Source organism: Streptomyces zhihengii (genome assembly GCF_016919245.1).
GTDB classification, from domain to species: Bacteria; Actinomycetota; Actinomycetes; order Streptomycetales; family Streptomycetaceae; genus Streptomyces; species Streptomyces zhihengii.
Genome location: NZ_JAFEJA010000001.1, coordinates 512,459 through 623,346 on the forward strand (window position 1 = coordinate 512,459; position 110,888 = coordinate 623,346).

Consider the following 110,888-nt stretch of genomic DNA (forward strand, 5'->3'; position numbering starts at 1 on the left):
CCGGGAGCATCTGGCCCGCGTCCCCCTCCCCGCCTCCGTCGCCGCCGCCGTGTCCGGGCTCCTGGGCACCGCGGTCGGCGGCCGACCGGCCCGATCACCCGGCCACGCCGCGACGAGCGGCCCGCACGACATGTCGTCCGTCAGGGGAGAGCACACGTGAAAACCGTCCAGGGACCCACCGACCATGTGGTCGTCGTGGGAGCGGGCCTGTCGGGTCTGTCCGCGGCGCTGCACCTGCTGGGTGCCGGGCGGCAGGTCACCGTCGTCGAGCGCGACGCGCTGCCGGGCGGACGAGCCGGGCGTTTCGAGATGGGCGGCTACCACGTCGACAGCGGGCCGACGGTGCTGACCATGCCGGACATCGCCGACGAGGCGTTCGCCGCGGTCGGCGACCGTCTCGCCGACCGGGTCGAGCTCATGGAGCTGCACCCCGCCTACCGGGCGCAGTTCGCCGACGGCTCCCGGCTCGACGTGCACACCGGGGCGGAGGCGATGGAGGAGGAGATCCGGCGCTTCGCGGGAGACCGTGAGGCCGCCGGGTACCGGCGGCTCCGCCGGTGGCTCACCGATCTGTACGCCGCCCAGATGCGGCGGTTCATCGACAGCAACTTCGACTCGCCCCTGCAACTGCTCCACCCCGACCTGCTGCGGCTGACCCGCCTGGGCGCCTTCAACCGGCTGGATCCGCAGATCGGCCGCTTCCTGACGGACGAGCGGCTGCGCCGTGTGTTCTCCTTCCAGGCCCTGTACGCCGGTGTCGCTCCCGAACGCGCCCTGGCCGCCTACGCGGTGATCGCCTACATGGACACCGTCGCCGGTGTGTACTTCCCGCGGGGCGGGATGCACGCCCTGCCGCGCGCCATGGCCGAGTCCGCCGCCGGGGCCGGAGCGGAGTTCCGCTGGAACACCGAGGTCACCCGGCTGGAACGGCACGGCGGGCGGATCACGGCCGTGCACACGGCCGACGGCGACCGCATCCCCTGCGACGCCGTCGTCCTGACACCCGACCTGCCGGTCGTGCACCGCCTGCTGGGCCGGGCACCGCGCCGGCCCGTCGCCCTGCGCCACTCCCCCTCGGCCGTCGTCCTGCATGCCGGGACGGACCGGACCTGGCCCCAGCTCGCCCATCACACCATCTCGTTCGGCGCCGCCTGGAAGGGCACGTTCCGCGAACTCACCCGGCAGGGCGACCTCATGAGCGATCCGTCGCTCCTCATCACCCGGCCCACCACCCACGACCCGTCGCTCGCGCCGGAGGGAAAACACCTGCACTACATCCTCGCCCCCTGTCCCAACACCGACATCGGCCCCGGCGTCCGGGAGTGGCACGATCTGGCGCCCCGCTACCGGGACAGTCTGCTGACGGTGCTCGACAAGCGCGGTCTCGACAAGATCGCCTCGTCGATCGAGCAGGAGTGCCTCGTCACCCCGGCCGACTGGAGCGCCCAGGGCCACGCCGCCGGCACACCGTTCTCGGCCGCGCACACGTTCGCGCAGACGGGTCCCTTCCGGCCCCGCAACACGGTGCGCGGTATCGACAACGCGGTGATCGCGGGCTGCGGCACCACACCGGGGGTCGGGGTGCCCACGGTGCTGATCTCCGGGAAGCTCGCCGCGGCGCGCATCACCGGCCGGGGCGGCCGGCCGGGGCGCGCCCGCACCTCCGCCCCGCTCGCCACCGCCGTGTCCGGGGAGGGTGCGTCATGACGCACCGTGAGCTGGACGCCGCCGGCATCCACGACCCGGCGCTGCGCGCGGCCTACACGTTCTGCCGGCGGCTCAACGCGCGCCACGGCCGGACCTACTTCCTCGCCGCCCGTTTCCTGCCCGTCGAGCGCAGGTCCGCCGTCCACGCCCTGTACGGGTTCGCCCGGTGGGCCGACGACATCGTCGACGACCTGGAGAGCTCCGCCTCGCGGGCGGAACGCGACACGGCCCTGCGCGGGCTGCGGGAGCGGATGGACACCGGTCTGCGCACCGGCCGCAGCGAGGAGCCGGTGATCCGGGCGCTCGTGGACACGGCGGCGCGGTACGGCATCGACCACGCGTACTTCGCGGACTTCATGGAGTCGATGGCGAGCGACCTCGACGTCACGGAGTACGCCACGTACGAGGATCTCGCCCGGTACATGCACGGTTCGGCCGCGGTGATCGGACTCCAGATGCTGCCGGTGCTCGGCACGGTGGTGCCCCGCGCCGAGGCGGCACCGCACGCGGCGGCGCTCGGTGTGGCCTTCCAGCTCACCAACTTCCTGCGGGACGTCGGCGAGGACCTCGACCGCGGACGGGTCTACCTGCCGCTGGACCTGCTGGCGGCGCACGGTGTGGACGGCGATCTGCTGGCCTGGAGCCGCCGGACGGGGCGCGACGACCCGCGGATCCGGGCCGCGCTGCGGGCGGGCATCGCTCTGACGCGGGACGTCTACCGGGAGGCCGAACCGGGTCTCGCCATGCTGGACCCGGTGGCACGCCCCTGCATGCGCACGGCGTTCACGCTGTACCAGGACATCCTGGGCGCCATCGAATCGGACGGCTTCCAGGTCCTGCACCGGCGCGCGGTGGTTCCCCGCCGGCGACGGGCCGCCCTCGCTCTGGCGGCGGCGACCGGCGCCGTCCGGGCCCGGCGGGCCGGCCCGGGGCGCCCGGACGGCACTGCGCGGAGGCCATGGAGCACGGCGGTCGTGGCCGCGGAGAGGAAGACGGCGGGATGACGGGACGAGACGATGCGGGCGTGCGGCGCCGCGGGCTGCGGGACCGCGTGCCCCTGCGCCTGAGGAAGCCGGTCCCCTGGCACCGGCAGGGCGCAACCTGGCGGGAGGCGAGGCCCGCCGTGATCGCCGAGGCCCTGAAGTGGGCGAACACGCGGCCCTCCGGGAACTGGTACGTCCTCGGCGCGAGCAGTGCCGTCGGGGACGGAGCGCCGTTGGGAAGGACGGTGGCCGGCCACGAGGTGGTCGTCTGGAGGAACGGGGCGGGCCGGCTCGTGGCGGGCCCCGGCGCGTGCCCCCATCTCGGCGCCCCGCTCCGGGAGAGCCCGGTCGTCTGCGGGACCCTGGTGTGCCACTGGCACGGGCTGGCGCTGGACGGCGGCCCGTTCGCGGGCTGGGCGCCGTATCCGGTGCACGACGACGGGGTGCTGGTGTGGGTGCGGCTGGACGGCCCGGGGGGCGAGTCACCGCTGGAGGAGCCGGTGCTGCCCGCGCGGCCGGACCCCGCGCGCTCGGTGGCGGCCGTGTACACGACCGTCGGGACGTGCGAGCCCGAGGACGTCGTGGCGAACCGTCTCGACCCCTGGCACGGCGCGTGGTTCCACCCCTATTCGTTCGTCGACCTCACGGTGGACCGGTCGGCCGGTGATCCGGCGTCGAGTGCCGAGGACGGCTTCGCCGTCGATGTGGCCTTCAAGGTGGCGGGACGTGCCGTGGTCCCGGTCCGCGCGGTCTTCACCACGCCCGAGCCGCGCACCGTCGTCATGCACATCACCGAAGGGGAGGGCGTCGGATCCGTGGTCGAGACCCACGCCACTCCCCTGGGGCCGGACGCGCGGGGCAATCCGCGCACCGCGGTGACGGAGGCGGTGATCGCGACCTCGGAGCGGCCCGGCTTCGCCGCGGCCCGGGCGATGGCTCCGCTGCTCAGGCCGCTGATGCGCCGCACGGCGGGCCGGCTGTGGCGGGACGATCTCGCGTACGCGGAGCGCCGCTGGGCGCTGCGGAGCACCGGGCGGTTCCCCGGCTGAGCCCCGCTCCGGGGCCGTGGGTCGCACCCCCTGTCGGCGGCCCCGGGGCGGTCAGGGCCGGTCCCGGACGAGTGTCCGGGACCGGCCCGCCCATGTCAGGCGAGTGAGGCGAGCAGCCGCATGGCCCGGGACCTGCCGCGCCGGGGCACCGTCCAGAGGACCTGGCCGCGCACTCCCCACCGTTCGAGCAGCGCGTTCGCGGCGAGGAAGCCGCTGGTGGCCGCGCGTTCCATCAGGGCGACGGGCAGTTCGGTCCGCACCAGGTCACCCGCCATCACGAGCGTGGGGTCCGGGGTGCGCACCCCCGGCCGGTCCCCGTAGCCGCCCACCGGGAACAGGGGGCAGTCCGCGCGCCATTCGTGCCGCTGGTCGACGATGCGCGCGCCGGCGGTCTCGGGGTAGATCCGGTGCAGCTGCTCGATCAGCCGCTTCTGCTCGTCCGGCCGGTCGGCGCGGGGATCCTGGGCGTAGGCGTGCAGTTCGACCACGGAGCCGCCGGTGCGCGCGGCCCAGCGGGCCGCTTCCCCTTCCCAGCGTTCCAGGACGCTGACGTTGTCCAGGGAGGCGTAGCCGCTCGTGCCGAGGAAGCCGGCCCGCTCGGGGCGGACCGGGCGGTCGAGCCAGAGCCGGGAGACCAGGAACGGCGGGGCCGTGCGCAGTCGGTCGACGCCGTCCCGCCAGGCCGGATCGGCCAGTTCGGGCGACGCGGCGGCGACTGCCCGCAGCCCCGGCGTGTCGAGGGCGAGCACGGTGGCGTCGAAGCGGTCGGTCCGGCCGCCGGCCGTGACGTCGTGGCCGCCGCCCTCCAGCGGGGTGAGCGACTCGACCGGTGTCGCGGTGCGCAGCCGGACCCCGTGGCCCTCCAGGTAGGCGGCGAGCGGGTCCCACAGCGCCTGCGGGAACGGTTCGCCGGGGACGTCGAAGAGCAGGCCCTCGCTGGAGCCGAGGAAGTAGATGTGGAACATCAGCACCAGTTCCGCGGCCGAGAGTTCGCGCGGGTCCGCGAAGAAGCTGCGTGAGAAGACCTCGAAGGCGAGATGGTGCGCGGCCTCGGGGAAGCGGATGCCGGTGAGGAAGTCGTGGGCGCTGACGCGGTCGAGCGCGGTGTAGACGTCCGGCACGCGGACGTCGAGCAGGGGGAGCGCCGCTCTCGGGTCCATGCGTGCCAGGTCGCGGAAGCCGAAGGTGGGGCTGAGGGCGGCGAATCCGGCGGCGCTCCACGGGGGTGTCCGCGGCACCTTGGCGAAGCTGTCGCGCAGGCCGGCGCTGTGCTGGAGGGGGTAGTCCGGCACGGCGGTGAGCATGCCGAGCCCGCCGTCGGCCCGCCGCAGCAGCCCGCGCAGGTTGTAGTACTGCCGGAAGAAGGCGTGGAAGCCACGGCTCATGGTGACCCGGGAGCCGTCGTCCAGGTCGACCGGCCAGCCGGCCAGCCGTCCCCCGAGCGTGCCCTCGCTCTCGTACAGGGTCACCCGGGCTCCGCGTTCGGCGAGGCCGGTCGCGGCCGCGAGTCCGGCGATCCCTCCGCCGACGACGGCGACACGGGGCGCGTCCGTTGTGAAACGCGGGCGTCCCGCGGCCGGGCGCAGGATCTCCGCCTGCCGGTCCCTGCCGCGGCGTGGCGCGGCGTTCTCAGGTGTCCGTCGCGGGGTCACTTCAGCTCCTTCGGTGGTGGACGTCATGGGCGCGGCCGACGGGAGGCACCCCCTGGGGTGCCGGGCTGCCGGGGGTTCGCGCTTCACGGCGGTGTGGCACGCCGTCTGCGGAAGGGCAGTTCGGCGACGGTGCGCAGCATGGGCAGGACCGGGGTGCGGCACCCGATCAGCAGGTCTTCCCGGACACGGGTCCCGCCGTCGAGGAACCGCAGCATCCGTTCCATCGGCACCCGCCCGAAGAGACCGGCGAAGAAGTCGGCACCGTCGACCCGCCCCGTGTCGAGGGCCCGGAGCATGACGGCGTCCATCGCCCGTGACCGCCGCGCATGCGGACGCGGCGGGGCCGGCACCGCCCCGGTGCGCCAGGCGTCGGCGATCGCCCGGCTCTGCCGCTGCACGGCGGAGAACGTGTAGCCGGTGGCGGGCCTGGTGGCGCCTCCGCTCGTGCCGATCCGGAAGACCCTGTCACCGGCGCGGCGGGGGAACCGTGCGTCGGTCATGGGGATGACGCCCTGTTCGGTGTCCTGGACCTCGTACGTCCGCAGTCGCAGCACCTCGGTGGTGTACCGGTGCAGCGCCGCCTCGTAGGCGGCGGTGGACAGCGGTGCCGAGGAGAACTCGGTGTACTCGATCAGCGCGCGGTCCCCGCCGAGCGGGAGCAGGTATCCGAACGACAGGCCGTGTGCCGGCTGGGGCGTACGGAAGTCCATCAGGGTGGCGGTGTCCCCGCCGAAGGACTCGGGTCCGTCCGGGAGGCCGTCCGCGCGGACGAACCAGCCGCGGAAGTGCTGGAGGAGCGCGGTGCGGTGGGGAGGAAGCCGGGGCAGGGGGCGGGAGTCGTAGGCCCAGCGGGCGCGCAGCGTGAGCGGCCGCCCTCCCGGGAGGGTTCCCGAGACGCGCACCCCGCCGCCGTCGTCGTCGCGCACGGCGTCGACGGCGGCGGTCAGCCGTGTCACCAGGGAGGTGGCGTCGAGCCGGGCGCCGACCAGTTCCTCGAAGCCGCGCGACCGGATCATCTTGTACGTCCAGGGGTGCGGGCGGCTCTCCCATGCCTGGCCCCGGGGGCCGCGGACACCGAAGCTGTTCCACGACCGGACCACCGCGTCCTCGAACTCCCCCTCCCCGCGTTCCCAGAAGCACCACGTCCGCTCCGGCGGCCGCAAGGGGCCGCCGGGTGCGTCGATCAGGACGACACGGGGCGCGGGCCTGGCGCTCGTCGGCGAGGGCGGCACGGCCGTGAGCGCGTGCGCGAGGGACAGGCCCGCCGCACCCGCGCCCACGATGACGACATCCGCGTCGGTCACGGCTGGAGGCTGTCGGCTCCGGCGGCCGCGGGGCGGGGGGCCCGTGCGGGGCAGCAGCCGACCGGGCAGAGGTCGTGGCTCGCGCCGAGGGAGCCGAGGGCGCAGCGCTCGGCGTCGATGCCGCGTTCGGAGGCGGCGCGTTCCAGGAGCAGGTCGCGGACGGCGGCGGCGAAGCGGGGGTCGGCGCCGACGGTGGCGGAGCGGCGGATTGGCAGGCCGAGTTCGGCGGCCTTGGCGGTGGCCTCGGTGTCGAGGTCGTAGAGGACTTCCATGTGGTCGGAGACGAAGCCGATGGGGACCATGACGGCGGCCGGCGCCCCGGCCGTGTGCAGCGCTTCGAGGTGGTCGCAGATGTCCGGCTCCAGCCACGGGATGTGGGGGGCTCCGCTGCGGGACTGGTAGACGAGGTCCCAGGGGTGGTCGATGCCCGTCTCGTCGCGGACCGCGCCGGCCACGAGCCGGGCGACCTCCAGGTGCTGGCGGACGTAGGCGCCGCCGTCGCCGTGCTCGCCGGCGGGCCCCGAGGCGTCGGCCGCCGCGGTGGGGATGGAGTGGGTGGTGAACGCCAGGTGCGCGCCCGCCCTGATCTCCTCGGGCAGCTCCGCGAGCGAGGCGAGGACGCCCTCGGTCATCGGGCGGACGAAGCCCGGGTGGTTGAAGTAGTGGCGCAGCTTGTCCACACGCGGCGGGTGCAGGCCCTCCGCCCGCAGCGCGGCGATCGCGTCGGCGAGGTTCTCCCGGTACTGGCGGCAGCCGGAGTAGGACGCGTACGCGCTGGTCGCCAGGACCGCCACCCGCCGGTGCCCGGCCTCCGTCATCTCCCGCAGCGTGTCGGTCAGGTACGGGGCCCAGTTCCGGTTGCCCCAGTACACCGGCAGGCCGAGCCCGTGGCCCGCGAAGTCCTCCCGCAGCGCGTCCAGCAGCGCCCGGTTCTGGGCGTTGATGGGGCTGACACCGCCGAACAGGAAGTAGTGCCGCCCCACCTCCTTCAGGCGCTCCGTGGGGATGCCCCGGCCACGGGTCACGTTCTCGAGGAACGGGACGACGTCGTCGGGACCTTCGGGACCGCCGAAGGACAGCAGCAGAAGGGCGTCGTAGGGCGCTGGATCACGCAGATCGGACATCGGAGTGACTTCCTGTGCGGTGCGAACGGTGGAGCGCGACGACGGTGACGGATCCCCACGAGCGGGAGATCCGTCACCGGGAAAGCTGTGGTCAGCAGAGCGGACCGGTGTGGCCCCTACCCCCGTCCTGTCGCGTCAGGCGCAGATCGCAGGCGTCCACGCCCGCGTCCGTGAACGCCTCCACCGCAGCCGCCGTGTCCGTGGCGTCCGGCGCCGGAGTGCGCGAGAGGAGGAAGCCCGCGGACCGGTCGTCGTTGGTGACGGCTGCCCACGAGTAGTCCGAGGCGAGTCCCACGATCACATAGTTGGCGTCGTCACCGTCGGCGAACCCGCCGCCGGGCCGCGGAATGAACGAGACGTCGAGACGGGTGTTGGTGGCGTCGAGCGGGCGCGCCGCACCGTTGACCGCGCTCGTCGATCCCCACCAGGTGGTGCAGGTGTTGCGGACGCCGACCGTGCCGTCGGCCTGCGGGGTGTAGAGGGCCTTGACGTTCTTCTCGCACTGGATCTCGAAGAGCTGGGGCACCGCCGCCACCTGGTACCAGGCACCGGCGTACCGCGTGAGGTCGACGGTCTCCGCCGTCCGTTCCGCGGCGGTGGCCGGGGTGGCGAGCCCGGTCAGGGGGACGGCGGCACAGGCGAGGACGACTGCCGCACGGCGAACGAGGCGGTGGACCGACACACGTGCTCCTTGATCGAGGACGACGACACGGTGTGTTCCCCCGGTGACACCGGATCGGATTCACCTCCGCGGGGCGAAGTACCGCGGTACGTCCCGGAGCGCGCCGCGCACCCGAGTGCGGGGGGCGTCAGCCGGTGCGGGGTGCCGGTGAGGAAGACGGGGACGTGGCGGCCCAGGAGGCGAGCAGGCGCAGGCCCTCCTCGGACGGAGAGGCCGGTTCGGCGGTGTAGATCGTGAGGGTGAGACCGGGTTCGGCGGCCATCTCCAGTCCTTGGTAGGCGAGGGTCAGCTCGCCGACGACCGCGTGGTGGTAGCGCTTGAAACCGGTGCCGTGGAGGCGCACGTCGTGGGCGCCCCAGCGGGTGCGGAACGCGTCGCTGCGGGTGGAGAGTTCGCCGACGAGGTCGTGGAACTCCTTGTCGTGGGGGTTGCGTCCGGCTTCGGTGCGCAGGATGGCGACGGTGATGTCGGCGGCCTGGTCCCAGTCCGGGTAGAAGCGTCGGGCGTCGGGGCCGAGGAAGGTGAAGCGGGCGAGGTTCCCCTGGTTGTGGGGGTCGGCGTAGACGTCGGAGTAGAAGGCGCGGGCCAGCCGGTTGGCGGCCAGCAGGTCCATACGGCCGTTGCGGACGAACGCCGGGCCCTCGGTGACCGCGTCCAGGGTCCACTGCAGGCTCGGGTGCGGCTTCCACTGCTGGGCGGCACGGCGGCGCGGCCGGGCGAGGGCGTCGGAGCCGTCGGCGGCCTGCGCCAGGCGGAGCAGGTGGGCGCGCTCGGCGTCGTCGAGCCGCAGGGCGCGGGCGACGGCCTCCAGGACGGTCGGCGAGACGCCGGCGAGGTTGCCGCGCTCCAGCTTGGCGTAGTACTCGACGCTCATGTCGGCCAGGGCCGCGACCTCGCTGCGGCGCAGCCCGGGGACCCGGCGCCGCGGACCGGTGGGGAGCCCGGCCCGCTCAGGAGTGATCTTCGCTCGCCGCGAGGTCAGGAACTCGCGGACCTCTTCACGGTTGTCCACACCTCGACCGTACGTCCCGCGCTCGGCCGGAGGGATGTACTGGCGGTACACCCTTCGACCGTGCCTCGCTCGGAGCGCCGGGAGCGGGTTACCTGGATGACGGACGTGGTGCTTTCCGGCCCGCCGTCACGACGGGCACGCACCCGGCCCGCCCTGTACCCGGCGACGGCCCCGGACCTCCGGCGGCCGGCCGCCCCGGCACGCGAAGGAACCCCTCTCATGCGCGGCGCAGTGATCCACGCTCCCGGCGACGTCCGGTTCGAGACCCTGGACGACCCCAGGATCCTCCACCCCACCGACGCGGTCATCCGCACGGCCGTGACCTGCGTGTGCGGCTCCGACCTGTGGCCCTACCGCGGAGCGGAGCCGATCGGCGACCCCCACCCGATGGGCCACGAGTACGTGGGCTTCGTCGAGGAGGTCGGCTCCGCCGTCACCTCGGTGAAGCCGGGCCAGTTCGTCGTCGGATCGTTCGCGACCTCCGACAACACCTGTGCGAACTGCCGGAACGGCTTCCCGTCGAACTGCCTGCACCGCGAGTTCATGTCGACCTGCCAGGCCGAGTACGTGCGCATCCCCAACGCCCAGGGCACCCTGGTCGCCACCGGCGAGGTGCCGGACGACAGCCTGTGGCCGGGCCTGCTGGCCGTCTCCGACGTCATGGGCACCGGCTGGTGGGCCGCGGACGCCGCCGAGGTCACGCCCGGCTCGACGGCCGTGGTGGTCGGCGACGGCGCGGTCGGCCTGTGCGCCGTGATCGCGGCGAAGGAGCTGGGCGCCGAACGGATCATCGCCATGTCACGGCACGAGAGCCGGCAGAGGCTCGCCGTCGAGTTCGGCGCCACCGACATCGTCTCCGAGCGCGGCGAGGAGGGCGTCGAACGGATCAGGGAACTGACCGGAGGAATCGGCGCGGACAGCGTGCTGGAGTGCGTCGGCACCGCGGAGTCCATGTCCCAGGCCCTGCACTCGGCCCGGCCGGGCGGCAACGTGGGCTTCGTCGGCGTGCCCCACGGCGTCGCCGTCGACGGACAGGAGCTGTTCTTCTCCCACGTCGGCCTGCGTGGCGGCCCCGCCCCCGTCCGCCGCTACCTCACCGACCTGATCGACCGCGTCCTCGACCGCCGCATCGACCCCGGCAAGGTCTTCGACCTCACCCTTCCGCTGGAACAGGTCGCCGAGGGCTACCGGGCCATGGACGAGCGCCGCGCCGTCAAGACCCTCCTCACCCCCTGACCTGTCCCGCCTTCCCTGCAAAGGAGCAACCCGTGCAGATCACCCGCAGCTCGATCGACACCGCCAAGGGCCCGGCCGACTGGTTCACCGGCGACGTGTACATCGACGCGGTCGCCGCCGCCCCCGCCCCGTCCCGGGTCACCGCGAACCTGGTGCACTTCATGCCCGGCGCCCGCACCCACTGGCACCGCCACCCGCTGGGCCAGACCGTCTTCGTCACCGAGGGCATCGGCCTGTGCCAGCGCCGCGGCGGACCGGTCGAGATCATCCGCCCCGGCGACCGCGTCCTGTTCGAAGCCGACGAGGAGCACTGGCACGGCGCCGCCCCGAACCGGCTCATGGTCCACCTCGCCGTCAACGAGGGCGACGCCGACCACGACGTCGTCCACTGGCTGACCCCCGTCACCGATGCCGAGTACGCCGCCGCCCCGGCCGTCTGAATCCTCACCCGGGCGGGGCCGTAGGCGCGTGAGGCGCCGTCGACCGCCTCGGCACCGACGACGAGATCGCCCAGGCCGTCGTGTGGTTCCGCAGCGGCCGCGGGCTGTGCCGTTGTGACGTGGCAGGATGGTGCGCCTCCCGTTTCCACGCCCCGGAGGAGATCCATGTCCGTTTCGTCGGCCGGCCACGGCGCGCCGCCGCCCGTCGCGGTGCTGCTCGTCGAGGACGACGAGGTGATCCGTCGATCCGTCGAACTGGCGCTGGGGCGCTACGGGTACCGGGTCACCGTGGCCGGGGACGGCCTGACCGGGCTGGAGATGTTCCGGGAGGGCGGGCACGATGTGCTGCTGCTGGATGTGATGCTGCCCGCGCTGGACGGCATCGGACTGTGCCGCCGGATCCGTGAGTCCAGTACCGCCCCGATCCTGATGATGTCCGCGCGGGGCGACGCGCTGGACGTGGTGTCCGGGCTCGAGGCGGGGGCCGACGACTACGTGGTCAAGCCCGTCGACACCGCCGTGCTGGTGGCCCGCATCCGCTCACTGCTCCGGCGTGCCACGCTCGTGCCGGCCGGGGCGGGGGCGACCGGCGCGGCTGCGTCCGGCGCCGCGGAGGACGCCCGGACGCTCGCCTTCGGTGATCTGAGGGTCGACACGGAGGGGCTCGTGGTGTCCGTGGCCGGCACGCCGGTCGCGCTGGCCCCCACCGAGCTGCGGCTGCTGCTGGAGTTCGCCGCGAACCCCGGCGTCGTACTCGACCGGCAGACGCTGCTGCGCAACGTGTGGGACTACGGGTGGGACGGCGACTCCCGGGTCGTCGATCTGTGCGTGCAGCGACTGCGTCGCAAGATCGGACCCGACCGCATCGAGACGGTCCGCGGCTTCGGGTACAAGCTGCGGCGGAGCTGACGTGGCGGCCGTACGCGCGCTGCTCGATCCGCGCTCGCTGCGGTGGAAGTCCGCCCTGCTGCTGACGATCGCCTGCTCCACCGTCGCACTGGCCGTCGGGCTGCTGGTCCACGACAGCACCCTGGACCGATCGATGAACGACGGTGCGGCCAGGGCCATGACCGAGCTCTCCCGCTCGGTGGACCGGTACGAGCGGACCGGGGTGCGGGCCGACGGCGACATCACGCAGGCCGGGGCCATGCCCGACGAACTGCTGCGCGAGCTCGCGGACGGGCGCGGGACGGCCGGTGGGGCTGTCGCCACCTGGTACGAGGACAACCCCTCCCACCCCTCCATGTGGGCGGCACAGCTGCACGACGACCGGCCCTACGCCGTGCGCGTCGACATGACTCCCGATCTGCACTTCCGGCAGGCCCTGGACCGGCACATGTGGAAGTACTCCCTGGTGGCGCTGGCCGTCGTCGTCCCCCTGTCGGTGCTCGCCGCGGAACTGCCCCACCGCAGACTCCAGCGGATCGCGCGGACCGCACGCCGCATCACCGCAGGCGACCTGACCGCACGGACGTCGGCGGACGGCGGAGGCCGGGGCGGGGACGGAAACGGGGGCGGCAGCCGGGGCGGAGGCGGGGACGAGATTCGCGACATCTCCGCCGCTGTGGACGCCATGGCCGACAGCCTGCACGAGCGCCTGCGCACCGAGCAGCGGTTCACCGCCGACGTCGCCCACGAGCTGCGCACCCCGCTGATGGGACTGGTCACCGCCAGCGGGCTGCTCGCCGAGGGCGAGGCCACCGATCTGGTCAGGAACCGGGTGCGGGCGCTGTGGGCCCTGGTGGAGGACCTGCTGGAGATCTCCAGGCTCGACGCGGGCGCGGAGAGCGCGGAACTGCGGCCGGTGCCGCTGGCCGAGGTGGTCGCCGACTCGCTGGCACGGACCGGCTTGGAAACGACGTTCACCGCGGCTGCCGGGTCGTCGGCCGAGACGGATCCGCGCCGGCTCGACCGGATCGTCGCCAACCTGGTCGTCAACGCGCACCGGCACGGCGGTACGCCCGTGGAAGTGTCCGTCACGGCAGGCACCGTCACCGTGCGGGACCACGGTCCGGGTTTCCCGGCCGAGCTGCTGGCGCGGGGACCGCAGCGCTTCCGCACCGGGGCCGCCGAACGCGGTCGCGGGCACGGGCTCGGGCTGACCATCGCCCTGGGCCAGGCACGGGTCATCGGCGCCCGGCTGGACTTCGCCGACGCTCCCGGTGGCGGGGCGGTGGCGACACTGCGGCTTCCGGTCGCCGATACGCAGCCGATACAGGGCCGACGGCCGGCCGAGCGGTGACGGACACCATTCCACGGCTTCACGGAGATCCGCGCCCCGCACAGTGGGCGGCGTGCGCGAACGCCGCGCACCTGCCTCCGGAGGTGCCCCTCTCATGTCCCTGGTCCCCGCTCCCCACCGAACCGGCGCCGGCCCGGCCGAGCCGTCCGGCCCCGGTGGGCCGCCGGAGAAGCGGTCCCGTTCCCGGACGCGTCCGGCCGCCGTCCGCTCCGCGGGCGTTCTCGCCCTGGCCGCCCTGGTGTCCCTCGCCGCCTTCGTGGACACCGGCAGGAGCGATCCGGCAGGCGGCCCGCGAGCCGCGGCACCCCCGGTCTCCTGGCCTGCGGAGGGCCAGGCGGGCATCGTGGTCGAGGGTTTGGGGCCCCGGGGCGAGCTCGGCACGGCGGGCGCGCGGGAACCGGTGCCGATCGCCAGCGTGACCAAGGTGATGACGGCGTACGTGATCCTGCGCGACCACCCGCTCGCCGCCGACGGCGCCGGGCCCCGGATCACCGTCGACGAGCAGGCCGGCAACGAGTCCTGGTCCGGTGTGGAGTCGACCGTCCCGGTGCGCGCGGGACACCGGCTCGGCCAGCGCCGGCTGCTGGAGTACCTGCTGGTCGCCTCCGGGAACAACATCGCCCGGCTGCTGGCCCGTTGGGACGCGGGCTCGGAGGAGGCGTTCGTCGCGAAGATGAACCGGGCCGCCGAGGACCTGGGGATGCGCCACACCGCGTACACCGACGCCAGCGGTCTCGCGCCCACGAACGTCAGCACCGCCCGGGACCAGCTCGTACTGGCCCGGCAGGTGATGCGGGACGCGGCATTCCGGTCCATCGTCGCCCAGAAGGAGACCACGGCCGCGGAGGTCTCCGGACCGATCGGCAACACCAACGCCCTGCTCGGCGAGGACGGGGTGATCGGCGTCAAGACGGGCTCCAGCACCCCGGCGGGCGGCAATCTGATGTGGGCGGCCGTGGCGCCCGACCGCGACGGCCGCAACCGGATGATCATCGGCGTCGTCCTCCACCAGCGCGCCGGGACCGACCCCCGGCAAGGCATGGATTCCGCCTTCGCCGCCGGCCGCACGCTGGTCCGGGACGCGCGGCAGTGGCTGTCGACGACGTCCGGACCGCGGTGAGGCGCGCCGTGACCATCCATGGGCAACGGCCCGACACCTCGCCCGCCCTTGTCCGGACACCGTGCCGGCGCCCGGTCCGCGGTGCCTGGCGGCGGGGAAGGGCCGTTGCCGTCGTGGCGTCGGCGACCGCGCTGGTGCTGCTCGGGCACCGGGGCGTTCCCAACAGGTTCGGCCGGCTGGGCAGTCTCGTGGAGACCTTCCTCCCCTGGACGGGTGCCCTTGTCGTGGTCCTGCTGCTGTGCGCGGCACTCCGGCGCTCCGCCGCCGCCGCGGCGGCGGCCGTCCTGTCCGCCGTCGTGTGGGCCACGACGTTCGGTGGCACGCTCGTCGACAAACGGGCGGACGGCGGGAACATCACGGTCGTCACCCACAACGTCCGCGAGGACAACCCCGATCCGGCAGGCACCGCGCGGGCCGTGGCCGCCGCCGACGCCGACGTCGTCGCTCTGCAGGAGCTGAACGGAACGGCCACGGCGGCCTATCGCAAGGCAATGGACGGCCACTACGCCCACCGGTCCGTACAGGGCACGGTCGGTCTGTGGAGCCGCTATCCGATCACCGACAGCGCCCCGCTCGACATCGCGCCCTGGCCCCGTGCCCTGCGCGCGACGGTGCGGACACCGCACGGCCCGGTCGCCGTCTACGCGGTCCACCTGCCGTCGGTGCGGCTGTCGCCCGCCGGCTTCGGCACGCGGGCGCGCGACTCCGCCGCCCTGCGCCTCGCCGCCGCCCTGCACGACGAGCCGCTCCCCCGGGTCGTCGTGGTGGGCGACCTCAACGGCACCGTCGGGGACCGGGGGCTGTCCCCGGTCACCTCCCGACTGCGCTCCGCCCAGGCCGAGTCCGGCGCCGGATTCGGCTTCAGCTGGCCTGCCGCGCACCCGGTGGCCCGCATCGACGAGATCCTGCTCCGGGGCATCACCCCACGCGCCGCCTGGAACCTGCCGGCCACCGGCAGCGACCACCTGCCGGTGATGGCGGCACTGCGACTGTGACGCCGGAGGTGATCTCCGAGGGGCGCGACGCCGTCCGGCCGAGGTCTGCTGTCGGTACCGGCCGCTAGGTTGCTCGTATGCGTCCCGAGATGATCGAAAAGCTGGATCGAGTCCGCGAGAAGGCGCTCGCGCGCGGCGTGCCGTCCGCGGACGTCGAGAGGTGGCTGGCCGCCGCCCGCCCGTGCGTGACCCTGGCCCCGGACATCGACGGTCCGGTCGTCGGGCGCCTGGGCGGCCCCGTGCTGCTGCCCGCCGACGCCCCCCAGGTCCCGGACCGGCTGCGCCTGATCGCGTCCCTGGACCTCGCGGCGATACCGGAGCGCGCGACGAGTCTCCCGCTGCCGCCTGACGGCCGGCTCCTGCTGTTCGCCCACATCGACCACGACGAGGCAGAGGCATCGGGCAGGGCCGTGTACGTCCCGGCCGGTACACCCGTCGAGGAACGCCACGGCGGCGACGGCGGCACGTGGGGCCACCCGCTGAACGACATGGACTCCCTCCTCCAGGGGGATCTGCGGCTGGGTCACGATGTGTCCCTGCCGGACAACTCGGTGCTCTTCGACCCGGACGAACACCCCCGTGCCGCGGATCTGCGCGCGGCGTGGTCGCAGGTGCGGGAGGAGGACTGGGGGCGCCTGGCAGGCACTCACCTGCAGCTCGACGGCTACTCCACGGACTCCTACGGCGAGGCCGACCCGATCACCGGGGCCGCGGCGCGGGCGGCGCTGGCCGCGGGGAAGGCGGTGCCCGGGACGGCCGGCCCGTGGGAACAGCCCGGCCCCGAGGACTGGGCGCTGCTCGCCCAGTGGAGCGGCCACATCGACGGCTACGTGTACTGGCCGATCGCCAGGAAGGACGTGGCGGCACGGCAGTTCGACCGGGCCGGCGTGCTGGGGTTCTTCGAGGGCCCGCTGTGAGGCTCCGGCTGCCGAGGCCCTGACGTCACACCGTCCCGGACCGGTCGACGCCCGAAGGCGGCGGCCGTCCGCTCGCATGCCGTCCCACACGCACCTCCCCGGTCGCTCCTGCTGGGTCCACACCAGAAGTCGGCCGGTGCCACGGGCGGGTTCCCGGGAGGTGCAGTGGCGTGCGTCACAGCAGCACGCGCGCGAGGGGAGCAGTGCCACCGGTCGCGCGACTGGCGCAGAGGCGCCGTTCTCCGCGACCCGTCGCCGTGTGCGGCGGACGCTCTGCGTCAGCCGGGGCTGCCGGGCGTGTCCGGGTACGGGACGGCCTGGGCCGTTCAGGTACGCCGCGCACGCGCAGGGCGGACTGACACACCGTCACCGTCACTTCCGCCCCACCCGTTCGCTCACGGCGTGTCACCGGTGACAACGAGACATTCTCGGGGGCGCTCTGTCGCGACACGAACAGGCCACCTACGCTGATCCGCGCAGTCGGTTCGCACCGCCGGCCAGGCGGTGCGTCGCAAGAGGGAACCCGGTGGAAATCCGGGACTGTCCCGCAGCGGTGAGTGGGATCGAAAGCCGTCATCAGCACTGGGGGTCGTGCGGGACCCCGGGAAGCGACGGCCGGTAGGCGCAGGAACCGGGCAGTCGCCCGTCCTGCACGCCCACGAGTCCGAAGACCTGCCACTGCGCGCGTGCCACCGGCACGCGCTGTTCGCTGCGGCCTCGTGGGTTGGGCCGGTGGTGCGCTGGAACCGTGCGCTCACGCGTGCGCTCTCGCCGCCCCGAACCCCCGGGTCCGGCCGACGAGAGAGGACACGGCGTGACCACCGCACACCTCGACGACCGGCCCGTGCCGGTCCGGACGGCACACCTCACCCCATGCTGACGCCCGATGCCGCTCCGCTGGGCCGCGGCTTCACCGGTGTCTGCCACGGCACCCTCGGAGAGCTCTACCAGGGCCCGCTGCGAGCCGGGCCGGACCCGGACATCGCCGTGGTGTCCTTCCCCTTCGACCGGCATTCCTGGGTCCACTTCACCCCGGAGGGGGGTCCCGGGCCGCTGCCCGGATCCCTCCCGCTCGGCGAGAAGACACAACGGGCCGTGCGCCTGTTCCTGGAGCGTACGGGGCGCACCCTGCCGCCCGGGCGCCTCAGCGCCCACAGTGATCTCACCGTCGGGGTGGGGATGGCCAGTTCCACCGCCGACATCGTCGCGGCGCTGCGCTGTCTGTTCCGGGTCTTCGCGCTGCCGGAGGACCCGGACGCGGTGAGGGATGTGCTGGCCTCGATCGAACGCGCGGACAGTGTCTTCCTCGAGGAGTTCGCCCTGTACCTGAGCGCACGCCACCGGGTGGTGCGCCGGCTGGGCACCGGAACGGTCTTCCACACCGCCTTCGTGACGGAGCCGGGAACGGTCGACACCTCGGCCACCACACCGGTGCTGCTCCGGCACTACCGGCGCCGCGGCGACGAGTACGAACGCTGCCTGACGGACCTGCTCAAGGGGTTCTCCACCGGTGACGCGCCCGCCGTCGCCCGCGCGGCCACCACCAGCGCCGTGCTCTCCCAGGAAGCCCTGCCCAAGCGGACCTTCTCGGCGGTGCTGGCGCACCGCGAGGAGTTCGGCGCGGACGGCGTCTTCGTCGCGCACACCGGCTCGCTCGTCGGCTACCTCTTCGCCCGGCGGCCCGCTCCCTCCCTCAAAGGAGAACTCTCCGCGTTCTACCGCTCCCTCGGACACCCGTGCACGTTCGCCCAAGGAGGCTTCGCGTGATCCATCCGCACGTCGCAGACGCCGTCAAGCGTCCCGACCTGGTCCGCCTGACGGACTCCGTGGTCCTGCTCCGGTTCGAGTCCATGAAGATCTACTCGGCGCTCGCCGCCGTCCGCCACCTCCTGGAGCGGGGCACCGTCTCGCCGGGGCAGACACTCGTCGACAGTTCGAGCGGCATCTACGCCTACGCCCTGGCGCTCGCCTGCCACCGGTACGGCATGCGCTGCCACATCGTGGCGTCCACGACCGTGGACGCCACGACCCTGGCCCAGCTGGAGGTCCTGGGCGCCACGGTCGAGCAGGTCCGGCCCTCTCGGAACCTCAAGCTGGACCAGGAGTTACGGGTGCGGCGGGTGCGGGCCTACCTGGAGGAGCGGCCGGACGCCCACTGGATGCGCCAGTACCACGACGACGTGCACTACCTCGGATACCAGGAGGTTGCCGACCGGGTGGCCGCCGCCCTGCCGGACCGGCCCCTGACGGTCGTCGGGGGCGTCGGATCGGGCGCGTCGACCGGCGGGCTGGTGGAACACCTGCGACGCGACGACCCGTCCGTGCGCCTGGTGGGCGTGCAGCCGTTCGGCAGTGTCACCTTCGGCAGCCAGGACCACCACGATCCCGAGGCGATCATCGCCGGAATCGGCTCGTCGATCGTCTTCGACAACGTGCGCCACCACCTGTACGACTCCCTGCACTGGATGGACTTCACCCACGCCATGGCGGGGACGGTGGCCCTCCTGCGCGACCACGCGGTCTTCGCCGGGCTCTCCACCGGGGCCGCCTACCTCGCGGCCGTCCACGAGACCCGGCGGCTCCCCGACCAGACGCACCTGGTCGTCGGCGCCGACACGGGGCACCGCTACGTCGAACGCGTCTACCGGCGCCACGCCGAAGCCCTCGACACAACGCTCCTCAAGCCCGTCGAGGTCGGCTCCCCCGAGGACATGGCCATGCCCTGGTCGACCATGGCGTGGAACCGCACCCCCTGCCCCGCGCACTGGAAGGAATCCGCAGCGTGACCCTGGTCTGCCTGGAATCGCTCTCCTTCGGCCTGGGCCATCTGGTCCGTGCCGCCGACGCCCTGGGCGAGCGGCTGCGGCTGCTGACCCGCGACCCGTCCTACTACCGCTACGAGCTCGACCGGCTGCCCGCGGACGCCGTCGACGTGACGGAGGTGGACACCTTCGACACGGAGGCCGTCGCGGCGCTGCTCGCGGCGACACCGGATCTGCGGGGACTGATCGGCTCGACGGACACCTGGATGCTGGTGGGCGCGGAGCTGACGGCCCGGTTCGGGCTTCCGGGGCTGGACCCCGCCGTGCTGCGGCTGTGCCGCGACAAAGCCGCGGTGCGCGACCTGCTGCACACCGCGGGGCTGGCTCGCTCGCGGGCGGTCCGGGCGCCGGACGCCGCTCCGGCGGAGTTCGCCGCGCTGGTCGCCAAGGAGACCGGATTCCCCGCCGTGGTCAAGGACACCGCCGGCACGGGCAGCCAGAACGTCTGGCTCGTCCGGGACGAGGGCGCTCTGGACGCCGCCCTGCGGGAGGCCGCCGAAGGGCAGCTCAAGGGCGAGCTGTTCGCCGAGCCCTACCTCGCCGGTCCCGTCTACAGTGCCGAGACCCTGACCTGGGACGGTTCCACCCGCCTGCTGGGCGTCTCCAGCCGTCTGATGTCCCCCGAGCCCCGCTTCCGCGAGGAGATCACCGCCTTCCCCGTCGCCTTCCCCGAGCGGAGCAGGGCGGAGCTGGAGCGCTGGCTCGACGGCGTCCTCGCCGCCGTGGGGTACACCGACCGGTTCGCCCATGTGGAGTTCGCGCTCACGTCGGACGGGCCCGAGGTGATCGAGATCAACCCGCGCATCGGCGGTGCGCTGGTCGGCGAGGGCATGTGCCGGGCGCTCGGATACAACGTCTACGAGGCGATGGCGGAGACGGCGCTCGGCCGCCGGCCGCGCCTGATGGACGCCGACCTGCCGGGCGGGCCGGCGGTCGCCTTCGTGCTCGGCTACCCCGCACGGCCCGGTGTGTTCACCGGGGTCGAGGGCCTCGACCGGCTGGCGGACCTGCCGGGGTCGCCCGTCTGGTATCCGGTCAAGCAGGCCGGTGACCGGATCGAGCATCTGGACGACAGCCGCGGATACGCGGGCATCGTCTACGCGGAGGCGGAGACCGCGGAACTGGCCACCCACCGCGCCGTCGCGGCGGCCAACACCGTGCGGGTGCTCACCGAGGCGATCCCCGGCGACACACCGGCGGAGCGTCCGGTCCGTGGCTGAACGCGTCGCGGCCGGCGGGCCGTTGCGGGCGACCCTCGCGTCCCTCGGCGGCCCGCTGCGCTTCCTGCTGCTGAGCTCGTTCCTGATCCCGCTCGGCAGCTTCATGGTGCTGCCGTTCATGTCGGTCTTCCTGCACGAACGCCTCGGCATGGGGCTGGGCGCGGTCGGTGTGGTCCTCGCGGCGGCATCCCTGGTGCAGTTCTCCGGGGGTGTCGTCGGCGGCGCGGTGGCGGAGCGCATCGGGCTGCGGAGAACGATGACCTGGGCACTCGTCATCCGGACGGCCGGTTTCGTGGGGCTGCTCGCGGCGCTGCGCTGGCCGCCGCTGGCCGTGGGGGCGCTGATCCTCACCTGCTGCGGGGCGGCGCTGTACCTGCCGGCGAACAAGGCGTACCTGGTGGACGGCGTCGACGAGGAACGGCGCCCGGTGTTCCTGTCGGCGGGCAACGCCGCGCTCAACGCCGGGATGGCGGTGGGGCCGCTGGTGGCGGGGCCCTTCGTGCTGTCGTCACCGGCTCCGCTGTTCCTCGCGGTGACCGCTCTGTTCGCCGTGGTGACCCTCGGGCACGCGCGCCTGCCGGCGTCGTCCGGGGGCGACCGGCCGGCCTCGGAGGGCCCCCGGCAGGGCCTCCTCACCGGGATCGCCGTGCTGCCGTTCGCCGCCAACGCCCTGGCCTTCTACCTCTACTTCCACTTCCAGCACTATCTCGCCGTGTACGCGGTGGAGCGGGCGTCCGCCTCGTTCTACAGCCTCGTGCTGCTGCTCTGCTTCGTGCTGGTGATCGTCGTGCAGCCGCCCGCCTCCGGACTGATCCGGCGCATGCCCTACCCGGTCGCCCTGGCCGCCGGGTTCACCGGGCTCGCGGCGGGCCTCGCGGTGCTCTCCCTCGGCACACGGCCCGCCCTGCTGGCCGGCGGCGCGCTGATCACCCTGGGCGACATCGTCCTCTTCCTGAAGAACGACCTGGAGGCGCTGGCCCGCAGTCCGCGTTCCGACGCGGTGGTCTTCGGGCAGCAGCGGCTCGCCGCCGGGCTCGGCGCGTGCGCGAGCGGGGTGCTCGGCGGACAGCTCTACGGGTTCGCCGAACAGGGCGGCGGCACGGGGTGGTTCTGGCTCGTCGCCGCCGCCCAGTGCCTGGTCCTGCCGCTGCTGCTGCTCCCCCTGTGGCGCGGGTCCGACCCGATGCCCACCGACCACGCCGGCCCGAAGGACGGCACCGGCACCGACGCCACCGAGCTCTCCCTCCGGCCACCCACCGAAAGGAACCCCGATCCCCGATGACGCACACCGGCGGATTCCAGGACGACGACTTCTGGATCGAGTTCTACGACTTCCTCTTCTCCGAGCAGCGCTACACCCAGGCCGGGGAACTCCTCGACACCTCCCCCCTGCTGTCCTTCCCCGCCGGGGCACGTGTGCTCGACCTGTGCTGCGGCCCCGGAGTGTTCACCGTCCCCCTGGCGCTGCGGGGCATCGAGGTGACCGGTGTGGACCGCAGCGCGGCACTGCTGGAACGGGGACGAAAGCGTGCCGCCGACGCGGGCGTGGCACCCCGGTTCACCGAGGCGGACGTCCTGGAGTACCGGGCCGAGGGCCGGTACGACGTGGTCCTCAACATGTTCACGTCCTTCGGCTACTTCGAGGACCCGGCCGACAACGCCCGGGTGCTGCGCACCATGCACGACTCCCTGGTCCCGGGCGGGACCCTGGTGCTCGACGTGGCGGGCAAGGAGCTGCTCGCGCGCAAGGTCGTCCCGCCGAAGGTGGTGCAGCGCGGCGACGACCTGATGGTGCAGACGGACACGGTGCTCGACGACTGGGCCCGGCTGCGGAGCGACTGGGTGCTGGTGCGCGGTGAGCGGGTGACGCGGGCGAGCCTCGTGTGGTTCGTCTACAGCGCCGTCGAACTGCGGGCCATGGTCCGCGAGGCCGGTTTCGGCGAGGTCGAGGTGTACGGCGGCTTCGACGGCCGCCCCTACGACCAGGACGCGGAACGCCTCCTCGTGCGGGCTGTCCGGACGGCCTGACGACGCCCGGAGGGGCGCACGGACTCGGTCCGTGCGCCCCTCGTCCTTCCTCCGTGGGCCCGCTCAGCCGTCCTCGTGCTCGTGGAGTGCCGCCGCCGGTGGATCGGCGGGCCGCGGCCTGCCGCCGTCCCGTCCCGAGAACGTCACGGCGAGGATGCCGACCACGACGGCGAGGACGAGGACCCGGCCCGCGACACGCAGGGTCCAGCCGACCGCCTGCCGGCCGCTGGGGGCGCCGAGCCGCTCGCCCCGCCGTGCCGGGCGCAGAAGCCGGACGAGGAGCAGCACGGCTACGGGAAGTTGGAGGATCCACAGCATGGTGCGCGGCCAGTCCCCGTACCAGACGTTGGTGCCGTAGAGCAGGGTGTGCCAGACACTGAGCACGTAGACGACGATGACGAACCGGTGGAGTCTGCGCCACGTGTTGGCGCCGATGCGGTGCCGTACGTAGAAGAGGAGGCCGAGCGGCACGGCGAGGTACAGAGCGGCCTGTCCGACGGGAATCGCGATCTGACCGGTGCCGGAGTCGTACCAGCCGGGGACGAAGCTGTCCGCGAAGCCCGCCCATATGCGTTCCGCCCAGCCCATCGCGGCCTCGTACCGCACCAGTTCGGCCATGAACATCAGGGCGTGCGCGGCCATCAGCGCCATGGTGGTGAGGCTGGTGGTGCGGTGCCAGCGCTCCAGGGTGGCGTGGGACACCGGCAGCCTGCCCGTACCCGGTCCGGACAGCAGGAGCCCCAGCATCACCGTGCCCCAGGCCCAGAGCAGTCCCGACCAGCCGAACGCCTGGCTGAGCAGATACATCCAGTAGGTGTCGGGGTCGTCCATGAAGGGCATCACCGCGACGGTGTCGCCCACACCCTCCTTCATCCGGAAGTACAGGAAGAGGAACACGGCCCCGGTGATCACCACGGCGGCAGCCGCGTCCGGCAGTGCCGCACGCAGGTCACCTCGCAGTGTGACGCGCCCACCGGGCCGTGCACCCGACTCCTCTGTTGTGCCGGCTCTCCCGGCAGACTGCTGCGTCACCTCGGGCTGCATCCTCGGCCTCTCGCGCCGGCGCACTCACTGGATGGGGACTCCAGTGTGGCGGAAGTGACGTGAGGCGACGGAGACGTGATCCAGTCAGAGAACACCGTTCGAGGTGGGTCCGCTGGCCGGATCCCGCCGCTGGGCCCGCCCGCGCGCGGGCGCCCGGACCGGGCGGGGTGGCAACAGGCCGGACGGGCCCCGGAAACCTGATGGCCTGCCTCCGGGGCCGCGTGCGAGGATCGCGCGATGAGCAATCCCCGCTGCGATCTGCTGCGCTGGCAGTTCGACATGTGCTGGTCGCTGTTCGACTACCACCTGGAGCGGCTGGAGCCCGGCGACTTCCTGTGGGAGGCCGCCGATCTGTCGTGGACGGTGCGTCCGGACGCCGCCGGCAACTGGCTGCCCGACTGGGCCGACACCGAGCCCGACCCCCTCCCCGTCCCCACCATCGGCTGGCTGAGCTGGCACATCGGCTGGTGGTGGAGCACTGCCGTCGACCACGCAGGAGGACGCACGCCCCGGGAGCGTACGGACATCACGTGGCCGGGCAGCGGACCGGCGGCCGTCGCCTGGCTCCGGGACCTGCGTACCCAGTGGCTGGCGGTCCTCGACGAACTCACCGACGCCGACCTGGATGCAGCCTCCACACTGCCGTGGCAGACCCCGCCGGACAACACCGTCGGACACATGCTCGCCTGGCTGAACGCCGAACTGATGAAGAACGTCGCCGAGATCGGGCAGTTGCGGCTGCTGCGGGCGGCGTCGCAGCAATAGGGCTCCGGGGTCCCGCGCCCACCCGTTCAATGCCAGCCGGTGTACCCGTCCGGGCTCCCCTGCCCCGAGTCCGCCCCCAGAAGGCCGACCAGGAAGAGCACCACCACGATCAGCGCGAGCATCCACAGCCAGAAGTGGTCCGCGAATCCCGAAGCCCCCGGGCCCCGTGGACGGTCGTCACCGCGGTCCTCGGCGTCACTGTCCCCATCGGTCACCCCGCACCCCCTTTGTCCGTCTTCATGGCACTGCGCCGGCACCCTCGGCGTCAAGCCCTCCGACGGCGTCGACCCTCCGTGAGGGCTGTGCCCACTCCCGGGGGGCACGTCCGGCCCCGGATTTCGGACTACTGCCCGCCCCGCCGCACCAGTACTGTCTCGTCGATGAGCACGGGACGCCCGGGCCGGCGCCGCCGCCCCCGGGGGTTGCCGATCGGCCCGGCGGAGGAGCAGCGACATGTCGGTGGTCAAGAGCCTGCGCAAGGTGGCACGCCTGGCGCGGCGACCGCGCCGTGTCGACCTCAGCCACCCCGCCCGCTCACCGCTCGGCAGCACGGTCGTCAACTGCGTCGCCTACCGCGCGGGCCGCCGGATCACGGGCGGGGTCCCCGTCGAGGAGACCGTCCGGCAGGTCCGCAGGCACGGGGACGGCTTCGTCTGGATCGGCCTGCACGAGCCGTCCGAGGAGGAGTTCGCGGGCATCGTGGAGCTCTTCGGCCTCCACCCCCTGGCCGTCGAGGACGCCGTCCACGCACACCAGCGCCCGAAGCTGGAGCAGTACGGCGAGGTCGTGTTCACCGTGTTCAAGACGGTCACCTACGTCGAGCACGAGCAGCTCACCGCCACCAGCGAAGTCGTCGACACCGGCGAGATCATGGTCTTCACCGGCCGCGACTTCGTGGTGACCGTCCGGCACGGCCGCCACGGCTCTCTCGGCCCGCTGCGCGAAGCCCTGGAGTCCGACGCCGAACAGCTCGCCAAGGGCCCCGCGGCGGTCCTGCACGCGATCGCGGACCACGTCGCCGACGACTACCTCGCCGTGGCCGACGCCATCCAGGAGGACATCGACCAGGTCGAGACCGACGTGTTCTCGCCCCAGAGCTCCACGGCCGCCAACGCCGGCCGGGTCTACCAGCTCAAGCGCGAACTCCTCGAGTTCAAGCGCGCCGTCGTCCCGCTCTCACGACCGCTCACCGCGCTCGCCACCGAACCGTGTCCCGCGATCGACGCCGGGATGAGGCCGTACTTCCGGGACGTCGCCGACCATGTCGCCCGTGCCACCGACCAGATCGCCTCCTTCGACAACCTGATCGACTCGATCCTCCAGGCGCACCTGGCGCAGGTGACCGTCGCCCAGAACGAGGACATGCGCAAGATCACCGCCTGGGCCGCCGTCATCGCCGTCCCGACGATGGTCTGCGGCGTCTACGGCATGAACTTCGCGCACATGCCCGAACTCCGCTGGACCTACGGCTATCCCCTCGTCCTCGCCGTGATCGCCACCGCCTGCGCCCTCATCCACCGCGGGTTCAAGCGCAACGGCTGGCTGTGAGGCCGAGCGCCCGCGCACACGGTGACGAGGCCCGGATCGGAGGTTCAGTCCACGAGCGCCGTCGCCTCGACCTCGACGAGGACATCCGGCTCGAAGAGGTACTCGACCCCGATGAGGGAGGCCGGGGGCAGGGGTGCCGGGAGGCCGATCTCCCCGGCGACGGATTCGACACCGGCCATGAAGTCGCCGATCTTCTCCGGGGTCCACCCGGTCACGTAGAACGTCAGGCGCAGCACGTCCGCGAAGGTCGCACCGGCGCCCGTCAGTCCGACGGCCGTGTTGCGCAGCGCCTGGGCGACCTGTCCGGCCAGATCGCCGGGTGCGACGGGGGCCCCGTCGGCCCGGCGTGCGATCTGGCCGCTGACGTGGATGTGCCTCGTCCCTGTGCCCACGGCGACGTGGTGGTAGGGCACCGGGCTGAGCATGCCCGGCGGGGTGACGTGCTGAACGGCCATGAGATCTCTCCTCAGTGGAGGTCAGTGCAGGTATCTTGAAGCTACCTAGTAGGAGAAGGACACTTCAACGAGACCAGGTTTCGCCATGGATACCGCCGACGGGGTCCGTATCGCCGCCCCGCACCGCGAGCTGCTCGACCAGATCCTCGACAAGTGGTCGCTCAGCGTCCTCAACGAGCTCTGCGAGCGACCGTGCCGCTTCAACGAACTGCGCCGGGCCGTCCCCCAGGTCACGCAGAAGTCCCTCACCGCCACGCTCCGGCGCCTGGAGCGCAACGGTGTGATCGAACGCGAGGTCGTCTCCACCCGCCCCGTGGCGGTCAGGTACCGGATCACACCCCTGGGCAAGACCCTCCGGCCTCCCGTCGACGTGCTGCTGGCCTGGGCCTCGCGGAACATGCCCGCCGTCGAGCGGGCACGCGAGGTCTTCGACGGAGGTGAGGAGGCCGGGGCGTGAGGGACGCCTGCGAGACGGGTGAGGGAGACCCGCGGGAGGGATGAAACATTTCCCGCGGCTCGGCGCGTCGAAGTGATGAGAGAGCACACGCATCACGCACTTCACACGAACCGAGGATGCCCTACATGCTTCGTTCCCTGCCCCGTGCGACAACCGCCCTGGCCCTGGGAGTGGCGGCTGTCGTCGTCACCGCCGTCCCCTCCGCCGCGGCCCCCGTCCAGAACTGGCGGGACGTCAGTCCGCCGAACAGCGACGGCAGCGTGCTGTTCGACATCGAGACCACGCGGGGCGCGACCTGGGCCGTGGGCGTGCACAGCGACGAGACCACCCGCCCCTCCGCGCCGGTGGCTCTGCGCTGGACCGCCAAGGGCTGGCAGGCGCCCCCTCAGCCCGCCGACCACGGGCGCCTGGACGACCTGGCGGCCGGGGCACCGGACGAGGTCTGGGCCGTGGGCTACCGCCACGAACCCGTGGGGGAATCGGACTGGGACCGAGGGCGCGCGCTGCTCCAGCACTGGGACGGCACCCGGTGGAGCGAGGTGCACCCGCCGTTCCCGGCCCAGGCGACGAACACGTATCTGTCCGCGGTCGACGTGGACGCGGCCGGCTCGGTCTGGGTGTTCGGCAGCTTCACCGACGCGGACGGGGAGTACACGTCGGCACTCTTCCGGGGGGACGCGGACGGGGAGGGGGACCTGACGCGCCTGTCCGGGGACACGGGGCTCAACTGGGTTGCGGAACTGAAGGCGACCCGTGGGGGAATCGTCTACGCCGTCGGTGACGGCATCTCCCGCTTCGACGGCACGACGTGGACCAAGCAGAACCTGCCGGCCACGCTCGACACGGCGCTGTTCGACGGGATCGAGACACGCACCGCGAACGAGATATGGGCGGTCGGGCACCAGAGGGACGACACCCTGTGGCGGCGCCCCGTGGTCGTGCGCTACGACGGCCGTGCCTGGAGCACGGTCGCCGCTCCCGCCGAGACGGGCCAGCTGTTCGACATCGCCTTCGACGGCCTGGGCCGTCCGGTCGTGGTGGGCGAGACCATGGACCCCGAGGTCAACCCGGCCGGGAACTACGTCCTGACGCCTGGCCCGGACGGCAGCCTCACGCGCAGCGAGGAGCCGCCGGGCGCGGGCTTCCTCTACGCCGCGGCGACGGACGCCGCGGGCCGCGTGTGGACGGCCGGCGGGGCCGCGGGGGCCGAGGGCGGGGTCTCCCCGTCCGCCTATGCGGGCATCCGCCGCTGACCGGAGCGCGGGAGTGGCGGACCGGAGCGCGGAAGTCGCGGACCGGAGCGCAACAGTCGCTGACCGAGGCCCGTTTCACCGGGAGGTGGAGCGGGCCTCCCCGCTGCCGGCGGCACCGCCGGCCGGATGCCCGGCGGCGGCGGGACCGTGGTGGCGCGATCCGGCGCGGCAGCGGGACCGTGGTGGCGCGATCCGGCGCGGCGGGAACGCGGGTTCAGCTCAGTTCCAGCACGCCCACCGTCTGGTCCCCGCTGGTCTCTCCGGTCGGGCGGAAGCCGAGTGCCCGGTAGAAACCCGCCGGGCCGTCCGGTCCGGGATGCCAGGTGGTCGTCAGCCGCGTGCCTCCGCGGCGCCGGATCTCGTCGGCGACGGACCGCACGGCGAAGCGTCCGAGGCCGCGGCCCTGCTGTCCGTCGGCGATGTTGAGACGCCAGAGCCCCGAGCGGAAGTCGGTTCCCCCGCCGGTCCGGTCGATGTCGAAGAAGGCCATGAGGAACCCGACGGCCTCGTCGCCGTCGCAGATGAGCCGGGGCCAGGCGGTGCCGGGGTGGACGTACGCCTCGGCGAGTGACTTCACCACGGGTGCCACCAGGTGTTCCTGGTCGGGGCGGACCCTGAGGGCGACGGCGTTCTCGAAGTTGTCAGGAGTGATCTCCCGCAGGTGCAGCGAAGGGGGCATGTCCGCACTCTAAGCCGGTGCCGCACGGGCGCTTCGCCGGGTGCCGCCGGGTGCGAGCGGGCCGCCCCGCCCCGGGACCGCCCCGATCACGGGCGCGCGCCCGGCGGTGTCCTTCCGGGCGGAGACCCGATCCAGATCCCCGTGACGGCGCTGACGTAGCGGGCGCCGCACCGGTCGGACGGGACGACGAGCTGCGGGCCCGGCCGATCGAGCGCCTGATCGTCCATCACCGTCGCCAGCAGGACGGGGGCGTCGCCGAAATCGGCGTCGATCTCCGCCCAGGACACGAGCGTGTGATGCCCGTCGCCGCCGCTCACGGCGAGCAGGAAGCGGGAGCGCTCCTTGCGCCGGGCGGGGTCGAAGCGCGGTCGCGCCCGGGTGGCGACCTCGCGCAGGAGAGGCCCGCTGAAGGTGTGGTGCTGGGGCCCCGCGGTGGCGCAGTCGAAGACGACCTCGGCCCGGTGCTGCTCCCAGTCCCGGCGGAGGTCGGCGACGGTGAGGGTGACGGGCCCGGCCACGTCTCCCCACAGCGTGAGGGATCCGGCGGGTGCCGGGGTGGTGGCGGGCGCGGGGCGGGGTGCGGCGTTCGGTCGGCTCATCGGCGTTCCCCTCGCAGCGGTCGGGTGCGGCGGCTGCGCACAGTGATACCCGACTGCCGGGCCCGGGAATCGTGACTGCGAGGTAAAGACGGCTCTTCACCTTGTATCTGAGAGCTTGTTACGAGTAGACGGCTTCTATACGCCCGTACTATTCCCCCATGCCCCGCTGCCGCCGGTCGAGGGCGAGCCAGAGGCGGTCCCGGGTGACGGGCAGTTCGGTGAAACGGATGCCCGTGGCGTCGCACAGCGCGTTGGCGAAGGCCGGGGCGACGGGGTTGAAGGGGCTCTCGCTCATCGACTTGGCGCCGAGCGGCCCGATCGCGTCGGACGTCTCGGTGAAGTGCACCTCGGTGCGGGGCACGTCGGCGTACTGCGGGAGCCGGTAGCGGCGGAACGCGGCCGTGGTGACCTCGCCCCGCCCGTCCACCCGCACGTTCTCGAAGAGGGTGGCGCCCAGCGCCTGGGCGACCCCGCCCTCGACCTGGCCGCGGCACTGCATGGGGTTCATGACCTTGCCGGCGTCGGCGGCGTGGACGCTGCGCAGGATGCGGATCTCCCCGGTGCCGGGGTCGACGGCGAGACGGAACCACTGGGCGTTGAACGCCACCGAGCGCGGCGAGCCGCCCCAGTGTCCGTCGGCGGCCAGCTCGCCGGCCGCGCCGAGGGCGTGCCCCGCCTCGTACAGCTCCTTGAGGCTGACGGTCCGTCCGGCGCAGTCGACGGACTCGGCGCCCAGCACGCACAGGTGCCGGGCCACGCCCGTGTGGCGTGCGGCGAGGCCGCGCAGCCGCTCGGCCAGCGCCGTCGCCGCCAGCAGCACGGCCTTGCCTGCGACGACGGTGCCGGCCGAGCCGAAGGCGCCGGTGTCGTGCCGGACGACGTCGGTGTCGGACTGCCGGACGGTGAGCCGGTCCTCCGTGGTGTTCAGGGCGCCCGCGGTGATCTGCTGGTGGACGGTGGTGGTGCCGTTGCCGAACTCCGCCGTGCCGACGGCGATGTCGTATCTGCCGTCCTCCAGGAGGGACACCCGGGCGTCGGCGTGGTGCCCGCCCGGCGGGCCGGTGGCGATCATCGCCAGGGCGGCGCCCTGTCCGACCATCCACCCCTCGGGGGCGTCCTCGGCGCTCCGGTCCTCCTCCAGCGCGCCGCGCACCACGGACAGGCACTGGTCGAGCCCGTAGGAGGCGATGTGCAGGTCCTCCTCCTCACCGATCGGGCTGTGCATGCCCTCGCCGGGACCGATGACGTTCTTCTCGCGGAAGGCCAGCGGATCCATGCCGAGGCGGCGGGCGAGCTCGTCCATGACGGACTCGACCGCGAACGTGACCTGTCCGAGCCCGTAGCCGCGGAAGGCGCCGGCCGGGACGACGTTGGTGTAGACGGACCAGGCGTCGACCTTCTTGTGCGGGGCGCGGTACACGGCGAAGGACTCGCCGACGCTGTGGAACATCACCGCGGGGCCGTGGTTGCCGTAGGCCCCGGTGTTCGCCACCACCCGCATCCGCACGGCGGTGAGGGTGCCGTCCGCGCGCGCCCCCATCGTGATGCCGATGGTGAACGGGTGCCGCGTGGTCGCCCCGTGGAACTGCTCGGCGCGGGTGTACTCCAGCTTCACCGGCCGGCGCAGCCTCAGCGCGGCCAGCGTCACGATGTCCTCGGTGAGCATCTCCTGCTTGCCGCCGAACCCGCCGCCGACCCGGCCCGCCACCACCCGCACCCCGTCCTCCGGCAGTCCGTACAGCGCGCACAGCGCCCGCCGGGTCAGGAACGGGGTCTGCGTGGAGGACCGCACCGTCAGCCGCTCGCCCGAACCGTCCTCCTTCGGCTCGAAGTACGCGACGCAGCCGTGCGTCTCCAGGCTCGCGTGCTGCACGCGCTGGGTGCGGAAGGTGCCCTCGTACACGACGTCCGCCTCGGCGAGGCCCCGTTCGACGTCCCCGATCTCGCCGTGCACCTCGCCCGCGACGTTGTCCGCGACGCGGGCGATCCGCGCCTCGGGCCCCTTGCCGGCGTGGACGACGGGGGCGCCGGGCCGCATCGCCTCCTCCGGGTCGGTGACGTGCGGCAGCACCTCGTAGGTCACCTCGATCCGGCGGCAGCCCTCCTCGGCCGCCTGCTCGCTGTCCGCGACGACGGCCGCGACCCGCTGGCCCACGTACCGCACCACGTCGTCCAGGACGCGGGTGTCGTCGGGATCCTCCGTCGGGTGCTCGTGCCGGGCGCTGGAGTAGAGGGTCGCGGGGGCGTCCTCGTGGGTGAGGACGGCGTGCACCCCGGGCACCCGCAGTGCGGCGGCGGTGTCGACGGCGAGGATGCGGGCGTGCGGGTGCGGGGAGCGCAGCAGCTTCATGTGGAGCAGTCCCGGCACCTCGACGTCGAAGGTGTAGCGCGCCGTCCCGGTGACGACCTGCGGGCCGGCGGGCGCGGCGACGTTGCGGCCCACGGCCGCTCCCGCGCAGGGCCGTTCGACGTGCCGCGTGCCGCGGACGGCGTCCTCGATCGCCCGGTAGCCGGTGCAGCGGCAGATGTTGCCCTTGAAGGCGCGGGGGAGGTCGTCGAGCTTGCCGTCGTCGTCCGGGGTGCCGCGCTCGGCCTCCAGGGCGGCCGTCGTCATCAGGAAGCCCGCGGTGCAGAAGCCGCACTGGTAGCCCTGCGCGTCGAGGAACCTCCTCTGCACGGGATGGAGTTCGCCGTCCGGCGAGGCGAGGCCCTCCACCGTGGTGACGGACCGGCCGCGCGCCCGCACGGCGGGATACAGGCAGCTGTGCACGGGCTCGCCGTCGACGTGCACGGTGCAGGCGCCGCAGTCCCCCGCGTCGCAGCCCTTCTTCACCCCGAACCAGCCGCGCTCGCGCAGGTAGGTGCGCAGACACTGGCCGGCGCGCGGCTCGTCCCGCGCGAAGCGGCCGTTGACGTGGACGCCGAAGCTCATCGCGCACCCTCCAGGGGGCCGGTCCCGGTCAGTTCGCGGCGGACCTCCTCGGCGAGGCGCAGGCCCATGTGCCGCCGCCACTCGGGCAGTCCGTGGATGTCGTCGAACCACTCGGCCGCCGACACGGCGGAGTCGACGGCCGCCCGGAGGTGCGCCGCCGTGGGCGGCAGCGGGAACCAGAGGCGGAACGGGCGGGTGGTGGCCGCGGTCACCGTCACCGCGAGTGAGCCGTCCACCGGGTCGAGCGTCCCGATCACCAGCGCGGCGGAGCGGCCGAGGCCGTACAGGGACACCTGACGGAACGCCGTCCGGCACCCCAGCGCCCGTGCGGGCAGGGTCACCGACCGCAGCAACTCGCCCTCGGCGAGGTCCTTGGCCCCCTCGCCCCGTACGAAGTCGGCCGCTTTCACCTCGCGCGTCGCCCCGTCCTGTGCCAGCAGCAGGCAGCTCCCGTCGAGTGCGGCGGTCAGCGAGATCATCGGCCCGGCCGGGAGGGCGTTGCACAGGTTGCCGCCGACCGTCGCCATGTTCCAGATCTTGAACGAGGCGAGGAAGGCCCGGCAGCACTGCTCGAACAGGGGCGCGGCGGCGGCGGGAGAACGCCGGCCGAACCGGGCGAGCTGCGCGATCGTGCAGGTGGCGGCGATCTCCAGCGAGCCGTCCGCACGGTGCGTCAGCGGCTCCCAGCCCATCCGGCTCAGGTCCACCAGCCGGCGCAGGTGCGGCTGCGGCTCGGAGAACAGATACGTCCCGCCCCCCAGCCATGCGTCGCCCGGACGCCAGGGTTCGCGCCGGTGCGCGCCCCGTATGCCGGCGATCGTGTTCAGGTCCATCCTGTCTGCCCTCCGAACGGTGTCTTCAGGCCAGTGAAGCCCGGGCACCGGCAGCCGCACGACTGGACGGGACCCCGGAAAACGACCACCGCCCAGCCGTCTCCCCTGGAGGATCGACCAAGAGCTGTTTTCCGTCAGGACCATGGCATCTACGATGCAGCGACTCGTATCGGGCTCGCGAATGCGAGCACCGGTGCGGCCCCGTGATCGCGCAAGGAGCCTCGTATGCACGTCGGCCATCTCCTCCGGACCGACCGTCTGGACCTGACCCTCGTCTGGGGCGACGAGGCACTGCTCGGCCAGGAGATCGCGGGGGTCACCGCGACCGATCTGGAGGACCCGGCGCGCTTCCTCCAGCCCGGCGAGATCGTGCTCAGCGGACTCGTGTGGTGGAACCGGGACGACTCGGGGGGCAAGGCGGACCGGTTCGTGGCCGCCTTGCACCGGGCGGGAGCCGTGGCGCTCCTCGCCGGCGAGGAGACCCACGGGCACGTGCCCCGCGTACTCGCCGATGCCTGCCGCAGACACCGCATCGCCCTCATCGCCGTCCCGTCGCACACCAGCTTCCGGGCCGTCACCGAATCGGTGTACCTGCGGCAGTGGGGAGATCTCAGCGGGCGGCCCGGCGCCCACCACGCCCTGCCGGAGAACGTCCGGCTGGACCTCGACCGGGCGCTGGAGGGCGGGGAGCCGGTGGACCGGCTGCTCGACCGGGCCTTCGCCCATCTCGGCGCGCCCGCGTGCCATCTGCTCACCCCCAGCGGACGCACCGTCGCCCGCACCGCCGATGCCGCCCGGCTGGGCGCGCGCGAGGCCGTGGCGGCGCTGGGCGGTGGGCAGGGCACGACGCTTCGTGTCGAAGCCGAGGGCACCGGCTTCGACACCTGGTACCTGCACCTGCCGGAGGCGGGACAGGTCCCGCCGAGGGCCCTCGCGGAGATATCCGAACTCCTGGGCCGGCACCGGCGCCGTGAGGACCGGCGGCGGGCGGGGCGCGGCCCGGCCGGGGCCCGGCTGATCGAGGCCGTCGGCGCCCTGCGCGCCGACACCGACCGCCTCCGGCGCGCGCTGGGCTCCTGCGGGCTGGCCGGCCGGTCCGCCTACACGGTCGTCGCCGCGGCCCTGGAACCCAACGGGGGCGCCGGCGCCGACGGCGTCGCCGCGCTCACCGAGGCCCTGAGCCACCTGCCGTCCCCCGCCTTCGCCGTCGCCCTGGGCGAGGCCGACGAGGCGACGGCGATCCTCGCGCACGAGGACGGCGCGGGCGGCGAGGTGCGCGAACGCCTGGCGGGGGTGTGGCCGCTGATCCACTCCTGCCGGCCGGAGAGCGCCTGGCATGCCGGTGTGAGCGAACCCGTCGCCGCCACGGCTCTGCCCACGGCGCTGACGCAGGCCCGGTACGGGCTCGCCGCGGCCCGTGGCGCGACACCGCCGTCGCCGCGGGTGGTCGCGCTCCGTGACCTGGGCGGGCTGGCTCCGCTCCTCGCCGGTGTCCCGGCTTCCGTGCGCGACGTCTATCGCGAGACCGCTCTGGGGCCGCTGTCGCGGGCCGGGCGAGGGTCGGGCGCCATGCTGCTGGAGACCCTGGAGACCTTCCTGGCGCACGACTGCTCCTGGGCGCGGACCGCCGAGGCCCTGCACGTCCACGTGAACACGGTCCACTACCGCGTCGAACGCATCGAGGCCCTCACCGGCCGCGACCTGTCCCGCCTCGACGACCGGGCGGACCTGCGTGCCGCGCTACTGTGCCGCTGACCCGCCGCCGAGCCGCCCTCACCGTGTTCAGTAGACGTCGCGGACGTACCGCTTCTCCGCGGCGAGCCGGCGCACGTACGCGTCCGCTTCCTCGTCGCTCATCCGCCCGTGCCGGGCGACGAGTTCCCGGAGCACCCCGTCGACGTCCTTCGCCATCCGGGCCGCGTCGCCGCACACGGCGAGGTGCGCGCCGTCCCGGAGCCAGGACCACAGGGCGGCCCCGTGCTCGCGCATACGGTGCTGCACGTAGACCTTGGCCCGCTGGTCACGGGAGAAGGCGGTGTCGAGCCGGTCGAGGTGGCCGCTCGCCAGGTGGCCTTCGAGCTCCTCGCGGTAGTAGAAGTCGGTGGCTTCGCGCTGCTCGCCGAAGAACAGCCAGTTGCGGCCGGTGTGTCCGCGGGCCAGACGGTCCTCCAGGAAGCCGGCGAAGGGTGCCACACCCGTCCCGGGCCCGACCATGATCAGAGGGGCCGTGGGGTCGGCCGGTGGGCGGAAGTGCGCGGCGCGCTGCACGAAGACCTGGACCGGGCCGTCGTCGGCGTGGTCGGCGAGGTAGGCGGAGCAGACACCGGTGCGCTCGCGGCCCCGGTCGTTTCTCCAGCGGACCACGGAGACGGTGAGGCGGACCTCGTCCGGGTGGGCGAGGGGGCTGGACGAGATCGAGTACAGGCGCGGCTGGAGGCGTTTGAGGACGCCCGTCCAGTCGGCGGCCGAGGCGCGGACGGGGTACGCGCCGATGAGGTCGGCTGCCTGGAGTCCCCAGCTCCATTTGGCGAGTTCGTCCTTGTGGCCGGGGCGCAGCAGTCGTCTGAGGTCGTTGCTCCCGGTGCGGTCGGCCACGAACCGCAGCAGGTCCGGTGTGATGCGTGCGAGGTCGAACCGTGTCCGCAGGGCCTCGGCGAGCGGCAGCGGCCCGGTGTCGTCGGCGGTGACGGGCTCGGCGGGGTCGAGTCCGGTGAGGGCGAGCCATTCGGTCACGAGGCCGGCGCTGTTGGCGGGCCACACGCCGAGGGCGTCGCCCGCCTCGTAGGCCAGCTCGCCACCCCGCGTGTCGAAGGCGAACCGGCGTACCTCCTTGTGGGAGCCGGGCCGGCTCAGGAGCCGGTTCCCGACGAGGAGGGTGGGGAACGGGGAGGTCCTGGAGTACGAAACGGGGGCCGCGGACGGCGCCGACGCGGGCGCGGGCGCGGTGGCGACCCTCGGTGCCGGTGCAGGTGCCGTTGCCGTTGCCGGGACGGCAGGAGGGGACGGGGCGGCAGGAGGGGCCGGGGCGGCGAGCAGCGGGAGGAGGGCGGAGAGCCAGGCCGCGGAGCGCTCCTCGTGGTCGGGTTCGCAGTCGGTGCGCGGGTGCAGGCGGACCGCCCCGAGTTCCGCGAGCCGTTCGTCCACGCGCCGTCCGTGACCGCAGAAGTCGTCGTAGGCGGAGTCCCCGAAGGCGAGCACGGAGAACCGCACGCCTTCCAGGCGGGGTGCTCCGGGCGAGCTGAGGGCCTGCCAGAAGGCGCTGCCGTTGTCCGGGGCGTCGCCGTCGCCGAACGTGCTCGTCAGCACCACCAGGTCGGTGTCCGCGCCGAGGTCCGCGAGGTCGGCGTCCGCCATGGGGAGCAGCGCCACGGGTCTTCCGGCCCCGGAGCACCGGGCGGCGACCGTCGTCGCGAACTCCTCGGCGGTGCCCGTCTGGGAGGCCCACAGGACCACGAGCGGCCGGGTTTGGGCCGCGGGCTCCCCCGGTCCGTCCGCGGCCGCCCCGGCGGGCCCGGGCACGGCGGCCGGTGCCGGGGCGGCCGCGCGGGAGTACAGGCCCGCCAGCATCCCGTCCACCCAGAGGCGGCGGCCGTCGGCGAGGGGCGCCGAGGCGGGCAGGACCGGCACCCGGCCGTCGGCGGGGGCGCCCGCCAGGGCGGCCGCATAGCCGGCCAGGTAGGTGCGCTCCGGCCCGGTGAACGCCGGGGTCCCGACGTCGGCGACGCCGAGCAGGGTGGCCAGGGCGCTCGCCGGCACCCGGGTGACGGGGGCCTCGTCCCGGGCCTCCTCCGGCGCGTCCGCCGTGTCGTGCGTGGCCGGGGAAGGCGGCACGGGGGCCGTCGTCCTGGTCAGCGACACGGCGCACACCTTGAACTCGGGCTGGAAGGAGAGCGGGTCGACGGCGTCGTTGGTGACGGCGTTGACGCTGAGGTACTCGCCGAAGAGGTCGTTCCAGTGGAAGGGCGCGAAGCAGTTCCCCGGAAGGACGCGGTCGGTGACCACCGCGGGCAGCACGGCCCGGCCCCGGCGCGAGGCGATCTCCAGGTGGTCCCCTTCGGCGACGCCGAGCGTGAGGGCGTCCTCGGGGTGGATCTCGACGAAGGGGCCGGGGTCGAGCTTCACCAGTTTCGCGACCTTGCCGGTCTTCGTGAGCGTGTGCCACTGGTGCTGGAGGCGCCCGGTGTTGAGGACGAACGGGTACTCGTCGTCGGGCAGTTCGGCGGCGGGAAGGTGCGGCCGGGCGAAGAACCGGGCGCGCCCGCTCGGGGTGGGGAAGGCCAGCCGCGGGCGGCTGCCGTCCTCCCGGACGAGAAGCGTCTGGCTGACGCCGCCGTTCAGGTAGCGGACCGGATTGCGGTCCGGGCCGTCGGCCGCGGGGGCCGGCCACTGGACGGGCGTGCCGCGCAGCCGTTCGTAGGTGACACCGCGCAGGTCCCAGCCGGTCACCGGGTTCCACGCCTGCTTGAGCTCCTCGAACACCTCCTCGGCGCAGGTGTAGCCGAAGGCGTCGGCGAAACCCATCGCGCACGCCACACGGGCGATGAGCTGCCAGTCGGGCAGCGCCTGGCCCGGCGGGTCGACGACCCCCTGGACGAGGGTGAGGTTGCGCTCGGAGTTGACCATGACGCCGTCGGACTCGGCCCACAGCGTGGCGGGCAGCACCACGTCCGCGTAGCCGTTGGTCTCCGTCTCCGCGAACACGTCCTGTGTGACGACGAGTTCGGCGGCCTCCAGGGCCGCGATGACGGTCCTGCGGTTGGCGACCGAGGCCACCGGGTTGGTGCAGATGATCCAGCAGGCCTTGATGTCCCCGGCCGCCATGCGTTCGAACATCTCGACCGTGCCGCGCCCGACGTCGGTGCGCAGTGTCCCCTCGGGGACGCCCCACAGGCCCTCGACCCGGGCGCGATCGGCGTCCACCAGCACCGACCGCTGCCCGGGCAGGCCGGGGCCCATGTAGCCCATCTCGCGCCCGCCCATGGCGTTCGGCTGCCCGGTCAGGGAGAACGGGCCGGATCCCGGCCGGCAGATCGCTCCGGTCGCCAGATGCAGGTTCACCAGTGCGTTGGTGTTCCAGGTGCCGTGGGTCGACTGGTTGAGCCCCATCGTCCAGCAGCTCATCCACTCCCCGGCCTCCCCGATCCACCGGGCGGCCTGCCGGATGGCGTCCTCGGGGATGCCGGTGATCCCGGCGACCGCGGCGGGCGGGTAGTCGGCGAGGAAGGTGGTCATCTCCTCCCAGCCCTCGGTGAACCCGGCGACGAACTCCTCGTCCACATGCCCGTTCTCGACGAGCAGGTGCAGCAGGCCGTTGAGCAGCGCGAGGTCCGTGCCCGGGGTGATCTGGAGGAAGAGGTCGGCCTTGTCGGCGGTGGCGTTGCGCCGGGGGTCGACGACGATCAGCTTCGCCCCGGCGGCCTTGATCCGGTCCGTCATCCGCAGGAAGAGGATCGGGTGGCAGTCGGCCATGTTGGAGCCGATCACGAAGAACACGTCCGCGTGATCGATGTCCGTGTACGAACCGGGCGGACCGTCCGCGCCCAGGGACAGCTTGTAGCCGGTGCCCGCCGAGGCCATGCACAGCCGGGAGTTGGACTCGATCTGGTTCGTCCGCACGAACCCCTTGGCCAGCTTGTTCGCCAGGTACTGCGCCTCCAGCGACATCTGCCCCGAGACGTAGAACGACAGGGCGTCGGGCCCGTGCGCGTCCAGGATCGCGCGCAGTCGCGCCGCGACGTCCGCGACGGCCGCGTCGACGTCCGTCGCGACCGGCTCGCCGCCCCGCTCGGCCCGAACCAGGGCCGTCGCCGCCCGGCCGGGGGCGGCCATCATGTCGGCGCTGGTGGCCCCCTTGGTGCACAGCCGTCCGAAGTTCGCGGGGTGGGCCCTGTCGCCGGACGCCTTCGCGGCCCGCCGCCGTCCCGTCACCGGGTCCCGCTCGATGCCGAGGACGATGCCGCAGCCGACCCCGCAGTACGAACAGGCCGTCCGCACGGACCCGGTCCCCGCTTCCCCCGACGCCACCGGAGCCCCTCTCCTCGACCTCCGTGGGACGACTCCCACGTCCATGACGATAGGAAGGGCGGATTTCCGGATGATCACGGGGCCCGCGCGGCAGGGGTTACACCGGACGCACGGCTGCCCGCGGCACGTTGTGAGGCGCGGGGAACGGGCGGTCCCGACGGCTCACCCCTCCAGTTCCTGTTCGATCAGCGCCCGGAACGCCTCGTAGGACCGGGGCAGCGGAATCTGCTCGCCGTCGACGAAGAACGTCGGGGTGCCCTGGACGCCGAGTGCCAGACCGTCACGCCGGTCGAGCCGGACGCGCTCTGCCGTGGCCGGGGCGTCGAGGTCGGCGTCGAAGCGGGTCATGTCCAGGCCGATCTCCCGCGCGTAGCCGCGGAAGACGTCCTCCTTGGACTCCTGGGCCTCGCCCCAGGCGGCCTGCGTGCGGAACAGCTTGTCGTACATCTCCTCGAACCTGCCCTGCCGGGCCGCGGCTTCCACGACGCGTGCGGCGAGCTCGCCGTTGCGGTGTCCGGGCAGGGGGAAGTAGCGGGCGACGAAGGTGACGCGGTCGCCGTACTCCTCCTTGAGCCGCTCGACGGCCGGATACACGGCGCCGCAGGACTCGCATTCGAAGTCGAGGAACTCGACCAGGGTCAGTTCGCTGCGCTGGGGTGAGGTCAGGCGGTGGCTGGAGTCCCGCAGGACCTTCGCGTCACCGGCGGGATCGGCCCGGACCGACGAGGTGCCGGGGCGGTCGTCGGGGGCGACGGCGGCGAAGGTCCCGATCGCGGCGGCGAACGCGGCGACGATGACGAGGGCGATGTACAGGTGCTTCTTCATGAGCGGGGCGGCTTTCTGTCTCCCCGCACGGCCGGGCCGCGCGAGGCAGGGGAAGGGCGGCCGCGGCGGCCGCCCTCCCGGCCCGTCGGATCGGGGCGGGCCGAGCGAACGGACCACGGCGGCCCGGGACACGGAGACGTGCGGCTGCCGTGGCGGCCGCACCGCCGGCCGGGGACGGCAGGCCGTCGATTGCACTCTATCCGTTAAGCAACTTAGTATCCGAACGTCCGGGCCGACGCCTGCGATCAGGCGCTCCGGCACACCCCGTTCCGGCGTGACCGCCCCGCTCCGGGGCGGCGCGGCGCGGACGGCTCGGCCTGTTCCGTGCAGTGGAGAGCAGAGGAGTTCACCCGACCGTGGGTTCCCATCGCCGCCCCAAACCTGCCCGTTCACGCGGTGCGGGAATGCTGACCACCACGGCCGCGGCCGCCGTCGTCCTCTCCGCGCAGACGGCTTCGGCCGACCCGCTGCCCGATCCCGGCAAGAAGGGCGTGGAGGCCGAGGTCGCCCGTCTCTACGAAGCAGCTACGCAGGCGACGGAAAAGTTCAACGGGGCGAAGGAGAAGGCCGACGCGCTGCAGAAGGAGGTCTCCGAGCTGCAGGACGCCGCGGCCCGCAAGCAGGCCGATCTCCATGTGCTGCGCGAGCAGGTGGGTTCGTTCGCGGCGGCGCAGTACCGGGCCGGCGGCCTCGACCCGTCGGTGCAGCTGATGCTCTCCGGCGACCCCGACTCCTTCCTCGACCGGGCGGGTGCGCAGCAGCGGGTGGGCGAGCGCCGGATGACCGCACTGCGCCTGTACCAGGCCGAGCAGCGGCAACTCGGGCAGCAGCGCGCGGAGGCGAGCCGCAAACTGGCCGACCTGGAGGCGTCCCGTGCCGAGCAGCGGCGCAAGAAGTCGGAGGTCCAGGGCAAGCTCGCCGAGGCGCAGAAGCTGCTCAACACCCTCTCGGCCGAGGAGCGGGCACGTATCGCCGCCGAGGACGAGCGGGCCGACCGGGCGGGCGCGCGGGCCGACCTCGGCGACGAGCGGAGCGCCTCCGCGCGCGGCGCCCAGGCGTTCGCCGCGGCGAAGAGCCGTGTCGGCATGCCGTACGTGTGGGGGGCCACCGGCCCGGGTTCGTTCGACTGCTCCGGCCTGACGTCCTGGGCGTTCAAGCAGGCCGGCGTCTCGATACCCCGCACCTCCCAGGCCCAGGCCGGCGTGGGCACACGGATCGGCTCCCTGGGCGACCTGCGTCCCGGAGACCTGATCATCATGCGCACCGACCTCAGCCACGTCGGCTTCTACGCGGGCAACGGCCAGATCCTCCACTCCCCCAAGCCCGGCGCGCAGGTCCGCTACGAGTCGATCGCGCGCAGCGGCATGCCGTTCATGTGGGGCGTCCGGCTCTGAGCCGGCCCGCGCCGCCCGGTCACACGGGCCCGCAGACCGCCGCCAGCGGCAGCATCGGGACACCGGCGGCCAGCACCAGGACCGCGATCCAGGCGAACCTCGGCGGCCGCTTGCCCGGGTCGAGCACCCGGTGGAGCCGCAGCAGCGTCCCCGGGCCGCCCGCGCCGAGGGCGGGCGCCGGTGCCCGCCCGGCGGCGACCTCGCACAGGGCGGTGGCCAGCGCGTCGGACGAATGGCCGTGCAGGGCCCGGTCGTCGGCGAGCATCTCCAGCAGGAGCGACGTCTGCTCCTGGGCGTGGCGGGCGAGCGGCAGGCCCGGGAAGGCACCCGCGAAGGCCCGTCCGGCCAGGTGCAGCAGATGGTGGCGGCCCCGCAGATGCGCCCGCTCGTGCGCGACGACCGCCCGGATCTGTTCACCGGTCAGGATGTCGCAGGCACCCCGGGTGATCACGACGACCGGCCTCCTGGCCGGGACGCAGTAGGCGGCCGGCTCGTCGTGGTCCACGATCAGCGCGTCGTACTCCGGTGCCTCGCGTCCGACGTGCCGCAGCAGCCGCAGATGATCGCGGCGGGCGCGGCGGGCGGCCACGACGGACCGCACCAGGAAGAGCAGGGGCCAGAGCAGGACGAGACCCGGTGCGGCCAGCGCCGCGATCTCCAGCCAGGTGGGACTCGTACCGCTCAGCGGGGCGTCCGCCTCCAGGCCGCAGGCGCTGAGGAATCCGACGAGCCCGTCATGAATGTGCCGCTCGCGCAGGGCGAGTTCGTAAACGGAGAGCGCGGCCGTGAGGAGGAAGGTAACCGTCAGCACCTGCCAGGCCACCACCCCGTGCCGCGGCGCGCGGTGCGGCCACCCGGCCCGGACCAGGACGGACGGCACCAGCACGCCGACGACCACCGCCAGTGCGGCCAGCAGCACCGCCGTCGTCACGGACCCTGCCGCCTCTTCGCGGCCCGCAGCGCCGCCGTCGTCACGAACCCTGCCGCCTCTTCGCAGCCCGCAGCACCGCCGCCGTCACGAACCCTGCCGCCTCTTCGCAGCCCGCAGCACCGCCGCCGTCACGAACCCTGCCGCCTCTTCGCAGCCCGCAGCACCGCCGCCGTCACGAACCCTGCCGCCTCTTCGCAGCCCGCAGCACCGCCGCCGTCACGAACCCTGCCGCCTCTTCGCAGCCCGCAGCGCCGCCCGCAGCGCCTCGGCCTCGCCCGGGGAGATCTTCTCGACGAAGCTCGCCATGACCCCCGCGGTGTCCTGACTGCCCTCCAGCGCCTCCCGCATCCGGGACGCGGTGTACTCCTGCCGCGTGCAGGTGACACGGTACGACCAGGTCCGGCCGTCCATCTCCCGCGACAGCATGCCCTTGCCGCACAGGATGTCGGCGACCGTCTTGACCGTGCTGTAGGCGAGCGGACGTGTGCGGGTCAGGTCGTTGAGGACCTCGCGGGCGGTGGCGGGGCGCCCCCAGGACCACAGGCGGTCCATGATCTCCGCTTCGAGATCGCCCAGCTGACGCACACCCGCTCCCTCCGGCCCGGCCCCGCACGCCCCCGTGGCGCCACCCGGCCATCGTAGCCGCGGGGCCGCCCGCCCCGTCCGGTGCCGGGTGGCCCCGGAGGCTGCCCCTTCGGGGACGGCCCGGCGATCTCGCTACCGGCCGGGCGCCTGCGGCGGTGTTCCGCCCCCGCGCCGGCGGTCCCCGTCCCCCTGGCGTTCCGTTCGGGCGCGCACGGCCTGGACAGACCAGGTGAACGCGGGCGCCAGGCTCTCCGGAGCGGGCCAGTCGTTGATCACCGCGAGCAGTCGGAGGTACCGGTCCCGGCGCGGGTCGCCCGCATGCTCCAGCCGGGCCAGCAGCAGGCGGCGCAGCTCGGTGTCGTCGGGGCGGCCGAGGGCCCGCGCATGGTGGGCCGCGAGCTCCGCGACGATCGGATCGGCTTCGCGCGACGCCGGGGCGATGCCCGCCGCCAGGGCGGGGCCGACCCGGTCGCGGACGACCGCGCCGAGGTCGCGGCGCGGGACGGTGGTGCCGCTCTGCGCCTGTTCGGCCGCGAGGTCCTCGGCCATGCGCCGCACGCCGGCACGGAAATCCGGGTCCGCGGTCAGCTCGGCCCACTCCGCCCAGGCCCGGAGCTGCTCGGCCTCGGGCCTGTCCGGCAGTTCGGGGGTCATCGAGCGCCTGACCCCCGCCAGCGCGGAGTCGCCGGCGGGGCGGGCGTCGGGGCCGGGGCCGGGGCGGGCGTCGGGGCCGGGGCGGGCGTCGGGGCCGCGGTCAAGGTCGGGGCGGGTGTCGGGGTCGGGGCGGGCGTCGAGGCCGCCGAAGGCGGCGTCGAGGAAGTCCGCGATCAGACGCCGGCGTTCGTCCTGGGAGAGCCGGGCGAGCTTGTGCATGAGATCCGTCTCCTCAGCAGTGAGTCCGCGCTCGGCCACCGCCGTCAGCACCGCGTGCCGCAGGCGCAGGACGCGGATGTGCACGGCCAGGGCCTCGGCGTGCGTCGCGGCGACCTCGGGGAGCGAGACCTCCCGGTCCACGACCCGGCGGATCGTGGGCAGGTCCACTCCCAGCTCGCGCAGGGTCCGCACGAGGTCGAGGCGCGCGACGGCGTGGATGCCGTAGCGGCGGTAGCCGGCCGGGCTGCGGTCCGTCGGCGTCACGATCCCGCGATCGGAGTAGAACCGGATGGTCTTGACCGTCAGGCCGGTCCGCCGGGCCAGTTCGCCGATCGAGTAGAGCATGTCGCCGTCCATGCGCCCACCTTGGCGTCTCCCCCTACGGGAGACGCAAGCCCCGCCGCTTGCCGATCGCTCCGCGGGCTGCGCCCAGGGTCCGCACCGCCGCCGCTCCCGCCGCGCGATCGCCGTTCTTGCGAAGGCTTGACCAGGTCTGGTTTCGTCCGGCGGACAGGACGCGTAGCGTCGGGGAGGAGCGGGGGCCGGACCAGCCGGGAGGACTGGGCATGCAGACGTTGTCGTTCCGCAGTCAGAACTTGGAGGAGACACAGGAGTTCCTGTCGTCGGCGTACACGCCGATGAGGATCGGTGGCCGGCCGAGGGAGACCGGTGCGTCGATCTCGCGGCGGCAGGTCGACGGGCTGATGATCGACAAGCTCGATTTCGACTACACGATGGCCTACGACGCCGGCTCCCTGGGGAAGGTCTGTCTGATCACGGTGCACCGGGGCTCGATGGTGGACCTCACCGACGGCCGGAACGACGTGTGCGGCCCCGGCGAGACGTATCTGATCGCCCCACCCGATCTGCCCTACCTGGGCGAGGTGCGGGGGGCGCGGTACACGATCGCGATGTTCGACCCCGCACTGCTGGACGACGTGGCCGCGACCGGGTCCGGTCACCAGGGGCCCGTGCGGTTCACCGGCCAGTTCCCCGCCGACCGGGAGGGCCACCGGCGCCTGGGCTCCACGATCGCGTTCCTGCGCGACAGCGTGCTCGCCGACCCGGACGCGGGCCCGCTGGTCGTGGAGACCGCCGCACGCCACCTGGCCGCGGTCACCCTGGCCACGCTGCCCACCACCGCCGCGGCGGACGAACCCGGGCTCGCCGACAGCCGCGACGCCCACACCGAGACGCTGCGCCGCGCGATGGCGTACATCGAGGACAACGCCCACCGGCCCATCGGCCTCGCCGACATCGCCACCGCCGTGTCCGTCACCCCGCGGGCCGTCCAGTACGCCTTCCGCCGGCACGCCGACACCACCCCGCTCGCCCACCTGCGCCGCGTCCGCCTCGGCCGGGCCCACACCGAACTGCTCGACGCCGCCCCGCACAGCGCGAGCGTGAGCGCGGTGGCGGCACGCTGGGGCTTCGCCCACGCGGGCCGCTTCGCCGCCGGCTACCGCGAGATCTACGGGGTGTCGCCCAGCACCACCCTCCACGGCAACCGACACCGGTAGCCCGCGCCGACCGTCCCGCACGCGTCGGTGCCCCGTCCCGACGGACCCGCGGTGCACCCGCTCGCTGTCCCGCACCCGTCCGCGCCCGTCCCGGCGGACCCGCGGCGGACCCGCTCACCGCCCCGCACCCGTCCGCGCCCGTCCCGGCGGACCCGCGGCGGACCCGCTCACCGCCCCGCACCCGTCCGTGCCCGTCCCGAGGACCCGCGGCGGACCCGCGGCGGACCCGCTCACCGCCCCGCGCCGGGCGCGCCCGGCAAGGGGCCCTGCGCCGGGCACACCCGCCATGGCGCCCGGCCGGCGCAGGGCCCCGGCACGGGGTCGCCGCCCCTGTCAGCGCCGGGGACCCGGCACGGCGCCGTCGTGCAGGGTGCGCGAGGGGGCCACGCCGTAGGCGCGCCGGTAGGCGGCCGTGAAGTGGCTCGGGTTGGTCCACCCCCAGCGGCTCGCGACCGCCGCGACCGTCGTTCCGTCGCCCCTCTCCCCCGCCAGGAGCTGGGCGTGCGCCCGCTCCAGCCGCACCCTGCGCAGGAAGGCCATCGGCGAGGTGTCCAGGTGGCGGGCGAAGCCGTACTGCAACGCCCGGCCGGTGACCCCGGCGACGTGTGCGATGTCGGCCAGCGACAGCGGACGCCCGGCGTGTTCGCGGATGTGCTCCACGGCGCGCCGCACCCCGGCCGGGCCCACCCGGCCGGGGTCGCGGGAGCCGGGGCCGGGCCGGGTGAAGTTGCTCGGGAACACGTCCAGGGCGGTCACGGCGACGAGGCGGGCGACGGTGTCCGCGACGAGCGGCGCCACCGGCCCGTCGCGCACCACATCGCCCGCGTAGCGGACCATCGCGCCCCAGCGCTCGTGCAGCGCCGCCGTGGGCGGCATCAGCGACCCGAGGCGCAGCGCGGTCTCGTCACCGGCCGGGAAGCCCGCCGCCGCCCGCAGCAGGTCGACGGGCAGGGAGACGGTGCGGGCGGCCACGGCGTCCAGGCGGCCCCGGTAGCCGGCGCCCGGATCGCACGGCGCCCACGCCTGCCCCGGCCCGGCGGCCGCGGCCAGGGTCGCGGAGCGCGTCTCGACGTGGCCCGAGTCCATCCAGGTCACCGCGAACAGCGGGAACTCGTCCACCTCGAAGCCGAACCGGCACGGCACGCTCATCTCGTCCGCGCACAACCCCGCCGCCGCACTGCGCACCGCTTCGACGACCGGGGAGCGGCCGACCCCGTCCAGCGTGAGACGGCAGGTCAGCCCGTACAGGCGGTGCAGGCTCTCCACCACCGCCTGCTCACCGGCGGCCCGTACCCGCAGCGGGCCGTGCCCCTGCGCGCTGTCGGTCGCTGACACCCGTGCTCCCTCGGTCGGAGCCTGAACGGACAGGCTCCACGCATACGGCACGCCGTGCCGGGACGCCAAACCCGGTCCCGGAAACGAAACCGCCGGAGTGCGCCGGGGGGACCGGCCGTCCCGGCTCCGGGCCGCTGCCCCAGATCTGGGGTGGCGAAACCGGCTGATTCCCAGATGTAGTGTGGGCGGAACTGGTGAGTCGCCGAGCCTCCCCCGCTCGGAGGAGCTCGGTGCCGGGCTGTGGGCCGGGGGTGCGCACGCCGTCGGGAACGCCCGGCCCAGCAGGTGCGCCCGCGCAGAGGGCCGGGGAATCGACGTGAGGGATGGCAGTGATCTGTGTCGGCGGCATGATCGGCATCGGCAAGACGACTGTCGCCGAGCTCCTCGCCAAGGAGCTGGGCGGCGAGGTCTTCCGCGAGAGCGTGGACGACAATCCGATCCTCCCGCTCTTCTACACCGCCTCCGCCGAGGAGATACAGGCGAAGCGCTATCCGTTCCTGCTCCAGCTCTACTTCCTGCAGACGCGGTTCGCCTCGATCAAGAGGGCGTACAAGCAGGGGAACAACGTCCTGGACCGGTCGATCTACGAGGACTGGTACTTCGCCAAGGTCAATCACGACCTGGGGCGCATCAGCTCCCTGGAGATGCGGCTGTACGAGGGCCTGCTCGACGAGATGATGCGCGAGATCGACGGCCTCCCCTACCGCAAGGCACCCGATCTCATGGTCTACCTCAAGGCGGACTTCTCCACGGTGCTGCGGCGCATCGGGATCCGCGGCCGTGAGTACGAGCAGGACGAGAGCCTCGTCGAGTACTACCGGGCGCTGTGGTCGGGCTACGACGACTGGGTGCTGAAGCACTACTCGGCCAGTGACGTCCTCGTCGTCGACATGGATCACACGGACGTGGTGCACGACGCCGACGACGCGGCACGTGTCGCACAGGCGGTCAAGGACGCCCTGGCGGCATCCGGCCGGCGCGCCTGACTCCGGCGGCGCGTCCCGCCGGTGCACCCGGCTCCCCGCCCCGCCAGCCTGCGCCCCCACGGGGTCGCAGCGGGAGACGTCCGGTGGCGGCGCGGCCCGTGACCCGGCGCGTTGTCGGTGCCGGGGTTCATACTCGGACCGCGGCGCCGTCCGGGCATCGCCGTACGAGGGGAGCGACATGGCCGAGGTGCTGGTCTTCCACCATGGACACGGGCTGACGGCCGGTGTCCGCGAGTTCGCCGATCGGCTGCGACGGGCCGGACACACCGTTCACGCACCGGACTTGTACGAGGGCAAGGTCTTCGACACCCTCGATGAGGGCATCGGCTACGCCGGGAGCGCGGGGTTCGACACGATCACCGCACGCGGGGTCGCAGCCGCCGAGAAGCTGCCGGCCGGGCTCGTCTACCTCGGCTTCTCGCTCGGCGTCATGTCCGCGCAGATGCTGGCCCAGACGCGGCCCGGCGCCAAGGGGGCGCTGCTGATCGAGGCGTGCGTCCCGGTGTCGGAGTTCGGCGGTGCCTGGCCCGGGGGCGTCCCCGTCCAGGTCCACGGCATGGACGCGGATCCGTTCTTCGCCGGGGAGGGCGACGTGGACGCCGCCCGCGCGCTCGTCGAGGCGTCCGGGGACGCCGAGTTGTTCCTCTACCCCGGCGACCGCCACCTGTTCAACGACAGCACTCTGCCGTCCTGGGACCGCCGGGCCGCGGAGCAGGTGCACGCCCGCGTGCTCGGTTTCCTCGACCGCGTCGCGTAGCGGGTCGCCGGCCGGGGCCGCCGGGGCGGGGATCCGCCGCGGCCTCTCCGCCGGTCCCGGAGGGCCTGAGGCTTTCGAGTGGAATGTGCGGAGACATACGGTGAGGCCCGGCGAAGGGGAGGGACGGATGCGCGCGGACGACCTGGTACCGCTGGGCAGGACCGGGCTGCGGGTCAGCCGGCTGGGACTCGGACTCGCCTCCGTGGGCGGCCTCTTCGCGCCCGTCACCGAGGCCCGGGCCGCCGCGGTGCTGGAGCGCGCCTGGGACCTGGGCATCCGGCTCTACGACACCGCGCCGGTCTACGGCTACGGCCTCTCGGAGCGGCGGACGGGCGCCGCGCTCGGCGGTCGTGACCGGGACGCCTTCGTGCTCTGCACGAAGGTGGGCCGGCTGATCGAGCCGGGCGGCCCCGACACGCAGCCGATCTGGGCCGACCCGCCGCCGGGGGTCGGCCCGCGCAAGGACTACTCGTACGCCGGGGTGCTGCGCAGCGTCGCCGAGAGCTTGGAGCGCCTCGGCATGGACCGGGTGGACGTGCTGCATGTGCACGATCCCGACGAGGAGTTCGGCACGGCGGTGGGCGAGGCGTACCGGGCGCTGGCGGACCTGCGCGAGCGGGGCACGATCGGCGCGGTGTCGATCGGCGTCAACCACGCGCCCGTCGCGGCCCGTTTCCTGCGCCGGGCCGCGGCGCCCGGCCCGGACTGCGTCCTGCTCGCCGGCCGGTACGGGCTGCTCGACCAGTCCGGCCTCGACGAACTGCTGCCGCTGTGCACCGAACGCGGTGTGGCCGTCCTGGCCGCCGGTGTCTACCACGGCGGCCTCCTCGCCGAGCCGGGTCCCGGCACCCCGCACGCGCACGCCCCGGTGGAGCCGGGGACGGCGGCGCGGATCGCGGGGTGGCGGGAGCTGTGCGGACGGTACGGGGTGCCGCTGCTCGCCGCGGCGGTGCGCTTCCCGTTCGGGCACCCGGCGGTCGCCGCGGTCGTGGTCGGCGCACGCACCGCGGCGGAGGTCGAGCAGAGTGCCGCCTGGCTCGCCCATCCGGTTCCCGCGGAACTCTGGGCCGAGGCCCGCCGGTCGGGGCTGCTGCGGGCGGGGTGCCCCGGGCCGCCACCCGGATGAGCGGTGCCGGCGGCCGCCGCGTCACCGTGGCCGCCGAGCGTGTAGACCGTTCGGGGTGAAGGTGACCACCTACGTATGAACCCGCGCGACCGACTACTCTGCGTAACCGTTTTTGCTCCCTAGCGTGCCGTTCCGAGGCCGGCCGTCCGGCGAACCCGTGAACCGCACAAGGAGCCAACCGATCATGTCCAACCCCGTCGTAGACATCTGGGGCCCGGTCTCCCCCGAGCCCCGCACCCAGGTCGCGTCCGCACCGGAGCCGCACGATGAGTGGCCCCTCGACGGTGGTACGGCCTGGGTGTACTACAGCCCGCTGAACCGCCGGCAGCTCATCCGCCCCGTCATCCTCTCCGACGGCTTCTCCAGCGGGTCGAGCGAACTCGACCGGCTCTGGAACGGGCTGGAGGAGAACGGCGACTACCGTTTCATCTCCGAACTCCACGCGTGCGGCCGGGACGTGATCATCCTCGGCTACCACGACCGGACGGCGCCGATCGGGGACAACGCCGGCACCGCCGTCGACTGCATCCGCCGCGCCCTCGCCGAGCGGGTGGGCCGTTCGAAGCTGGTCGTGGGCGGCTTCAGCATGGGCGGGCTCGTCACCCGCTACGCACTGGCCAGGATGGAGCAGGACCCCTCCCTCCCCGACCACGAGACGGCGCTCCACCTCTCCTACGACTCCCCCCACCGCGGCGGATGGCTCCCCGTCTCCCTCCAGGCGTTCATCCACTTCGCCACCGACAACTTCGGCGACGAGCCCGTCGTGGGCGACTTCATCCGCCTGTTCTCCGGCCTGCTCAACAGCCCCGCCGCGAAGCAGATGGCGCGCTGGTACATCGCGAAGGCCGACGACACCCCGGCGGCGGCTCCCGAGCGGGTGGCGTTCCTCCGCGAACTCGACGAACTCGGCGGCTGGCCCCGCGGCGTCCGCCGGATCGGTGTCGCCAACGGTGTCGGCACCGGAACCGGCAACGGCATCAAGGCCGGCGTGACCGCGGTCAGGGGCGACGGCGAGACGCTGCAGGACACCTGGCTGAAGACACAGGCCGAGGGAGACCAGGTCGTCGCCCGGCTCCAGAAGACCGGCGGCCAGCCGACCGAGGTGCGCACCGGCGGGCTGCCCGAGATCGACGGTGCTCCCGGCGGCCTCTTCACCCTGCCGCTGCCGACCGGCGACCCCGGCAGCTTCGGCCTGGCGGGCCTGCTCATGCAGGCTCTGCGCAACACCGTGGACGAGGGCGGCGTCCCCACGTCCTGCTTCATCCCCAGCGTCAGCGCCGTCGCCGCGGCCGCCGACATCGACGACCGGACCGCGCTCTACACGCCGATCACCCCCGACAGCAGCGAACTCGACGCCTTCCTCTGCGCCGGCCGCAACGAAGCGCACACCACGATGACCGAAGAACTCGGCGCGTGGATCGTGAACGAGATCGTCGCCGGGAGCTGACCCGAATCCCCGGGGCGGGCCGCGGGCCATGCCGCCCGCCCCGGGGAGGGCGGGCGGCGGCGCCTGCCGTGACGCTCCCTTTCAGGGCCCTGCGGCGGAGGCCGGGCCCGGCCCGGGGACCGGGAACGCGGCGTCCTCCGGCGTGCCGGTCAGTTCGGCGCGGCGGAGCCGCACGTAGTCGCGCACGGTCGAGTACGAGGCCGCGGTGAAGTCGTGCTCCGCCGCCAGGCGTTCGAGGATCCGGCGCACGGTGTGCCTCTCCCGCGGCGGGCGGTGCAGGTCCTCGGTCAGCATCCGGTCGATCGCCGGGCGGACGGGTGCCAGGAGTCCGTGCCGCGGGCGCCGTGCGCGGTACGGCAGGTCCAGCGCGAGGGCCTCGGCGACCATCCGCTGGGACACCCGGTGACGGCTGGCCAGCACCTGGAGGGGCGTGTGCGGGCTGCGCCGGTGGTCACCGCGGATCCGGTCGAGGATCCACTCCCGGGACCTGTACACGAAGGCTCCTGACGTCATGGCGCCGCACGCGACGCGCGCACGCCCGGGCCGCTGTCGGCAGCCCGCGACGGGGGAACCGGCGATCGCCGCGCGTTCACCGGCCGGCCCGTCCCAGGGGTGTCGCCGCAGGGGAGGTCGTCGGGTCCGGGGCGTGCCGCATCACGGCGGACGGCGCACACCCCCGAACCGCACTTAGGTGAGCCTAACCTCACCTGCGCGCCACCGTCACCCCGCCCCCACCCCTCGGCCGGCCGGCCGCACTTCGCCGACGACCTCCGGACACCCTCCAAGGGGTCACGCCGACCTGCCCGTGTCAGCAGCCGCCTGACGGGGGTTCATGCGCGACGGCGGTGAAGTGAGGCGCCCGGCTGTCGTAGGGCGCCCCGGCAAGATCGCCGAGGACGCGCACGTCGGTTGCACGCCATCGGGCGCAGTCCTCGGAGCCGCGGAATACGACGGTGTGATGCTCGACCGTCTGCCAGCGGACCATCAGCCGGTAGCGCGAGGGGGCGACGCTGCGGTGCAGGTCGGCCCCGTGACAGCCGTCGGCGCCGAGGAAGCGGAGCAGGGCCCGGGTGACGGCACGACATCGTGCTCCTCCCCGGGAACCGGGAGGGGCAGCCCGAGGGTCCGAAACCTCCATGTCCGCTTCCTCCCTGACACATCTGAGCCGCGCAGGCCATACTCCGGTTCCGGGGACCTGTTGCCGGGTCCGCGTCCGGCACATGGGGAAGGGAACCCGTGGCCGTCATCGACGCCGAGGGGGTGCCGTGATCGGAGGGCGCATCGGGACGTACGTGATCGTTCGCGAGCTCGGAAGCGGAGGCATGGGTTCGGTCTATCTCGGACGTTCCCGTGCGGGACGGGCGGTCGCCATCAAGGTGATCAAGGCCGAGTACGCAGCCGATCCGGAGTTCAGGAGACGTTTCCGCAGGGAGGTCGAGGCCGCCCGCAAGGTGGGGGGCTTCCACACGGCAGCGGTGGTGGACGCCGACCCCGACGCCCCGCTGCCATGGATGGCCAGCGCCTACATCGAGGGCCCGACGCTCGCGCAGGAGGTCGCCCGGCGCGGCCCACTGGACGAGAAGCGGCTCTGGGCGCTGGCCGCCGCGCTGGCAGAGGCGCTGCGGGCCATCCACGCCTGCGGTCTGGTCCACCGTGACCTCAAGCCGGCCAATATCGTCCTCGCCGACGACGGACCTCGCGTACTGGACTTCGGTATCGCCCGCGCCACGGAGGGCACCCGCATGACCGCCGAGCATGTCGCCGTCGGAACACTCGGCTTCCTCGCACCCGAGCAGGCCCAGGGACTCGATGTCACAGGCGCGTCCGATGTGTTCGCCCTCGGGGCGGTACTGGTCGCGGCGGCCGGGGGACGCGCGTTCGGGGACGGCGGGCCCCATGGGCTGCTGTACCGGGCGGTCCACGAGGAGGCGGACGTCTCCGCCGTACCCGCGGCACTCAGCCCCGTCGTGGTCGCCTGCCTGCGAAAGCGACCGGAACTGCGGCCCACGTCCGAGCAATTGCTCGACCTGTGCGCCGACCGGATCGACCTCACGGAAACGGCGACCACGGAGCCGGTGCACCCGCCCTGGCAGGCAGCCGACACGGAGCCGGCCTCACCGGTCGCGCAGCCACCGGTGAGGCCGGAGGCAGCCGGGTCCCACACGCGCTCCGCCGGAGCCGGCCCGGTCGCCCTCTATCTCCGCAGTCGGCGAAGCCGGATGTCCCTGGCCCTGCGGAACAGCCTGGTCATCCTTGCGCTCGTCGCATTCGCGGCCGGCGGCGGTCTCCTCCACGTCGGCGAGGGACTGAGAGTACTGGGCGGGTGTACAGCGTTCCTGATGCTGCTGAGGCTCTTGGGCCTGCTGAGCCAGAACGACGGGCTCGTGCTGAACGACCTAGGCATCGGCGTCGGCTCCCCCACGAACCTGGCGGTGCTGCGTTGGTCCGAAACCACCTCCGTCGAACTCAGGCAGGAGACACGGGACACCGTGCTGACGGTACGGATGTCCGAGGGCCACCGGCTGCCCCTGGCCTTCCTGAAGCCGCGGTGGGTGCGAAGGAGCAGGGACGGATCCATCCACATCCGCACCGCCTGGTTGCTCCCGAGTGGCGGCACAGCCCCGCTCGCCGAAAGCGTCCGCTCGTTCGCCGCCCGCAACGGTGTCCCCGGGGGGTCGTGAGGCACGGCGTCTCCAGGTCGGTGGGTGTCGCGGGTCCGTTGCACAGCACCCCAGCCGTCGGCGACGTCGTCCGGGGGCGGGCCAGCGTGTCGGACCGGGGCCCGGAGATCGATCGCGTCCACCGGCCCCTGCCACGGATGCGACGCCCGGCTCGGTAGCGTGACGACCTGCCGCGTGGAGGGTCCATGCTGTCCGGCCGGCCCGCGCGAGGGCTTCCGGTGGAGAGTGACGAGGGTGCGATGAGCGAGCGGACGAAGCCCGAGGTGCACGTGCCGGAGGGCGAGGCTCCCACCGAGCTGACGGTGCGGGACCTGATCGTCGGGGACGGGCCCGAGGTGAAGCCGGGCATGGTGGTCAAGGTGCACTACGTCGGGGTGACGTTCGCGTCGGGGAGGGAGTTCGACGCCTCCTGGGACCGGGGCGAGCCGTTCAAGTTCGCCCTGGGCGCCGGCAGGGTCATCAAGGGCTGGGACCGCGGGGTCAGGGGGATGAAGGTCGGCGGTCGGCGGGAGATCGTCGTCCCGCCTCGTCTCGGCTACGGCAAGGAGTCGCCCTCGCCGTTGATCCCGGCGGGCTCGACCCTGGTCTTCGTGGTGGACCTGGTGGACTCCTACTCCGGGCCGGCCGGGTGGAGCAGCGCCCGGTGAGGTGATCGCTCCACAAGGTTCCCGAACGTGCGTCACAGCCGCCGCGCGACGGTGTCCATCCATGTGACAGGACATCACGGCGCCCCGCGGGGCGTCCGAGGAGAGGACGCGTGGCATGACGACGCAGCAGACCGCACCGGTTTCCCCGAACGCCTCGCACCCGCGGCCGGGCAAGCAGGTGCCGGGCACGACCGATGTCGCCCTGGGCACCTCCGGTGCCGGCGAGCCGGCCGCCACCCGTGGCAAGACGTCGATCGCCGACGTGGTCGTGGTCAAGGTCGCGGGCATCGCGGCGCGGGAGATCCACGGTGTGTACGACATGGGCGGCGGTCTGTCGCGCACGATCGGCGCCGTCCGCGACCGGGTCCCCGGGGGGCGGCCGAACGTGGGCCGAGGGGTGAAGGTGGAGGTCGGCGAACGGCAGACCGCCATCGACCTGGACCTGGTCGTCGAGTACGGCGTCGCCATCACCGACGTCGCGGCCGACGTGCGCGAGAACGTCATCGCGGCGGTGGAGCGGATCACCGGACTGGAGGTCGTCGAGGTCAACATCGCCGTCAACGACGTCCATCTGCCCGAGGACGACAGCGAGCCCGCGTCCGCCGAGTCCCGCGTCGAGTAGGCGCCGGCGTACGGGAGTACGGCGGATCGAGCGGTGGACGACGGTGCGGCCGGGTGCGGGGCCGCGGCGGGGAGACGGTGCGGTGCCCGGCGGGGAGGCGGAGAAGAGATGAGCAGAGGCTTCATCGGCATGGTCGCGGGAATGGCCCTGGCGTTCGCGGCGCACTTCGGCGGCTTCGGGGCCTTTCTCCTGGTGGCCGCCCTCGGAGCGGCCGGCTACGCGGCGGGGGCGTGGCTGGACGGCGGCGGACGGATGGAGGACCTGCGCGAGCGGTTCGAGCGGGGTCGCCGATGAGCGCGCCCGCCGCCCAACGGGGCACGACCACCGTCGCCGACCGGGTGGTGCGCAGGATCGCCCTGCGGGCCGCGTCCGAGGCGCTGCCCGGCCCGGGGGCGGGCGGCGTCGGCGGCTCGGCGACCGTTCACGGGCGCCGGGCCGGTATCTCTCTGCGCATCGCCGCGCCCTACCCGGCGACGCTGTCGGACACGGCCCGGCGGGTGCGGGCCCATGTCGCCGACCGGACCGGTGAATTGACCGGACTGGACGTCGCCCCGGTGCGGCTGAGCATCACCCGCCTCGCCGTGCCCGCGGCCCTGCCCGCGCCGGCTGCCGCGTCCCTTCCGGAGGCGCCGGGCGGGGCGCGCGGCGGTCACGGCGGGCGTGCTCCGCGGCGGTGGTGGTCGGCCCGGCGCGCCCCCGTGGCCGTGCTGAGTCTCCTGGGGGCCGTCTGCTGCGCCGCGGTGACCGCCGATGTGATCCGCGTCCGGGCCACCGGTGCGCCGGCCGGCGCCTGGCGCGCCCGCTCGGCGGACTGGCTGTCCGTGCACGGGCCGGGCGACGCTCAGGTCACCGCCGGTGCCGTCGCCCTGGCGGCGGGCCTGTGGCTGGTGCTGCTCGCCCTCGCCCCCGGCCGGCGGCGGCAACTGCCCCTGGCCGCCGCGTCGCCCGGGTGGAACGCAGCGGTCGACCGCTCCACCGTCGCCGCCCTGCTCCGGGACACCGTCGGCGATGTGCCGGGCATCGGCGCGGTACGGGTGCGGGCGCGCCGCGGCCGTGTCGTGGTCACGGCGCGGCCGGCCTTCGGCGACCGTGCGGAGGCCGTCCGGCAGGCCACGTCCGCCGCCCGGCGGACGATCGCGGACTGCGGACTGCGCCGGACGCCCCGGCTGCGGGTGCGGGTGCTGCCGGACTCCGGGTGGCGTCCCCCGCCCGGAGCCCCGGCCGAGCGGCGCCGCCCCGACCCCGGGCCCGGACCCGCGGAGGCCGGAACGGAGAACCGGGCCCGCCCCGCCCCCGGACGCGGACTCGCGGACGCCGGAACGGAGAACCCGGCCCGCCCCGACCCCGGGCCCGGACCCGCGGACGCCGGAACGGAGAACCCGGCCCGCCCCGACCCCGGACGCGGACCCGCGGACGCCGGAACGGAGAACCCGGCCCGCCCCGACCCCGGACGCGGACCCGCGGACGCCGGAACGGAGAACCCGGCCCGCCCCGCCCCCGGACGCGGACCCGCGGACGCCGGAACGGAGGAGACGTGCTGACGCCGGAGCCCCGTACGGCCGTCAACCGCGCCGCGTTGGCCCTGACCGGGCTGGCCCTGGCCGCGGGAGGGGTGTGGACGGCCACCGGCCACGCCGCGTTCGCGGCACGGCTGCCCGGCTGGTGGCCCCGCCCGCCCGCCGGCGGCTTCCTGGTGCAGGAGGGGGCGCTGACCGCGCTGCGGACCCGGGGCTGGTGGACGCCCGCCGTTGTCACGGTCGGCGTGCTCGCCACGGCCTTCCTGGCCTGGTGCTTCCTGCGGCAGTTCCCTCGGCGGGGACGCTCCCGGCTGGCGCTCGCAGCCCCGGGCAGCGTGCTGCGCGTCGAGGCCCTGGAACGCGCCCTCGCCCAACGGGTCTCGTCCGTCGAGGGCGTCGACCGCTGCCGCGTCCGGATCCACGGCCCCCGCCGGAAGCCGCGTCTGCGGATGCGTGTGCTCCTGGCCGCGGGCACGCCACCGGGAGCGGTCCTGGACGCGCTGCACGCCGTCACCGCGGAGGCCCAGGGCGTCATGGCCCCCTGCGTTCTGCGCTCCCGCGTCCGCCTCGGCCAGCGCGCCCGCCGGAGCCGGCACGTCCGCTGAGGACGGCACGTCCGCTGAAGACGGCACTCCGCTGACGTGAGACCCCGTGCGCAGCGGCTGCGCGCGGTCCGCTCGCGGGGACGGGAGACGTCTCCCGCGCCCCCGAGCGGCCGGCCGGTCCGGTTACGATGCACACGGCTCGTCTCGACAGGTGACGAGTGGTGTGCCGGGAAGTCTGGTCGGCGACGGTTTCGTCGTGCGAGAAGGGCTGTGCCGTGACATCCGGAAGTCGACCTGATCCAGGTGCCCAGCAGCGCTCGCTGATCGACGCGGTCGTCATCTGCTTCGACGCCTACGCACGCGTGCGGGGAAGGCGCCACAGCCTCCTCAACGCCGCGCACGCCGGCGAGCGCGACGAACAGCGCGCGTACGAGGATCTGCAGCGTGCCGTCACCCGCCTGCGCAACAGCACGGAGACCTGAGCGCAACCGCCGCGAAGGGCAGGGCACTCGGGCGGCCGTCCGGGCCGCGTGCCGTCGGATGCGGGACCGGTGACCAGGCCCTCGCGCTCCGGCGACGTGAGCCGGTTACGGCAACGGGTCGTTCAGCTCCCGGCGTCGAGCTCGGTGCCGATGTGGTGTGCCCAGGCATGGATGCGCGCCGGATTGCGGAAGTCGCCGCCCTTGCCGTGGCGGACCATGGAGCGGGCGATGCTCCCGGCGGTGTCGCCGGTCACGGCGCCGCCGAAGGTGATGTGCTCGCGCGCGCCCAGGTTCTTCATCCGGCGGGCCACACCGTGCACGGGTGGGATGTCGTGCTGCTCGGCGGAGTCGTCGACCGGGCCGCTGCTGAAGAGCCAGAGCGGCTTCTCGCGGAGCTGTTCGGCGTTGCGCCGGGCGCAGCGCCGCGCCTTGCCGTTCCAGCGGCCCGCGTAGAGGGCTCCGCCGAGAACGACTCCCTGGTATCCGCTGACGTCCGTGACGGTGTCGGCCGGCAGGACGACGGCGTCGAAGCCGTCCTCCCGGAGGGTCCTGCCGATCTCGTCGGCGATGCCCGCGGTGGCGCCGTGCCTGCTGCCGTACGCCACGAGGACGCGTTTGGCGGTCATGACCGCGCCTCCTCGTCCGCCCGCCGCACGGGGACGGTGCGCCGGGTCCCGGCACGCTCCTCGGGCAGGGGGACGCGGACGGTGAGGATCCCGTCCTTGTAGGAGGCCCCGACGTCCTCGGCCGGGATCGTGCCGGGCAGCCTCACGGTCCTGCGGAACGATCCGTAGCGGAACTCCGAGTGCTCCTTGTCCTCGTCGCTCCCGGTGTGCTCAGCGCTCACCGTCAGCAGGTTGTCCTCGACGGTGACGGTGACGTCGTCCGGGTCCATCCCGGGCAGTTCGGCCCGCAGGACGTAGGCGCCGTCGCCGCCGGTCACCTCCACCGGGATGGAGTGCGCGGCGCCGCCCGGGCGCCAGCCGGGCAGGCCCGGGAACTCGCGGTTGAACCAGTCGTTGAAGTCGGGGAACAGGCTGTGCCTGCGTTCCACCGTGTCTCCGGTCATCGTCCTACTCCTCGCTCCGGCCGGAGCGGGCTCCACCGATGTGGACCAGGTCCTTGGAGACCGCATCCCGCGTCCCCCACTGCCACGGTGCCCGCCGCGGGGGCGCGTGCACAGGGCCGGCAGGCCCCCTTCGGCGGCCGGTCGGCGGCGGACCGGGGCCATGCGGCCCCCGTCCGCCGCGCACCGTCCCGCGAGGGCGCCCCGTCGTCCGCATCCGGCGGGACGCCCCCCGCGGAAGGAGGATCAACGACCGGACGGCACGGCCCGGCCGGGCATGCGTCCCGCCGGACAACCGGACGACGGGACAGCGGGACGACGGGACGACCGGATGACGGGACGACCGGACACCATGACCCGGCCGGGCGGGACCCCCGCACGACGTCCGCCCGGCCGCCGCCCGGTGCCGCTCTGCCGAAGGGATTCCATGCCCCGCGTCGTGGTCGTCAGCCCGCCGTTCGCCTCCCACGCCACCCCCCTGTCCGTGCTGGCCACCGCGCTCGCCGCCGAGGGGGCGGACGTGTTCTTCGCCTGCGCACCGGAGTTCGCCGGTCTCGCGCGGGGCGACGGGGTCACGTTCGTCCCGCTGACCGTGACCCGCAACGCCAACACCGGGGTCGCCGAGGCGACCCGGCAGCCGGCCGAAGAGGCCGCCCGTCTGCGGGAGTTCCTGGAGGCCACGCGCGCCGGGGCCGTCCCCACGCTGCTCACCCAGGCCCGTCACCGGCGCGCGGACATGCTGGCGGACCCTGAGGGCGTCCTGAACGCGCTGCGCGGTCTCCACGAGCGGCTGCGCCCGCACTGGTACGTCACCGACCAGCTCGGCTTCGCCGTGACGCTGGCGCTGCACTGCATGGGGGTGCCCTACGCCACGTTCTGTCCCGGTCATCCCGGCTATCTGCCGGCGGACCCGGACGCGTACTTCGGGGTGCCCTACGACTGGCCCGCGTCCCTGCGGCCGTCCCCGGCGGACGCGGGCCTCCTGCTCGGGGCCGCGCGCCGGAACGACACGGCGTTCACCGAGGCGTTCCACGACTTCGCAACGCGCCACGCGCCCTCGGCCCCGGCTCCGGGGCGGGCCTTCGCGCTCTGCTCACCGCACGCCGTCGTGCACGCCTACCCGGAGTTCTCCTGGCTGCCCGCACCCCCGCCGGGCCCGGTGCGCCTGTTCGCCGACCATCTGGCCGCCCCGCCCGCACCGCTGGACGCCGCCTGGTCGGCGCGGCTGGACGCCTTGCGCCGGCATGCGCGACGGATCGTCCTCGTGGCCTTCGGCACCTTCCTGTCGGCTCGCCACGACGTCCTGCGCGCCGTCGCCGAGGGCGTGCTCGGCGGCCTGCCCGACACGGCCGTGATCGTGGCTGCGGGAGAACGCGCCGGCGCGCTGGCGGACCTGGCGGGCGACCGGGCGGTGGTGGTGCCGTCGGTGCCGCAGCAGGCGCTGCTCGAACACGTGGACGTCATGGTCCACCACGGCGGTGGCAACTCGTTCACCGAGTGCCTGCGCGCCGGGGTGCCCGCGCTGGTGCTGCCGTTCTCCAGCGACCAGTTCGCCGTCGCCCGCGACGCGGAGTGCGCGGGCACGGGAGTCGTCGCCGACCCGAACGCGCTGTCGGCCTCCGCCGTCCCGGCGCTGCTGGAGGCCCTGCCGGGCGACGCGCGCGCCCACGCCGCATGGTTCGCCGCGCGGCTGCGCACACGGGGTCCCCGATGGGCCGCCGGGGAGCTGCTGCGCGTCATGGGCGAGCGCACAGGGCCCGCCGGGCGCCGGGGTCGCGCCTCACTCCCTGCCGAGTGAGGCGCACAGGTCCGCGGCCTCGGCCAGCCCGGGCGGGTGGTGCGCGCCGGGGACGGTCCGCCCCGTCCAGCCCGGTCCCAGCAGGAGGACGGCCGGTCTCCGGCGTGCTCCGCGCACTCCCCACTCCATGGCGGCGACCTGCGCGGCGAGGGCCCGGCTCACGGTGGCGACGGACTGGGACCACAGCCCCACCGCCGCCGGACCGGTCCGCCGGACGGCGGCCACGAGCGGCTCGGCGGGAAGGGCTCCGCCGAGCATGCGCACCGGGAGCCGGCGTTCGGCCAGCGCGGCGGCGAGCGCCTGGAGCGGCAGCGTGTGGTCCTCGCCCGGCATGCACGCCAGCACGGTGGCCGCGCCCCGCCGGTCGGCGCCCCGGGGGACGCACCGGCCCAGGGCACCGGAGACGTGCCAGGTGAGGGCGTGCTCGATGTCGATGTAGCGCTCGCCCGACGTCTCCCACAGACGGCCGACGGCCCGGAGTGCGGGCGTGATCACCTGGTCCCAGGCGCCGACGACACCGTGCGACGCCAGCGCGGCCCGCAGGATCGCGTCCATGGCGGCGGAGTCGAGACGCAGCGCGGCGCGTACGAGGTCGGGGCGCTCCGCGGTGGGCGCGCCGGGCCCGGTCAGAGGTCCGTCGGGCAGGTGGTCCAGGCCGCCCGGGCGGTCCGGGCCGTCCGGACGGCCCGCGGTACTCGGGCGGTCCCCGCGGTGCGGACGGCCCGCGGTGCTCGGACGGTCCCCGCGGTCCGCGGGGTCCGGTCGGTCGAGACCGTCCACGTGATCCGGGCCGTCCGCGCCAGGGCCGACCGGGCCGACCGGGCCGTCCGGGCCGACCGGCAGCGGTGGTGCCGCTTCCGCGGCGCCCGCCGCCACCGCGCCGGTGGCGGCGCCCTCCTCCGGGTGCGCCGTTTCGGCGGCTGCTCGGCGCGCGAAGCGCGGTGCTTCGGCCGGCCCGCCCCGCACGAGGAGCGCGGCCTCGGCGGGGGCGAGTCCGGTCGACGTGAGGGCGCGCATGCGCTCCAGTCTCGCCACATCGGCCGGTGACCAGCGGCGATGTCCGCCCGGGGTGTGCGCGGCGGGTTCGAGTCCGTATCTGCGGCCCCAGGAGCGGATCGTGGTCGGGGCCACGCCGAGGCGCCCGGCCAGTTCGCCGGTGGTCAGACCGGCGGAGTCGTCCGCCTGCTCCGCGTCGTCGCCCGGCACCTTCACACCGGCAGCATATGACGCATAAACGACGCATGTTGCTTGCGTCGTTTATGCGTCCAAGACTGAGGGTCCGACCGCACGGTGAACGCGCACCACCGTTCATGTGGGACGAGGGCCGGCCCGGCTCCCGGACACGTGCGGCACACGGCCCGAGGAGTCGGCCATGAGCCTCCGGACAAGCCCCGGCACCACCGCAGTCGCCCCCGGCGGCGACGCGCTGCTTGACGAGGAACTCGGCCGCGGCCTGCGGGAGGCGGACGAAGTCGCCTTCGCGGCGATCTACCGCAAGTGGAGCCCACTGGTGCACACGATGGCGACACGTTCGCTCGGAGACTCCTGGGAGGCCGAGGACGTGACGCAGCAGGTGTTCATCGGCGCGTGGCGCGGCCGTGCCGGATTCCACCAGGAGCGCGGGCCCCTGGGCGCCTGGCTGGTGGGCATCACCCGCCGGAAGATCATCGACGCACTGGCGGCCAGGACCAGGCGGCTGACGCTCGCCAAGGCCGCGGCGAGCATGGCGGAAACGACGCAACCTCCCGCGGCGCCCCCGGAGGCCGTCCTCGACCGCGTGCTGCTCGTGCACGAGCTGGCAAGCCTGGCGCCGGTGCAGCGGGAGATCCTCTGCATGGCCTTCTTCGACGACCTGACGCACACCCAGATCGCCCGCCGCACGGGCATCCCGCTCGGCACGGTGAAGAGCCACTGCCGCCGCGGGCTCCAGAAGCTCAGGGACGGAATCGAGCAGGGGCTTCCCGAGGCCGCGTAGTCGACCAGGGGCCCACAGGGCCCGCTGGCCGAACAAGGTCCGCCTTGGGCCGCCCGCCGAGCCGTCCACCGGCCCCCACCAGGTCTTCCGGCCGCATCCGGTGCGCGCCCGCCGCGCGAAACACCAGAGTGACTCCTCACCGACGCGAGGTCGCCGTGCCGCACCTCACGCACGATCTGCTGGCGGATCTGGCACTGGGGAACGCCGCTGCGGGCGGTGCCGACGAGGCGCTGCGCCACCTTGCCCGCTGCGGGCCCTGCCGCGGTCGACTGGCCCGGCTCGACCGGGTGGTGGCCGCGGCCCACGGCATCGAGGAGCCCGATCTGCCGGCGGCTCCGCCCGAGCGCGTCTGGAGGGAGATCCTCCGGGAGCTGACGCCGCCATCGGGGAACGCGGAGCCGGCCGGCTGACGTCCGGGCCTCGGAGGCGTCATGCCTCCGAGGTGCCAGACCTCCAAGGCGTCAGACCGCGGAGGCCTCGGAGGTGTCGCCTCCGACGGGCGGCGCGTCCGGCTCCCCGCGAACGGACAGCGCCTCGGTGATCGAGGTCCAGACACGCTCCGGTGGCGCGAGCAGATCCCGGTCGGCCGGCGACGGGGTCCTCATCGACGCGACGGCACGGCGCAGTTGCTCCAACTCGCCGCCGCACTCGCGGCATCGGCCGAGATGACCGGCGGCCGCCGGGGCCGGTTCCTCGCCGAGAGCCGTCGCCGCCAGTGTCCGTTCATCGGTGTGCTCCACCGTCCACCTCCCACCGGGGACGCAGCGGGCCGAGAGTGCGCCGGGCCGTGGTGCGGTACTGCCCGGCCAGCGCGTCCGCCATGTCGGCCACCGAGTACCGGGTGGCCGCCGTCTCCCGCCCGGCCAGGGCGAGTCGGCGGCGCCCGTCCTCGGGCACGGCCGCCAGCCGGTGCAGGCCCCGAGCCAGACCGGCGGCCGACGAGGTGTCGAGGAGAAGGCCGTTGACCCCGCCCCGCAGGTAGTGGGGCACTCCCCCGCGGCTCGGCCCGGCGGCCGGGAGACCCGCTTCCATCGCCTCCAGCACCGCCAGACCGAACTCCTCCTTGACGCTCGGGCAGACGTACCAGGCGGGCACGCCGTTCGCCGGATCGGCCAGTGCCCGTTCCAGGCGGCGGACGGCGTCGTTCGGCAGGGCGGGCAGCACCGCCAGCCGGCGGCCGGCCGCGTCATGGCCGCGCAGCAGGGTGCCGAGCGCCTCACGCATCCGGCGCTCGGGCGGTGTGGGCCGCGCGGTGCCGCCGCCGACGACGACCAGGGTGGTCGTGCGCCACAGTTCGGTGGCGAGCCAGGTGCGCACCAGCAGGTCCTGCTGCTTCACGGGGTGCAGCCGGCCCACGCACAGCAACAGGGGAAGCGGGCGGTCCTGCGGCGCCAGCGCGTCGGGGCGGTCACCGCCGGCGAACAGGTCGTCCAGCATCCGCCGGCGCAGCGGGCCTTCGTTCCGCGCGGGTGTGTACGGGGCGATCCCCTCGGGCGGAGCGGCGGGGCCCCGGGGCCCGTACCGGTCGCCGAGGACGGGGTAGTGGGCGAGGAGCTCCCGGGTGCCGGAGCGCCCGGGGATGCCGAGCACGGTGTCGGCCCGGTCCACCAGGCGGTCGGCGCAGAACACCCGGTGCAGCTCGTCGCGGAGCAGTTCTCCGCGTCCCGGATCGTGCGGTCCCGCTTCGGTGTACTTCCGCACGAGTGTGCGGTGGGGGTCCGGAGTGGCGGTGAAGAACAGCCGCGCTCCGGTGCGGGACGCGGCCTCGGCGAGGGCGAGACTGCCGTCGTCGCCGTAGCGCAGATGCGCGACGTCGACCGCGAACGGCAGGGCGCGCAGCAGACGGTGGGCCCACCAGGTGAGCGCGGCGCGGTGCGCCGGCCAGGTGTCCGGCTGGGGTGGCGCCGGAGAGTCGACGGGCAGGCGCAGGACCCAGTGCCCGGGGCGCCGTCGGTGCAGGAGGGCGCGGTCGTGCTCCAGGAGGTCGTGGCCGGCGGTCACGATCGTCAGGACGCGTCCGATGCCGGCGCACGAGGCCAGCCGGTCGCCGAGGCCGCCCAGCAGCACGGACAGCCCGCCGCTCGACCCCTGCCCCGGTGTCTCCAGTCCGCCCTGCAGCATGGCCTGGGCCACGACGATCCCGGAGACGTCACCGGGATCGTCGTGGCCGAGGTCCGGCGGGGCGAGGAGCAGGCGCTCGTAGGGGTCCGCTCCGGCGCCGGGAGCGGGCAGGTGGGCGGTGCCGCCGGGCACGTGGTGGAGGTAGCGCCACAAGGCGTGGCGGGCGGCCCGGTCACCGGTGTCGGTGAGCCGCGACGCCTCTGCGGCGGACAGGGGTGCGAGGTCCGCCGACTCGGCACTGTCCAGCAGAAAGACTGTGCGGGCGGCGTCGGACGCACCGCTCAGCAGCAGGTGGCGCAGCGCCCGTTCGGCACGCCGGCGGCCGTGTCTGCGCACGGTGTCCGGCCACATCTCGGTCAGGACAGCGACGGTTCTGGGCCCGCCGGAGGCGTGGGCGAGCAGCGCTTCAGGGGTGAGCGGTGCGCCGAGGCGGCAGGCCCGGCGCAGGGAGGCGAGGACCGCGTCCCGCCGGCCGGGCGCGGCGGCGGGGCCGGCCGGCAGCGCGCGGGGGTGCGGTCCGTACTCGGCGTCCAGGAGTAGGCCCAGGTCACCGGCCCGGTCGCGCTCCCTGTCGAGGTCCACGTCAAGGTCCACGTCGAGGTCCATGCCGTGGTCCGCGTCGAGGGCGCGATCGGGGCCTGTGTCGGCGCACGCGTCGAGGGCGCGATCGGGGCGTGTGTCGGCGCACGCGTCGAGGGTCGTGCCGGGGCGCGCAGCGGGACGGGTGCCGAGGGCCGTGTCGGGGCGCCCGACGGGTCGGGGGCCGTCCGGGAGCCGGTGGGCGCGGCGGAAGAAGGCGTGGCGAGCGGCGGCGAGCGGATCCGGAGGGGGCGGGAGCGGTGCGGTGTCCGCGGCCTCGCACGGCTGCGCTGCTGGCACGGTGTCTCCTGACGGAAGGCGGGCAACGCCCCGATTTCCTTCCGTCCGGTGCTCGCGGATGCACCACGTCCGGGCGCGCGGTCGCACCCGCCCCGACACCGCCCGCGACGGGGTACGCCCCCTCACAGGAAACGGGCCGCCGGCGCCTCGGACCGCACCGCCCGGCCCGAGCCGTCGACCGAAGCGACCGGCCGGGGGCACCGCGGATCCCCGGGCCCGAGCCCTCGGCGACGCACGCGCCGAGCGCCGCCCGTCCCTTGTCGGCGGTCGCGGCCGCGCGGCAGCCGGCCAGGTCGTCAGCCGCGGATCCGGCGCCTGCCGCACGGTGTCGCGGGCGCCGCGCACTCGGCGCGGCGCGCGAATCCGCGCCGCAAGCCGCTTGAGGGAGCCGGAGGGTCAGACGCCCGGGCGGGGGCGGCGGCGGGGCCGCTGTCCGTCACCGCGCGGGCGCCGCACCGTCTGCCGCCCCGTGTCGGAGGCGGCGCCCGCCGAGGAGAACAGGCTCGGCACACCGGGGCGGGCAGGCGCCGGGACCTGGGCGGCCGGTGGCATGTCCGGGTCCGCCGGTGCCACGGCCGCCGCCCGGCGCGGTGTCCCGGCGCGGGCCAGCACGCGGGCGTGCGGGATCAGGGGCGCGCAGGTCTCGCACACCTCCTCGACGATCCAGACCTGTCCGACGACGGGGTCGTGCCGCAGGATCATCACCACGCCGCCGGCGCAGGGCGCCTTGTGGCCCGGGTGCGCCTCGCAGCGCTCCGCGCGGCAGTGGCAGGAGGCGTTCGGCCGGACGGTGGCCGCCTTCGCGTGGGCGGCCGCGTGCTGGGCGGCGAAGCGGCGCAGGGCGGCGATGTCGCGGGAGCGGCCCGGCATCCGGCAGGTCGCGGTGCACGTGACGCTCGCCGAGCGGTCGCTGTGGCCGGTGAGCCGGACGGTCCAGCCCCGCCCGGGGACGCGCACGGGGGCAGTGGTGTCGCTGGGGGCGATGGTCACACGGGTTCCGTTCGTGAGCTGCTCGATGGAGCGTTCGGATGCACGGGGCGCCCTGCCGCACTCGGCGGGCGCCACCCCCCATCCTTCCCCGCCACCCCGGGTCCCAAGCGGTCGAAGAGGGTGGTGCGCGGCGCGTGTCGGGCCGGGCGGGGGCAGCGCCTCAGTCCCCGCCGGTCCTGTCCGGTGCGCCGGTCCGGTGGGAGACCGCGGGGCCGGCGGCCGGCGGCGCGGTGAAGTGGTCGAGGGTGCCGGTGACGGTCAGCAGGCGGTCGAGTTTCGCCGGTCGGTCGTCCAGGTGCAGACGGACCCCGGCGGCGGCGGTCCGGCGGCCGATCATGAGCAGCGTGGACAGGCCCATGGAGTCCACCGTGCCGACGGCACCGCAGTGCAGGTGCAGGTCCTCCAGCAGCGGCCGGTCCGTCAACTGGGCGGTCACCTCGTCCAGGAGGAGGTCGGCGCCGTCGTAGTCGAGGTCGCCGTGGATCTCTATCCGGACGCCGTTGCCGGAGTCGGCGGAGTCGAGGGTGACGAGGCGCAGGTGGTTCGGGGGCTGTGTGGTCATGCGGTGTTCCCGGCGGCGGTGGGGTGGTCGGTGGAGAGTGCTTCCGTCCCGCGGCGGAGGATCCTGGTGGCCCGGGGGAAGTCCCCCAGTTCGCGGGCGAGGAGGCTCAGGGCCGGCGGCAGGCTCTGCGCGGGTACACCTCGTGCTTCGAGGACCCGCGCGGTCCAGCCGACGAATTCCGTGAAGAGTTCGTCGTCGCCGGTGTAGAGGGCGGTGGCGAGGAACTCCACGATGTGCGCGAGGTCCTCGGCCGTGCGGTCCCGTTGCGTGTCGGTGTAGGCGCGCAGGGCGGGAAAGGCGTCCTCCAGGGCGGTGAAGACCTTCCGCACGAGGGCGTCGCGGTGGCGGACGACCAGGGTGTACTCCTGGTCGGCCAGGTGCGGCAGGTCGTCGATCTGCTGGTGGCCGGGCTGCGGACGGGACAGCGGCCCGGCGGCGAGCCGGTCGGCCGCGGCGCGGGCGTCGGGCGCCCAGGCGTCGGCGCCCAGCAGGGTGGCGTACCGGCCCTGGCGGCCGAACGCGGCGCCGCCGACCAGCACGGGCACGCCGACGGCCTGGCAGGCGGTGATCGCCGCGTGCGCGGCGGGCAGCCTGACGGCGATCGAGCTGGACAGGGCGACCACGTCGGCGCGTGTCATGTGCAGGTGGGAGATGAGGTGCGGGGTGGGGACCTGGGCTCCGAGGTAGTCGACGTGCCAGCCGCGCAGCTTCAGCACCTCGCCCAGCAGGCGGGCGGGCAGCGCGTGCCACTCGCCGTCCACGCAGGCCACGGTGATGCGGCCCCGGGTGACGGGGGTGCGGGTGGAGGGGTGCAGGGCGAGGGCCGAGACGGCGCGTTCGTTGATGGCCGTCGCGGCGTGCTCCTGCGCGACGGTGATCCGGTTGGCGGCCCACTCCTCGCCGACCCTGCCCTGGACGGCGCCGATGACGTCGAGCAGCACGCTCTCCGGGTCGGCCCCCTCCTCCAGGGCGCGCAGCACCAGTGCGGTGGCCGCGTGCTCGTCGCCGGCCGAGACGCTGTGCCACAACAGCTCCGTCAGCCGCCCGGGGTGGGTGCCGCCCGGCAGGCGGCGAGGGGTGCTCGTGCTCATGGAGTGAGACTGCCCCGGGCGGGCTCGTCCACCGCGCCGGGGCGGTGGGTCCGTGGTGCGGAGATGACGACGACGGCCATGTCGTCGTGGTGGCGGGTGCCGAGCCACTGGGCGGCGAGCATCTGGACGTGCTCGACGATGCCCGCCGAGGGCATGCCCGCGCAGCCTGCGAGGGCGCGCCTGAGGCGTTCCTCACCGAACTGGGCGTCGCCCATCGGCCCGCCCTTCGCCTCGGTGATGCCGTCGGTGTACAGGACGCAGGACTCCCCCGGTGCGAGGGAGACGGCGGCGGTCCGGGCGGTGACGGTGGGCAGGGCTCCGACCAGGGTGCCGTGGGTGTCCGCCTCCTCCACGGTGCCGTCGGCCCTGACGATCAGCGGCGCGGGGTGGCCGCCGCTGGTCAGCCTGAGGTCCACCGCGTCCCCCCTGCGTACGGCGGAGGCCAGGACGAGGGTGGCGAACCGTGCGTGGTGGGAGGTGAGCAGCGCGGTGTTCAGCAGGCCGAGCATCCGCTGGTGGTCGTCCGCCATGGGCAGCAGGGCGTGCAGGGTGTTGCGGATCTTGCCGGTGAGGACCGCGGCTTCCAGGCCCTTGCCGCAGACGTCCCCGATGGTGACGAGGGCGGCCTCGCCGTCGACGGCGGCGGGGTGCACGTCGTAGAAGTCGCCGCCGACGCGTTCGTGGTCGGCCGAGGGGCGGTAGCTGCCGGCGAGGTCCATGCCGGAGATCCGGTGCAGGGTCGGGGGCAGCAGCTCGCGCATCAGCACATCGGTGATGGCGGTCTGCTCCGCGTAGAGGCGGGCGGCCGACAGCGCCGCCCCGGACCGAGCGGCGAACAGCCGGGCGAAGACTTCCTCCTCGTCGGTGAAGGCCGCCTTCTCCGCACGGCGCAGCAGGACCAGGGCGCCGGCGGGGACGCCGTGCCCGGGCAGGGGGGTGATCACTATCGAGCCGACCGGGCCGAAGCCCTCGGGCACGAGCCACGGGGGCGCGGACACCGGATCGATCCAGCGTGATGGCACCGGCGGGAATCCGCGCAGGGCCTCGCCCAGGCCCGGCACGTCGTCGGGGTCCACGGGCAGGTGGGCCAGGGTGGGGGTGCCTCCGCGCAGGCAGGTCACGACGGGGAGCCGGCGCGCGCGGGTGGGCGCGATGGCCAGGGCCGCGTCGGCGAGGTTCTCGGCCGCCATCTGCGCCGTGACGTCCATGCAGCGCTCGAGATTGAGGGTGGCGAGCAGGGCGCTGGACGCCTCGGCGAGGAACGCGGTGCGTTCCCGCTCCCGGTGGAGGGCTTCCCGGGCGAGCTGGTGGTCGGTGTCGTCGACGAGCCACCAGGCGACGGTGCCGTCGTCGCGCAGGCTGGGGTGCGCTTCGAACCGGCGCCCGTCGATCACCCCGGAGTGCGGGGCGGCGGCGCCGGGACCGGCCGGCCGGCCGTGCGGCGGCAGGCTCCGGTGTCCGTGTGCGAGCCAGTCCGGGACCACGTCCACCAGACGCGTCCCCGGGCGCGCGGCCGGCAGCAGGGCGCCCGCCGCGTCGTTGCGCTGCACGAGGGTGCCCTGCGCGTCGGCGACCAGCACCGGTCCGGGGGCGCGGCGCCACGGGAAGTCGGAGTCCTTGTCCGCGCGGGCTTGCGAGTGGGTGAAGACCAAATGCCGAGGACCCGCCGGGCGGATCCCTCACCTCATCAGTTCGACGGAAAGGTTGTCTCGGGGAAACCATCCCGTACGTCATGGCCTCTTGGCAACCGAGCACGCCCTGCCCGTCCCCCGAGGGCCCGTCCGGGCGGCCGGGACACGGGCCTACCGGGCCGGACGCTCTTCCCCGGCCGCCGCCCGCCACTCCGGGGCGAGCACGGCCCAGAGCTGCTTGTCGTGGCGGGCGCCGCCGTAGGGCCACGCTTCGCGCCGCACCCCTTCGAGCGTCATGCCGAGCCGCTCGGCCACCGCCGAGCTGCGGTCGTTGTCGGCGCGGCAGTGCCATTCGGCCCGGTGCAGCCCCCGGGTGACGAACGCCCACTCCAGCAGCAGCCGGCACGCCTGTGTGACGAGGCCGTGCCCCTCGGCGGCGGGCTCGACCCAGCAGCCGAGCTCGCAGGAGCCCCCTGCGGCGTCGAAGACGGTGAACATGACGCCGCCGACCAGCACTCCCTCGCGCAGGATGCCGTACATCCGGGCGCCGTCGCCCGCCGCGCGTTCGGCATAGCGCCGCAGCGTGGCGCGCGCGCCGGTCACGTCGTCGGTGACGAACGCGGGCCCCACCCAGGGGCGGATGTGCTCACGCGCCCGGTCGAGGTGGGCGGCGAATTCCTCGGCGTGCCAGACCTCCAGCGGGGCGAGGTGGGCGTCGTCGCGCAGCGGCCGCATGAACATGAGGGCCCTCCGTTCACATAACAGGTGTTGTGGGAATGTACCGTGGGGGCATGCCACGCCCCAAGGGAGATCACGAGGCGCGCCGGCGCGACGTCTCCGAAGCGGTCTGGCAGGTCCTGGCCGCGCGCGGCTTCGCCGGCCTGACCCTGCGCACCGTCGCCGCCGAACTCGGCGCCAGCACGGGCCTGCTGACGCACTACTTCCCCACCAAACGGGCCCTCGTGGAGTACGCCCTCGACCTGCTCGAACAGCGCACACTCGCCCGTCGGCGCGCGGCCGGGACCCGGACCGCGGCGCCGGGAGGCCGCGCCGCGCCCCACGGGCCGGGCACCCTGCGGGACGCGCTGCTGGACATCCTGCCGATGACGCCGGAGGCCGCCGCCGGCAACCGGATCTGGGTGTCCTCCTGGGACGCGGCCCTCGCCGACCCCGTCCTGAGCGCCGGCCACGCCCGCAGGTACGCCGCGGGCCGCGACCGGCTGACCGAACGGGTCGCCGCCGCCCAGGAACTCGGCGCACTTCCCCCGGGCGACCCGGCGGGGATCGCGGCCGGCGCCCAGTCGTTCGTCCTGGGCCTCGTGGTCCAGGCCCTGTTCGACCCGGAGGCCTTCCCGCCGCACCGGCAGGTCGAGCTCCTCGACGACTACCTGGCCTCACTCTCCGGCCGCCCGGGACACCACGACGGCGAGGGGGCTCCCGAGGGCGGAGCGGCCGGTGTCCCGTGAGGCGGATGCCGCCGCGTGAGTGAAGCCGCGTGAGTGAATGGGGGCATGCTTCTCGGTTTCACGCTCGACCACGACGGTGAACGGCTCAGCGGTGTGCACGGCGGTGACCGGGCCGGGGTGACCGCCGTGGTGCTGCACGGCGCGGGCACCGGCAGCGCGGAGCGACTGCTGCCGCTGGTGCGGGAGTTCGTGGACCACGGGTGCCACGGGATCGCGTTCGACTTCTCCGGGCACGGCCGGAGCACGGGGACGCTGGACGAATCGAGCCTGCGGCGGCGCTTCGAGCAGGCGGTCGCGGTGATCGACGCCTGCGCGGGGGCCGGGGGGCCGCTGGTCCTGGTCGGGTTCAGCATGAGCGGGCAGACGGTGGCCGATCTCGTCCGGCACTACGGGGACCGGGTGGCGGCGCTGGGGCTGTGTGCGCCCGCCGTGTACGCCGCGGAGGCGTGGGACCTGCCCTTCGAGGACGGGAACGGCCGGTTCAGCGGGATCATCCGGCGGCCGGAAAGCTGGCGGGAGGCGCCCGCGTTCGAGGTCCTGCGGGCGTACGAGGGCCGGGCGGTGCTCGCCGTACCGGGCACCGACACGGTGATCCCCGGGGCGGTGACCGCGTCCGTGCAGGACGCGCTGGCCACCCGGGCCCAGTACACGCGGTTCGACCTCCCGGACGCGGAGCACCGGCTGGGGCTGTGGTTCCGCGACAACGGCGGCGACCGGCGGGAGTTCGTCGAGGCGGTGCTCACCGGCCTCGGCGACCGCGGGTGGTCGGCCACGCGCACGTGGGTGGCCGAGCGGCTCGGCGCGGGCCGCACGGTCACCGGCACACGGCTGCTGCACGGCGGCTGGAGCTCCCAGATGCGCCGGCTCGCGCTCGACGACGGCACGGCCGTCGTGCAGCGCACCTTCGTGAAGCCCTTCTTCCGCCGCCACGCACCCGGGCTGCTGGCCCGCGAGGCGTCCGTCCTGGCCCTGCTCGCCGGGCAGGAGGGCGTCACGGCGCCCGGTCTCGTCGCCGTCGACGCCACGGCCGAGCACTGCGACCACCCGACCCTGTTGATGTCCGGGCTCCCGGGCCGCGTCCGCGTCGACGAGGGCGGCCTCGACCGGCGACTGGACCTGCTCGCGGCCCAGCTCGTCCGCGTCCACGGCGTCGTACCGGCAAAGCGGCCGCGCACCTACCAGGCGTGGACGTCCCCGGACCGCGTCCGCACCCCCGGCGGCCCCCTGTGGGAGCGGGCGGTGGACGTGCTCCGCCGCGATCCGCCGCCGTACGAGGGCCGTTTCCTCCATCGCGACTTCCACCCCGGCAACGTGCTCTTCACGGGCACCGGGCCGGAGCTGCGCGTCACGGGTGTCGTGGACTGGGTCGAGACCTCGTGGGGACCGGCCGACCTGGACGTCGCGCACTGCTCGACCGCGCTCGCGCTGCTGCACGGACCGGCGTACGGGCTGGAGTTCCGTGAGCGGTACGAGGCACACGGCGGCCGCGGCCTCGCCGACGGCCCGGACCACCTCTACTGGCGGCTGCTCGACGTCCTGCACTACTGCCCCGACGCGGCCAAGCTCGCCGGCCCGTGGCGCGACCTGGGCCGGGACGACCTGACGTCCGAGGTGCTGGCAGCCCGGCTGGAGGCGTACGTGGACGGACTGCTGCGGCGCCACGGCTGACCGATGCCCGTGCTCGCCCGCGGTCGCCCCCGTCCGCCCGTGGTCGCGCGCCCTCCGGCAGCTCCGGGCTCCGGCGCGCGCCGGCGCGCACGGTTCGCGCATGGTGTGCGCACGGTGGGACAGGATGGCACGAATGACGCTTTCCGATGCGGTGTACCTGGCCGTGGGTGTCGGCGCGCTCGGCGCGGCCGTCGTGCCCCGGCTCGTCTTCAGGCAGCCCCTGTCGATGCCGATGGTGTTCCTCGCCGCCGGAGCCCTGGTGGCACTGCTGCCGGTGCCGATCCCGGTCGTGGACCCCGTACGGGACCGGCTGTGGGTCGAGCACGCGACCGAACTCTGCGTCATCGTGTCCCTGATGGGAGCGGGTCTCGCCGTCAACCGGCCGGTCGGCCTGCGGCGTTGGGCGGCCTCGTGGCGGCTGCTGGGCATCGGCATGCCGCTGACCATCGCCGCCACGGCCGTCGCCGCGGCGCTGCTGCTGGAGTGGCCGGCGGCCGCGGCCCTGCTCCTGGCGGCGATCCTGTCCCCGACGGACCCGGTCCTGGCCGCCGAGGTCAGGGTGGGCGAGCCCACCGACGCGCAGGACGACGAGGACGAGGTCCGCCTCGCGCTGACGGCCGAGGCCGGTATGAACGACGGTCTCGCCTTTCCCTTCGTGCTGGCCGCCCTCGCCCTCGCCGCTGCCGTGGCCGACGGCTCGCCTGCGGACTGGATCGGCCACTGGTTCCTGGTCGACCTGCTCGCCCGGGCCGGCATCGGGATCGCGGTCGGCCTGGTCACCGGACGGCTGCTGGGGCTGATGTTCTTCCGCGCGCGGCCCTCCGCCCTGCGGCTCTCCGAGCACATGGAGGGATTCGTGGCCATCGGCGCGACGTTCGTGGCCTACGGCGCGGCGGAGCTGCTGTACGGCTACGGCTTCCTCGCCGTCTTCGTCACCGCCTGCACGATCCGGGCGGCCGAGCGCGACCACGGCTACCACAAGGTGCTCCACGAGTTCACCGAGCAGATCGAACGGCTGCTGACCGTCTTCCTGCTGTTCCTCCTCGGCGGCTACCTCGTCGAGCACGGTCTGGCCGAACTCACCTGGCAGGGCGCCGTGCTCGGCGTTCTGCTCGTGCTGGTGGTGCGGCCCGTCGCCGGGTGGGCCGGCCTGCTCGGCACCGCCGCCCCGCCGCGCGAGCGTCTGGTCACGGCCGTGTTCGGCATCCGCGGGATCGGCTCGCTGTTCTACCTCGCCTACGCGCTCGGCCACGGCGACCACTTCGACGGGCTCGCCGAGCAGCTGTGGTCCGTCGTCGCCTTCACCGTCCTGCTCTCCGTCGTCCTGCACGGCGTCACCGCCACACCGGTGATCCGCCGGCTCGACCGTCTGCGGGACTCCGCGCCCAAGCCGCCGTGACCGGCGGGAACCTCCCGTGAAACCGGGCCCGCACCACCCGAGCCGCGGGGGCGCGGCCGGTGCGCTCGGACCGAGCGGCTGCGGGCCGGGGCAGTGCGCCGCCCGGAAGTGGCCGTCCACGGCCGCGCGGGTGCTCCGGGCGGCCGTGGACGGCCGTCGCGCGGTGGGCGGGCGTCAGCCCCGGGCGGACCGGGTGGTGACGTACGCCTCGATGGCGTCCCGCTGGTACGCGGCCAGGCCGGGTGCGATCGTCTCGTACGCCGCGCGCCACGCCTCGTTGTCCACGCAGGAGCGCCCGATGGCGCGGTACTCCTCGACGGACACGGGGCGCAGTGCGGTCAGCGCTCGGTACTGGGCGTCGATCCGGGCCTGTACCGGCTCGGCGTCCGCGGGGTGGCCCGCGGCCATCAGGTCGGCCAGCAGGATCATCTGCGCCGTGCGCTCGCGCTGCGCGGTCTCGACGTCCTGGGGGCTCATCGCCGCGACCCGTCGGGCGACCTCCTCGGCGTGCTCGGGGAAGTCGCGCAGGGTCTCCTGGTACTGGGCGGGCCGGATGCCCTCGAACAGGTTCTCCGGTCGGTTGACAGCGGTCATGGGTGTGCCGTCCTTCCTGGACTGCTCCAGTTCGGCGATCGTGCGGGCGACGGTGCCGGCCAGCGCGTCGAGCCGGTCACGCTCGGCGAGCAGTCTGCGGTGGTGGCCCCGCAGGGCATCCACCTCGTCGATCCGCTCGGCCAGGACGAGGCCGATCTCGGGGAGCCCGACGCCCAAGGCCCGCAGGACGAGGATCTGCTGCAACCGCAGCAACTGGCGCTCCCCGTAGTGGCGGTGGCCGTTGGCCCCGATCCTGGCGGGCGGCAGCAGGCCGATCTCGTCGTAGTGCCGCAGGGTGCGGGCGGTCACGCCCGACATGCGGGCGACCTCCGCGATCGGCCAGTCCATCGCCGTCTCCCTCACGATCACGTCACCGGGCCGGTCGCTCCGGCCCTGTTCAGGACGGTAGAAGCTGCCGCAGCGGCAACCGCAAGCCCGCGGGCGACGGCTCCCCCGGCGCGCCCGGCTCCGCGCCGTGCCCGGCGCGCCGGTGCGGCCGGGCCGGGCCCGGCCCGCGGATGCGCCTGTGCCGGGACGCCCATGATGCCGCCCGGGCCCCGGCATCGCGGACCGGGGATCGGCCCTCGCCGGGGCGCCGGGGCGCCGGGGTGCCGGCGCCGGATCCGTCGTACGCGCACCGGATCCGTCCTACGCGCGCCGATGAGATCGGCCCCGGCCGGCGGTCATAGCCTGCGACGGCCGGATCCGGACCCAGCAGGAGGCAGCAAATGGTGATCGTCGCAGGGCATGTCGTCGTGGACCCGGGGCAGCGCGATGCCTACGTCGCGGACTGCGCGGGCGTGGTGGAGCAGGCCCGCCGTGCCGCGGGCTGCCTCGACTTCTGCATCGGCGCGGACCTTCTGGACGCGGGACGCGTCAACATCTTCGAACGGTGGGAGTCCCAGGCCGCCGTCGAGGCGTTCCGGGGCGACGGCCCCGGCGACGAACAGGGCGCCGCTCTGCTCGCCGCGTCCGTGGCCGAGTACGACGTCGCGGGGGTGCGCCCGCTGACGTAGCGCCCTGGGCGCCATGGCCTCGGCCCGGCCGAGGAGTCTCGGCCTCGGGGTGCCCGGTCAGAGGGGATCGAGGAGCATCAGCACCTCGTCCCGCGTGTCCCCGGGGGCGAAGCGCAGGGCATCGGGCCAGCGGCCGGCCTCGCGCCACCCGAGGCGACCGTAGAAGTGCTCCAGTCCTTCACCTCCCCGGGCCGCGAGACGGAGTTGTTCGAGACCCAGCTCGTCGCGCGCGACGGTCCGCAGTTCCCGCATGAGGGCCGAGCCGACGCCCCGGCCGCGGACCTCGGGCCTGGTCTGGAGGTGGTGGACCGTCCCCCAGTGCGCGACGAGCCGGAACGGATCGCGCTGGAGGACCACCCAGCCGGCGAGTTCCTCACCGAACGACGCGGTGACGAGACGGCAGCGCGCGGGGGCGAGCCGGCCGAGGATGTCGTCCACGGCCGGTCCGACGTCGGATTCCAGGACCGGAGGGAAGGGGAATCCCGCGGCACCCCCCGCGTTCGTGACCCCGATCCAGCAGTCGACGAGCTGACGCCGCAGGCCGGCGGTGACTTCGTGCGCCCCGGTGATCCCGGTGAGCGTGGGCAGGATCAGCTGCTTCATACGCGGGAGCATCCCAGGCGGCTCGGACATTGCAGCAGCCCGGCCGCCGCGCGCTGTCACGGGTGCGGTCAGTCGAGAACGTGCCGCAGATAGGCCTGCGGGTCGGCGAGGTACCGGCGCCAGTGATCGACCAGTGCGAGTTCCCGCCAGGCAACGCGGCGCATCCCGTGGTCGCCGAGCTCGACGATGTCCGCGCCGGGCAGAGCGGTCAGGAGCGGAGAGCTGACGCCGCAGGCCGGCGGTGACTTCGTGCGCCCCGGTGATCCCGGTGAGCGTGGGCAGGATCAGCTGCTTCATACGCGGGAGCATCCCAGGCGGCTCGGACATTGCAGCAGCCCGGCCGCCGCGCGCTGTCACGGGTGCGGTCAGTCGAGAACGTGCCGCAGATAGGCCTGCGGGTCGGCGAGGTACCGGCGCCAGTGATCGACCAGTGCGAGTTCCCGCCAGGCAACGCGGCGCATCCCGTGGTCGCCGAGCTCGACGATGTCCGCGCCGGGCAGAGCGGTCAGGAGCGGAGAGTGGGTGGCGCAGATGACCTGGCCGCCGCTCTTCGCCAACTGGTCGATGTGGCCGAGCAGTTCCAGGCAGGACGCGAAGGACAGCGCCGCTTCCGGCTCGTCCATCACATACAGTCCCCGCTGGAGGAACTTGCCCCGGAACGCGGCGAGGAAGCCCTCGCCGTGGCTGACCGAATGCGGCGCGAACCCTTCCCGGTCCAGGGCGTCCACTGCCGTCTCGGCGCGCAGGAAGAACCCCTTGCGGGCCGACCAGCTGCCCATCATCCGCCGCCCGTGCGGACTCGCGTCGAGACGGATCTGCTCACCGAGCACCGACTTGGGCCGGTGGCTCGCGTAACGCCAGTCGTGCGAACCACCCCACGGATCCAGGCCGAAGCCCTCCGCGACTGCCTCCACCAGCGTCGACTTCCCCGACCCGTTCTCGCCGACGAGGAAGGTCACCGGCGCGGTGATCCGCAGCCCCTCGTCCAGCAGTTGCCGCACGCACGGCACGGACCAGGGCCACTCCGTGGGCTCGTACGAGGCGACGGACGCGTTCACACGTTCGATGATCACGCGGCGAGTCTCTCAGGAAACCCCGCCACGCCCTTCACGGCGCTCTGGACACCGGCGGTGCCCGTACCGCCCCGCCCCGGATGGCGTTTCGCCCATCCACGGGGCCGCACGGTGTGCGATCGCCCATGGCCGAGCCCGCGCGTATCGGCGAGAGTGCACGGCATGACCGAGACCGACTGGATCCGCACGGGCGCCGCGGGCGCGTTCTACGAGTGTCCGCGCTGGCACGAGGGCGCCTGGTGGGTGTCCGACCTCTACGCCGACCGCATCGTGACCGTCTCCGACGGCGGGCGGACCGACACGGTCGTCGGCCTGGACGGCGACCACCCCGGCGGTCTGGGTTGGCTGCCGGACGGCTCGCTCGTCTTCGTCGCGATGCTGGCCCGCAAGGTGCTGCGGCTGCGGCCGGACGGGCGCGTCGTCGAGCACGCCGATCTGGCCCCGCACTGCCCGGGCCCGGCCAACGACATGCTCGTCCTGCCCGACGGCACCGCTTACGTCGGCTGCTTCGGCTTCGATCTGAACGGCGGCGAGCACCCCCGCACGGCGCCGCTCCTGCGGGTGCTGCCGGACGGGACGGTGGAGGTCGCCGCGCGCGATCTGCTCTTCCCCAACGCGGCCGTCCTCACCGACGGCGGCCGGACCCTCGTCGTCGGCGAGACCTTCGCCGGCCGCCACACCGCCTTCACCCGCGCACCGGACGGCTCGCTCACCGACCGCCGCACATGGGCCCAGGTAGCGCCCGCCCCTCCGATGGCGCCGACCGCGGAGATGATCGCCGGGCTCGGGTACGCGCCCGACGGATGCGCCGTCGACGGCTCCGGCGACCTGTGGGTCGCGGACGCCGTCGGCGCCCGCGTCGTCCGCGTCCGGGAGGGCGAGGGCATCGTCGAACAACGCGACCTGCCCGCCGGGCTCGGCGCCTTCGCGTGCGGTCTGGGCGGCGACGACGGCCGCACGCTCCTGGTCTGCGCCGCACCCGACTTCCACCCCGGCGCCCGGGCCGCGGCCCGCGAGGCCGTCCTGCTCACCACGCGCGTCGCGACGGCGGCCTGAAGCAGGCGCTCGAATCCGCACACGCCTCACCTCACCTCGGTCTGAAAAGTCATCCGCTGACCCATGCATGTGGCGGTCGGTCGCACCTGGGGCCGGTCGGAGTGCGTGCTCAACACGGTGCGGTCAATCCTGCCGACGTCACGCGCCCAGCATCGGCTCCGTGGGCGGCTTCGCCACGGCGCCGGCGGCGGACGGCGGCGGATGTACGAGCGTCGAGGTTCGCCCTCGAGGGCATCTCCGATGCGCTGCACGGGGAACTGGCCCCGCCGGGCGTACGAGGCGCTGCGCCCGTCTTCGGGGTCGCCGAAGTCGAGCCGCGGATGCGATCGCGATGCGGTCACGGTGACCGCTCGCCGAATGTTTCCTTCCGGCGCCCTCCACTCCCTTGTGACGCCCGCCGCGAGCGGGCACTGACACGCCCCGCCGCGGCGGAATGGAACGCGGCGTGCGGTGGCATGACAGAGAGGGGAGCAGGGGGGCGGAACATGCGGCTGGTCTTCGTCGTGCTGGTCACGGTGATGTGCTGGACGACCGTGTCGGGCACGGCGCTCGGTGCGGCGAACGACCGGACCGAGCGGCCCCGGGCCGACTGCGCCGTCACAGGGCTGTCGTCGGCGCGAGCGACCGCTTCCCTGCGTCTCTCCCATCACGGTCGTACGCACAGCAAGGCCGAGAGCACGGTGACCTTGCGCGTACCGGCCTCGTGGCCGCTCGCCGCAGACCTGCTGCTGAGCAAGAAGAGCGCCGCGTACCGGCACGCCCTGCGCTGCCTCCTGCGAGGGGAGCCGGCCGGGCAGGGCCGTGCGGCCGGCACGTGGGGGCACTCCTCGGTGCGGATCACCTCCGGCGACGCGGAGTTCCGCGTCCGGCTGCGGGCCGATGCCTGGATCGACGAACGCCGGGTGGTACTCGGGCCGTGGCGGATCGACGTCGGGCTCACCCGGTGGACCATGCGCTTCTCCTCGCCCTCGGCACTGCGCTCCGCCCACTGGGACACCGTCGAGATGGATCCGGGTACCCCGGGTGTGGAATGGGCGCGTCCCATGCCGTCGGCGGGCACCGGCGCGCACGCGCTGGTCTGGAAGTCACCGGCGACATCCGCGCTGTCCTCGGACCAGATCCAGGTGCGCACGGCACCGCCCTGGCAGCGGGCCTGGGCCGCACGTGACGGTCGCGACCTGAACAACATCAGCGCGCTGGGGAACGTGCTGTGGATGGCGGGTGCGACCGCCCTCGCCCTGACCGCCGTCCGCCGCGCCCGCGCCCGGCCCGCCGGGACTCCGGCCTCCTCCGATGAGGAGGACGCCATGCGGCGCCTGGGCGAGTGGGCGCCGCTGAGCCTCGCGCTCGGGACGCTCGGCATGCTCCAGTTCGGATCGGCGGCTCAGGACGTCGTCCGCGGAACCACCGTGTCCGCGGTGACCGGCCTGGTGCTGGCCGTCCTCTGCAGGCGTGGGGCCGTGCTGCCGGCGGTGACGGGGGCGCTCGGAGCCGCGGCCGTCGCGTCGTCGTTCCTCCCGTCCTCCGTGTGGGCACTCGCCCTCACCGGCGTCCTCGCCCTGACCGCGATGTCGTGCGGGGCCCTCGCCTGGGTCGGACAGTTGCTGCCGGTGCGCCGGCCGGTCCGGCTGCGCGTGCTGCTGCCGTCCTCCGTGACCCTCGCGGCCGCGCTGGTCGGCTGTCATGTGTGGATGTCGGACCGTGCGTGGGGGCGGGTTTCGTGGCTCGGCGACCCCACGACCCCGGAGCACGCCCAGAAGTTCGAGAGCCATCTGGTCGGCGGGCTCCAGGAGTTCGCGAGCGACGGCGCCAGGTGGCTGATGGACTACGGGTTCGCCGTCGCCCCCCTGGCCGCACTCGCCCTGCTGCGCGCGCGAGGCACGTCCCCGAGCACCTCGCAGACGGCCCCGGGGCCACCGGACATCTTGCTGATGCTGCTGCTCTACACCAGCGTCGTCACGCCCGCCGTCGCCTACTACCTCAACAACGGCGCGCTCACCTGGATCGGCATCGTCCTCGACGTGGTGGTCCTGCGGCTTCTTCTGCTCGTGGGAGACCGGCGCGCGACCCTGGCTCAGCGCCTGGAGACCTCGGGGCGGCCGCTGCGAGAGCTGTTCGACGAATCCCACCGCGCGGACTTCCTGGCCCGCGCACGGCAGTACCGGGAGCTGCACGCCGGCCTGCGGCGGCTGGACGGCGGACAGTCGGACGAGACGACGGTGACGCGCGCCGCCGTGGAGCGGCGACTGCGCCGCATGCACCAGTGGCGGAACTCGCGCGCGTCCTCCGGGCCGGCCGCCGATCGCCTTCCGTCCCGGGTGACCGTCGTGGACATCGTCCTGGCCTGGGGGCCGAAGGCCACCTGGTGGGAGAACGGGCGCCAGGCCGCCGCCTGCGCCGCCGTACTCGCCGCGCCGGCGAGCATACTGATGGTGTGGCGCGGCTGGATTGCCAACGGCTCCTGGGAGACATCGACATGGGGCGCGGCGGAGTCGGCCTTCGCCCTGCTGCTCTGGATGCTCGGCTGGACGGGTGCCGGCTTCCTGCTGGGTGCTCTGTGGCGTCTCCTACCGGGACGGCGCGGGCCGGCGCGGGCGCTGTGGTTCACGCTCGCCTACGCGTTGCCGACCGTTCTGGACGCCGGCGGTCGCACACTCATGGACGAGGGTCTCGGGGACATGGCGTTCGACGTGTCCCTGACCCTGCTGATCCTGACGCTCACCGCCCTCGCCATGGACGTGGAGACCTTCCGCAGCGAGCGGCGCTACTGGCCCTCGCGCCTCAGTCTGCTGCTCTCCGTCTACCAGTTGCGCTACCTGGCCCTGCAGGCGGCGTATCTCATCGCGCAGGTGGTCGCGGCCATCACCATCTGGCAGTTCGTCACCGACGGTGGCGGGCCGGTGGAAGGCCCCGCCAAGCTGCTGCCCTGACGGGGGCAGCACACCGCCCGTGCCCCGAACCGCGTTCAGACGTCGAGGGTGTAGCGGACTTCGGTGCGGGCGACGGTGAAGCCGGCCCGCTCGTACAGACCGTGCGGTCCGGTCGGACCGTCGGTGTCCACCTCGATGCTCGCGCGGTCGAAGCCGGCGTCCCGGGCGGCGCGCGGCGCGCGGCTGATCAGGGCGCCGGCCGCGCCGCGCCGGTGGGTGGTCACGGGCGCGACCCTGGGCGCGCCGGAGCGGGACGTCATCCGGGTTTCCGCCTCCGCCTCGCACCCCGGATCCGTCGGTGGGCGTCCGTCGTCGCAGGCCGGCGGCGGTGGGCGGGCGGGGGACCTCCGGGCGGGATGGCCGGTCCGGCCCGCCTCCCTGGCGTGCACGGCGCCGGGTGTGTCACGCTGGGCGGACAAGAGACTGAGCCGGCGCCACGAGGCCCGGCTCCTTTGGGTTCACGGACGTTGCCCCCCACCCGGGCATCCGGGATCCGCCATGGTCGTCGGCCCGCACCGCCGGGCCGCCTCGTCTGTGGGCTCTCAACCCCTCGGAGAGGGGTCCGCCCACCATGAACATCACCACCGAGATCCACGGCACCAGCGCCACGCTGACGCCGCACGGCGACATCGACTTCCAGCAGCTCGCCCAGCTGCGCAGCAGCGTGGACCGGCTTCCGCCGGCCGTGACGGACGTGGCGTGGGACCTGCGCGACGCCCCCTTCGTCGACGTGGCCGGTCTCCACCTCCTCAACACCCCCGGCGATCCCGAACGCGCGACCAGCCTGACCAATCTGCATCCCCAGCACCGCAGGCTTCTCGCCGTCGCCTGCGAGGTGTTCCCCGAAGCGGACTTCGACCGCTATCTGCACGGGCCGGGCGCGGCGCGCGCCGCCTGACGGGGCGTGACCGGCCCGGGGCCGTGGCCGGCCCGCAGCCGGACGACCTGAACCGGACGACCTGAACGGGATGACCGGGGCCGGATGGCGCGCGGCCGGACGACCTGAACCGGATGACCGGGGCCGGATGGCGCGCGGCCGGACGACCCGGCGGCGCGTCAGGCGTCGATGGGGATGATGCCGAGGGGCTCGGTCGTGGGCTGGGCCGATCCGCCGGCGGGCTCGACGGTGATGCCGACGGCGACGGCGTCGCCGAGGGGCGCGTCGAGCACGCGGGCGGCCCGGTCGCCGGTGCCCGGCAGGAGCCCCGCGGGGCGCAGGTCACCGGCCGGGGCCGCGTACCAGAGCTCGTAGACCTTCCCGCCGCTGAGGGCGGGCAGGTCGCGGGCGGTGAAGGCGGAGCTGCCCTGTTCGCGGGAGACGACGACGGCCGCGGACGCCCCGTCGGGGAGGGTCGCGGTGTGGATCGTGGCGTCGGGCGCGGTGAGGACGTCGGCGAGCGCGGCGCCTGCCGCGTGCGCCTGCTCGCGTGCGGTGACGGCCTGTTCGCGGGCGTCGCCGGCCCGGCCGTGCTGCCAGACGGCGATGCCGCCGAGGGCCGCCGCGGCCGCGAGGCTCGCCGCGAGCGCGAGGCGCAGCGCGCGCCGGCGGCGGGGCGCGGTGCGGGTGCGGTCCTGGGGGGTGCGGGCGACGGCGTCGAGGACGCGGCCGCGCAGGCGCGGTGGTGCGGGTGTCGCTTCCGCGTCCGCCATGCGCACGGTGGTGGAGCGGAACTCGGCGACGTCCCGGCGGCACTGCTCGCAGCCGGCCAGATGGTTCTCGAACGCCGCCTCCTCGGCCGGCGGCAGCGCGTGGAGCACATAGGCGGCGGCCGCCAGATGCGGGTCGCCGGGGTCCCGGGGGTCCGGCGCTTCCGGGCGGGGTTCGTCGGCCGGGGTCATGAGTGGCCCTCCAGACAGGCGCGCAGCTGCTTCAGGCCCTTGCGCATGCGGGACTTCACCGTGCCTTCGGGGGTGGACAGCGACGCGGCCACTTCGAGACAGGTCATGCCCTGGTAGTAGGCGAGCACGAGCGGGACGCGCTGCGGGCGCTCCAGCCGTCGCAGGCAGCGGTGCAGTCGTCTGCGTTCGTCGTGGGCCTCGACGGCTTCCGCGACCTCGTCGAAGGCGCGGTCGGCGCCGAGCACGCCGGCCCGCTGCTCGCGGTCGGCGCTCGCCTGGGCGGCCCGGACCCGGTCGACGGTGCGCCGGTGGGCGAGGGTCAGGACCCATGCCTTGGCCGAGCCGCGTTCGGGGCGGAAGCGGTCGGCGGTGCGCCACACCTCGATCATCACGTCCTGGGTGACCTCCTCGGCCTGGGCGGCGTCCCGCAGGATCCTGCACGCCAGCCCCATGACCGCGTCGCACAGCGCGTCGTAGACGCCGGTGAAGGCGGCCTGGTCGCCGGCGGCCGCGCGGGACAGGAGAGCGTCGACGTGCTCCTGGGGTACTGATGCGTCCGGCAACGGTCGCCCCTCGCTCTTCTCTGCTCGTTCCGTGGACGTCTGCGCGGCGCGGCCTGCGGTGCCCGCCGGGTCGTCGGCGTGTCCGACTCTGCCCGTGCGGGGGCTCTCGCGCCGAGTGGCCGGGCCGGCCGGGTGACCCCGGGCGCGGGGCTTCACGGCGGCACCGGGGCGCCGCCGGGCCGTGCGCCGAGGGCCAGCGCGACGTGCACGGTCTTGCCGCCGAGCCGGGGCACGACGGTGACGGCCCCGCCGAGGCGGCGGACGATGTCCAGCCCGAAGCCGCCGCGTTCGCCGCCGGGCGTGCGCCGGTGGACGTCGGGGATCACCTCGCTGTCGTCGGCGACGGCGATGTCCAGGACGCCGGCCCGCACTGTCAGTGTGAGCCGGCACGGGCCCCGGGTGTGGCGGACGGCGTTGGTGACCAGTTCGGAGACGATCGTGACGGCGTCGGCGGTGCGTGCGCCGCAGCCGGCCGCGTCCAGCCATCGGGCTGTGATGCGGCGGGCGGCGGCGGGGCTGCGCAGTCCGCACGGCAGGGCGACGGAGTGCCGGGGGGTGTCCGGTGCTGCGGCGGTGATCGTCATGACCGCTCCTCTGGAGCGCGTGGGTGTGCAAGGGATTCGTAGCCGTGGGCGGCTCGGATGTGCGGTGGTGCGGTCGCGGGGCTCCCCGGGAGAGGGCAGCGGCCCCGCGGCCACGGGCACGGACACGGACTCCCGAGTGGTCCGTGTCCGTGCCCCCGTGCCGCGCCGCAACGGCACGGGCGCCGCGTCCCCCGCTGCGGGGTTCCCGGCACGGGGGATTCGGTGGCCGGGGGGCGGCGGATTGGTGGGTCTTCGGCGGTTCACCCGAACGGCCGCGCACGCCGGGCCCGGTGGCGGTACCGGCGCACCCGGACGGCCGCGGGCGCCGGGCCCGGTGGACGGGCGGTGCACCCGAACGGCCCTGCGGGCCGGGCCCGGTGGCGGCCTCGACGCGGCCCCGCGTCCTCGCGCGGAAGATTTCCCCCCGCCCGTCTCATCCGGCCCGCGACCGGCTCCGAATCCCTGATGTCCTGCACAGCGGAGCGGAGATCTTCCACCGGACCCGTCCGGGCACCCGTGCGAGCGGGCACCGCTCCCTGTGTTCTCTGCAACCTCACGAGAGAGGTGCGTCCGATGACCTCATCCATGCGCGCCCGCCGTCTGGTGGCCGGAGCCGCCGCGACGGGCCTGCTGGCCGGCGGAGCCGCGCTCGGCATGTCGGGAACGGCGACCGCCGCCCCGGCGCCCGCACCCGCGTCCGCCACCTCGGTGGTGACCGGGGACCACCACGACCGGCACAACGGCCACGACCGCTGCACCTGGAAGAAGGGCCACTGGGAGAAGAAGTGGGTCAAGGGGCACTGGGAGAAGAAGTGGACCCACCACAAGACCTGGCACCAGGGCCACCACGACAAGCACGGCACCTGGCACAAGGGCTACTGGGACCACGACCGCCAGTACAAGTGGGTCTACGTCCACGGCCACTGGGACCACCACTGGGTCAAGGGCCACTGGGACTGCAAGCACCGGTGAACACACCGGGCCGGCAGATGTGACACCGCACGCCGCGGGGCGGCAGGTTCGGACCTGCCGCCCCGTCTCCCTGCCGCGTGCGCCGGGACGTCCCGGCGGACGCGCGCGAGCGGCGGCCTATGCCGACTCGGCGCTCTCCACCGCGGACTTGATGCCGTGCAGTGCCTCCCGCAGCCCCTGGGTGACCGCGCCGCCGTCGGCGGCTTCGGTGTGCAGTTCGACGGTCAGCAGCGAGCTGCCCTCGCCGCCCGGGACGACGTGGAAGCGTCCGTGGTAGTCGTGGGCACCGGGCGCGCCCCACTCCAGGCTCGACCCGTCGGCGACCACGCGGACCCAGGCCTCGCCGGTGACGTCCCGCTCCGGGCCGTCGGGCGGGTCGATGTGCGCGGTGACGGTGACCGTGTCGGCCCCGTGCGGCTCGACGGCGGTCAGCCGGGGCAGGTAGCTGGGCAGGTTCCGCACGTCGGCGAGGTAGGAGAACAAACGTTCCGGCGGGACCGCCACGGCGATCGAGTTGTCGTAGTCACCCATGCGGTATCGGGTGTCCCTCCTGGCGCGGGGAGAAACCGATGCCGTGCCGACAGCGCCCGCACGGCTCACGTCGGCGGTGCCGGCGTCCGGCGCGTCCTGGATGGCGACGCCGGGGCCTGCTGAGCGGCGGCCGCAGCCCCGGCACGGCCGATCCGGTGCCGGGTGCGCGGGTGCGCGGGTGCCGTTTCGGCCCGCCGCGGATCAGGGCTGGTTGCGGGCCTGGTCGGCCGCCTGCCCCGCGGCCCCGGTCTCGGTGCGCGCACCGCCCGTGGAGAGCTTGCCGCCGCTGGATTCGAGGTGGGCGCGGACGAACCACTGGAACAGCTCCAGTCCGCGCAGCTGCTCGATGAGCATGTCCTGGGTGACCGGGTCGGCGGTCTCCGTCTCGTCCATGGCCTTGCGGTGATCGGTGATGATCGACGTGTAGACCAGGTCGAGCGCTCCGAGGTGGGCGATCGCCTCCGCCCGGCCGAGCGAGTAGTCCTTCCAGTCGCGCTGGTCGACGAGGACTCCGGGAGTGCCCTGCGGCTCCCCGCCCAGCGTCGAGATCCGCTCGGCCAGGTCGTCGGTCATCGACCGGACCTGCTCGACCTGCGGGTCGAGCATCTCGTGCACGGCGATGAAGTGCGGGCCCACCACGTTCCAGTGGATGTGCTTCAGGGTCAGCGCGAGGTCGTTCAGCGAGTGCAGACGCATCTGCAGCAGGGCGATGACCTTCTCGCTGTCCTCGCTGGTCATTCCGGGCACCGTGTAGGAAATGTGCTGTGCCGCCATCGTGGTCCTCCTCGCTCAGGTTCACGGACGTGCGTGTTCACGGACGTGCCGGCCGTCCGGCCGACCAGCCGCCGTCGGCGACGACCGGCCGGACGCGCAGGTCGGGTGCCCTTCACCGGCGTACGGCAAACCGGCGGCAAACCGGCGGCGGCCCGCCGTCGTGCGCAGCGGGCCGGCGTGCGTGCGGGGAGGACGGACAGGAGCATGGGGTGGTCACTCCACCTGCGCGAAAGGAAGAACCGTGGCCAAGAAGGACGACCTCGGCAAAGGCGACAAGGTGTCGTGGAAGAGCCACGGCCAGAACGTGCCCGGCACGGTGAAGAAGAAGATCACCGACCGGACCCGCGCGGCGGGCCGTGAGGTGGACGCCTCGCAGGAGGACCCGCAGTTCGAGGTGGAGAGCGAGAAGTCCGGGCGCACCGCCGTACACAAGCCGGGCTCCCTCCGCAAGAAGAAGGGGAGCTGAGGCGGCGCGGGTCGTCAGCGCCGCACCAGGCGGCGCAGGGCCCAGCGGGCGGGCAGGCTGTACGCGGCGACGACGGGGGCCGGGCCCTCCAGCCGCAGTGTGGTGACCGCCCCTTCCCCGTCGTCGGACACGGCGTGGTGCGGCGTGGTGCAGCCGCATGCGCAACGGGCCCGAGCGGACACGCCAGCTCCACCGCCGCTCCTCCTCGTCGACGGATTCGACGAGGAAGGCGGCGGAGATCCCGAGCCGGGAGACGACCGTGCCCCGCAGCCCGGGCACGATCCGGTCCCCGTCCGTCCGGACCGCGCCGATGTAGGGGGACCACGTCGGCCAGCGGGCGGGGAAGACGTACCGCGCCCAGACGACACCGGCCGCGGCGGGCCCACGGGCCCTCAAGGTGAGAACCGCCATCGCCCCTGCTCCTTCCGCCGGGCCGCCGTGGACGCGCCGGGTGCGTCCCGGCCCTCCTCCAGGTCAGCACGAGACGGGCCCGCAGGCCGCCCGACGCGACGGGACGCGCCGGCGCTTTCCGGACGGGACCGGCGCCCTGGAGGACCGGCGTTGGGGCGGTCCGGACGTCACTTCGTTCGGTTTACCGAACAGTGCGTTCACTTCTTCAATCGTTCGTTATAGTGAACACATGGTTCGTTCAAGTGGAACAAGCGAAACAAGTGGAACGCTGAAGGAAGCCGTCCAGGTCGCCGCCTACCTGGACGACACCTATCTGGATCGGGCCGACACCCGGGTGATCGCCCTGGGCGAGCTGGACGGTGTGCCGTGGGCCGCCGTCGAGCGCTGCCTGTTCCACCCGCAGGGAGGCGGCCAGCCCGCCGACCGGGGCCGGCTGGAGGGGGTGGCCGTCGCCCCCGTCCGGGACCGGGAATCGGGGCTGGTGGTGGCGGTCGCCGCCGAGGGCGCCGCGCTGCCGGACCTCACCGTGGGGCAGGAGGTGCGGACGCGCATCGACGTGCGGACCCGGCTGACGCACGCCGCGCTGCACACCGCCGGGCACCTCGTCGAGGCGGCCGGACGCCTCCAGGGGTGGCGGATGGCCGCGAGCAACCACTTCCCCGGTCAGGCCCGCATCGAGTTCCTGACGCCCGAACACGACCCGCGGCTGGCCGACCCGGAGGGCCGGGAGGCCGCCACGGCCGCCCTGCGCGAGACGGTGGCCGCCGCCGTCGCCGCCGATCTGCCCGTCCTCGCGCGGGACGAGGGCGAGGGACGGCGCATGGTGCACCTGGGCACACTGCACTGCGCGCCGTGCGGGGGCACGCATGTGCGCAGCCTCGGCGAGCTGACCGATGTGGTCCTGCCGACGCTGAAGGTGAAGAAGGGCCGCGTCCGCGTGTCCTACGGCGCCGCACACCGGAGCCACTGATGGCCGCGGCGTCCGGGCCCGGCCGGCAGCCGGTGAGCAGCACGGCGGCGGCCGTCGGCGCGAAGATCCGGCTGCGGCGGCAGCAGCGTGGCATGAGCGCCGCCGAGATGGCCCGGCGGGCCGGGCTGAGCAAGGCCACGCTGTCGCAACTGGAGGCGGGCAGGGGCAACCCGACCATCGACACCCTGGACGCGATCGCCGTGGCGCTGCGCATCCCGATCGCGGACCTGCTGGCGCGCGACGCCGACACGGGGCCGGTCCACCGACCGGGCACACCGGCCGAACCGGGCGAGGTGGCACGGGAGTTGCTGCGCCGCATCAGCAGCGGCAACAGCCTGGAGATCTGGCGGCTGCGCATCCCGCCCGAGACGGAGGTCACCGGCGTCCCCCACGCCACCGGCACCATCGAGCATCTGCTCGTCGCCACCGGCCGGGTGACCGCCGGCCCGGTCGACGCCCCCCGGGAGCTGGGCCCCGGTGACATGCTCGCCTTCGCGGGCGACGCCCCGCACTTCTACCGCACCGGCGCCGAGGCGGTGGACATCACCGTCGTCTTCGCCTCCCCCATCAGCACCTGAGCCGCCCGCGGGCGGCTGCGGGGGCACGGCTTGACGCGCCGTGCGCGGGTGGGGTGGGGCACCGTGCGCGGGTGGGGTGAACAGGGGCCGGGTGGGGTGGACACGGGCGCCCCGCACCGGCGGCGGCACCCGCACCGGGCCGTGCGCCGCGGCGCACACCGCAGGCACCGCGCGCGGTCAGGCGGGGACCACGTCCTTGGCCAGGCTCACCACACCGTCGTCGTGCGGTCCGGGCAGCGGCACGTACCCCTGCCGCCGGTAGAGCGCGAGGTTGCGATGGCTGGCGGCGCCCGTCGACAGCAGGACGCGCCGGTGCCCGCCCCCGGCCGCCGTCTCCGCCCGGCGCAGCAGCCACCGGCCCACGCCCAGCCCGCGCAGGTCGGGGACGACGGCGAGCCGCCCGATGTGCAGGTCGGCGCCGACGCGTCGGGTGCGGACCATGCCGAGCAGCCGCCCGTCCCGCCGGAGCCCGGTGGTGTGCCAGGAGGTCAGCCACTGACGGACCTCGTCCGGTGATTCGCGGAGCGCCGGGATCGCGAGGGTGTCGTTGGCGAGGGCCTCGTCCGTCCAGCAGCAGCGCTGGAGGACCGTCACCTCGGGGGCGTCGTCCGGGTGGAGGCGCCGGGTGTAGGAGCCGGGGAGCGGGCCCGCGCCGGTACCCGGGTGCCCGCGCTCGCGCATCGGCGCGAGGGCCCGTGCGAGCCGCACCAGTTCGGCCAGCATCCCCTCGGCCGCGTCGGCGTGACGGACCGAGGGGGCCAAGCGGTCGTCCCGCAGGGCGTCGGCGATGCGTATCGCGACGGTGGCGCCGAGGGGGACCAGGCGCAGGGTGGTCACCACCTGCTTGGCGTGCTGCACGGCGCGGGTGCCGGCCGAGGTGTGGCCGTAGCTGACGAAGCCGGCGGGCTTCCAGGCCCACTCCGGGCCGAGGAAGTCGAGCGCGTTCTTGAGGGTGGCCGGCATCCCGTAGTTGTACTCGGGGGTGACGAAGACGAAGCCGTCCGCTCCGTCGACGATCCGGCTCCACCGGCGGGTGTGCTCGTGGTGGTGGACGCCGCTCGACGGTTCCGCCTCCTCGTCGAGGAAGGGGAGCCCCAGATCCCCGAGGGCCACGGGGACGAGGTCCGCGCCGAGTGCCTCGGCGCCGGGGGCGAGGGTGTCGGCCAGCCACGCGCCGACGGCGGAACCGAGCGCGCCGGGGCGGGTGCTGCACACGAAGAGGACGATGCGGAGTCGTTTCGTTGTCATGGAAACGAAATTAGGCGGTAGGTTGATTACATGTCAACGAACAAGGCCGAACCTCCGGTCCGCTGGCTCACCGCCGACGAGGAGCACGTATGGCGGGCGTATCTGCGCATGGTGACCGCGGTGCGCGCCCGCACCGCGCAGGACCTCGCCGCACACGGGCTGTCCGAGCCGGACTACGAGGTGCTCAGCACCCTGTCCGAACGCGCCGACGGCACCAGCACCCTGCGCGAACAGGCCGCCAAGATGGGGTGGTCGCGCAGTCGCCTCTCCCGCCACGCCACCCGCATGGAGGCGCGCGGGCTCATCCGCCGCGCACCGGACCCGGCCGACGGCAGGGGCTGCTTCCTGGTGCTCACCGACACGGGACGGGACACCCTCCACGACGCCGCCCCGTCCCATGTCGCCTCCGTGCGGCAGCACTTCGTCGACCGGCTCGGCCCCGAGGAGCTCGCGGTGCTCGGCCGCATCGCGGAGAAGATCGCCGCCGCTCCCTAGTCTTCTGAGTCAGGAATTCTATTCAGATATGAGGCGAGGCGTTCGAGGATCTCGTCCGCGGTCTTGGTCCAGACGTAGGGCTTGGGGCCGGTGTTCCAGGCTGCGATCCAGGTCCGGATGTCCTGCTCCAGAGCCTGGACTGTCTTGTGGACGCCTCGCCGTATCTGTTTGTTCGTCAGCTCGGCAAACCATCGCTCCACCAGGTTGAGCCAGGACGACCCGGTCGGTGTGAAGTGCAGGTGGAACCGGGGGTGGGCCAGCAGCCAGGTCTTGATGGCCGGGGTCTTGTGGGTGGCGTAGTTGTCCAGCACCAAGTGGACCTCGAGACCATCGGGCACTTCACTGTCGAGCTTGATGAGGAACTTCTTGAACTCCTCAGCCCGGTGGCGCCGGTGCAGGGAACCGATCACCTTGCCGGTGGCGACCTCCAGGGCGGCGAACAGGGTGGTGGTGCCCGCGCGGACATAGTCGTGTGTGACGCGTTGCGGCACTCCGGGCATCATCGGCAGCACCGGCTGAGAGCGGTCCAGGGCCTGGATCTGTGACTTCTCGTCCACGCAGAAGACAAGGGCCCGCTCGGGCGGGTCCAGGTAGAGGCCGACGACATCGTGGACCTTGTCGACGAAGTACGGATCCGTCGACAGCTTGAAGGTCTCCGAGCGGTGCGGCTGCAGGCCGAACGCCCGCCAGACCCGTGACACCGTGGACTGCGACAGACCCGTCTGCCTCGCCATCGACCGTGTCGACCAGTGCGTCGCGTTCTTCGGGGCGGACTCCAGGGTCTCGGCGACGAGCGCGGCTACCTGTTCGTCGGTGACCGACCTGGGACCGCCCGAGCGGGGCATGTCGCCCAGGCCGGCGATCCGGTGCTCGACGAATCTCGCCCGCCAGCGGCCCACAGCATGCGGAGTCGAGTCGAGCCGGGCCGCGACGTCCTTGTTCGAAGTACCCTCCGCACAAGCCAGGATGATCCGGCACCGCAGAGCCCACGCCTGCGGCGTGGAGCGACGCCGCACCCATCCCTCGAGCGCAGCCCGTTCCTCATCGGACAGGATCAACTCGGCCTTCGGCCGCCCAGTACGCGCCACATACCAAGCTTATACATCTGAACAGAATTCCTGACTCGGAAGACTAGGCCTTGTCTGACAAATGGCGCCGTCCGCCCGCAGGGCGGGGCGCGCGGCGTCCGGTGCGTGCAATCGCAAGGCGGAGGATCATCCTCGTACTGGGCGTACTCGGATGACTCCGACAACGCGGCATGGGGGTACCTCCCAGCGGTAGCTGGGGGAGTGCGTGCCGGGCGTCGCGCGCCAGGCGGGATTTGTCAGACACGGCCTAGTCTTCCGAGTCAGGAATTCTGTTCAGATATGAGGCGAGGCGTTCGAGGATCTCGTCCGCGGTCTTGGTCCAGACGTAGGGCTTGGGGTCGGTGTTCCAGGCTGCGATCCAGGTCCGGATGTCCTGCTCCAGAGCCTGGACTGTCTTGTGGACGCCTCGCCGTATCTGTTTGTTCGTCAGCTCGGCAAACCATCGCTCCACCAGGTTGAGCCAGGACGACCCGGTCGGTGTGAAGTGCAGGTGGAACCGGGGGTGGGCCAGCAGCCAGGTCTTGATGGCCGGGGTCTTGTGGGTGGCGTAGTTGTCCAGCACCAAGTGGACCTCGAGACCATCGGGCACTTCACTGTCGAGCTTGATGAGGAACTTCTTGAACTCCTCAGCCCGGTGGCGCCGGTGCAGGGAACCGATCACCTTGCCGGTGGCGACCTCCAGGGCGGCGAACAGGGTGGTGGTGCCCGCGCGGACATAGTCGTGTGTGACGCGTTGCGGCACTCCGGGCATCATCGGCAGCACCGGCTGAGAGCGGTCCAGGGCCTGGATCTGTGACTTCTCGTCCACGCAGAAGACAAGGGCCCGCTCGGGCGGGTCCAGGTAGAGGCCGACGACATCGTGGACCTTGTCGACGAAGTACGGATCCGTCGACAGCTTGAAGGTCTCCGAGCGGTGCGGCTGCAGGCCGAACGCCCGCCAGACCCGTGACACCGTGGACTGCGACAGACCCGTCTGCCTCGCCATCGACCGTGTCGACCAGTGCGTCGCGTTCTTCGGGGCGGACTCCAGGGTCTCGGCGACGAGCGCGGCTACCTGTTCGTCGGTGACCGACCTGGGACCGCCCGAGCGGGGCATGTCGCCCAGGCCGGCGATCCGGTGCTCGACGAATCTCGCCCGCCAGCGGCCCACCGCATGCGGAGTCGAGTCGAGCCGGGCCGCGACGTCCTTGTTCGAAGTACCCTCCGCACAAGCCAGGATGATCCGGCACCGCAGAGCCCACGCCTGCGGCGTGGAGCGACGCCGCACCCATCCCTCGAGCGCAGCCCGTTCCTCATCGGACAGGATCAACTCGGCCTTCGGCCGCCCAGTACGCGCCACATACCAAGCTTATACATCTGAACAGAATTCCTGACTCGGAAGACTAGGCACGCCGCGGGGTGGCGGGGGCGCGCGGTGCGGCCGCTTCGGTGCCGGGGGCCGGCCGGGCGGCCGGATCGGCACGTCCTCCGGGGCCGTGCGCCCCGGGTGGGCCACACTGGTGGTGTGCGGATCGTGGTGATGACAGCGGGATCGCGGGGCGACGTCGCGCCCTACGCGGGTCTGGGCGCCGGGCTCGTCCGGGCAGGGCACGAGGTGACGCTCGCGGCCCACGCGGTGTTCGAGCCGCTCGCGGCCGGTACCGGGGTGCGTTTCCATCCGCTGCCGGTGGATCCCCGGGCCGAGTTGCACTCCCGGCGGGGCCGGCGGCTGCACGACGCCAGGACCGGTGCGGGCAAGCTCGCGCGGCTGGTGTCCATGGCCCGGGAGGCGGCCGACGTCATGACGGAGTCGCTGGTGGACGCCTCGCGTACGGCGGACGTCCTGCTGGTCGGCGGTGCGCTGGGGCCGCTCGGGTTCGCCATCGCCGAGCGGCGGTCGCTGCCCGCCGTCGGGCTGCCCCTGCAACCGCTGCATCCGACAGGGGAGTTCGTCGCCCCGGTGCTCGGGACGCGGTCGTGGGGCGCCGTCGGCAACCGGCTGAGCGGACGGGCGGTGGCGGCCACGCTGCACCTGCTGTTCGCCGGTTCCGTCCGGTCGCTGCGGCGCCACGGCCTCGCCGCGCCGCGCCGTTCCCGCTCCCGGCAGCTCCGCGCCGTGCTGCACGGCTACAGCGCACTCGTCGTCCCCCGGCCGCGCGACTGGCCGGCCGGCCTGGAGGTCGCCGGATACTGGTGGCCCCCGGACGGCGGGCAACTCCCGCCCCGGCTGGAGGAGTTCCTCGCCGCCGGGCCCCCTCCCGTCTTCGTGGGCCTGGGCAGCGCCACCGTCCCCGACCCCGAGCGGGTGAGCCGGGACATCGTCACCGCACTCCGCGCGGCCGGGGTGCGCGGCGTGGTGCAACGGGGCTGGGCGGGGCTGGACGCCGAGGGCGACGACATCCTGACCGTCGGCGACGTGCCCCATTCCCTGCTCTTCCCCCGGACGGCCGCCGTCGTCCACCACGCCGGAGCGGGCACGACGGGCGCCGCGCTGCGGGCCGGGGTGCCCTCGGTGCCCGTGCCCGTGCAGTTCGACGCCGCCTTCTGGGCGTCGCGCCTGACGGCCCTGGGCACCGCGGGCGCGGCACTGCCCCTGCGCCGCCTCACCGCCGGCGCCCTCGCGGACGCGGTGCGCCGGACGACCGCCGACGAGGCGCGGCGCGACCGGGCCCGCGCACTCGCCGGCCGGCTCGCCGCGGAGGACGGCATCGCGCCGGTGCTCGCCGCCCTGGACCGCCTCGCCCGCTGAGCCGCGCGGGCAACCGGCCCACGGAGCACTTGACTTGGAGCGCACTTCAGCTCCGAGGATGCGTCGCATGGCTACCACGGATCCCCACGTCGTCCTCGGGACGATGGACTTCGGCACCCGCGTCACCCCGGAGCGTTCCTTCGCGGTCCTCGACGCGTTCGTCGCCGGCGGCGGTGTCTGGCTCGACACCGCGAACTGCTACTCCTACTGGACCGACCCCGACGGGGTCGGCGGCGCCAGCGAGCGCGTCATCGGCGCGTGGCTGCGGGCCCGCCCGGGAGCGCGTGAGGCGGTGCGGATCGCCACGAAGGTCCGCCACAACCTTCTCGTGCCCCACGCACCGGACAGCGCGGAAGGCCTCTCGGCGGGCGCCGTCGCGTCCGGTGCGGCGCAGAGCCTGGAGCGTCTCGGCGTCGATCACGTCGACCTGCTCTGGGCCCACGCGGAGGACCGCACCGTGCCCCTGGAGGAGACGGTCGGCGCCTTCGGCGAGCTGGTCGCCAAGGGCCTGGCCGTCCGGGTCGGCGCGGCCAACCATTCCGCCTGGCGCGTGGAGCGCGCCCGCTCGCTCGCGCGGGAGCGCGGCGTCGAGCCGTGGACGTCCCTGCAACTGCGCCACTCGCTCGTCCAGCCGCGCCCCCTCACCCCCGTCGCGGAGGGCGGCCACCGCCTGCTCACCCCCGACGACCTGGACCTCGCCCGCTCGGAGGGGCTCGCCGTGTGGTCGTACAGCTCCCTGCTGTGGGGGTCCTACGTCCGCCCGGACAAGCCGCTGCCGTCCACCTACGACCACCCCGGGACCGCACGGGTGCTCGCCGTCCTGGCCGGGATCGCCGAGGAGGTCGAGGCCACCAGGAACCAGGTCGTCCTCGCCTGGCTGATGCGCCAGGGCGTCGACCCCATCGTCGGCGCGAGCCGCACCGCCCAGATCGAGGAGGCCCTCGCCGCCCGCCGCGTCCGCCTCACCGACGCGCACATGGCACGCTTCGCCGAGGCGCGGTAGGGGCCGGGCCCGAGCCCCGGGCGCGTGCCGGGGCCGGGGCTCAGGCGGGGCCAGCGCGGTGGGTGACGCCGGTGGCGGCGGTGCGGACGGCGGGGTCGGGGTCGGTGAGTCGCAGGCGGGCGAGGGCGGCCGCGTACCGCGCGCGGCCGTCGTCGGTCAGCGGTGCGTCCTCCAGGACGAGCACGGCGTGGCAGCGGACCACGGGCCAGGGTGACGTCAGGGCGCCGAGGCACGTCTCGGCCTCCTCGGGGGCGACGGCGCACAGGCCCGTCCCGGGCCGCAGGGCGGCGAACACGGCGTCGTGCAGGGCCGGGTGAGCGGCGAGAGCCCGTTCCAGGGGCCGGTAGTCGAGCGGTCCGTGTGCGCCGATGTCGCGGAACGACGTGTACGGGGCCGTCAGTCCGCGCACGGCCACGGTGTCCGGCAGCCGGTCGAGGGCGGCGGTCACGATGTCGGTACGGCCGAGGCGGGCGAGCGCGGCGGCAGCCCAGGCCCGGTCGGGTTCGCGGAGACGGCGGTTGCGGAGGACGCCCGTCAGCGCGTCGAGGACATCGGCGGAGGGGACGCCGAGTTCCGCGAGGAGCTTCGCCCAGAGCCACTTCTCCCGTGACCGCCGCAGGCGTTCCACGGCGCCGGGCACGGCGGCCGGGCCCAGGGCGCGCAGCCGGGCTGCGGCCTCCTCGCGTCCGAGGGGCGCGGTCCCGGTCGGCGCGTCGAGCACGGCGATCAGCTCGGCGGCCCGCTCCTGCGGCGGCAGGGCGTCGAGCCGCTCGGACTCCCGCTGTTCGGCGACGAGTTCGGGGAAGTGGGTGCGCAACTGCTCCGGCGTGACCGACAGGGGGACGAGGTCCCACGCCTCGTCCAGGGCCACGACCACGAAATCGCCGGGAACGACCCCGTCCGCCACCAGGTCGCGGCGCGCGGCGTGGCAGGCCGCGGCGACCGTCCGCAGGTAGCGGTCGTGGACCTCGTCCCACCGGTGCCCGCCGCCGGCCGTCGCCTCGGCCGTCAGCCGGGCGGACCACGCGTCCTCGTCCGGGCCGGGATCGAGCTGCCACGGCCAGTCGGCGGGGCTCCACCGCAGATCGTCGGCGGTGAACCGGTCGGTCGCCACCGAGGCGAGCGACTCCTCGCTCACGGCACCGACACAGGTGCAGGCGATGACGCCCCCGGACTCGGCGTAGAACTCGTGCACGGCGGCGGCCAGCAGCCGGTCCCCCGGGTGCTCGGCGCGCAGGCGCCGCACGAAGTCGGTCACCCGGCCGATCAGCGCCTTCTCCAGGCCGCTCCAGTCGAACTCCATCGGCGGAGACTAGCGGAGAGCATCCGAGGGCCGGAGCCGGATCCGGTGCGCGGTCGGCGCCGTCAGGGCGCGTCCGCCGCGTCGCCCGACGCCTGCCGCCGGTGCGCCGGTCCGGGCCAGGAGATCCGCCGGACGTGGTGGAGGCCGATGGCGGCCACCGTGAGGAGCGCGGCCGTGCCGGCGAGCGTCATGACGAGGGACGGGGAGGAACGGTCGACCACGACGCCTCCGGCCAGGGCCCCCGTCGAGATGGTGGCCTGGAACGACGCCGTGAAGAGCACCGAAGCCGCCTCGGGGGAATCGGGGCGGGCGCGGGCGAACCAGGTCTGGGAGCACACCGGCACGGCACCGTAGGCGATGCCCCAGAGGATCAGCAGGGTGACGGCTCCGGCCCGGCCGTCCCCGAGCACTGGGAGCAGGAGGGTCGCCCCGGCGAGCAGCGCCGCGGCCGACGCGAAGGCGGCTCGCGGGTGGCGGGCCACGACGGCTCCGCCGAGGAAGTTCCCGGCGATTCCGGCGGCCCCGTAGACGAGCAGCAGGAACGTGATCGTCCCGGCGCCCACCCGCGTCACCTGTTCCAGGAACGGGGTGACGTAGGTGTAGGCGCCGAAGTGGGCGAGGACGACCAGGAAGGTGATCACCAGCGCGTAGCGGGTGTCGACGCCCCTCAGCATGCCGGTGAGGTCGCGCAGGCGGGCGGGCTCGTCGGCGGGCAGCGGCGGGACCACGAGGAGCAGCAGGGCGAGGACGGCGAGGGTCAGCAGTCCCATGCCCAGGAAGGCGGTCCGCCAGCCTGCGGCGTCCCCGGCGAAGGTGCCGAGGGGGACGCCGAGCACGGAGCCGAGCGGTACCGCGGAGAAGATGACCGCGGTGGCCCGGCCGGCCGAGCGCGCGGGCACCAGCCGGCCGGCCAGCCCCGCGCCGATCGACCAGAATCCCCCGATGGTGATGCCGACCAGCACCCGGGAGACCAGCACCAGCCAGTAGTCGGCGGCCGCCGCGGCGAGGAAGTTGGCCAGCGCGAGCAGCAGGATGAACGCCGCGAGCATCAGCCGCCGGTCGACGCGCCCGGTGGCCACGGTGACCAGGGGCGCCGACAGGGCCGCGAGGAAGCCCGGCATGGTCATCATCAGGCCGGCCGTTCCGTCGGAGACGGTGAAGTCCGACCCGATGGACGTCAGCAGACCGATCGGCAGGATCTCGGTGGTGACGATCGAGAAGATCCCCAGCATCACCGCGACCACGGCCAGCCACGACACGAGCGGCGACCGTTTCGGCGGTCCGGTGGATTCGGCGGGGTGGGTGGGGTGGGTGGAGGCGGTCGTCGCTGGGGACACGGATCCCGTCCTGTCGTGGGGTGTCACGAAGAGGTGTGCGCTCACCACTCCAGCAGGGACGGGAGCCGTCTTCCGGCGACTTCCCGACGTCAACCCCGGTCCCGGGCCCTCCTACCGGCTGTGCGCCGCCCGGTCCCGGAGGGTGGACGAGGTGTGCACGGCGGTGGCGAGGGCCGTGCCGTAGGCGCGGGAGCCGGCGGCGTTGGGATGGAGGGGGAAGGCGTCGCGCGTGGACACGGCGCCTTCGATCCAGCGGTCGGCGGGGGCGGCGCAGGAGTCGTGGCCGGCGCCGGGTGCGGCGGTGTCCACGAAGGTGGCGCCGTGGCGTTCGGCAACGGTGCGCAGGACGGTGCCGAGGCGGTCGACCGTGCGCTGGACGTAGTCGGCGTCCTGGGCCCAGAACGGCTGGACGGGGAAGCAGCCGCCCGGGCGGAAGTAGGCGCCGTAGCCGACGACGAAGATCCGCGCGTGGGGTGCGCGCCGGGCGACGGTGTCGAGCACGGCCGCGAACTCCGGGGCCCAGGCGTCGACGGCGTCGGCGTAGGTGTCCTTGCCGCCGGCGGTGTGGGTGGCGGCGCAGCTTCGCCCGAGCGGCTTCGGCAGCAGGTTCACACAGCCGGTGGCCAGGTTGAACAGGGCGGTGTCGTTGCCGCCGAGGGTGATGCTGACGAGGTCCGTGTCCTCGGTGAGCGCGTCGTACTGCGGTGCGGTGCCCGGGTGCTGACGGGCACTCAGGTGCTCGGCGGTGGCACCGGAGCAGCTCACGTCCGTGAGGGTCGCGCCCAGCAGGGACGCCGCGACACGGGGGTAGCCGGCCAGCGAGCGGACGCATGCCGGGTCGGCGGGGTCCGCGGGGCGGACGAGCGGGGCCGCGGCGAAGGAGTCGCCGAGGGCGACGTAGTGGAGCGGGGTCCGGTCGGCCGCGGCGGCGGTGGCCGTGGCGCCCGGTGCCGCGAACGCGGCGGCGCAGAGGGCGGAGACGGCCAGGAGCGCGCGCAGACGTGCGCGCGGGCGCGGGGCCGTCGGGGGCTTCGGTGCGGTGAGTGCCTTCGGTGTGTTCGGTGTGTTCGGTGACGTAGGTGTCCCCGGTGCGGTCAGTGTGTTCGGTGACGACGGCGCGCTCGGTGCCGGCGCTGCCTTCGGGGTCCTCGGCGTCCTCGGTGTCCTCATGGGGCGGCCCTTCCTGGGGAGGCGTACGGGTGGGGTCGTGCGGTCCGGGTGGGTGTCGGGCGGGGCGCCGTCAGGACCACAGGCGGCGCTCGGCCTCCCGGGGGGCGTGGACGATGTGCGCGCCCTCGGCGGAGTAGGTCATCACGGGCCGGCCGGCGTCCCAGTGCGGCCATCCCGGGTCGCCGTGCGTGGCGAAGTCGATCCAGGCGCGGTGCATGGCCCGGGCGAGGGAGCGGGGCGCCCCGGTGCCCGCCAGCAGGCGGCTGTCCGGGGTGTCGAGGGTGTCGAAGACGAAGCCGATCTCCAGCGCGTGGCAGGCGCCGAGCCCCCGCACCGGGGAACGCCAGGCGAACTCGTAGAGGAAGGTGCGGCCCCGGGCGCCCGTCCGCGCGTCCGCCAGGCGGTTGAGCGGCACGCGGAGCACGAGGTCGGTGGCGATCGCGCCGAGGATCTCGCCGGGTGACGCGCCGGGCCGGGCGGCGCGGTAGACGCTCGGGGCGCGCCACGGCGCACGCCGCCGCAGCAGGGCAAGCCGCAGGGCCGTGCCGCCGATGCGGTCGGCGAGACCGGTGGGCACGAACCAGAGCCGGTACTCCTCGGTGTTGCCGCCCATCAGCACGTCGACGTCCGCGGCGGCGCCCTCGGCGAGCGCGGTGGCGGGGTCACGCGGTACGACGTCGCCGTCGACGACGACATGGAAGCCCCGGCCGCCGGTCAGCGGTGTCCCCTTCGCGGTGGCGGCCCGCTGGGCGGCGAGCAGCCGTGCCCGGTCGACGCGGGCGAACTCCCGTGCCGTGGCGGGGACTCCGAGCCACCGGGCCATCGCGGCGGTGGTGCGCGCGGCCTCCCGGGGTGTGACGGCGGTGGGGGCGCCGCTCTGGAGGACGGCCCTGTGCAGCAGCCCCGCGGAGCGGGGGCTCGCGAGCAGGGCGGCGATGCCGATGGCGCCGGCCGACTCGCCGAAGACGGTGACGTTGTGCGGGTCGCCGCCGAAGGCGCGGATGTTGTCGCGTACCCAGGCGAGCGCGGCGAGCTGGTCGCGCAGTCCGAGGTTGGCGGGCGCGTCCGGGAACACACCGAAGCCCTCCACCCCGAGCCGGTGGTTCAGGGAGACGAGGACGACGCCGTCGCGGGCGAAGGCCCGGCCGTCGTAGAGCGGCACGGCCGAGGAGCCGTTGCGCAGGGCGCCGCCGTGGATCCACACCATCACGGGCCGGCCTGCCCCTTCGGGCGCCGCGGTCCACACGTTGAGGTTGAGGCATCCGTAGCCGGGGACGTCCGGGTCGGGCAGCAGGGCGTCCAGCGGCGGGGCGTACGGGTTCTTGGGGGCGGTGGGGCCGAAGGCGACGGCGTCGCGGACGCCGTCCCAGGGCGGCACGGGGGCCGGCGGGGCGAACCGCAGCGGTCCCACAGGGGCGGCCGCGTACGGGATGCCGCGGAACACGGCGACATCGTCCTCGTCGGTGCCGCGCACCGTCCCGGACGCGGTGGCGGCGAGCCTCATGCGCAGGTCTCCCGCAGGGCGCGCTTGAGCACCTTGCCGCTGGGGCCGAGCGGCAGCGCGTCCACCATCCGCACGACGCGCGGGTACTTGTGCTTCCCGAGCCGTTCCCGGGCCCAGCCGACGATGTCCTCGGGGGTCGTCCGCGCGCCCGGGCGCAGGACGACGGCGGCGCAGATCTCCTCCCCCTTCTCGGCGTCGGGCAGGCCGAGGACGCTGACCTGAGCGACGCCGGGGTGGCGGGCGAGGGCCTCCTCGACCTCCCGCGGGTAGACGTTGAAGCCGCCCCGGATGATGAGGTCCTTCTTGCGGTCGACGATGCTCAGGAAGCCGTCGGCGTCCTGCACACCGATGTCGCCGGTGCGGAACCATCCGTCGACCACGGCGGCGGCGGTCGCCTCGGGGTCGTCGAGGTAGCCGGCGAAGACGTTGTGCCCGCGCACCACGACCTCGCCGACGCTGCCGGCGGGCAGGAGCACCGTCCGGTCCTCGGTGCCCGCGTCGGCGACGGCGGCCTCCACGCCCCAGATGGGGTGGCCGACGGTGCCGGGACGGCGGCCGGTGGAGAGCTGGTTGAAGGTGGCGGCCGGGGAGGTCTCGGTGAGCCCGTAGCCCTCCAGGACGTGGGTGCCGAAGACGCTCTCGAAGCGTTCGAGGAGCGCGGTGGGCAGGGCCGCGCCGCCGGAGACGGCCAGCCGCAGGGCCGGCGCGCGGCCGTCGGCCGCGCCGGGCTCCTCGGTGAGGGCGTGGTACATCGTGGGCACGCCCATGAACACCGTCACGCCCTCCCGCGCCATCAGGTCGAGGGCGCCGCGCCCGGTGAAGCGCGGGCACAGCACGAGGGCGGCGCCGGCGCGCAGGGCGGCGTTCATGGCGCAGGACTGGCCGAAGCTGTGGAAGAGCGGCAGGCAGCCGAGGACCACGTCCTCGGGGGTCAGCGCGAAGAGGTCCTGGGCGCAGACGGTCGCGTTCAGCACCAGGTTGGCGTGGGTGAGCAGGGCGCCCTTCGGGCGGCCGGTGGTGCCGCTGGTGTAGAGGATCACGGCGGTGTCGCCGGGGGCGCGGGGCTCCGCGCGTTCCAGCGGCTCGCCCGCGCACACCACGTCCAGCACGTCCGTGCCGGTCCGCGCCGCCGCGGCCTCGGCCACCTCGCGCAGCGGGCCGGCCGTCACGACGGCGCGGCAGCCGCTGTGCCGCAGCACGTACGCCACCTCGTCGGCGACGAGCAGCGCGTGGACGGGCACGACGACGGCGCCGGCGGCGAGGGCGCCGTAGTAGGCGCGGGGGAAGTCTGCGGTGTTGGGCAGGAGCAGCGCCACCCGGTCGCCCGGTCCGATGCCGTGGGCACGCAGCCGGGCGGCGAACCGGAGCGCGTCACTCCAGAGCTCGCGGTAGCCGATGCGGACGTCGCCGTCGACGACCGCGGTCCGGTCGGGGTGGCGGGCGGCGGACTCCCGCAGGATGGTGGCGACGCTGAGCTGCACGGCGGCTCCCTTGCACGGACGGACGGTGGTGTGCGGCCGCCTCAGCTTCCGGCAGCTCCCCGCCCGGGGACCATGGGCAACGGCCCAGCACCACGCCGCCCCCGGTGGGCAGCGGCCCCGCGCCGGGGGGCGCCCGGGGGCGGGCGCTGCCGGGAGGACGCTGCTCGGCGGTTTGGGGGCGGCCTCGGCTGCGGGGAGCCCGCCCCGGAGGCCACGGCCGGCCGTGGCGCAGTCCGGGGAACCGGTCCCGCCGCGGAGACGGCGCGCGGCCTACGGGCGGGGAGCCCCACCCCGGGCGGGTCTTGCCGCCGGGGCGCGGTCGGGCCCGGGCCCAGGAGCCCCACTCCCCCGGCGTCCAGCCCGTGGTGGCCGACGTACCGCCGGGGACCCACCCCGGGGCCACACGCCGCCGGGGCACCGTCGACAGAGCCGCTCCCACCTCGGCCGGGGGCCAACGGCCGCCTGGCGGCACCCGGCCAGGCGGCGGCGAGCCCGCCCGGAGCCCACGCCCCGCCGGGACGCCGTCCGGAGGGCCGCACCCGCCGCGGCCGGCGGCAGGCGGCCTACCGCCGGGGGCCCTCACCCCGAGCCCAGGCGCCGCCGGGGCGCCGTCCGGCCCGGGCCCAGGAGCCCCACGGGCCGGGGCCCCGGGGGCCCGGACCCGCCGAGGCACCCCCCGTCAGTGCTCCAGTTCCAGGGCGCGGAGGGCCAGGGCCCAGCCGAGGCGGGATTCGCCGGAGTCGGCGGGCCAGCCGCTGAGTTCGGCGACGCGGCCGACGCGGTTGAGGATGGTGTTGCGGTGGCAGAAGAGCGCGGCGGCGGCGGCCGAGGCCGAGCAGCCCGAGTCGAGCCACACCCGCAGCGTCTCCAGGAGCACCTGGCGTTCCGCGCCGCTGCGCAGCACGCCGTCGAGGTAGCGGGCCGTCAGGCGGTCGGCGATCTCGGGTTCCGCGCCGAGCGCGGCGTGCACCAGGCGGTCGTCGAGGCCGGCCACCTGGCCGCTGCCCGGCGGCAGGGTGTCCAGCGCGCGGCGGGCGAGCCGCACGCCCTGTGCGGCGTCGGCGAGGCTCTCGAACGCGGGCGAGATCCCGGCCCGGCGGACGCCCTGGGCGCGCAGCACGTCCGCGAGGGCGTCCGGGTCGGCGGACCTGACGCGGACCAGGCCGGCGACGGTGCCGGCACGGGGCCGCCAGTACGACCACAGGCCCCGGGCCTCCAGCGCGGGGCCCGGGTCGGGCGGGGAGGAGGGGTCGTGGGTGTCCTGGGCGATGACGACGACGGCGTACCGGTCCTGCCGGGGCACGCCGAGCGCGGTGGCCGCGGCGGCGGCGACGGCCGGGTCGTCGGCCCTGCCGTCCAGCAGGGCCTCGAAGAGGGCGCCCCGCCGGGACGCCTCGCGGTGCTGGAGCTCCAGGGTGCGCAGCCGGTAGGCGTCGGCCATGGCGGAGGAGAACCGGTCGATGGTCTCCCACACCGCGCCGGCCATGTCGCCCACCAGGCGCTGCTGCGCGGGCGAGCGGTCGCGCATCCAGTCGGCCATCGCCTGCCACAGCACCCGTCCGCCGCGCCGGTACGCCTGGAGCACCGTGGCCAGCGGCATGCCCTGCTCGGCCCGCAGGCGTCCGTTCTCGGCGGCGACCGCCTCGAAGCGGTCGGCGTCGGCGCGCGTCCCGCCGAATTCGTTCAGCGCCAGCTCCATGTTGCCGCGCAGGGTCACGCGCAGGTCTTCCTGGGAGACGGGGCTCCCGCTGGCGTAGCGCACGCTGTGCGCGCAGATGTCGGCGGCGAGCTGTTCGATCAGCCCGTCGATGTCGGCGAGCAGCGTCGCGGCCAGTTCACGGCGCAGCGCCGGCTCCTCGTTCATGGCCGCAGGATAAGCATGCGTGCCGCCCGTGCGAAGCGTGCCGTTGCCCACAGAGCGCTGGGCACCCTTGGGCAACGGCACAGTGGGGGCGGCCGCGGCGGCGGGGGGCACGCCGCCGCGGCCGCCGGTCAGTCGGCCGGCGCCGGGGCGGGCACCGGGGCGGCGACGTCCTCGCGGGCGACGGTCCGCCGCAGCGCGGCGGCCAGCGCGATCCCCGCCAGGCCCACCAGCACGACGAAGACGAACGGTGCCCGGTCGCTGCCGGTCCGGCTCTCGATCATGCCGAAGACGAACGGACCGAAGAATCCGCCGAGGAGTCCGACGGTGTTGATGAAGGCCAGCCCCACCGCGGCCATCAGACCGGACATCCGGGACATCGCCACCGACCAGAACAGGGGCAGCGTGCCCATCAGGAAGAACTGGGCGACGAAGAGCAGCGCGAACCGGCCCGGCTCCCAGTCGGTCACGAGATAGGCGCCCATGAGCGCCGTCCCGGCGGCGGCGCACAGGACGATCAGCCCGGTGTCGTTGCCGATGCGGCCGTGCAGCCACGGGAAGAACAGCACACCGGCGAGCACCGCCAGGCCCATGCTGCCGGTCACCAGGCCGATGTTCATCGGCCCCGACACCCCGAGCCCCTCCACGATCGAGGGCAGGTTGAAGCCGACGGCGGAGGAGACGAGCTGGTTCACGAAGTACGTCGCGGCGAGCAGCAGCACCACCGGCCGCCCGAAGGCGAGTCCGAGGTTGCCGCGCAGCCGGTGCGGCGACGTCCCCGTGCCCGCGGCGCGCTCGGAGAGCACGGCGGCCTCCTCGGGCGTGAGCCAGCGGGCGTCCTCGGGGCGGCTCGGCAGCGCGCACCAGACCAGTACGCCGACGGCGACCGTGACCAGGCCCTCGACCAGGAACATCCACTGCCAGCCGTGGAGTCCCGCGACGCCGTCGAGGCTCATCAGCCCGCCGCCGGCGGGGGCGCCCAGGACGGTCGCCGCGGCAGGTGCGGTGTAGATGAGCCCGACGACGGTGACCCGGTGCCGCTGCGAGAACCAGAGGGTGACCATGTACATGAGCGCGGGGTACAGCCCGGCCTCGGCGGCGCCGAGCGCGAACCGCAGCACGTAGAACGAGACGGGCCCCTGCACGAACATCATCGCCGCGGAGACCAGCCCCCAGGTCACCGCGATGCGCGCGATCCAGGCCCGGGCGCCGACCTTGTGGAGCACCAGGTTGCTGGGCACCTCCAGCAGGGCGTAGCTGAGGAAGAACACGCCCGCGCCCAGCCCGTACGCGGCGGCGCTGATGCCGATGTCCGCCTCGAGCTGGGTCTTGGCGAGCGCGACGTTGGTGCGGTCGACGTACGACATGAAGTACGCGAGACCCATCACGGGCAGCAGGCGTCGGATCGCCTTGCGGGTCGCGGCCTCGTGCACCGCGTCGAAGGGATGGGGCATGGCTGGTCCTTCCCGCGGCACAGGGGTGCGCAGCAGGCCGTAGTGGAGGTTGCCGGTCGCGGGCCCACTGCGCGGAGCGGCAGGGCACGTCGCCGATGGGTGTCAGCATCGGCGACGGCGGCGACACCCGGCCATGTGCAGGTGCCTACCATGCGCGGCACACCGCTGGGCAGTGGCACCGGGCCGCGGCCCGGTGCCTTCCCGCGGTGCTCTCCTCCGGCCCGCGGCACGGGATGTTCCCGTGCCGCGCTCTCGTGCCAGGGACGCGAAGTACCCCTTCTGCGCGGGCTAGTAGTCGTCGGAGTCGGTCCCGTACGGTCCCGCACGCACCCCTGTGCGGACGGCCCCGCGCCGTGCGCCGGAGCGCCGGGCCGTCCCCGCGGGCGGGCGGTCGGTCGGGCGTGCGGGCCTGCGGGCCTGCGGGACCGGCTCTGGACAACCGGGCGGGCCGGTGCCAGCATCGGCGCGTGATCACTGACCGAAAGGCCCATGCCGCGTAAGCGGCCCGGCGCCCTGCGGGCGCGGCAGAGAACGACCCCGGTGCTCTTCCGGAGCACCGTCACCTGGGGAACCGAGGTCTTCCCCGTCCCCTGGCCCACACGGCTCGACCGGCTCTCCCGGCGCACGGTGTCCGCCGTGCACCGGGCGGAGTGCGGGCGGCCCGACGGCGGGGGCCTGTGGCCCGGCGCCACCGACGCGGCCCTGCGGTCCTACCGCCACTTCCTGGCACTCCCCGGGCGCTGGCTGTATCCGAGGCACTCCGTCTGCGGCTGCCCCACGTGCGACGTCCCGGACGACGTCGCCGTCGCCCGGGACGTGCTCGAACTGGTGCGGCTCCGGCTGCCGCCGGGCGCGCGGCGTGAGCTCACCGCGCTGCTGGCGCCCCTCGACGAGGAACTGGAGCGCCGGACCGTGCCCGATCCGTTCGCCCACCGCCGGCCGTGGCGCGGGGACGGGTGGTGGCACCGGCGGATGTACCACGAGAGCGCGCACCTGTGACGGGTCGGAGGGCGGGCCCCCGGCGGCACGGCGCGGGCCCTCCGCCGGGGCAGGCGCGCGGCGGCACGGGCGCGTCAGGCGGGCGGCACGGGCGCGTCGAACCTGGGGCGCGGTGGCACGAGCGCGTCAGGCGTGGGGCACGGCGGCGCGGGCGGGTCAGGCGTGGGGCGCGGTGGCACGAGCGCGTCAGGCGTGGGGCACGGCGGCGCGGGCGGGTCAGGCGTGGGGCACGGCGGCGCGGGCGGGTCAGGCGTGGGGCACGGGTGTCTCGGCCTCCGTGCTCCCGGTGCGGGCCCGCCGGCTCAGCAGGAAGCCCGCGGCGCCGGCGGTGAAGAACATCAGCACCCCGTAGACGGCCGCGGGCACGGCCATCTCCGAGCTGTTCAGCAGCGCGGGGCTGACGGCGAAGGTGATCGCCAGCGTGCTGTTGTGCAGGCCGATCTCCATGCAGGAGGCGACCGCCTGGCCGTGGTCGGCCCGGGCGAGGCGGGCGGCGCCGTACCCGACGGCCAGGCTCAGCACGCTGAAGACGAAGGTGATCAGGCCGACGTCGGCGAGGTAGGAGCGCAGGAACTCGGCCTCCTTGGCGACCGCACCGGCGATCACCAGCAGGAGGATGACCGCGGACAGCACCTTCACGGGCTTGGCCATGCGCTCGGCGAACTCCGTGAACCGGGCCCGCACCAGCATGCCGACGGCGACCGGCACCAGCACGACCGCGAAGACCTGGAGCGTCTTGTCGAACCGCAGGCCGAGGGCGGTGTCGCCGTCGGAGAAGTAGGCCAGGGACAGGTTCGTCACGATCGGCATCGTGAAGACGGCGAGCACCGAATTGACGGCGGTGAGGGTGATGTTGAGGGCGACGTCGCCGCCGAACAGATGGCTGTAGAGGTTCGCGGTGGTGCCGCCGGGGGACGCGGCGAGCAGCATCATGCCGACGGCCAGCACCGCGGGCAGGTCGAAGAGCAGCACCAGACCGAGGCACACGGCGGGCAGCACCACGATCTGGCAGACCAGGGCGACGGCGACGGGCACCGGGTACTGGGCCACCCGCCGGAAGTCCGCGACCGTCAGGGACAGTCCGAGCCCCAGCATGATCAGGGCCAGCGCGGCCGGCAGCAGGACGGTGACGAGACTCGAATCCACTGCGGCCTCCCGGGGTGACGGCAGCCCGGTGCACGGGCCCGTCCGCGTCCGCACGCCGGTGGCGGCGAACGGCTCGGATACAGCGGTGTATCCGATGTTGCGACGTATGCTCTGGGGCCCCGGGGGGCCTGTCAAGGGATCGCGGCGGCTCGGCCTCCCGAGCGCCCCGTGAGCCGTCCGATATGTTCCGACGTGACCGCCCGCCGGCCCGGCGTCCCCCGTGTGCGGCCGGCGTCCCCGACCCGTCCGGCGAACAAGGAGCGATCCCGTGGCCCGCATCCCGGAGCACACCCTGAACGACGGCACCCGGCTGCCCGCGCTGGGGCTCGGCACCTATCCGCTCGACGACGCGGCGGCGGACGACGCCGTCCGCGGCGCGCTGGAGAGCGGCTACCGGCTGGTCGACACGGCGACGAACTACGGCAACGAGACCGGCGTCGGCCGGGGCATCGCCCGCTCCGGGGTCGAGCGCGGGGAGGTGGTGGTGACCACCAAACTGCCGGGACGCCATCACGGATACCAGGAGACGCTGGACTCGTTCGAGGAGTCCCGCCGTCGGCTCGGGGTGGAGTACGTGGACCTCTACCTCATCCACTGGCCGCTCCCCCGGGTGGACCGGTACGTGGACTCCTGGCGGGCGATGATCAAGCTCCGCGACGACGGACTGGTCCGCTCGATCGGCGTCTCCAACTTCACCGCGGAGCACCTCGGCCGGCTGCGGCGCGAGACGGACGTGCTGCCGTCCGTCAACCAGATCGAGCTGCACCCGTCGCTGCCGCAGGACGACCTGCGCGCCGTGCACGAGGAGCTGGGCATCCGGACGGAGAGCTGGAGCCCGCTCGGGCGGGGGTCCGCCCTGCTGGAGGACCCCGCGATCGCCGAGGTGGCCCGGGCGCACGGCGTCACCCCGGCGCAGGCGGTCCTGCGCTGGCACCTCCAGCTCGGTGCCGTCCCGATCCCCAAGTCGGCTGATCCGGGACGGCAGCGGGCGAACCTGGACGTCTTCGGATTCGAGCTGTCCGCGGAGGAGATGGCCCGGGTCGCCGACCGCAGGCCGGGGCGGCTGGGCGGCGACCCGGACACGCACGAGGAGTTCTGACCCTTCGCAGGGACCGGCCGCCGGGGCTCGCGCTCCCCGGCGGCCGGTCCGTCAGGCGCGCAGGGCGACCGCCGCGTGGTGGCCGTCGGGGACGGTCACGTCGGCCAGCAGCCAGCCGGCCGGGGCGGCGGGCAGCGCGCCGGAGCCGACGTAGTCGGCGGCCGGGTCGGCGCCCAGGCCGACGCCGAGGCCCTTGAGGTAGGCCTCCTTCCTGGTCCAGACGCGGGCGAAGGCGGCCGGCCGGAGCCCGGGTGCGAGGGCGGCCAGCTCCGCCGCCTCGGCGGGGTGGAGCACCTCCGCCGCCTCGGCGACCGTGTGCGGGGCCGGCACCCGTTCGATGTCGACGCCGACCGGGGTGCCCGCGACCGCGATCAGGCTCAGCCCCTCGCAGTGGGAGAGCGAGAAGTGCAGCCGCCCGTCCGGCAGCACCGGGCGCCCGTGCGGCTCGCCGCAGCAGGGGCAGGGTGCCCTGCCCATGGTGACGCTGCGCGGGGCGAGCCCCAGATGGGCGCCGAGCAGCCGGCGCAGCCCCACATGGGCGCAGAGGTAGGTGGCCCGGTCGGCGGGCCGCCGGAACTCCTCGCTGCGCAGCAGTTCGTCGGCGTCCAGGACGAGGGACGCGTACCGGACGGCGCTGTCGCGGTGGGCGTCCGTCTCCACCAGCCAGAGCCGCGGACGGGCGGGGCGGATGCCGGGCAGGCCGGCGAGGGGGTGCGGCAGGGGCGGCAGCGGGTCGGCCGGGACGGGGCCGGCGAGGGGACGGCCGGGCGGTGGCGGACCGGCCCGGGGGCCGTCCGGCGGGATGGTGGTGACCAGCTCAATCATGTGTGCCTCACACGGTCGTGGCAGTGGGCTCCGGTGCGGTGCGGGTGAGTTCCCCGGTGCGCGGGGCGGCGTCCTTCCGGGAGCGCAGGGCGATGGCGGCGGCGATCGGCGAGAGCAGCGCCAGCCCGGCGCAGAGCAGCCAGGTGCCGGTCACGCCGAGATGGAGCGAGACCGGGGTGAACAGGGCCAGGGACAGCGGCGCGGCGCCGATGCCGGAGAGCGCGAAGGTGGACATCGCGGCGCCCATCCGGCCGTCGGGGACGGCCTGTTGGTACGCGGTGACCAGCGCCGGCCCGTTGAGCCCGGACAGCAGGCCGACGGCGGCGGCGGTCGCGGCGAGGACGCCGGGCGACGGGACGAGCGCCATCGCGCCCATGCCGGCGGCGAGTCCGGTCCCGGTGAGGACCAGCTTGACGTGCGGCGGGATGTGGTGGGCGAGCACGGCCCCGAGCGCGGCCGAGGCGAGCGCGCCGACGCTGAACGCGGCCAGGACGAGGGCGACCGCGCCGACGCCCCAGCCCTGCTCGGACGCGCGCAGGGGCAGCGCGACCTCGGCCGGCCAGAGGAACGCGAGGTCCATCGCGAAGCAGGCGACGAACATCCACCGCAGTCTCGGGTGCGCGGCGAGCAGCCGGAAGCCGTCCCCGGAGCGGCGGACGAGGGAGGGCCCCTGCTCGGTGCGCTCGGGGCGGGACATGCCGCGGGTGACATGGGCGGCGCAGCCCAGCCAGACGGCGCACCCCAGGGCGGCGGCGGCCATCGCGACGGGCAGCCCGCCGACCACCACCAGCCAGGCGCCGAGCGGCGCTCCGGCGATGGGCGCGAGGCGCAGGACCATGGAGAAGAGGGAGTTGGCCCGGCCGAGCTGGTCCTGTGGCGCCAGATGCGGCAGCAGCACCCCGGACGCGGGACCGGTGAGACCGAGCAGGACGCCGTCGACGAGAGCGATCACGACGAGCGGCCACAGCGTCTCGGTGGTGGCGACGACGAGCGCGCCGCCCACCAGGACGGCGACCCGCACGCTCGTGGCGCGCAGGAGGACGGCCCGGGGGCCGAGCACATCGGTGAGCGCGCCGCCGAACAGCAGCAGCAGGGCGCGCGGGACGGTGGCGGCGAGGGTCACGACGGTGACGGCGCCGCGGCCGC

At 74.3% G+C, this 110,888-nt stretch carries 105 protein-coding genes, 1 pseudogene and 1 riboswitch (2 of these 107 running past the window's edge); of the genes and pseudogenes, 53 read left to right on the plus strand and 53 right to left on the minus strand.

The window, feature by feature from the left end:
• The 4 genes in view from JE024_RS02180 to JE024_RS02195 are tightly spaced (each overlapping or abutting the next) and all read left to right on the plus strand, a layout consistent with a single transcriptional unit that may run on beyond the window.
• Positions 1-160, plus strand: partial view of a polyprenyl synthetase family protein gene (locus JE024_RS02180; protein WP_244882538.1) — the 3' portion only. The gene continues 1,031 nt to the left of window position 1, outside the view; only the last 160 of its 1,191 coding nucleotides appear in the window; its start codon lies beyond the left edge, outside the window; it ends in the stop codon at positions 158-160.
• Positions 157-1,707 carry a phytoene desaturase gene (locus JE024_RS02185; RefSeq protein WP_205371920.1) on the plus strand — a complete coding sequence of 517 codons (1,551 nt, stop codon included), beginning with the start codon at positions 157-159 and terminating at the stop codon, positions 1,705-1,707. Before JE024_RS02180 ends, JE024_RS02185 begins: the two co-directional genes overlap by 4 nt.
• Positions 1,704-2,711, plus strand: coding sequence for a phytoene/squalene synthase family protein (locus JE024_RS02190; protein ID WP_205371921.1), 1,008 nt, complete (start codon positions 1,704-1,706; stop codon positions 2,709-2,711). The genes JE024_RS02185 and JE024_RS02190 overlap by 4 nt, the downstream gene beginning before the upstream one ends.
• Positions 2,708-3,739 carry a DUF5914 domain-containing Rieske (2Fe-2S) protein gene (locus JE024_RS02195; RefSeq protein WP_205371922.1) on the plus strand — a complete coding sequence of 344 codons (1,032 nt, stop codon included), beginning with the start codon at positions 2,708-2,710 and terminating at the stop codon, positions 3,737-3,739. Before JE024_RS02190 ends, JE024_RS02195 begins: the two co-directional genes overlap by 4 nt.
• 95 nt (positions 3,740-3,834) lie before the next feature.
• Here JE024_RS02195 and JE024_RS02200 read toward each other — a convergent pair whose 3' ends face one another.
• The 5 genes from JE024_RS02200 to JE024_RS02220 form a co-directional block, all read right to left on the minus strand.
• Positions 3,835-5,418 carry an FAD-dependent oxidoreductase gene (locus JE024_RS02200; protein ID WP_205371923.1) on the minus strand — a complete coding sequence of 528 codons (1,584 nt, stop codon included), beginning with the start codon at positions 5,416-5,418 and terminating at the stop codon, positions 3,835-3,837.
• 56 nt (positions 5,419-5,474) lie between these two features.
• Positions 5,475-6,695, minus strand: a complete 1,221-nt coding sequence (locus JE024_RS02205) for a lycopene cyclase family protein (RefSeq protein ID WP_205371924.1) — start codon at positions 6,693-6,695, stop codon at positions 5,475-5,477.
• Positions 6,692-7,819: a ferrochelatase gene (locus JE024_RS02210; RefSeq protein ID WP_205371925.1), complete on the minus strand. Its 1,128-nt coding sequence runs from the start codon at positions 7,817-7,819 to the stop codon at positions 6,692-6,694. Before JE024_RS02210 ends, JE024_RS02205 begins: the two co-directional genes overlap by 4 nt.
• A 91-nt stretch (positions 7,820-7,910) precedes the next feature.
• Complete coding sequence (locus tag JE024_RS02215; RefSeq protein ID WP_205371926.1) at positions 7,911-8,501, minus strand: lipocalin family protein; 591 nt, start codon at positions 8,499-8,501, stop codon at positions 7,911-7,913.
• Positions 8,502-8,628: 127 nt separating this feature from the next.
• The gene (locus tag JE024_RS02220) at positions 8,629-9,513 is read right to left on the minus strand and encodes a helix-turn-helix transcriptional regulator (protein WP_205371927.1); all 885 of its coding nucleotides are present in this window, start codon (positions 9,511-9,513) and stop codon (positions 8,629-8,631) included.
• 219 nt (positions 9,514-9,732) lie between these two features.
• Here JE024_RS02220 and JE024_RS02225 point away from each other — a divergent pair, with 219 nt between their 5' ends.
• The 12 genes from JE024_RS02225 (at position 9,733) to JE024_RS02280 (ending at position 22,533) form a co-directional block, all read left to right on the plus strand.
• Positions 9,733-10,749 (plus strand): zinc-dependent alcohol dehydrogenase family protein, encoded by a 1,017-nt coding sequence (locus JE024_RS02225; RefSeq protein WP_205371928.1) that lies wholly within the window; start codon positions 9,733-9,735, stop codon positions 10,747-10,749.
• Positions 10,750-10,781: 32 nt separating this feature from the next.
• Positions 10,782-11,189, plus strand: coding sequence for a (R)-mandelonitrile lyase (locus JE024_RS02230; protein WP_205371929.1), 408 nt, complete (start codon positions 10,782-10,784; stop codon positions 11,187-11,189).
• A gap of 165 nt (positions 11,190-11,354) precedes the next feature.
• Positions 11,355-12,098 (plus strand): two-component system response regulator CseB, encoded by a 744-nt coding sequence (cseB, locus tag JE024_RS02235; protein ID WP_205371930.1) that lies wholly within the window; start codon positions 11,355-11,357, stop codon positions 12,096-12,098.
• A gap of 1 nt (position 12,099) precedes the next feature.
• Positions 12,100-13,431 carry a sensor histidine kinase gene (locus JE024_RS02240; RefSeq protein ID WP_205371931.1) on the plus strand — a complete coding sequence of 444 codons (1,332 nt, stop codon included), beginning with the start codon at positions 12,100-12,102 and terminating at the stop codon, positions 13,429-13,431.
• A gap of 94 nt (positions 13,432-13,525) precedes the next feature.
• On the plus strand, positions 13,526-14,551 hold the full coding sequence (locus JE024_RS02245) for a D-alanyl-D-alanine carboxypeptidase family protein (protein ID WP_205371932.1): 1,026 nt from the start codon (positions 13,526-13,528) through the stop codon (positions 14,549-14,551).
• 14 nt (positions 14,552-14,565) lie between these two features.
• Positions 14,566-15,546 (plus strand): endonuclease/exonuclease/phosphatase family protein, encoded by a 981-nt coding sequence (locus tag JE024_RS02250; RefSeq protein ID WP_372449852.1) that lies wholly within the window; start codon positions 14,566-14,568, stop codon positions 15,544-15,546.
• A 77-nt stretch (positions 15,547-15,623) separates the two neighbouring features.
• On the plus strand, positions 15,624-16,463 hold the full coding sequence (locus JE024_RS02255) for a DUF1963 domain-containing protein (protein ID WP_205371933.1): 840 nt from the start codon (positions 15,624-15,626) through the stop codon (positions 16,461-16,463).
• A gap of 463 nt (positions 16,464-16,926) precedes the next feature.
• Positions 16,927-17,157, plus strand: a riboswitch (cobalamin riboswitch).
• Between the two features lie 179 nt (positions 17,158-17,336).
• Positions 17,337-18,230 (plus strand): GHMP family kinase ATP-binding protein, encoded by an 894-nt coding sequence (locus JE024_RS02260; RefSeq protein WP_205371934.1) that lies wholly within the window; start codon positions 17,337-17,339, stop codon positions 18,228-18,230.
• Positions 18,227-19,249 (plus strand): cysteine synthase family protein, encoded by a 1,023-nt coding sequence (locus JE024_RS02265; RefSeq protein ID WP_205371935.1) that lies wholly within the window; start codon positions 18,227-18,229, stop codon positions 19,247-19,249. Before JE024_RS02260 ends, JE024_RS02265 begins: the two co-directional genes overlap by 4 nt.
• Positions 19,246-20,505, plus strand: a complete 1,260-nt coding sequence (locus JE024_RS02270) for an ATP-grasp domain-containing protein (protein ID WP_205371936.1) — start codon at positions 19,246-19,248, stop codon at positions 20,503-20,505. The genes JE024_RS02265 and JE024_RS02270 overlap by 4 nt, the downstream gene beginning before the upstream one ends.
• The gene (locus tag JE024_RS02275) at positions 20,498-21,787 is read left to right on the plus strand and encodes an MFS transporter (protein ID WP_205371937.1); all 1,290 of its coding nucleotides are present in this window, start codon (positions 20,498-20,500) and stop codon (positions 21,785-21,787) included. The genes JE024_RS02270 and JE024_RS02275 overlap by 8 nt, the downstream gene beginning before the upstream one ends.
• Positions 21,784-22,533, plus strand: a complete 750-nt coding sequence (locus JE024_RS02280) for a class I SAM-dependent methyltransferase (protein WP_205371938.1) — start codon at positions 21,784-21,786, stop codon at positions 22,531-22,533. Before JE024_RS02275 ends, JE024_RS02280 begins: the two co-directional genes overlap by 4 nt.
• Positions 22,534-22,596: 63 nt before the next feature.
• On the opposite strand, the gene JE024_RS02285 is transcribed toward JE024_RS02280, so the two are convergent.
• The gene (locus JE024_RS02285; RefSeq protein ID WP_205371939.1) at positions 22,597-23,577 is read right to left on the minus strand and encodes a ferric reductase-like transmembrane domain-containing protein; all 981 of its coding nucleotides are present in this window, start codon (positions 23,575-23,577) and stop codon (positions 22,597-22,599) included.
• Positions 23,578-23,814: 237 nt separating this feature from the next.
• Here JE024_RS02285 and JE024_RS02290 point away from each other — a divergent pair, with 237 nt between their 5' ends.
• Positions 23,815-24,342, plus strand: coding sequence for a DinB family protein (locus JE024_RS02290; protein ID WP_205371940.1), 528 nt, complete (start codon positions 23,815-23,817; stop codon positions 24,340-24,342).
• Between the two features lie 26 nt (positions 24,343-24,368).
• Here JE024_RS02290 and JE024_RS02295 read toward each other — a convergent pair whose 3' ends face one another.
• On the minus strand, positions 24,369-24,557 hold the full coding sequence (locus JE024_RS02295) for a hypothetical protein (RefSeq protein WP_205371941.1): 189 nt from the start codon (positions 24,555-24,557) through the stop codon (positions 24,369-24,371).
• 238 nt (positions 24,558-24,795) lie between these two features.
• Here JE024_RS02295 and JE024_RS02300 point away from each other — a divergent pair, with 238 nt between their 5' ends.
• Positions 24,796-25,890, plus strand: a complete 1,095-nt coding sequence (locus tag JE024_RS02300; RefSeq protein ID WP_205371942.1) for a magnesium and cobalt transport protein CorA — start codon at positions 24,796-24,798, stop codon at positions 25,888-25,890.
• A gap of 44 nt (positions 25,891-25,934) precedes the next feature.
• Here JE024_RS02300 and JE024_RS02305 read toward each other — a convergent pair whose 3' ends face one another.
• Entirely contained in the window at positions 25,935-26,345 is a 411-nt protein-coding gene (locus JE024_RS02305) for a RidA family protein (RefSeq protein WP_205371943.1), read from the minus strand.
• An 85-nt stretch (positions 26,346-26,430) separates the two neighbouring features.
• On the opposite strand from JE024_RS02305, the gene JE024_RS02310 reads away from it, so the two are divergent.
• The gene (locus JE024_RS02310; RefSeq protein ID WP_205371944.1) at positions 26,431-26,802 is read left to right on the plus strand and encodes a winged helix-turn-helix transcriptional regulator; all 372 of its coding nucleotides are present in this window, start codon (positions 26,431-26,433) and stop codon (positions 26,800-26,802) included.
• A gap of 125 nt (positions 26,803-26,927) precedes the next feature.
• Complete coding sequence (locus tag JE024_RS02315; protein ID WP_205371945.1) at positions 26,928-28,055, plus strand: NHL repeat-containing protein; 1,128 nt, start codon at positions 26,928-26,930, stop codon at positions 28,053-28,055.
• A gap of 214 nt (positions 28,056-28,269) precedes the next feature.
• Here the strand turns inward: JE024_RS02315 and JE024_RS02320 are convergent, their stop codons facing one another.
• The 4 genes from JE024_RS02320 to JE024_RS02335 form a co-directional block, all read right to left on the minus strand.
• Positions 28,270-28,734, minus strand: coding sequence for a GNAT family N-acetyltransferase (locus JE024_RS02320; RefSeq protein ID WP_205371946.1), 465 nt, complete (start codon positions 28,732-28,734; stop codon positions 28,270-28,272).
• Between the two features lie 86 nt (positions 28,735-28,820).
• Positions 28,821-29,333 carry a molybdopterin-dependent oxidoreductase gene (locus JE024_RS02325; RefSeq protein WP_205371947.1) on the minus strand — a complete coding sequence of 171 codons (513 nt, stop codon included), beginning with the start codon at positions 29,331-29,333 and terminating at the stop codon, positions 28,821-28,823.
• A 148-nt stretch (positions 29,334-29,481) separates the two neighbouring features.
• Positions 29,482-32,265 carry a molybdopterin-dependent oxidoreductase gene (locus JE024_RS02330; RefSeq protein ID WP_205371948.1) on the minus strand — a complete coding sequence of 928 codons (2,784 nt, stop codon included), beginning with the start codon at positions 32,263-32,265 and terminating at the stop codon, positions 29,482-29,484.
• Positions 32,262-33,098 carry an FAD binding domain-containing protein gene (locus JE024_RS02335; protein WP_205371949.1) on the minus strand — a complete coding sequence of 279 codons (837 nt, stop codon included), beginning with the start codon at positions 33,096-33,098 and terminating at the stop codon, positions 32,262-32,264. The genes JE024_RS02330 and JE024_RS02335 overlap by 4 nt, the downstream gene beginning before the upstream one ends.
• A gap of 225 nt (positions 33,099-33,323) precedes the next feature.
• Here JE024_RS02335 and JE024_RS02340 point away from each other — a divergent pair, with 225 nt between their 5' ends.
• The gene (locus JE024_RS02340) at positions 33,324-34,853 is read left to right on the plus strand and encodes a PucR family transcriptional regulator (RefSeq protein ID WP_205371950.1); all 1,530 of its coding nucleotides are present in this window, start codon (positions 33,324-33,326) and stop codon (positions 34,851-34,853) included.
• 27 nt (positions 34,854-34,880) lie between these two features.
• Here the strand turns inward: JE024_RS02340 and JE024_RS02345 are convergent, their stop codons facing one another.
• Complete coding sequence (locus tag JE024_RS02345; RefSeq protein WP_244882542.1) at positions 34,881-39,122, minus strand: bifunctional nitrate reductase/sulfite reductase flavoprotein subunit alpha; 4,242 nt, start codon at positions 39,120-39,122, stop codon at positions 34,881-34,883.
• A gap of 162 nt (positions 39,123-39,284) precedes the next feature.
• Positions 39,285-39,947 carry a DsbA family protein gene (locus tag JE024_RS02350; protein ID WP_205371952.1) on the minus strand — a complete coding sequence of 221 codons (663 nt, stop codon included), beginning with the start codon at positions 39,945-39,947 and terminating at the stop codon, positions 39,285-39,287.
• Positions 39,948-40,303: 356 nt separating this feature from the next.
• Here JE024_RS02350 and JE024_RS02355 point away from each other — a divergent pair, with 356 nt between their 5' ends.
• Positions 40,304-41,341, plus strand: a complete 1,038-nt coding sequence (locus tag JE024_RS02355) for an NlpC/P60 family protein (RefSeq protein ID WP_205371953.1) — start codon at positions 40,304-40,306, stop codon at positions 41,339-41,341.
• 19 nt (positions 41,342-41,360) lie between these two features.
• On the opposite strand, the gene JE024_RS02360 is transcribed toward JE024_RS02355, so the two are convergent.
• From JE024_RS02360 to JE024_RS02370, 3 genes are all read right to left on the minus strand, one after another.
• Entirely contained in the window at positions 41,361-42,272 is a 912-nt protein-coding gene (locus tag JE024_RS02360) for a M56 family metallopeptidase (protein WP_205371954.1), read from the minus strand.
• A 216-nt stretch (positions 42,273-42,488) separates the two neighbouring features.
• The gene (locus JE024_RS02365) at positions 42,489-42,857 is read right to left on the minus strand and encodes a BlaI/MecI/CopY family transcriptional regulator (protein ID WP_205371955.1); all 369 of its coding nucleotides are present in this window, start codon (positions 42,855-42,857) and stop codon (positions 42,489-42,491) included.
• Positions 42,858-42,989: 132 nt separating this feature from the next.
• Positions 42,990-44,087 (minus strand): MerR family transcriptional regulator, encoded by a 1,098-nt coding sequence (locus JE024_RS02370; protein WP_205371956.1) that lies wholly within the window; start codon positions 44,085-44,087, stop codon positions 42,990-42,992.
• A gap of 209 nt (positions 44,088-44,296) precedes the next feature.
• On the opposite strand from JE024_RS02370, the gene JE024_RS02375 reads away from it, so the two are divergent.
• On the plus strand, positions 44,297-45,250 hold the full coding sequence (locus tag JE024_RS02375; RefSeq protein ID WP_205371957.1) for a helix-turn-helix transcriptional regulator: 954 nt from the start codon (positions 44,297-44,299) through the stop codon (positions 45,248-45,250).
• Between the two features lie 333 nt (positions 45,251-45,583).
• On the opposite strand, the gene JE024_RS02380 is transcribed toward JE024_RS02375, so the two are convergent.
• Positions 45,584-46,585: a helix-turn-helix transcriptional regulator gene (locus JE024_RS02380; protein ID WP_205371958.1), complete on the minus strand. Its 1,002-nt coding sequence runs from the start codon at positions 46,583-46,585 to the stop codon at positions 45,584-45,586.
• A 323-nt stretch (positions 46,586-46,908) separates the two neighbouring features.
• Here JE024_RS02380 and JE024_RS02385 point away from each other — a divergent pair, with 323 nt between their 5' ends.
• From JE024_RS02385 to JE024_RS02400, 4 genes are all read left to right on the plus strand, one after another.
• Entirely contained in the window at positions 46,909-47,571 is a 663-nt protein-coding gene (locus tag JE024_RS02385) for a deoxynucleoside kinase (RefSeq protein ID WP_205371959.1), read from the plus strand.
• Positions 47,572-47,749: 178 nt separating this feature from the next.
• Positions 47,750-48,328 carry a dienelactone hydrolase family protein gene (locus JE024_RS02390; protein ID WP_205371960.1) on the plus strand — a complete coding sequence of 193 codons (579 nt, stop codon included), beginning with the start codon at positions 47,750-47,752 and terminating at the stop codon, positions 48,326-48,328.
• 127 nt (positions 48,329-48,455) lie between these two features.
• Complete coding sequence (locus JE024_RS02395) at positions 48,456-49,454, plus strand: aldo/keto reductase (RefSeq protein WP_205371961.1); 999 nt, start codon at positions 48,456-48,458, stop codon at positions 49,452-49,454.
• 184 nt (positions 49,455-49,638) lie between these two features.
• Positions 49,639-50,901 carry an esterase/lipase family protein gene (locus tag JE024_RS02400; protein ID WP_205371962.1) on the plus strand — a complete coding sequence of 421 codons (1,263 nt, stop codon included), beginning with the start codon at positions 49,639-49,641 and terminating at the stop codon, positions 50,899-50,901.
• Between the two features lie 81 nt (positions 50,902-50,982).
• On the opposite strand, the gene JE024_RS02405 is transcribed toward JE024_RS02400, so the two are convergent.
• Together JE024_RS02405 and JE024_RS02410 are read right to left on the minus strand one after the other, a co-directional pair.
• Positions 50,983-51,396, minus strand: a complete 414-nt coding sequence (locus tag JE024_RS02405; protein WP_205371963.1) for a hypothetical protein — start codon at positions 51,394-51,396, stop codon at positions 50,983-50,985.
• A gap of 313 nt (positions 51,397-51,709) precedes the next feature.
• Complete coding sequence (locus JE024_RS02410; RefSeq protein WP_244882545.1) at positions 51,710-52,039, minus strand: antibiotic biosynthesis monooxygenase family protein; 330 nt, start codon at positions 52,037-52,039, stop codon at positions 51,710-51,712.
• Between the two features lie 184 nt (positions 52,040-52,223).
• On the opposite strand from JE024_RS02410, the gene JE024_RS02415 reads away from it, so the two are divergent.
• The 7 genes from JE024_RS02415 to JE024_RS02445 all read left to right on the plus strand — a co-directional run bounded on the left by JE024_RS02415 (position 52,224) and on the right by JE024_RS02445 (position 57,395).
• Positions 52,224-53,582: a serine/threonine-protein kinase gene (locus JE024_RS02415; RefSeq protein WP_244882546.1), complete on the plus strand. Its 1,359-nt coding sequence runs from the start codon at positions 52,224-52,226 to the stop codon at positions 53,580-53,582.
• Positions 53,583-53,821: 239 nt separating this feature from the next.
• On the plus strand, positions 53,822-54,229 hold the full coding sequence (locus JE024_RS02420; protein ID WP_205371965.1) for an FKBP-type peptidyl-prolyl cis-trans isomerase: 408 nt from the start codon (positions 53,822-53,824) through the stop codon (positions 54,227-54,229).
• A gap of 115 nt (positions 54,230-54,344) precedes the next feature.
• The gene (locus JE024_RS02425) at positions 54,345-54,851 is read left to right on the plus strand and encodes an Asp23/Gls24 family envelope stress response protein (RefSeq protein ID WP_205371966.1); all 507 of its coding nucleotides are present in this window, start codon (positions 54,345-54,347) and stop codon (positions 54,849-54,851) included.
• A gap of 108 nt (positions 54,852-54,959) precedes the next feature.
• Complete coding sequence (locus JE024_RS02430; RefSeq protein ID WP_205371967.1) at positions 54,960-55,145, plus strand: hypothetical protein; 186 nt, start codon at positions 54,960-54,962, stop codon at positions 55,143-55,145.
• The gene (locus JE024_RS02435; protein ID WP_205371968.1) at positions 55,142-56,392 is read left to right on the plus strand and encodes a DUF6286 domain-containing Asp23/Gls24 family envelope stress response protein; all 1,251 of its coding nucleotides are present in this window, start codon (positions 55,142-55,144) and stop codon (positions 56,390-56,392) included. Before JE024_RS02430 ends, JE024_RS02435 begins: the two co-directional genes overlap by 4 nt.
• Positions 56,386-56,973 (plus strand): Asp23/Gls24 family envelope stress response protein, encoded by a 588-nt coding sequence (locus JE024_RS02440; RefSeq protein ID WP_205371969.1) that lies wholly within the window; start codon positions 56,386-56,388, stop codon positions 56,971-56,973. The genes JE024_RS02435 and JE024_RS02440 overlap by 7 nt, the downstream gene beginning before the upstream one ends.
• A gap of 215 nt (positions 56,974-57,188) precedes the next feature.
• Positions 57,189-57,395 (plus strand): hypothetical protein, encoded by a 207-nt coding sequence (locus tag JE024_RS02445; RefSeq protein ID WP_205376766.1) that lies wholly within the window; start codon positions 57,189-57,191, stop codon positions 57,393-57,395.
• A 122-nt stretch (positions 57,396-57,517) separates the two neighbouring features.
• On the opposite strand, the gene JE024_RS02450 is transcribed toward JE024_RS02445, so the two are convergent.
• Positions 57,518-58,021 (minus strand): flavodoxin domain-containing protein, encoded by a 504-nt coding sequence (locus JE024_RS02450; RefSeq protein ID WP_205371970.1) that lies wholly within the window; start codon positions 58,019-58,021, stop codon positions 57,518-57,520.
• On the minus strand, positions 58,018-58,464 hold the full coding sequence (locus tag JE024_RS02455) for an Hsp20/alpha crystallin family protein (RefSeq protein WP_205371971.1): 447 nt from the start codon (positions 58,462-58,464) through the stop codon (positions 58,018-58,020). Before JE024_RS02455 ends, JE024_RS02450 begins: the two co-directional genes overlap by 4 nt.
• Before the next feature lie 424 nt (positions 58,465-58,888).
• Between JE024_RS02455 and JE024_RS02460 the strand changes: the two genes are divergently transcribed.
• Entirely contained in the window at positions 58,889-60,259 is a 1,371-nt protein-coding gene (locus JE024_RS02460; RefSeq protein WP_205371972.1) for a glycosyltransferase, read from the plus strand.
• On the opposite strand, the gene JE024_RS02465 is transcribed toward JE024_RS02460, so the two are convergent.
• The gene (locus JE024_RS02465) at positions 60,242-61,471 is read right to left on the minus strand and encodes a MerR family transcriptional regulator (protein ID WP_244882548.1); all 1,230 of its coding nucleotides are present in this window, start codon (positions 61,469-61,471) and stop codon (positions 60,242-60,244) included. The two genes, JE024_RS02460 and JE024_RS02465, sit on opposite strands and share 18 nt — an antisense overlap.
• A gap of 160 nt (positions 61,472-61,631) precedes the next feature.
• Here JE024_RS02465 and JE024_RS02470 point away from each other — a divergent pair, with 160 nt between their 5' ends.
• Positions 61,632-62,234 (plus strand): RNA polymerase sigma factor, encoded by a 603-nt coding sequence (locus tag JE024_RS02470; RefSeq protein ID WP_205371973.1) that lies wholly within the window; start codon positions 61,632-61,634, stop codon positions 62,232-62,234.
• Positions 62,235-62,362: 128 nt separating this feature from the next.
• Entirely contained in the window at positions 62,363-62,644 is a 282-nt protein-coding gene (locus JE024_RS02475; protein ID WP_205371974.1) for a hypothetical protein, read from the plus strand.
• A gap of 51 nt (positions 62,645-62,695) precedes the next feature.
• Here the strand turns inward: JE024_RS02475 and JE024_RS02480 are convergent, their stop codons facing one another.
• The 7 genes from JE024_RS02480 to JE024_RS02510 all read right to left on the minus strand — a co-directional run bounded on the left by JE024_RS02480 (position 62,696) and on the right by JE024_RS02510 (position 70,249).
• Entirely contained in the window at positions 62,696-62,974 is a 279-nt protein-coding gene (locus tag JE024_RS02480) for a hypothetical protein (protein ID WP_205371975.1), read from the minus strand.
• On the minus strand, positions 62,958-65,234 hold the full coding sequence (locus JE024_RS02485) for a glycosyltransferase family 4 protein (RefSeq protein ID WP_205371976.1): 2,277 nt from the start codon (positions 65,232-65,234) through the stop codon (positions 62,958-62,960). Before JE024_RS02485 ends, JE024_RS02480 begins: the two co-directional genes overlap by 17 nt.
• 396 nt (positions 65,235-65,630) lie before the next feature.
• Entirely contained in the window at positions 65,631-66,224 is a 594-nt protein-coding gene (locus tag JE024_RS02490; protein WP_205371977.1) for a hypothetical protein, read from the minus strand.
• A 160-nt stretch (positions 66,225-66,384) separates the two neighbouring features.
• Complete coding sequence (locus tag JE024_RS02495) at positions 66,385-66,786, minus strand: STAS domain-containing protein (RefSeq protein WP_205371978.1); 402 nt, start codon at positions 66,784-66,786, stop codon at positions 66,385-66,387.
• A complete protein-coding gene (locus JE024_RS02500) occupies positions 66,783-67,877 on the minus strand; it encodes a cobalamin B12-binding domain-containing protein (RefSeq protein ID WP_205371979.1) in 1,095 nt (364 codons plus the stop codon). Before JE024_RS02500 ends, JE024_RS02495 begins: the two co-directional genes overlap by 4 nt.
• Positions 67,874-69,457, minus strand: coding sequence for a PP2C family protein-serine/threonine phosphatase (locus tag JE024_RS02505; protein WP_244883113.1), 1,584 nt, complete (start codon positions 69,455-69,457; stop codon positions 67,874-67,876). The genes JE024_RS02500 and JE024_RS02505 overlap by 4 nt, the downstream gene beginning before the upstream one ends.
• A 222-nt stretch (positions 69,458-69,679) precedes the next feature.
• Positions 69,680-70,249 (minus strand): GNAT family N-acetyltransferase, encoded by a 570-nt coding sequence (locus tag JE024_RS02510; protein ID WP_205371980.1) that lies wholly within the window; start codon positions 70,247-70,249, stop codon positions 69,680-69,682.
• Positions 70,250-70,299: 50 nt separating this feature from the next.
• On the opposite strand from JE024_RS02510, the gene JE024_RS02515 reads away from it, so the two are divergent.
• The 3 genes from JE024_RS02515 to JE024_RS02525 all read left to right on the plus strand — a co-directional run bounded on the left by JE024_RS02515 (position 70,300) and on the right by JE024_RS02525 (position 74,041).
• Positions 70,300-70,974, plus strand: a complete 675-nt coding sequence (locus JE024_RS02515; RefSeq protein ID WP_205371981.1) for a TetR/AcrR family transcriptional regulator — start codon at positions 70,300-70,302, stop codon at positions 70,972-70,974.
• Between the two features lie 45 nt (positions 70,975-71,019).
• The gene (locus JE024_RS02520; protein ID WP_205371982.1) at positions 71,020-72,642 is read left to right on the plus strand and encodes an alpha/beta fold hydrolase; all 1,623 of its coding nucleotides are present in this window, start codon (positions 71,020-71,022) and stop codon (positions 72,640-72,642) included.
• A gap of 133 nt (positions 72,643-72,775) precedes the next feature.
• On the plus strand, positions 72,776-74,041 hold the full coding sequence (locus tag JE024_RS02525) for a cation:proton antiporter domain-containing protein (protein WP_205371983.1): 1,266 nt from the start codon (positions 72,776-72,778) through the stop codon (positions 74,039-74,041).
• A gap of 174 nt (positions 74,042-74,215) precedes the next feature.
• Here the strand turns inward: JE024_RS02525 and JE024_RS02530 are convergent, their stop codons facing one another.
• Complete coding sequence (locus tag JE024_RS02530; protein WP_205371984.1) at positions 74,216-74,983, minus strand: MerR family transcriptional regulator; 768 nt, start codon at positions 74,981-74,983, stop codon at positions 74,216-74,218.
• Between the two features lie 380 nt (positions 74,984-75,363).
• Between JE024_RS02530 and JE024_RS02535 the strand changes: the two genes are divergently transcribed.
• On the plus strand, positions 75,364-75,651 hold the full coding sequence (locus JE024_RS02535) for a putative quinol monooxygenase (protein ID WP_205371985.1): 288 nt from the start codon (positions 75,364-75,366) through the stop codon (positions 75,649-75,651).
• 57 nt (positions 75,652-75,708) lie between these two features.
• On the opposite strand, the gene JE024_RS02540 is transcribed toward JE024_RS02535, so the two are convergent.
• The 3 genes and pseudogenes from JE024_RS02540 to JE024_RS02545 form a co-directional block, all read right to left on the minus strand.
• Complete coding sequence (locus tag JE024_RS02540; protein ID WP_205371986.1) at positions 75,709-76,254, minus strand: GNAT family N-acetyltransferase; 546 nt, start codon at positions 76,252-76,254, stop codon at positions 75,709-75,711.
• Between the two features lie 68 nt (positions 76,255-76,322).
• Positions 76,323-76,487, minus strand: a pseudogene (locus JE024_RS40845) (AAA family ATPase); the annotation flags it as partial.
• A 132-nt stretch (positions 76,488-76,619) separates the two neighbouring features.
• Positions 76,620-77,327: an AAA family ATPase gene (locus JE024_RS02545; protein ID WP_205371987.1), complete on the minus strand. Its 708-nt coding sequence runs from the start codon at positions 77,325-77,327 to the stop codon at positions 76,620-76,622.
• Positions 77,328-77,489: 162 nt separating this feature from the next.
• Between JE024_RS02545 and JE024_RS02550 the strand changes: the two genes are divergently transcribed.
• Complete coding sequence (locus JE024_RS02550; protein ID WP_205371988.1) at positions 77,490-78,383, plus strand: SMP-30/gluconolactonase/LRE family protein; 894 nt, start codon at positions 77,490-77,492, stop codon at positions 78,381-78,383.
• 485 nt (positions 78,384-78,868) lie between these two features.
• The gene (locus JE024_RS02555; protein ID WP_205371989.1) at positions 78,869-81,313 is read left to right on the plus strand and encodes a DUF6185 family protein; all 2,445 of its coding nucleotides are present in this window, start codon (positions 78,869-78,871) and stop codon (positions 81,311-81,313) included.
• Positions 81,314-81,348: 35 nt separating this feature from the next.
• Here JE024_RS02555 and JE024_RS02560 read toward each other — a convergent pair whose 3' ends face one another.
• A complete protein-coding gene (locus tag JE024_RS02560) occupies positions 81,349-81,537 on the minus strand; it encodes a GNAT family N-acetyltransferase (RefSeq protein ID WP_205371990.1) in 189 nt (62 codons plus the stop codon).
• 347 nt (positions 81,538-81,884) lie between these two features.
• On the opposite strand from JE024_RS02560, the gene JE024_RS02565 reads away from it, so the two are divergent.
• Entirely contained in the window at positions 81,885-82,211 is a 327-nt protein-coding gene (locus JE024_RS02565; RefSeq protein WP_205371991.1) for an STAS domain-containing protein, read from the plus strand.
• 158 nt (positions 82,212-82,369) lie between these two features.
• On the opposite strand, the gene JE024_RS02570 is transcribed toward JE024_RS02565, so the two are convergent.
• The 3 genes from JE024_RS02570 to JE024_RS02580 form a co-directional block, all read right to left on the minus strand.
• Positions 82,370-83,152 carry an anti-sigma factor gene (locus JE024_RS02570; RefSeq protein WP_205371992.1) on the minus strand — a complete coding sequence of 261 codons (783 nt, stop codon included), beginning with the start codon at positions 83,150-83,152 and terminating at the stop codon, positions 82,370-82,372.
• Complete coding sequence (gene sigK, locus JE024_RS02575; protein ID WP_205371993.1) at positions 83,149-83,715, minus strand: ECF RNA polymerase sigma factor SigK; 567 nt, start codon at positions 83,713-83,715, stop codon at positions 83,149-83,151. Before sigK ends, JE024_RS02570 begins: the two co-directional genes overlap by 4 nt.
• A gap of 152 nt (positions 83,716-83,867) precedes the next feature.
• Complete coding sequence (locus JE024_RS02580) at positions 83,868-84,299, minus strand: ATP-binding protein (protein WP_205371994.1); 432 nt, start codon at positions 84,297-84,299, stop codon at positions 83,868-83,870.
• A gap of 573 nt (positions 84,300-84,872) precedes the next feature.
• Here JE024_RS02580 and JE024_RS02585 point away from each other — a divergent pair.
• The gene (locus tag JE024_RS02585; RefSeq protein ID WP_205371995.1) at positions 84,873-85,271 is read left to right on the plus strand and encodes a hypothetical protein; all 399 of its coding nucleotides are present in this window, start codon (positions 84,873-84,875) and stop codon (positions 85,269-85,271) included.
• 117 nt (positions 85,272-85,388) lie between these two features.
• Here the strand turns inward: JE024_RS02585 and JE024_RS02590 are convergent, their stop codons facing one another.
• The gene (locus JE024_RS02590; RefSeq protein ID WP_205371996.1) at positions 85,389-85,802 is read right to left on the minus strand and encodes an SRPBCC family protein; all 414 of its coding nucleotides are present in this window, start codon (positions 85,800-85,802) and stop codon (positions 85,389-85,391) included.
• A gap of 201 nt (positions 85,803-86,003) precedes the next feature.
• Positions 86,004-86,576, minus strand: a complete 573-nt coding sequence (locus JE024_RS02595) for a Dps family protein (protein WP_205371997.1) — start codon at positions 86,574-86,576, stop codon at positions 86,004-86,006.
• Between the two features lie 241 nt (positions 86,577-86,817).
• Here JE024_RS02595 and JE024_RS02600 point away from each other — a divergent pair, with 241 nt between their 5' ends.
• The 3 genes from JE024_RS02600 (at position 86,818) to JE024_RS02615 (ending at position 89,001) form a co-directional block, all read left to right on the plus strand.
• Positions 86,818-87,042, plus strand: a complete 225-nt coding sequence (locus tag JE024_RS02600; RefSeq protein ID WP_205371998.1) for a hypervirulence associated TUDOR domain-containing protein — start codon at positions 86,818-86,820, stop codon at positions 87,040-87,042.
• A gap of 640 nt (positions 87,043-87,682) precedes the next feature.
• Complete coding sequence (locus JE024_RS02610; protein ID WP_205371999.1) at positions 87,683-88,423, plus strand: alanyl-tRNA editing protein; 741 nt, start codon at positions 87,683-87,685, stop codon at positions 88,421-88,423.
• Positions 88,423-89,001 carry a helix-turn-helix domain-containing protein gene (locus JE024_RS02615; protein ID WP_205372000.1) on the plus strand — a complete coding sequence of 193 codons (579 nt, stop codon included), beginning with the start codon at positions 88,423-88,425 and terminating at the stop codon, positions 88,999-89,001. The genes JE024_RS02610 and JE024_RS02615 overlap by 1 nt, the downstream gene beginning before the upstream one ends.
• A 177-nt stretch (positions 89,002-89,178) precedes the next feature.
• Here JE024_RS02615 and JE024_RS02620 read toward each other — a convergent pair whose 3' ends face one another.
• The gene (locus JE024_RS02620) at positions 89,179-90,249 is read right to left on the minus strand and encodes a bifunctional NAD(P)H-dependent oxidoreductase/GNAT family N-acetyltransferase (RefSeq protein ID WP_205372001.1); all 1,071 of its coding nucleotides are present in this window, start codon (positions 90,247-90,249) and stop codon (positions 89,179-89,181) included.
• Positions 90,250-90,279: 30 nt separating this feature from the next.
• Here JE024_RS02620 and JE024_RS02625 point away from each other — a divergent pair, with 30 nt between their 5' ends.
• Positions 90,280-90,744: a MarR family winged helix-turn-helix transcriptional regulator gene (locus JE024_RS02625; RefSeq protein WP_205372002.1), complete on the plus strand. Its 465-nt coding sequence runs from the start codon at positions 90,280-90,282 to the stop codon at positions 90,742-90,744.
• Here JE024_RS02625 and JE024_RS02630 read toward each other — a convergent pair.
• On the minus strand, positions 90,741-91,832 hold the full coding sequence (locus tag JE024_RS02630) for an IS630 family transposase (protein ID WP_205372003.1): 1,092 nt from the start codon (positions 91,830-91,832) through the stop codon (positions 90,741-90,743). The two genes, JE024_RS02625 and JE024_RS02630, sit on opposite strands and share 4 nt — an antisense overlap.
• A gap of 247 nt (positions 91,833-92,079) precedes the next feature.
• Entirely contained in the window at positions 92,080-93,171 is a 1,092-nt protein-coding gene (locus JE024_RS02635) for an IS630 family transposase (RefSeq protein ID WP_205372004.1), read from the minus strand.
• 180 nt (positions 93,172-93,351) lie between these two features.
• Between JE024_RS02635 and JE024_RS02640 the strand changes: the two genes are divergently transcribed.
• Positions 93,352-94,560 (plus strand): glycosyltransferase, encoded by a 1,209-nt coding sequence (locus JE024_RS02640; RefSeq protein WP_205372005.1) that lies wholly within the window; start codon positions 93,352-93,354, stop codon positions 94,558-94,560.
• Between the two features lie 67 nt (positions 94,561-94,627).
• The gene (locus tag JE024_RS02645) at positions 94,628-95,563 is read left to right on the plus strand and encodes an aldo/keto reductase (protein WP_205372006.1); all 936 of its coding nucleotides are present in this window, start codon (positions 94,628-94,630) and stop codon (positions 95,561-95,563) included.
• A 40-nt stretch (positions 95,564-95,603) separates the two neighbouring features.
• On the opposite strand, the gene JE024_RS02650 is transcribed toward JE024_RS02645, so the two are convergent.
• The 7 genes from JE024_RS02650 to JE024_RS02680 form a co-directional block, all read right to left on the minus strand.
• Positions 95,604-96,866: a DUF4303 domain-containing protein gene (locus tag JE024_RS02650; RefSeq protein WP_205372007.1), complete on the minus strand. Its 1,263-nt coding sequence runs from the start codon at positions 96,864-96,866 to the stop codon at positions 95,604-95,606.
• Positions 96,867-96,928: 62 nt separating this feature from the next.
• Positions 96,929-98,203 carry an MFS transporter gene (locus JE024_RS02655; RefSeq protein WP_372449756.1) on the minus strand — a complete coding sequence of 425 codons (1,275 nt, stop codon included), beginning with the start codon at positions 98,201-98,203 and terminating at the stop codon, positions 96,929-96,931.
• 111 nt (positions 98,204-98,314) lie between these two features.
• Positions 98,315-99,373, minus strand: a complete 1,059-nt coding sequence (locus JE024_RS02660) for an SGNH/GDSL hydrolase family protein (RefSeq protein WP_205372008.1) — start codon at positions 99,371-99,373, stop codon at positions 98,315-98,317.
• A gap of 70 nt (positions 99,374-99,443) precedes the next feature.
• Positions 99,444-100,877: a carboxylesterase/lipase family protein gene (locus JE024_RS02665; protein ID WP_205372009.1), complete on the minus strand. Its 1,434-nt coding sequence runs from the start codon at positions 100,875-100,877 to the stop codon at positions 99,444-99,446.
• On the minus strand, positions 100,874-102,358 hold the full coding sequence (locus JE024_RS02670; protein ID WP_205372010.1) for a long-chain-fatty-acid--CoA ligase: 1,485 nt from the start codon (positions 102,356-102,358) through the stop codon (positions 100,874-100,876). Before JE024_RS02670 ends, JE024_RS02665 begins: the two co-directional genes overlap by 4 nt.
• Before the next feature lie 679 nt (positions 102,359-103,037).
• Positions 103,038-104,222: a PucR family transcriptional regulator gene (locus JE024_RS02675; protein WP_205372011.1), complete on the minus strand. Its 1,185-nt coding sequence runs from the start codon at positions 104,220-104,222 to the stop codon at positions 103,038-103,040.
• Positions 104,223-104,350: 128 nt separating this feature from the next.
• A complete protein-coding gene (locus tag JE024_RS02680) occupies positions 104,351-105,673 on the minus strand; it encodes an MFS transporter (RefSeq protein ID WP_205372012.1) in 1,323 nt (440 codons plus the stop codon).
• Between the two features lie 489 nt (positions 105,674-106,162).
• On the opposite strand from JE024_RS02680, the gene JE024_RS02685 reads away from it, so the two are divergent.
• The gene (locus JE024_RS02685; RefSeq protein WP_205372013.1) at positions 106,163-106,672 is read left to right on the plus strand and encodes a hypothetical protein; all 510 of its coding nucleotides are present in this window, start codon (positions 106,163-106,165) and stop codon (positions 106,670-106,672) included.
• Between the two features lie 246 nt (positions 106,673-106,918).
• Here JE024_RS02685 and JE024_RS02690 read toward each other — a convergent pair whose 3' ends face one another.
• Entirely contained in the window at positions 106,919-107,818 is a 900-nt protein-coding gene (locus JE024_RS02690; RefSeq protein ID WP_205372014.1) for a bile acid:sodium symporter family protein, read from the minus strand.
• A 268-nt stretch (positions 107,819-108,086) separates the two neighbouring features.
• On the opposite strand from JE024_RS02690, the gene JE024_RS02695 reads away from it, so the two are divergent.
• Positions 108,087-108,917 carry an aldo/keto reductase gene (locus tag JE024_RS02695; RefSeq protein WP_205372015.1) on the plus strand — a complete coding sequence of 277 codons (831 nt, stop codon included), beginning with the start codon at positions 108,087-108,089 and terminating at the stop codon, positions 108,915-108,917.
• A 51-nt stretch (positions 108,918-108,968) separates the two neighbouring features.
• Here the strand turns inward: JE024_RS02695 and JE024_RS02700 are convergent, their stop codons facing one another.
• Both JE024_RS02700 and JE024_RS02705 read right to left on the minus strand, forming a co-directional pair.
• The gene (locus JE024_RS02700; RefSeq protein ID WP_205372016.1) at positions 108,969-109,742 is read right to left on the minus strand and encodes a 4'-phosphopantetheinyl transferase family protein; all 774 of its coding nucleotides are present in this window, start codon (positions 109,740-109,742) and stop codon (positions 108,969-108,971) included.
• A gap of 7 nt (positions 109,743-109,749) precedes the next feature.
• On the minus strand, positions 109,750-110,888 hold the 3' portion of the coding sequence (locus JE024_RS02705) for an MFS transporter (RefSeq protein WP_205372017.1). The gene runs 151 nt beyond the window's last position; 1,139 of the gene's 1,290 nt are visible here — the last part of the coding sequence; the start codon falls outside the window, past its right edge — the gene reads right to left on this strand; its stop codon occupies positions 109,750-109,752.

What these genes read in the sequence shown, in the direction of transcription:
- JE024_RS02245 (WP_205371932.1), top strand. Translation starts at nt 13,526, where the DNA reads ATGTCCCTGGTCCCCGCTCCCCACCGAACCGGCGCCGGCCCGGCCGAG.
- JE024_RS02700 (WP_205372016.1), bottom strand. Translation starts at nt 109,742, where the DNA reads ATGATTGAGCTGGTCACCACCATCCCGCCGGACGGCCCCCGGGCCGGT.
- JE024_RS02410 (WP_244882545.1), bottom strand. Translation starts at nt 52,039, where the DNA reads ATGGAGGTTTCGGACCCTCGGGCTGCCCCTCCCGGTTCCCGGGGAGGA.
- JE024_RS02665 (WP_205372009.1), bottom strand. Translation starts at nt 100,877, where the DNA reads ATGAGGCTCGCCGCCACCGCGTCCGGGACGGTGCGCGGCACCGACGAG.
- JE024_RS02255 (WP_205371933.1), top strand. Translation starts at nt 15,624, where the DNA reads ATGCGTCCCGAGATGATCGAAAAGCTGGATCGAGTCCGCGAGAAGGCG.
- JE024_RS02375 (WP_205371957.1), top strand. Translation starts at nt 44,297, where the DNA reads ATGCAGACGTTGTCGTTCCGCAGTCAGAACTTGGAGGAGACACAGGAG.
- JE024_RS02315 (WP_205371945.1), top strand. Translation starts at nt 26,928, where the DNA reads ATGCTTCGTTCCCTGCCCCGTGCGACAACCGCCCTGGCCCTGGGAGTG.
- JE024_RS02685 (WP_205372013.1), top strand. Translation starts at nt 106,163, where the DNA reads ATGCCGCGTAAGCGGCCCGGCGCCCTGCGGGCGCGGCAGAGAACGACC.
- JE024_RS02590 (WP_205371996.1), bottom strand. Translation starts at nt 85,802, where the DNA reads ATGGGTGACTACGACAACTCGATCGCCGTGGCGGTCCCGCCGGAACGT.
- JE024_RS02290 (WP_205371940.1), top strand. Translation starts at nt 23,815, where the DNA reads ATGAGCAATCCCCGCTGCGATCTGCTGCGCTGGCAGTTCGACATGTGC.
- JE024_RS02580 (WP_205371994.1), bottom strand. Translation starts at nt 84,299, where the DNA reads ATGACGATCACCGCCGCAGCACCGGACACCCCCCGGCACTCCGTCGCC.
- JE024_RS02285 (WP_205371939.1), bottom strand. Translation starts at nt 23,577, where the DNA reads ATGCAGCCCGAGGTGACGCAGCAGTCTGCCGGGAGAGCCGGCACAACA.
- JE024_RS02520 (WP_205371982.1), top strand. Translation starts at nt 71,020, where the DNA reads ATGCTTCTCGGTTTCACGCTCGACCACGACGGTGAACGGCTCAGCGGT.
- JE024_RS02370 (WP_205371956.1), bottom strand. Translation starts at nt 44,087, where the DNA reads ATGGACGGCGACATGCTCTACTCGATCGGCGAACTGGCCCGGCGGACC.
- JE024_RS02350 (WP_205371952.1), bottom strand. Translation starts at nt 39,947, where the DNA reads ATGAAGAAGCACCTGTACATCGCCCTCGTCATCGTCGCCGCGTTCGCC.
- JE024_RS02335 (WP_205371949.1), bottom strand. Translation starts at nt 33,098, where the DNA reads ATGGACCTGAACACGATCGCCGGCATACGGGGCGCGCACCGGCGCGAA.
- JE024_RS02460 (WP_205371972.1), top strand. Translation starts at nt 58,889, where the DNA reads ATGCCCCGCGTCGTGGTCGTCAGCCCGCCGTTCGCCTCCCACGCCACC.
- JE024_RS02430 (WP_205371967.1), top strand. Translation starts at nt 54,960, where the DNA reads ATGAGCAGAGGCTTCATCGGCATGGTCGCGGGAATGGCCCTGGCGTTC.
- JE024_RS02195 (WP_205371922.1), top strand. Translation starts at nt 2,708, where the DNA reads ATGACGGGACGAGACGATGCGGGCGTGCGGCGCCGCGGGCTGCGGGAC.
- cseB (WP_205371930.1), top strand. Translation starts at nt 11,355, where the DNA reads ATGTCCGTTTCGTCGGCCGGCCACGGCGCGCCGCCGCCCGTCGCGGTG.
- JE024_RS02225 (WP_205371928.1), top strand. Translation starts at nt 9,733, where the DNA reads ATGCGCGGCGCAGTGATCCACGCTCCCGGCGACGTCCGGTTCGAGACC.
- JE024_RS02620 (WP_205372001.1), bottom strand. Translation starts at nt 90,249, where the DNA reads ATGACAACGAAACGACTCCGCATCGTCCTCTTCGTGTGCAGCACCCGC.
- JE024_RS02470 (WP_205371973.1), top strand. Translation starts at nt 61,632, where the DNA reads ATGAGCCTCCGGACAAGCCCCGGCACCACCGCAGTCGCCCCCGGCGGC.
- JE024_RS02610 (WP_205371999.1), top strand. Translation starts at nt 87,683, where the DNA reads ATGGTTCGTTCAAGTGGAACAAGCGAAACAAGTGGAACGCTGAAGGAA.
- JE024_RS02515 (WP_205371981.1), top strand. Translation starts at nt 70,300, where the DNA reads ATGCCACGCCCCAAGGGAGATCACGAGGCGCGCCGGCGCGACGTCTCC.
- JE024_RS02210 (WP_205371925.1), bottom strand. Translation starts at nt 7,819, where the DNA reads ATGTCCGATCTGCGTGATCCAGCGCCCTACGACGCCCTTCTGCTGCTG.
- JE024_RS02310 (WP_205371944.1), top strand. Translation starts at nt 26,431, where the DNA reads ATGGATACCGCCGACGGGGTCCGTATCGCCGCCCCGCACCGCGAGCTG.
- JE024_RS02675 (WP_205372011.1), bottom strand. Translation starts at nt 104,222, where the DNA reads ATGAACGAGGAGCCGGCGCTGCGCCGTGAACTGGCCGCGACGCTGCTC.
- JE024_RS02325 (WP_205371947.1), bottom strand. Translation starts at nt 29,333, where the DNA reads ATGAGCCGACCGAACGCCGCACCCCGCCCCGCGCCCGCCACCACCCCG.
- JE024_RS02495 (WP_205371978.1), bottom strand. Translation starts at nt 66,786, where the DNA reads ATGACCACACAGCCCCCGAACCACCTGCGCCTCGTCACCCTCGACTCC.
- JE024_RS02615 (WP_205372000.1), top strand. Translation starts at nt 88,423, where the DNA reads ATGGCCGCGGCGTCCGGGCCCGGCCGGCAGCCGGTGAGCAGCACGGCG.
- JE024_RS02415 (WP_244882546.1), top strand. Translation starts at nt 52,224, where the DNA reads ATGGGTTCGGTCTATCTCGGACGTTCCCGTGCGGGACGGGCGGTCGCC.
- JE024_RS02500 (WP_205371979.1), bottom strand. Translation starts at nt 67,877, where the DNA reads ATGAGCACGAGCACCCCTCGCCGCCTGCCGGGCGGCACCCACCCCGGG.
- JE024_RS02305 (WP_205371943.1), bottom strand. Translation starts at nt 26,345, where the DNA reads ATGGCCGTTCAGCACGTCACCCCGCCGGGCATGCTCAGCCCGGTGCCC.
- JE024_RS02660 (WP_205372008.1), bottom strand. Translation starts at nt 99,373, where the DNA reads ATGAGGACACCGAGGACGCCGAGGACCCCGAAGGCAGCGCCGGCACCG.
- JE024_RS02680 (WP_205372012.1), bottom strand. Translation starts at nt 105,673, where the DNA reads ATGCCCCATCCCTTCGACGCGGTGCACGAGGCCGCGACCCGCAAGGCG.
- JE024_RS02390 (WP_205371960.1), top strand. Translation starts at nt 47,750, where the DNA reads ATGGCCGAGGTGCTGGTCTTCCACCATGGACACGGGCTGACGGCCGGT.
- JE024_RS02645 (WP_205372006.1), top strand. Translation starts at nt 94,628, where the DNA reads ATGGCTACCACGGATCCCCACGTCGTCCTCGGGACGATGGACTTCGGC.
- JE024_RS02540 (WP_205371986.1), bottom strand. Translation starts at nt 76,254, where the DNA reads ATGAAGCAGCTGATCCTGCCCACGCTCACCGGGATCACCGGGGCGCAC.
- JE024_RS02260 (WP_205371934.1), top strand. Translation starts at nt 17,337, where the DNA reads ATGCTGACGCCCGATGCCGCTCCGCTGGGCCGCGGCTTCACCGGTGTC.
- JE024_RS02340 (WP_205371950.1), top strand. Translation starts at nt 33,324, where the DNA reads ATGCACGTCGGCCATCTCCTCCGGACCGACCGTCTGGACCTGACCCTC.
- JE024_RS02455 (WP_205371971.1), bottom strand. Translation starts at nt 58,464, where the DNA reads ATGACCGGAGACACGGTGGAACGCAGGCACAGCCTGTTCCCCGACTTC.
- JE024_RS02565 (WP_205371991.1), top strand. Translation starts at nt 81,885, where the DNA reads ATGAACATCACCACCGAGATCCACGGCACCAGCGCCACGCTGACGCCG.
- JE024_RS02535 (WP_205371985.1), top strand. Translation starts at nt 75,364, where the DNA reads ATGGTGATCGTCGCAGGGCATGTCGTCGTGGACCCGGGGCAGCGCGAT.
- JE024_RS02555 (WP_205371989.1), top strand. Translation starts at nt 78,869, where the DNA reads ATGCGGCTGGTCTTCGTCGTGCTGGTCACGGTGATGTGCTGGACGACC.
- JE024_RS02330 (WP_205371948.1), bottom strand. Translation starts at nt 32,265, where the DNA reads ATGAGCTTCGGCGTCCACGTCAACGGCCGCTTCGCGCGGGACGAGCCG.
- JE024_RS02425 (WP_205371966.1), top strand. Translation starts at nt 54,345, where the DNA reads ATGACGACGCAGCAGACCGCACCGGTTTCCCCGAACGCCTCGCACCCG.
- JE024_RS02510 (WP_205371980.1), bottom strand. Translation starts at nt 70,249, where the DNA reads ATGTTCATGCGGCCGCTGCGCGACGACGCCCACCTCGCCCCGCTGGAG.
- JE024_RS02640 (WP_205372005.1), top strand. Translation starts at nt 93,352, where the DNA reads ATGACAGCGGGATCGCGGGGCGACGTCGCGCCCTACGCGGGTCTGGGC.
- JE024_RS02530 (WP_205371984.1), bottom strand. Translation starts at nt 74,983, where the DNA reads ATGGACTGGCCGATCGCGGAGGTCGCCCGCATGTCGGGCGTGACCGCC.
- JE024_RS02595 (WP_205371997.1), bottom strand. Translation starts at nt 86,576, where the DNA reads ATGGCGGCACAGCACATTTCCTACACGGTGCCCGGAATGACCAGCGAG.
- JE024_RS02435 (WP_205371968.1), top strand. Translation starts at nt 55,142, where the DNA reads ATGAGCGCGCCCGCCGCCCAACGGGGCACGACCACCGTCGCCGACCGG.
- JE024_RS02650 (WP_205372007.1), bottom strand. Translation starts at nt 96,866, where the DNA reads ATGGAGTTCGACTGGAGCGGCCTGGAGAAGGCGCTGATCGGCCGGGTG.
- JE024_RS02570 (WP_205371992.1), bottom strand. Translation starts at nt 83,152, where the DNA reads ATGACCCCGGCCGACGAACCCCGCCCGGAAGCGCCGGACCCCCGGGAC.
- JE024_RS02420 (WP_205371965.1), top strand. Translation starts at nt 53,822, where the DNA reads ATGAGCGAGCGGACGAAGCCCGAGGTGCACGTGCCGGAGGGCGAGGCT.
- JE024_RS02550 (WP_205371988.1), top strand. Translation starts at nt 77,490, where the DNA reads ATGACCGAGACCGACTGGATCCGCACGGGCGCCGCGGGCGCGTTCTAC.
- JE024_RS02385 (WP_205371959.1), top strand. Translation starts at nt 46,909, where the DNA reads ATGGCAGTGATCTGTGTCGGCGGCATGATCGGCATCGGCAAGACGACT.
- JE024_RS02525 (WP_205371983.1), top strand. Translation starts at nt 72,776, where the DNA reads ATGACGCTTTCCGATGCGGTGTACCTGGCCGTGGGTGTCGGCGCGCTC.
- JE024_RS02200 (WP_205371923.1), bottom strand. Translation starts at nt 5,418, where the DNA reads ATGACGTCCACCACCGAAGGAGCTGAAGTGACCCCGCGACGGACACCT.
- JE024_RS02625 (WP_205372002.1), top strand. Translation starts at nt 90,280, where the DNA reads ATGTCAACGAACAAGGCCGAACCTCCGGTCCGCTGGCTCACCGCCGAC.
- JE024_RS02280 (WP_205371938.1), top strand. Translation starts at nt 21,784, where the DNA reads ATGACGCACACCGGCGGATTCCAGGACGACGACTTCTGGATCGAGTTC.
- JE024_RS02190 (WP_205371921.1), top strand. Translation starts at nt 1,704, where the DNA reads ATGACGCACCGTGAGCTGGACGCCGCCGGCATCCACGACCCGGCGCTG.
- JE024_RS02300 (WP_205371942.1), top strand. Translation starts at nt 24,796, where the DNA reads ATGTCGGTGGTCAAGAGCCTGCGCAAGGTGGCACGCCTGGCGCGGCGA.
- JE024_RS02585 (WP_205371995.1), top strand. Translation starts at nt 84,873, where the DNA reads ATGACCTCATCCATGCGCGCCCGCCGTCTGGTGGCCGGAGCCGCCGCG.
- JE024_RS02320 (WP_205371946.1), bottom strand. Translation starts at nt 28,734, where the DNA reads ATGCCCCCTTCGCTGCACCTGCGGGAGATCACTCCTGACAACTTCGAG.
- JE024_RS02450 (WP_205371970.1), bottom strand. Translation starts at nt 58,021, where the DNA reads ATGACCGCCAAACGCGTCCTCGTGGCGTACGGCAGCAGGCACGGCGCC.
- JE024_RS02400 (WP_205371962.1), top strand. Translation starts at nt 49,639, where the DNA reads ATGTCCAACCCCGTCGTAGACATCTGGGGCCCGGTCTCCCCCGAGCCC.
- JE024_RS02395 (WP_205371961.1), top strand. Translation starts at nt 48,456, where the DNA reads ATGCGCGCGGACGACCTGGTACCGCTGGGCAGGACCGGGCTGCGGGTC.